The 114833-nt window shown below is 59.6% G+C and carries 99 protein-coding genes and 2 pseudogenes (1 of these 101 only partly in view); 54 read left to right on the top strand and 47 right to left on the bottom strand.

What is annotated here, in order from left to right; genetic code table 11:
• Positions 1 to 25 precede the first annotated feature (25 nt).
• Complete coding sequence (locus ABLV30_RS09460; RefSeq protein WP_048261236.1) at positions 26 to 814, bottom strand: deaminated glutathione amidase; 789 nt, start codon at positions 812 to 814, stop codon at positions 26 to 28.
• A 91-nt stretch (positions 815 to 905) separates the two neighbouring features.
• On the opposite strand from ABLV30_RS09460, the gene crcB reads away from it, so the two are divergent.
• Entirely contained in the window at positions 906 to 1289 is a 384-nt protein-coding gene (crcB, locus tag ABLV30_RS09455) for a fluoride efflux transporter CrcB (protein ID WP_024358815.1), read from the top strand.
• 64 nt (positions 1290 to 1353) lie between these two features.
• On the opposite strand, the gene cspE is transcribed toward crcB, so the two are convergent.
• Together cspE and pagP are read right to left on the bottom strand one after the other, a co-directional pair.
• The gene (cspE, locus tag ABLV30_RS09450; RefSeq protein ID WP_004100146.1) at positions 1354 to 1563 is read right to left on the bottom strand and encodes a transcription antiterminator/RNA stability regulator CspE; all 210 of its coding nucleotides are present in this window, start codon (positions 1561 to 1563) and stop codon (positions 1354 to 1356) included.
• Positions 1564 to 1758: 195 nt separating this feature from the next.
• Entirely contained in the window at positions 1759 to 2328 is a 570-nt protein-coding gene (pagP, locus tag ABLV30_RS09445; RefSeq protein WP_265801495.1) for a lipid IV(A) palmitoyltransferase PagP, read from the bottom strand.
• Positions 2329 to 2624: 296 nt separating this feature from the next.
• Here pagP and dcuC point away from each other — a divergent pair, with 296 nt between their 5' ends.
• The 4 genes from dcuC to uspG all read left to right on the top strand — a co-directional run bounded on the left by dcuC (position 2625) and on the right by uspG (position 6079).
• Positions 2625 to 3998 carry an anaerobic C4-dicarboxylate transporter DcuC gene (dcuC, locus tag ABLV30_RS09440; protein WP_014228392.1) on the top strand — a complete coding sequence of 458 codons (1374 nt, stop codon included), beginning with the start codon at positions 2625 to 2627 and terminating at the stop codon, positions 3996 to 3998.
• 92 nt (positions 3999 to 4090) lie between these two features.
• A complete protein-coding gene (gene rna, locus ABLV30_RS09435; protein ID WP_025106404.1) occupies positions 4091 to 4885 on the top strand; it encodes a ribonuclease I in 795 nt (264 codons plus the stop codon).
• A gap of 155 nt (positions 4886 to 5040) precedes the next feature.
• A complete protein-coding gene (gene rnk / locus ABLV30_RS09430; protein WP_032748687.1) occupies positions 5041 to 5451 on the top strand; it encodes a nucleoside diphosphate kinase regulator in 411 nt (136 codons plus the stop codon).
• 199 nt (positions 5452 to 5650) lie between these two features.
• Positions 5651 to 6079 (top strand): universal stress protein UspG, encoded by a 429-nt coding sequence (uspG, locus tag ABLV30_RS09425; RefSeq protein ID WP_004100140.1) that lies wholly within the window; start codon positions 5651 to 5653, stop codon positions 6077 to 6079.
• Positions 6080 to 6155: 76 nt separating this feature from the next.
• Here uspG and ahpF read toward each other — a convergent pair whose 3' ends face one another.
• Together ahpF and ahpC are read right to left on the bottom strand one after the other, a co-directional pair.
• Positions 6156 to 7721 (bottom strand): alkyl hydroperoxide reductase subunit F, encoded by a 1566-nt coding sequence (gene ahpF, locus ABLV30_RS09420; protein ID WP_004848755.1) that lies wholly within the window; start codon positions 7719 to 7721, stop codon positions 6156 to 6158.
• A 169-nt stretch (positions 7722 to 7890) separates the two neighbouring features.
• Positions 7891 to 8454: an alkyl hydroperoxide reductase subunit C gene (gene ahpC / locus ABLV30_RS09415; RefSeq protein ID WP_002894394.1), complete on the bottom strand. Its 564-nt coding sequence runs from the start codon at positions 8452 to 8454 to the stop codon at positions 7891 to 7893.
• Between the two features lie 869 nt (positions 8455 to 9323).
• Here ahpC and ABLV30_RS09410 point away from each other — a divergent pair.
• The 3 genes from ABLV30_RS09410 to ABLV30_RS09400 all read left to right on the top strand — a co-directional run bounded on the left by ABLV30_RS09410 (position 9324) and on the right by ABLV30_RS09400 (position 12177).
• Complete coding sequence (locus ABLV30_RS09410) at positions 9324 to 10235, top strand: LysR family transcriptional regulator (protein WP_046876570.1); 912 nt, start codon at positions 9324 to 9326, stop codon at positions 10233 to 10235.
• A 104-nt stretch (positions 10236 to 10339) separates the two neighbouring features.
• Positions 10340 to 11563, top strand: a complete 1224-nt coding sequence (locus ABLV30_RS09405; RefSeq protein WP_048261273.1) for a DUF3440 domain-containing protein — start codon at positions 10340 to 10342, stop codon at positions 11561 to 11563.
• Positions 11548 to 12177 (top strand): ParB/RepB/Spo0J family partition protein, encoded by a 630-nt coding sequence (locus ABLV30_RS09400; RefSeq protein ID WP_047724253.1) that lies wholly within the window; start codon positions 11548 to 11550, stop codon positions 12175 to 12177. Before ABLV30_RS09405 ends, ABLV30_RS09400 begins: the two co-directional genes overlap by 16 nt.
• Here the strand turns inward: ABLV30_RS09400 and ABLV30_RS09395 are convergent, their stop codons facing one another.
• On the bottom strand, positions 12178 to 13323 hold the full coding sequence (locus ABLV30_RS09395) for a pyridoxal phosphate-dependent aminotransferase (protein WP_163520840.1): 1146 nt from the start codon (positions 13321 to 13323) through the stop codon (positions 12178 to 12180).
• Positions 13324 to 13517: 194 nt separating this feature from the next.
• On the opposite strand from ABLV30_RS09395, the gene mtnC reads away from it, so the two are divergent.
• Together mtnC and ABLV30_RS09385 are read left to right on the top strand one after the other, a co-directional pair.
• The gene (mtnC, locus tag ABLV30_RS09390; RefSeq protein WP_014837800.1) at positions 13518 to 14207 is read left to right on the top strand and encodes an acireductone synthase; all 690 of its coding nucleotides are present in this window, start codon (positions 13518 to 13520) and stop codon (positions 14205 to 14207) included.
• Positions 14204 to 14746 (top strand): acireductone dioxygenase, encoded by a 543-nt coding sequence (locus ABLV30_RS09385; RefSeq protein ID WP_004848741.1) that lies wholly within the window; start codon positions 14204 to 14206, stop codon positions 14744 to 14746. Before mtnC ends, ABLV30_RS09385 begins: the two co-directional genes overlap by 4 nt.
• A 156-nt stretch (positions 14747 to 14902) precedes the next feature.
• Here ABLV30_RS09385 and ABLV30_RS09380 read toward each other — a convergent pair whose 3' ends face one another.
• A complete protein-coding gene (locus tag ABLV30_RS09380) occupies positions 14903 to 17212 on the bottom strand; it encodes a molybdopterin-dependent oxidoreductase (RefSeq protein WP_265801502.1) in 2310 nt (769 codons plus the stop codon).
• Positions 17213 to 17750: 538 nt separating this feature from the next.
• Here ABLV30_RS09380 and ABLV30_RS09375 point away from each other — a divergent pair.
• The 5 genes from ABLV30_RS09375 to ABLV30_RS09355 are packed head-to-tail and all read left to right on the top strand — an operon-like array spanning position 17751 to position 23221.
• Complete coding sequence (locus ABLV30_RS09375) at positions 17751 to 18731, top strand: sugar ABC transporter substrate-binding protein (protein ID WP_004848735.1); 981 nt, start codon at positions 17751 to 17753, stop codon at positions 18729 to 18731.
• Positions 18732 to 18775: 44 nt separating this feature from the next.
• Positions 18776 to 20281 (top strand): sugar ABC transporter ATP-binding protein, encoded by a 1506-nt coding sequence (locus tag ABLV30_RS09370; protein WP_047725149.1) that lies wholly within the window; start codon positions 18776 to 18778, stop codon positions 20279 to 20281.
• Positions 20278 to 21264, top strand: a complete 987-nt coding sequence (locus ABLV30_RS09365) for an ABC transporter permease (RefSeq protein ID WP_102803492.1) — start codon at positions 20278 to 20280, stop codon at positions 21262 to 21264. The genes ABLV30_RS09370 and ABLV30_RS09365 overlap by 4 nt, the downstream gene beginning before the upstream one ends.
• Positions 21264 to 22265, top strand: coding sequence for an ABC transporter permease (locus tag ABLV30_RS09360; protein WP_025106413.1), 1002 nt, complete (start codon positions 21264 to 21266; stop codon positions 22263 to 22265). The genes ABLV30_RS09365 and ABLV30_RS09360 overlap by 1 nt, the downstream gene beginning before the upstream one ends.
• Positions 22266 to 22276: 11 nt before the next feature.
• Positions 22277 to 23221, top strand: coding sequence for a sugar kinase (locus tag ABLV30_RS09355; RefSeq protein ID WP_032694339.1), 945 nt, complete (start codon positions 22277 to 22279; stop codon positions 23219 to 23221).
• A gap of 38 nt (positions 23222 to 23259) precedes the next feature.
• Here the strand turns inward: ABLV30_RS09355 and ABLV30_RS09350 are convergent, their stop codons facing one another.
• Genes ABLV30_RS09350 through ABLV30_RS09340 form a run of 3 tightly spaced genes read right to left on the bottom strand, consistent with a single transcriptional unit; the run spans position 23260 to position 26417 of the window.
• Positions 23260 to 24288, bottom strand: a complete 1029-nt coding sequence (locus ABLV30_RS09350) for a 2-hydroxyacid dehydrogenase (RefSeq protein ID WP_025106415.1) — start codon at positions 24286 to 24288, stop codon at positions 23260 to 23262.
• Positions 24285 to 25781, bottom strand: coding sequence for an FGGY-family carbohydrate kinase (locus ABLV30_RS09345; protein ID WP_032748674.1), 1497 nt, complete (start codon positions 25779 to 25781; stop codon positions 24285 to 24287). The genes ABLV30_RS09350 and ABLV30_RS09345 overlap by 4 nt, the downstream gene beginning before the upstream one ends.
• A 24-nt stretch (positions 25782 to 25805) precedes the next feature.
• The gene (locus ABLV30_RS09340; protein WP_014837792.1) at positions 25806 to 26417 is read right to left on the bottom strand and encodes a methylthioribulose 1-phosphate dehydratase; all 612 of its coding nucleotides are present in this window, start codon (positions 26415 to 26417) and stop codon (positions 25806 to 25808) included.
• 518 nt (positions 26418 to 26935) lie between these two features.
• On the opposite strand from ABLV30_RS09340, the gene codB reads away from it, so the two are divergent.
• The 7 genes from codB to ABLV30_RS09305 all read left to right on the top strand — a co-directional run bounded on the left by codB (position 26936) and on the right by ABLV30_RS09305 (position 35693).
• The gene (codB, locus tag ABLV30_RS09335) at positions 26936 to 28198 is read left to right on the top strand and encodes a cytosine permease (protein ID WP_057173675.1); all 1263 of its coding nucleotides are present in this window, start codon (positions 26936 to 26938) and stop codon (positions 28196 to 28198) included.
• A 2-nt stretch (positions 28199 to 28200) separates the two neighbouring features.
• A complete protein-coding gene (locus tag ABLV30_RS09330) occupies positions 28201 to 29436 on the top strand; it encodes a PucR family transcriptional regulator ligand-binding domain-containing protein (protein ID WP_009653171.1) in 1236 nt (411 codons plus the stop codon).
• A complete protein-coding gene (codA, locus tag ABLV30_RS09325; protein WP_080528574.1) occupies positions 29433 to 30671 on the top strand; it encodes a cytosine deaminase in 1239 nt (412 codons plus the stop codon). The genes ABLV30_RS09330 and codA overlap by 4 nt, the downstream gene beginning before the upstream one ends.
• Before the next feature lie 145 nt (positions 30672 to 30816).
• Entirely contained in the window at positions 30817 to 31806 is a 990-nt protein-coding gene (locus tag ABLV30_RS09320; RefSeq protein ID WP_064377819.1) for a LacI family DNA-binding transcriptional regulator, read from the top strand.
• 121 nt (positions 31807 to 31927) lie between these two features.
• A complete protein-coding gene (locus tag ABLV30_RS09315) occupies positions 31928 to 32737 on the top strand; it encodes an inositol monophosphatase (RefSeq protein WP_032694342.1) in 810 nt (269 codons plus the stop codon).
• Positions 32738 to 33037: 300 nt separating this feature from the next.
• Positions 33038 to 34399, top strand: a complete 1362-nt coding sequence (locus ABLV30_RS09310; protein WP_265801510.1) for an MFS transporter — start codon at positions 33038 to 33040, stop codon at positions 34397 to 34399.
• A 25-nt stretch (positions 34400 to 34424) separates the two neighbouring features.
• Positions 34425 to 35693, top strand: coding sequence for a histidine-type phosphatase (locus tag ABLV30_RS09305; RefSeq protein WP_265801512.1), 1269 nt, complete (start codon positions 34425 to 34427; stop codon positions 35691 to 35693).
• Positions 35694 to 35739: 46 nt separating this feature from the next.
• Here the strand turns inward: ABLV30_RS09305 and mtnA are convergent, their stop codons facing one another.
• Complete coding sequence (gene mtnA, locus ABLV30_RS09300; RefSeq protein ID WP_265801514.1) at positions 35740 to 36768, bottom strand: S-methyl-5-thioribose-1-phosphate isomerase; 1029 nt, start codon at positions 36766 to 36768, stop codon at positions 35740 to 35742.
• Positions 36769 to 36870: 102 nt separating this feature from the next.
• On the opposite strand from mtnA, the gene mtnK reads away from it, so the two are divergent.
• Positions 36871 to 38070 (top strand): S-methyl-5-thioribose kinase, encoded by a 1200-nt coding sequence (mtnK, locus tag ABLV30_RS09295; RefSeq protein ID WP_265801516.1) that lies wholly within the window; start codon positions 36871 to 36873, stop codon positions 38068 to 38070.
• A 236-nt stretch (positions 38071 to 38306) separates the two neighbouring features.
• On the opposite strand, the gene ABLV30_RS09290 is transcribed toward mtnK, so the two are convergent.
• The 4 genes from ABLV30_RS09290 to ABLV30_RS09275 all read right to left on the bottom strand — a co-directional run bounded on the left by ABLV30_RS09290 (position 38307) and on the right by ABLV30_RS09275 (position 43251).
• Complete coding sequence (locus tag ABLV30_RS09290) at positions 38307 to 39548, bottom strand: LVIVD repeat-containing protein (RefSeq protein ID WP_004848703.1); 1242 nt, start codon at positions 39546 to 39548, stop codon at positions 38307 to 38309.
• On the bottom strand, positions 39545 to 40609 hold the full coding sequence (locus tag ABLV30_RS09285) for a sugar ABC transporter substrate-binding protein (protein ID WP_014228368.1): 1065 nt from the start codon (positions 40607 to 40609) through the stop codon (positions 39545 to 39547). Before ABLV30_RS09285 ends, ABLV30_RS09290 begins: the two co-directional genes overlap by 4 nt.
• Positions 40610 to 40753: 144 nt before the next feature.
• Positions 40754 to 41752 (bottom strand): ABC transporter permease, encoded by a 999-nt coding sequence (locus ABLV30_RS09280; RefSeq protein WP_049071013.1) that lies wholly within the window; start codon positions 41750 to 41752, stop codon positions 40754 to 40756.
• Positions 41749 to 43251 (bottom strand): sugar ABC transporter ATP-binding protein, encoded by a 1503-nt coding sequence (locus ABLV30_RS09275; RefSeq protein WP_032748653.1) that lies wholly within the window; start codon positions 43249 to 43251, stop codon positions 41749 to 41751. Before ABLV30_RS09275 ends, ABLV30_RS09280 begins: the two co-directional genes overlap by 4 nt.
• Positions 43252 to 43411: 160 nt before the next feature.
• On the opposite strand from ABLV30_RS09275, the gene ABLV30_RS09270 reads away from it, so the two are divergent.
• From ABLV30_RS09270 to ABLV30_RS09260, 3 genes are all read left to right on the top strand, one after another.
• The gene (locus ABLV30_RS09270) at positions 43412 to 44500 is read left to right on the top strand and encodes an oxidoreductase (protein ID WP_014228365.1); all 1089 of its coding nucleotides are present in this window, start codon (positions 43412 to 43414) and stop codon (positions 44498 to 44500) included.
• 186 nt (positions 44501 to 44686) lie between these two features.
• Positions 44687 to 44980: a type II toxin-antitoxin system RelE/ParE family toxin gene (locus ABLV30_RS09265; protein ID WP_257195208.1), complete on the top strand. Its 294-nt coding sequence runs from the start codon at positions 44687 to 44689 to the stop codon at positions 44978 to 44980.
• A complete protein-coding gene (locus ABLV30_RS09260; RefSeq protein ID WP_257195211.1) occupies positions 44961 to 45365 on the top strand; it encodes a helix-turn-helix domain-containing protein in 405 nt (134 codons plus the stop codon). Before ABLV30_RS09265 ends, ABLV30_RS09260 begins: the two co-directional genes overlap by 20 nt.
• Here ABLV30_RS09260 and ABLV30_RS09255 read toward each other — a convergent pair.
• The 7 genes from ABLV30_RS09255 to entC form a co-directional block, all read right to left on the bottom strand.
• Entirely contained in the window at positions 45362 to 45559 is a 198-nt protein-coding gene (locus ABLV30_RS09255; protein ID WP_004100083.1) for a YbdD/YjiX family protein, read from the bottom strand. The two genes, ABLV30_RS09260 and ABLV30_RS09255, sit on opposite strands and share 4 nt — an antisense overlap.
• A gap of 55 nt (positions 45560 to 45614) precedes the next feature.
• The gene (gene cstA, locus ABLV30_RS09250; RefSeq protein WP_025108508.1) at positions 45615 to 47720 is read right to left on the bottom strand and encodes a pyruvate/proton symporter CstA; all 2106 of its coding nucleotides are present in this window, start codon (positions 47718 to 47720) and stop codon (positions 45615 to 45617) included.
• Positions 47721 to 48227: 507 nt separating this feature from the next.
• A complete protein-coding gene (entH, locus tag ABLV30_RS09245; RefSeq protein WP_004848685.1) occupies positions 48228 to 48641 on the bottom strand; it encodes a proofreading thioesterase EntH in 414 nt (137 codons plus the stop codon).
• Positions 48642 to 49397: a 2,3-dihydro-2,3-dihydroxybenzoate dehydrogenase EntA gene (gene entA / locus ABLV30_RS09240; RefSeq protein ID WP_265801522.1), complete on the bottom strand. Its 756-nt coding sequence runs from the start codon at positions 49395 to 49397 to the stop codon at positions 48642 to 48644. It lies immediately after the preceding gene.
• The gene (gene entB / locus ABLV30_RS09235; RefSeq protein WP_265801524.1) at positions 49397 to 50248 is read right to left on the bottom strand and encodes an enterobactin biosynthesis bifunctional isochorismatase/aryl carrier protein EntB; all 852 of its coding nucleotides are present in this window, start codon (positions 50246 to 50248) and stop codon (positions 49397 to 49399) included. The genes entA and entB overlap by 1 nt, the downstream gene beginning before the upstream one ends.
• 13 nt (positions 50249 to 50261) lie before the next feature.
• On the bottom strand, positions 50262 to 51869 hold the full coding sequence (entE, locus tag ABLV30_RS09230; RefSeq protein ID WP_025108238.1) for a (2,3-dihydroxybenzoyl)adenylate synthase EntE: 1608 nt from the start codon (positions 51867 to 51869) through the stop codon (positions 50262 to 50264).
• Between the two features lie 9 nt (positions 51870 to 51878).
• Positions 51879 to 53054 carry an isochorismate synthase EntC gene (gene entC, locus ABLV30_RS09225; protein WP_025108239.1) on the bottom strand — a complete coding sequence of 392 codons (1176 nt, stop codon included), beginning with the start codon at positions 53052 to 53054 and terminating at the stop codon, positions 51879 to 51881.
• A gap of 187 nt (positions 53055 to 53241) precedes the next feature.
• Here entC and fepB point away from each other — a divergent pair, with 187 nt between their 5' ends.
• The gene (fepB, locus tag ABLV30_RS09220; protein ID WP_049081060.1) at positions 53242 to 54201 is read left to right on the top strand and encodes a Fe2+-enterobactin ABC transporter substrate-binding protein; all 960 of its coding nucleotides are present in this window, start codon (positions 53242 to 53244) and stop codon (positions 54199 to 54201) included.
• Between the two features lie 229 nt (positions 54202 to 54430).
• Positions 54431 to 56554 (top strand): glycosyl hydrolase family 18 protein, encoded by a 2124-nt coding sequence (locus tag ABLV30_RS09215; RefSeq protein ID WP_341799788.1) that lies wholly within the window; start codon positions 54431 to 54433, stop codon positions 56552 to 56554.
• A 301-nt stretch (positions 56555 to 56855) separates the two neighbouring features.
• Here the strand turns inward: ABLV30_RS09215 and ABLV30_RS09210 are convergent, their stop codons facing one another.
• Positions 56856 to 57062, bottom strand: coding sequence for a hypothetical protein (locus ABLV30_RS09210; RefSeq protein WP_265801595.1), 207 nt, complete (start codon positions 57060 to 57062; stop codon positions 56856 to 56858).
• Between the two features lie 115 nt (positions 57063 to 57177).
• Positions 57178 to 58419 (bottom strand): enterobactin transporter EntS, encoded by a 1242-nt coding sequence (entS, locus tag ABLV30_RS09205; protein WP_014228354.1) that lies wholly within the window; start codon positions 58417 to 58419, stop codon positions 57178 to 57180.
• Positions 58420 to 58531: 112 nt separating this feature from the next.
• Here entS and fepD point away from each other — a divergent pair, with 112 nt between their 5' ends.
• From fepD to fepC, 3 genes are read left to right on the top strand one after another with little or no spacing between them, the layout of a single operon-like run.
• Positions 58532 to 59539, top strand: a complete 1008-nt coding sequence (fepD, locus tag ABLV30_RS09200; protein WP_014228353.1) for a Fe(3+)-siderophore ABC transporter permease — start codon at positions 58532 to 58534, stop codon at positions 59537 to 59539.
• Positions 59536 to 60528 carry an iron-enterobactin ABC transporter permease gene (gene fepG / locus ABLV30_RS09195; protein ID WP_009653197.1) on the top strand — a complete coding sequence of 331 codons (993 nt, stop codon included), beginning with the start codon at positions 59536 to 59538 and terminating at the stop codon, positions 60526 to 60528. The genes fepD and fepG overlap by 4 nt, the downstream gene beginning before the upstream one ends.
• Positions 60525 to 61319: an iron-enterobactin ABC transporter ATP-binding protein gene (fepC, locus tag ABLV30_RS09190; RefSeq protein WP_048263522.1), complete on the top strand. Its 795-nt coding sequence runs from the start codon at positions 60525 to 60527 to the stop codon at positions 61317 to 61319. Before fepG ends, fepC begins: the two co-directional genes overlap by 4 nt.
• Positions 61320 to 61542: 223 nt before the next feature.
• Here the strand turns inward: fepC and entF are convergent, their stop codons facing one another.
• The 3 genes from entF to fes are packed head-to-tail and all read right to left on the bottom strand — an operon-like array spanning position 61543 to position 66865.
• Positions 61543 to 65424 (bottom strand): enterobactin non-ribosomal peptide synthetase EntF, encoded by a 3882-nt coding sequence (gene entF / locus ABLV30_RS09185; RefSeq protein ID WP_182243276.1) that lies wholly within the window; start codon positions 65422 to 65424, stop codon positions 61543 to 61545.
• Positions 65425 to 65434: 10 nt separating this feature from the next.
• Positions 65435 to 65638: an MbtH family NRPS accessory protein gene (locus tag ABLV30_RS09180; RefSeq protein ID WP_025107039.1), complete on the bottom strand. Its 204-nt coding sequence runs from the start codon at positions 65636 to 65638 to the stop codon at positions 65435 to 65437.
• 27 nt (positions 65639 to 65665) lie between these two features.
• Positions 65666 to 66865: an enterochelin esterase gene (gene fes / locus ABLV30_RS09175; protein ID WP_265801601.1), complete on the bottom strand. Its 1200-nt coding sequence runs from the start codon at positions 66863 to 66865 to the stop codon at positions 65666 to 65668.
• 272 nt (positions 66866 to 67137) lie between these two features.
• On the opposite strand from fes, the gene ABLV30_RS09170 reads away from it, so the two are divergent.
• Together ABLV30_RS09170 and entD are read left to right on the top strand one after the other, a co-directional pair.
• Positions 67138 to 69387 (top strand): TonB-dependent siderophore receptor, encoded by a 2250-nt coding sequence (locus ABLV30_RS09170; RefSeq protein WP_025107041.1) that lies wholly within the window; start codon positions 67138 to 67140, stop codon positions 69385 to 69387.
• 68 nt (positions 69388 to 69455) lie between these two features.
• Entirely contained in the window at positions 69456 to 70079 is a 624-nt protein-coding gene (gene entD / locus ABLV30_RS09165; RefSeq protein ID WP_048263526.1) for an enterobactin synthase subunit EntD, read from the top strand.
• A 54-nt stretch (positions 70080 to 70133) separates the two neighbouring features.
• Here the strand turns inward: entD and ABLV30_RS09160 are convergent, their stop codons facing one another.
• Positions 70134 to 71069 (bottom strand): transketolase C-terminal domain-containing protein, encoded by a 936-nt coding sequence (locus ABLV30_RS09160; protein ID WP_004848653.1) that lies wholly within the window; start codon positions 71067 to 71069, stop codon positions 70134 to 70136.
• A complete protein-coding gene (locus ABLV30_RS09155; RefSeq protein ID WP_004848651.1) occupies positions 71062 to 71892 on the bottom strand; it encodes a transketolase in 831 nt (276 codons plus the stop codon). Before ABLV30_RS09155 ends, ABLV30_RS09160 begins: the two co-directional genes overlap by 8 nt.
• A gap of 364 nt (positions 71893 to 72256) precedes the next feature.
• Here ABLV30_RS09155 and ABLV30_RS09150 point away from each other — a divergent pair, with 364 nt between their 5' ends.
• The 8 genes from ABLV30_RS09150 to ABLV30_RS09115 all read left to right on the top strand — a co-directional run bounded on the left by ABLV30_RS09150 (position 72257) and on the right by ABLV30_RS09115 (position 81421).
• Positions 72257 to 73207: a sugar-binding transcriptional regulator gene (locus ABLV30_RS09150; protein WP_004848649.1), complete on the top strand. Its 951-nt coding sequence runs from the start codon at positions 72257 to 72259 to the stop codon at positions 73205 to 73207.
• 362 nt (positions 73208 to 73569) lie between these two features.
• Positions 73570 to 75090: an FGGY-family carbohydrate kinase gene (locus ABLV30_RS09145; protein ID WP_064378252.1), complete on the top strand. Its 1521-nt coding sequence runs from the start codon at positions 73570 to 73572 to the stop codon at positions 75088 to 75090.
• 280 nt (positions 75091 to 75370) lie between these two features.
• Positions 75371 to 76306: a D-ribose ABC transporter substrate-binding protein gene (locus ABLV30_RS09140; RefSeq protein WP_004130307.1), complete on the top strand. Its 936-nt coding sequence runs from the start codon at positions 75371 to 75373 to the stop codon at positions 76304 to 76306.
• 43 nt (positions 76307 to 76349) lie between these two features.
• The gene (locus tag ABLV30_RS09135; RefSeq protein WP_025107046.1) at positions 76350 to 76970 is read left to right on the top strand and encodes a DUF2291 domain-containing protein; all 621 of its coding nucleotides are present in this window, start codon (positions 76350 to 76352) and stop codon (positions 76968 to 76970) included.
• A 1-nt stretch (position 76971) separates the two neighbouring features.
• Complete coding sequence (locus ABLV30_RS09130) at positions 76972 to 78516, top strand: sugar ABC transporter ATP-binding protein (RefSeq protein WP_014228343.1); 1545 nt, start codon at positions 76972 to 76974, stop codon at positions 78514 to 78516.
• Positions 78517 to 78533: 17 nt separating this feature from the next.
• Positions 78534 to 79589: an ABC transporter permease gene (locus tag ABLV30_RS09125; RefSeq protein WP_004848640.1), complete on the top strand. Its 1056-nt coding sequence runs from the start codon at positions 78534 to 78536 to the stop codon at positions 79587 to 79589.
• A 60-nt stretch (positions 79590 to 79649) separates the two neighbouring features.
• The gene (locus ABLV30_RS09120) at positions 79650 to 80447 is read left to right on the top strand and encodes an SDR family oxidoreductase (protein ID WP_014228342.1); all 798 of its coding nucleotides are present in this window, start codon (positions 79650 to 79652) and stop codon (positions 80445 to 80447) included.
• A 188-nt stretch (positions 80448 to 80635) separates the two neighbouring features.
• Positions 80636 to 81421: an SDR family oxidoreductase gene (locus ABLV30_RS09115; RefSeq protein ID WP_004130297.1), complete on the top strand. Its 786-nt coding sequence runs from the start codon at positions 80636 to 80638 to the stop codon at positions 81419 to 81421.
• A 194-nt stretch (positions 81422 to 81615) separates the two neighbouring features.
• Here ABLV30_RS09115 and ABLV30_RS09110 read toward each other — a convergent pair whose 3' ends face one another.
• Together ABLV30_RS09110 and betT are read right to left on the bottom strand one after the other, a co-directional pair.
• Positions 81616 to 81768: a Hok/Gef family protein gene (locus ABLV30_RS09110; RefSeq protein ID WP_004130292.1), complete on the bottom strand. Its 153-nt coding sequence runs from the start codon at positions 81766 to 81768 to the stop codon at positions 81616 to 81618.
• A gap of 222 nt (positions 81769 to 81990) precedes the next feature.
• The gene (betT, locus tag ABLV30_RS09105; RefSeq protein ID WP_025107047.1) at positions 81991 to 84024 is read right to left on the bottom strand and encodes a choline BCCT transporter BetT; all 2034 of its coding nucleotides are present in this window, start codon (positions 84022 to 84024) and stop codon (positions 81991 to 81993) included.
• A gap of 128 nt (positions 84025 to 84152) precedes the next feature.
• Here betT and betI point away from each other — a divergent pair, with 128 nt between their 5' ends.
• From betI to betA, 3 genes are read left to right on the top strand one after another with little or no spacing between them, the layout of a single operon-like run.
• Positions 84153 to 84746 carry a transcriptional regulator BetI gene (betI, locus tag ABLV30_RS09100; protein WP_038424198.1) on the top strand — a complete coding sequence of 198 codons (594 nt, stop codon included), beginning with the start codon at positions 84153 to 84155 and terminating at the stop codon, positions 84744 to 84746.
• 10 nt (positions 84747 to 84756) lie between these two features.
• Positions 84757 to 86229, top strand: a complete 1473-nt coding sequence (gene betB, locus ABLV30_RS09095) for a betaine-aldehyde dehydrogenase (protein WP_265801608.1) — start codon at positions 84757 to 84759, stop codon at positions 86227 to 86229.
• A 14-nt stretch (positions 86230 to 86243) separates the two neighbouring features.
• Positions 86244 to 87908, top strand: coding sequence for a choline dehydrogenase (gene betA / locus ABLV30_RS09090; RefSeq protein ID WP_265801610.1), 1665 nt, complete (start codon positions 86244 to 86246; stop codon positions 87906 to 87908).
• 52 nt (positions 87909 to 87960) lie between these two features.
• Here the strand turns inward: betA and ABLV30_RS09085 are convergent, their stop codons facing one another.
• Entirely contained in the window at positions 87961 to 88656 is a 696-nt protein-coding gene (locus tag ABLV30_RS09085; RefSeq protein ID WP_014228336.1) for a GNAT family protein, read from the bottom strand.
• 209 nt (positions 88657 to 88865) lie between these two features.
• Here ABLV30_RS09085 and ABLV30_RS09080 point away from each other — a divergent pair, with 209 nt between their 5' ends.
• The 5 genes from ABLV30_RS09080 (at position 88866) to ABLV30_RS09060 (ending at position 94001) form a co-directional block, all read left to right on the top strand.
• Positions 88866 to 90434, top strand: coding sequence for an ABC transporter substrate-binding protein (locus ABLV30_RS09080; protein WP_025107051.1), 1569 nt, complete (start codon positions 88866 to 88868; stop codon positions 90432 to 90434).
• A gap of 164 nt (positions 90435 to 90598) precedes the next feature.
• Positions 90599 to 91648 carry an ABC transporter permease gene (locus ABLV30_RS09075; RefSeq protein WP_048263530.1) on the top strand — a complete coding sequence of 350 codons (1050 nt, stop codon included), beginning with the start codon at positions 90599 to 90601 and terminating at the stop codon, positions 91646 to 91648.
• Positions 91648 to 92481, top strand: a complete 834-nt coding sequence (locus ABLV30_RS09070; protein WP_025107053.1) for an ABC transporter permease — start codon at positions 91648 to 91650, stop codon at positions 92479 to 92481. Before ABLV30_RS09075 ends, ABLV30_RS09070 begins: the two co-directional genes overlap by 1 nt.
• Positions 92474 to 93310, top strand: a complete 837-nt coding sequence (locus ABLV30_RS09065; RefSeq protein ID WP_122117723.1) for an ABC transporter ATP-binding protein — start codon at positions 92474 to 92476, stop codon at positions 93308 to 93310. The genes ABLV30_RS09070 and ABLV30_RS09065 overlap by 8 nt, the downstream gene beginning before the upstream one ends.
• Complete coding sequence (locus ABLV30_RS09060) at positions 93297 to 94001, top strand: ABC transporter ATP-binding protein (RefSeq protein WP_025107055.1); 705 nt, start codon at positions 93297 to 93299, stop codon at positions 93999 to 94001. Before ABLV30_RS09065 ends, ABLV30_RS09060 begins: the two co-directional genes overlap by 14 nt.
• A gap of 108 nt (positions 94002 to 94109) precedes the next feature.
• On the opposite strand, the gene ABLV30_RS09055 is transcribed toward ABLV30_RS09060, so the two are convergent.
• Positions 94110 to 95447, bottom strand: coding sequence for an aspartate aminotransferase family protein (locus ABLV30_RS09055; protein ID WP_038424195.1), 1338 nt, complete (start codon positions 95445 to 95447; stop codon positions 94110 to 94112).
• 182 nt (positions 95448 to 95629) lie between these two features.
• Between ABLV30_RS09055 and ABLV30_RS09050 the strand changes: the two genes are divergently transcribed.
• Positions 95630 to 96394, top strand: coding sequence for an SDR family NAD(P)-dependent oxidoreductase (locus tag ABLV30_RS09050; protein ID WP_032748618.1), 765 nt, complete (start codon positions 95630 to 95632; stop codon positions 96392 to 96394).
• Between the two features lie 591 nt (positions 96395 to 96985).
• On the opposite strand, the gene ABLV30_RS09045 is transcribed toward ABLV30_RS09050, so the two are convergent.
• The 4 genes from ABLV30_RS09045 to ABLV30_RS09030 are packed head-to-tail and all read right to left on the bottom strand — an operon-like array spanning position 96986 to position 99961.
• Positions 96986 to 97747 (bottom strand): amino acid ABC transporter ATP-binding protein, encoded by a 762-nt coding sequence (locus tag ABLV30_RS09045; RefSeq protein WP_014228328.1) that lies wholly within the window; start codon positions 97745 to 97747, stop codon positions 96986 to 96988.
• Positions 97740 to 98405, bottom strand: a complete 666-nt coding sequence (locus tag ABLV30_RS09040) for an amino acid ABC transporter permease (RefSeq protein WP_025107058.1) — start codon at positions 98403 to 98405, stop codon at positions 97740 to 97742. Before ABLV30_RS09040 ends, ABLV30_RS09045 begins: the two co-directional genes overlap by 8 nt.
• Positions 98406 to 98419: 14 nt before the next feature.
• Entirely contained in the window at positions 98420 to 99061 is a 642-nt protein-coding gene (locus ABLV30_RS09035) for an amino acid ABC transporter permease (RefSeq protein WP_004100025.1), read from the bottom strand.
• Between the two features lie 48 nt (positions 99062 to 99109).
• Positions 99110 to 99961, bottom strand: coding sequence for a transporter substrate-binding domain-containing protein (locus ABLV30_RS09030; protein ID WP_004848610.1), 852 nt, complete (start codon positions 99959 to 99961; stop codon positions 99110 to 99112).
• A 234-nt stretch (positions 99962 to 100195) separates the two neighbouring features.
• Between ABLV30_RS09030 and ABLV30_RS09025 the strand changes: the two genes are divergently transcribed.
• Positions 100196 to 101662, top strand: coding sequence for a PLP-dependent aminotransferase family protein (locus ABLV30_RS09025; protein WP_014228326.1), 1467 nt, complete (start codon positions 100196 to 100198; stop codon positions 101660 to 101662).
• A 31-nt stretch (positions 101663 to 101693) separates the two neighbouring features.
• On the opposite strand, the gene ABLV30_RS09020 is transcribed toward ABLV30_RS09025, so the two are convergent.
• Together ABLV30_RS09020 and ABLV30_RS09015 are read right to left on the bottom strand one after the other, a co-directional pair.
• Entirely contained in the window at positions 101694 to 102341 is a 648-nt protein-coding gene (locus tag ABLV30_RS09020) for a LysE family translocator (protein WP_025107060.1), read from the bottom strand.
• Between the two features lie 275 nt (positions 102342 to 102616).
• Positions 102617 to 103189: pseudogene (locus ABLV30_RS09015) on the bottom strand (aminotransferase class I/II-fold pyridoxal phosphate-dependent enzyme); the annotation flags it as partial.
• On the opposite strand from ABLV30_RS09015, the pseudogene ABLV30_RS09010 reads away from it, so the two are divergent.
• A pseudogene (locus tag ABLV30_RS09010) lies at positions 103140 to 103481 on the top strand (DMT family transporter); the annotation flags it as partial. The pseudogenes ABLV30_RS09015 and ABLV30_RS09010 overlap by 50 nt on opposite strands.
• A gap of 317 nt (positions 103482 to 103798) precedes the next feature.
• Here ABLV30_RS09010 and ABLV30_RS09005 read toward each other — a convergent pair.
• The 7 genes from ABLV30_RS09005 to ABLV30_RS08975 are packed head-to-tail and all read right to left on the bottom strand — an operon-like array spanning position 103799 to position 111839.
• Entirely contained in the window at positions 103799 to 105067 is a 1269-nt protein-coding gene (locus tag ABLV30_RS09005) for a Zn-dependent hydrolase (protein WP_102803101.1), read from the bottom strand.
• A complete protein-coding gene (locus tag ABLV30_RS09000; RefSeq protein ID WP_032748603.1) occupies positions 105057 to 106241 on the bottom strand; it encodes an amidase in 1185 nt (394 codons plus the stop codon). Before ABLV30_RS09000 ends, ABLV30_RS09005 begins: the two co-directional genes overlap by 11 nt.
• Before the next feature lie 18 nt (positions 106242 to 106259).
• Positions 106260 to 107270, bottom strand: a complete 1011-nt coding sequence (locus ABLV30_RS08995; RefSeq protein WP_025107064.1) for an ABC transporter ATP-binding protein — start codon at positions 107268 to 107270, stop codon at positions 106260 to 106262.
• Entirely contained in the window at positions 107260 to 108303 is a 1044-nt protein-coding gene (locus tag ABLV30_RS08990) for an ABC transporter ATP-binding protein (RefSeq protein WP_004848592.1), read from the bottom strand. The genes ABLV30_RS08995 and ABLV30_RS08990 overlap by 11 nt, the downstream gene beginning before the upstream one ends.
• Before the next feature lie 3 nt (positions 108304 to 108306).
• On the bottom strand, positions 108307 to 109200 hold the full coding sequence (locus tag ABLV30_RS08985) for an ABC transporter permease (protein WP_014228319.1): 894 nt from the start codon (positions 109198 to 109200) through the stop codon (positions 108307 to 108309).
• Between the two features lie 2 nt (positions 109201 to 109202).
• Positions 109203 to 110156, bottom strand: coding sequence for an ABC transporter permease (locus tag ABLV30_RS08980; protein ID WP_004848587.1), 954 nt, complete (start codon positions 110154 to 110156; stop codon positions 109203 to 109205).
• 18 nt (positions 110157 to 110174) lie between these two features.
• On the bottom strand, positions 110175 to 111839 hold the full coding sequence (locus ABLV30_RS08975; protein ID WP_265801617.1) for an ABC transporter substrate-binding protein: 1665 nt from the start codon (positions 111837 to 111839) through the stop codon (positions 110175 to 110177).
• Between the two features lie 324 nt (positions 111840 to 112163).
• Here ABLV30_RS08975 and ABLV30_RS08970 point away from each other — a divergent pair, with 324 nt between their 5' ends.
• Together ABLV30_RS08970 and ABLV30_RS08965 are read left to right on the top strand one after the other, a co-directional pair.
• A complete protein-coding gene (locus tag ABLV30_RS08970) occupies positions 112164 to 113279 on the top strand; it encodes a YbdK family carboxylate-amine ligase (RefSeq protein WP_049069797.1) in 1116 nt (371 codons plus the stop codon).
• A gap of 51 nt (positions 113280 to 113330) precedes the next feature.
• Positions 113331 to 114050: a phosphodiester glycosidase family protein gene (locus ABLV30_RS08965; RefSeq protein WP_014228316.1), complete on the top strand. Its 720-nt coding sequence runs from the start codon at positions 113331 to 113333 to the stop codon at positions 114048 to 114050.
• A 703-nt stretch (positions 114051 to 114753) separates the two neighbouring features.
• Here ABLV30_RS08965 and ABLV30_RS08960 read toward each other — a convergent pair.
• Positions 114754 to 114833 carry the end of an efflux RND transporter permease subunit gene (locus ABLV30_RS08960; RefSeq protein ID WP_049069478.1) on the bottom strand. Its footprint extends 3013 nt past the window's final position, so the window shows 80 of its 3093 coding nt (coding positions 3014-3093); its start codon lies off the right edge, out of view; its stop codon occupies positions 114754 to 114756.

The following is a 114833-nucleotide window of genomic DNA, read 5'->3' as shown; positions in this document are numbered from 1 at the left end:
GAATCAAGCCTTGTTTAAAAAAACGTCATAATAATTGCGGTGGCGCAAAGCGGCGATTCTGCAACACCGGCAGACGCTCGCGTACCTGCTGAATATAATCAGCTGAAAGTTCGGCAAAAATCAACTGCGGCCGCTCTCCTGCCCCGGCAAGCGTTGTTCCTAAGGGATCGACAATACGACTCTGGCCGATATTACGCGTCCCGCACTCCCCGGCGGCGACAATATAACAGGTAGTATCCAGGGCCCGCGCCGCCAATAGCGTCGCCCAGTGGTGCTCCTTCAGCGGCCCTTTTACCCACGCGGCGGGCAACACGATGAGCTGCGCACCGCTGAGCGCTAACGACAGCGCCAGCTCAGGGAAACGTAAATCGTAGCAGGTCATCAGCCCGACGCGCATCCCATCCACCTCGATAAGCGGCGGAATCTGCCGCCCGGCATCGACCAGCCGGGACTCCTGGATATTGAAAGCATCATATAGATGCAGTTTCTGATATTGCGCAATAATCCTGCCCTGACGTAGCGCCACCAGCGTATTCGCTGCCCGTCCTTCGCCGGAAGGAATATGCAGGGTCAGCACCGTCGTCAACGCGCTGTTTTCGCTCTCTGCCAGCAAGAGCCGTAGAAAGCCGCCATCAAGGCGCTGGGCGGATTTAACCGATAAGTCCGCATCGCTATCGTCTCGCGCCAGCAGCGCTTCCGGGAGAACCAGAAGCGCAGCCCCCCGCTCCGCGGCCTGACGCATCATGCTCACGCAGGTCTGCGCGTTTTCCGTCCAGTCCGGCGTTACGGCAAATTGTCCGGCAGCAACAAGCATCTTTTCTCTCCCGTCAGGTTAGTCATAGCCAGTGAGGTCTTTCGCGCGCTACACTCGAAGTTTAGTCTCGATCAATAAACAGGGAATGACCGTGTTGCAACTCCTTTTGGCTGTGTTTCTTGGCGGCGGCACCGGCAGCGTTTTGCGCTGGTGGCTGGGTATGAAGTTTAACCCTATGCATCATGCTATCCCCATTGGTACGCTCACCGCTAACCTGCTGGGCGCTTTTATTATCGGCGCAGGGCTGGCATGGTTTAACCGCCTGACGGATATCGATCCTATGTGGAAGCTGCTTATCACCACCGGCTTTTGCGGCGGGCTGACCACCTTCTCCACGTTTTCCGCCGAAGTGGTGTTTCTACTCCAGCAGGGGCGCTTTAGCTGGGCGTTACTCAACGTACTGGTCAACTTGTTAGGCTCATTTGCCATGACGGCCGCCGCGTTCTGGCTGTTTTCACATGCGGCCAGCCGCTAGCCCCTGACCGCAGGCAAAAAAAAACCCGCCATGAGCGGGTTTTTATATTCTACTGACGCGTTGCTTAGATAGGCATTACGTTTGCAGCAGAAGGGCCTTTGGCACCGTTAGTGATTTCGAACTCTACGCGCTGACCTTCAGCCAGAGTTTTGAAACCGTTGGACTGGATTGCAGAGAAATGTACGAATACATCTTTGCTGCCATCTTCCGGAGTAATGAAACCGAATCCTTTGGACTCATTAAACCACTTAACGTTACCTTTAATCTTAGACATCAAAATTACCTTTATATGAAAAAATCGACACTAATACTGTGTCGGGTATCAGTACACCAATTGTGGTACCTTTTGTCCAGCGCAACTTTGCTAAAAAGTGATAAAAGTCTCTATCTTTTTGCACCGGGCTCAAGTTAGTCATTGTTTTTCAACAAGACAGTCCGCTTATCTCTTTTATTGCTATAAAAAATCGCATCAAAACTGAATGCGCGCCCAGGCAAAGTAAACGTTTCCGTTGTTATAGGTGCCCGGGATATAGGTCATCTGGAACGTGGCCAGGCCGTAACCGATAGAAGCCAGAGGCAGCACGACCGGAATCGGGATGTAGTTCCAGTTATCGCGCGCCGTCACGCCAAGCGTATAGCCTAAACCCAGATGGAAATTATCGTCTGCTAAGGGACGCCAGGTTTTCTCCCAGCCATAGCCGCCGATAGGCTCCCACTTATTATAAGAGTCTTTAAAGGCCATCAAATAGATGCCATGCCAGTTCCCTTTATCATCCCAGCGCGAGACGCCGAAGCCGGCGCCCCAGGGACGTTCGTTGTAGCGGTCTGTTTTCTCTTTGTCATAGGCGAAACGGGCGTGCCAGGTCACCGCGGGGATATAAAGATCATAGTGCTCAGGCTCATTCCAGGTCTGCGCGACGTTATCGCTCAGCGTATTGTAGCCGTCGCGAAGCGTCGAACTAAACGATGCATTAGCGGAGGTGGATGATAGCAGCAGGCTCAGGCATCCCAGAAACAACCCTATAAATCGACGTCGCATTACACTTTTCTCTTACCAGTATCATTTTTAAAGCGGAGTAAGATAACAAAGATAATCTTAATACTACCTTAACGGTATTAGGCAAACTCTTGATTTATCCGGTGCAAAAAATCTGAAAATCTCTCGCGCCCAGGCTTTGACCAGGCGGGCATATTACTGCCTGACAGGGATTCTCATCGATTTATTGATTTGCGTCAGCGAGTTTTGCCCGTTTTTTAGGCACATTCCCTCACTAAATTTTTTCTTCGCTTCATTTATTAGTAGATTCTTTGGGTTAATGGTTTAGGGGTAAAAGAATGCTTACGCTAGTAGAGATCCTGATTGGGATTGTGGTCATTGTGGGCGTCGCCCGCTATATCATTAAAGGCTATTCCGCCACCGGCGTGCTGTTCGTCGGTGGCTTAGTATTACTCATCGCCAGCGCGCTGATGGGGCATAAGGTTTTACCAGGCGACGCAAAGAGCACCGGTTATTCAGCAACCGATATCGTTGAATATATTAAGATACTGCTGATGAGCCGCGGCGGCGACCTCGGCATGATGATCATGATGCTCTGCGGTTTCGCGACTTATATGACGCACATCGGCGCCAATGACATGGTGGTGAAGCTGGCGTCAAAACCGCTGCGCTTCATTAACTCCCCCTATCTACTGATGATCGCCGCTTATTTCGTTGCCTGCCTGATGTCGCTGGCCGTCTCCTCCGCTACCGGTCTGGGAGTACTGCTGATGGCGACACTGTTCCCGGTGATGGTCAATGTGGGCATCAGCCGCGGCGCTGCCGCCGCTATCTGCGCTTCTCCGGCGGCGATTATTCTCTCCCCCACTTCCGGGGATGTCGTGCTGGCCGCCAAAGCCGCCGAAATGCCGCTGATTGACTTTGCCTTTAAAACCACGCTGCCTATTTCTATTGTGGCCATTATCAGCATGGCGATCGCTCACTTTTTCTGGCAGCGCTACCTGGATAAAAAAGAAAACGTCGCCCATGAAATGCTCGATGTAAACGAGATAACCACGACCGCCCCCGCTTTCTACGCCATTCTGCCGTTTACGCCGATAATCGGCGTACTGATTTTCGACGGAAAATGGGGCCCGGAGCTGCACATCATCACCATTCTTGTGCTCTGCATGCTGCTGGCGGCGGTTCTGGAATTCTGCCGCGGCTTTAACACCAAAAATGTGTTCAATGGCCTGGAAGCGGCGTATCGCGGCATGGCTGACGCGTTTGCCGGTGTGGTGATGCTGCTGGTAGCCGCCGGCGTCTTTGCTCAGGGTCTGAGTACCATTGGCTTTATTAACGGTCTGATCTCTATCGCCACGTCGTTCGGCTCCGCCAGTATCATTCTGATGCTGGTGCTGGTCATTCTGACCATGCTGGCGGCGATGACCACCGGTTCCGGTAACGCCCCCTTCTATGCTTTCGTTGAGATGATCCCGAAGCTGGCGCACTCTTCCGGCATCAATCCGGCTTATCTCTCGATCCCGATGCTGCAGGCATCTAACCTTGGCCGAACCATTTCTCCGGTCTCCGGCGTGGTGGTCGCCGTGGCCGGGATGGCAAAAATTTCGCCGTTCGAAGTGGTGAAACGGACCTCTGTCCCGGTGCTGGTTGGTTTGTTAGTGGTGATTATCGCCACCGAAGTTCTGGTTCCCGGCAGCGCAATCCGCTAACGCTGAAACCGTGTGAAAAGGCGCCTGTTGGCGCCTTTTTTATGCTTTAATAACTCAATGTTATCAATGACCATTTGTCATCAGGAATAAAAATGTTCAGGAAGGATTTCGTTGCCATTGCCCTTTTGCTCAGCGCCGCCCAGGTCAGCGCAGATCCGCTGATCGCCACGCAATACGGTGATTTTGACCGCTACGTGCTGGCTCTCTCCTGGCAAACGGGGTTCTGCCAAAGTATGCAAGACCGAAACCGCAGCGAACCGGAAGAGTGCCGCCTGCAGCAGGAACTCAGCAATAAAGCCGATTTTCTCACCGTTCACGGCCTGTGGCCGAGCCTGCCAAAATCTATTGCCGCGCGCGGGGTGGACGAGCGCCGCTGGATGCGCTTTGGCTGTGCGACCCGCCCTGTTCCCAATATGCCGGAAGCAAAAGCCGGGCAAAAATGTCGGGCGGCTGAAACCGGGCTCTCGCTGGAAATGGCCAATAAGCTTAACGGCGTGATGCCGGGTTCGGGCGGTAACTCATGTCTCGAACGTTATGAATACGCCAAGCATGGCGTTTGCTTTGGTTTCGATCCTGACAACTATTTCGGCACCATGGTGCGCCTGAACGGCGAGATCAAACAGAGCCATCTGGGCGCTTTCCTGGCCAGGCACTATGGGCAAACCGTTAGCCGGGATGACTTCAACGCCGCGGTTGCTGAAGCCTATGGAAAACAGAACGTCAGGGCTTTCAAGTTAACCTGCAACGGCAACCCCGCCTATCTGACTGAGATGCAAATCTCCATCAAAGCCGCGGCCATTAATGCCCCTCTCTCCGCTGATTCATTCTTACCCCAACCCCATCCGGGGAACTGCGGTAAGCAATTTCTGCTGGATAAAGCCGGCTAGATTTCATACAACTTCGCTATGGTTCGTTGATGAATGTGCGTTTAATCACTTCAAACCACCAGCAAGTCTCAGTATGATGAGAGGACATTAACCCTTGCCATTTTCGGTGAGGGTTTTCTTTTACGGACAGGTTCCTGGATAACATGGAGTATGAGATGACCAGACCCGCAATTATCATTAATGAACTGGATGCAGAACGCATCGACAGGCTGCTGGAACAACCGGCTTTCGCCAACTCACCGGTAGCGGACGCGCTGAATGACGAGCTCGACCGCGCGCAGATGCTGGCCCCGGAAGCCATGCCGCATGATGTTGTCAGCATGAATAGCCAGGTCAGATTTCGCGATTTAACCACCGGTGAAGAGCGCATCCGCACGCTGGTTTTCCCGGCGCAGGTCACGGATAGCGCCACCCAGCTTTCGGTGATGGCGCCGGTTGGCGCAGCCCTGCTGGGCCTCAAAGTCGGCAGCACCATTCACTGGGAATTACCGGGCGGCACCTCAACGCACCTTGAAGTGCTGGAATTGCTGTATCAGCCGGAGGCCGCTGGCGATTTCCACCGTTAATCTCCCCGCTGCCTGAAGCGTTTCGCGCTTTATCCAGAGGATGTGACTGCATCCTCTTTCTGCATCTTTCGCTCTTCTCCTCTCTTTTGACAAACTTTTACGCCACCCTCGTACCGTTCTGACAATTTTGCGACCTGAATGGCACAATACTTTCCTATAATGTGTTGATATAAAAGCAGACGAACAAGGAGGAATGCATATGTATAAAACCATCATTATGCCCGTTGATGTCTTTGAAATGGAGTTAAGCGATAAAGCCGTTCGCCATGCGGAGTTTTTAGCCCAGCAGGACGGGGTTATCCATCTTCTCCACGTACTGCCCGGTTCATCAAGCTTCACGATGAGTCGTTTTACCGCCGATCTGCGCCGCTTTGAAGAGCATTTGCAGCATGAAGCAGAAACGCGCCTGAAAACGATGGCCGGCCATTTCAGCATTGACCCGTCGCGAATCAAAATGCACGTCCGCTTTGGCAACGTGCGCGATATGGTCAATGAACTGGCCAATGAAATTAAAGCCGATGTGGTGGTGATAGGCTCCCGCAACCCTTCGATCAGCACCCATCTGCTGGGTTCCAACGCCTCAAGCGTGATTCGCCATGCGCATATTCCGGTGATGGTGGTCAGGTAGCGGCAGTAAGGTAAAAAAAGAGGCTACCCCAGGGTAGCCTCTTTGCTGTGCAGGTTTGGTCTTACTTTATTATGAATTATGCAGTCTTAGTGCGAATCAGGTAATCGAACGAGCTCAAGGACGCCTTCGCACCTTCGCCGGTGGCGATAATAATCTGTTTGTACGGAACGGTCGTGCAGTCGCCGGCAGCGAAAACGCCCTTCACGTTGGTTTCACATTTCGCATCAATGATAATTTCACCCATGCGATTGCGCTCAATCGCGCCTTCCAGCCAGTTGGTATTCGGCAGCAGACCGATCTGCACGAAGATCCCCGACAGCGCCACGTGATGCTCATCGCCGCTCACGCGGTCGCGGTACTGCAGGCCAGTGACTTTGCTACCGTCGCCCACCACTTCCGTGGTCTGCGCGTTGAGAATGATATCGACGTTTTTCAGGCTGCGGACTTTATCCTGCAGAACCTGGTCGGCCTTCATTTCCGGCGCGAACTCCAGCAGAGTAACATGTTCAACAACGCCAGCCAGATCGATTGCCGCTTCCACACCGGAGTTACCGCCGCCGATAACCGCCACGCGCTTGCCTTTAAACAGCGGGCCGTCGCAGTGCGGGCAGTAGGTCACGCCCTTGGTACGATACTGATCCTCACCCGGCACGTTCATGTTACGCCATTTCGCGCCGGTGGCAATGATAACGCTACGCGCTTTCAGCACCGCGCCGGAAGCGGTCTCAACCTGATGCAGGCCGCCTTCAACCGTCGCCGGGATCAGTCTGGAGGCGCTCTGAGAATCGATCACATCAACATCGTATTCGCTGACGTGCGCTTTTAATGCGCCAGCCAGTTTCTGGCCTTCCGTTTTGGGTACGGAAATATAGTTTTCAATATCAACGGTATCCAGCACCTGGCCGCCAAAGCGTTCACCCATCAGGCCGGTACGAATGCCTTTACGCGCGGAGTAAACGGCTGCCGCTGCGCCGGACGGGCCGGAGCCGACGATTAACACATCATAGGCTTCACGTTTATTCAGCTCTTCCGCCGCGCGTTTTTCCGCGCCGGTATCCACTTTGGCAACGATTTCCGTCAGCGTCATGCGACCCTGACCAAATTCCTTACCGTTCATAAATACCGCCGGTACGCCCATCACGTTGCGTTCGGTGATTTCATTCTGATACGTTCCGCCGTCAATCGCCGTGTGCTTGATGCGCGGGTTCAGTACCGCCATCAGGTTCAGCGCCTGAACCACATCCGGGCAGTTATGGCATGAAAGCGAATAGTAGGTTTCGAATTCAAAATCACCGTCGATATTGCGGATCTGCTCCAGCAGGGTCTGCGCTTCTTTTGACGGATGACCGCCGGTCCACAGCAGAGCCAGAACTAAAGAGGTGAATTCATGTCCCAGCGGAGAGCCGGCAAAGCGCGGCCCCTGGCTGGAGCCGGGATTGGTAATCAGGAATGACGGCTTACGCACCGCCAGGCCGTTATCTTCTTTGAAGGTAACTTTATCTGACAGTTCAGCAATTTCAGCCAGCAGTTCCCTGATTTCTGCCGATTTAGCGCCGTCATCCAGCGTGGCAATCAGCTCAACAGGTTTGGTCAGCTTCTCAAGGTAAGCCTTGAGCTGGGTTTTCATGTTGGTGTCGAGCATTTTTATCTCCTGGGCTTAAAACATCATCATGCAAGCGGCCTCGTCCGGGCAGCCTGAATACGCTTGCATCATGGTGTTGGAATGAAATGGGCGCCGGTGCGCCCATGACTGAAATAATTTCCCAAGTCTTTCACGCCATAGCTGCGTTGGCGTGAAAGACGATGGAAATTTAGATTTTGCCGACCAGGTCCAGAGATGGAGCCAGAGTCGCTTCACCTTCTTTCCATTTAGCCGGGCAAACTTCGCCTGGGTGAGAAGCTACGTACTGAGCTGCTTTGATTTTACGCAGCAGGTCAGACGCGTCGCGGCCGATACCTTCAGCGGTAACTTCGATAGCCTGGATGATACCCTGCGGGTCAACAACGAAGGTGGCACGATCTGCCAGGCCTTCATCTTCACGCATGTTGTCGAAGTTACGGGTCAGGGCGCCAGTCGGGTCGCCGATCATCGCGTATTTGATTTTCGCGATGGTTTCAGAGCTGCTGTGCCACGCTTTGTGGGTGAAGTGAGTGTCGGTAGAGACGGAGTAAACGTCTACGCCCAGCTTCTGCAGTTCTTCGTAGTGGTCTGCCACATCGCCCAGTTCGGTCGGGCAAACGAAGGTGAAGTCAGCCGGGTAGAAGAAGAAGACGCTCCAGCGGCCTTCAGTATCTTTCTCGGTAACTTCGATGAATTCACCGTTTTTGAACGCCTGGTTTTTGAAAGGTTTGATTTTGGTATTAATTAAGGACATCTATACTTCCTCCGTGTTTTCGTTGAGGTCTAAGTTAACGAATTTTTCCTGACTCGACCAATGCGTTTGCATTATCGAATCAATAAGCGTTATCTAACAACCGGAACAAGACAACTTTGTGAACCTGTCAACGCGATGGCAATCTTCTACCGCGTTTCGCATTATATGCGCTGAAAAGTAAAAAGGCCGCCCTAGCAGGCGGCCCCGTTACCTGAAACACCCGCAGGTAGGTTCAGCGCCAGTAGCTGGCAGTGTGTTGCGCTCTACACCTTAATGTAACAGCTAAGGGATTACATCACCCGCTGAACGAAAGGGCAATCCGCGCGGCGGCAGGTCTTACCTATGGCTGTAATAGGTTTTACCGCTAGCCCTACTTTTTCCGGTGTTTTCACCGGGCATCATCATGTCGAAACGCCCGTTCTTTCTGACATGTTTCCCGCGTTAGCGCGATGCAGACGGTCACCACTGCCGCTCTTCCAATTGCCATACTTGCCCGCAGGACCAGCGAAAGCCGGAGAATAAAAATATTTAATTACCGCCCGCGGTTGATGAACACCCTCAGTGCCACTCGCGGATCAGTAATTTATAATATGAATAACCCAATAGACTTCAACAAGCGTTCGGGCTTCCCGTTAAAGAAAAACTACAGATGATAAGCGGGGCAAGGTAAGTATTTATAAATGACCTCCTCCCCTGCCTTCAGCGGTACACAAAAGGATCTGGTAGAATGCGCAACGCTGGTATATATTTAGATAAACTTAATAACGGCGCCTGCATTAAATAATAAGAAACAAATATTCACACAATGAATATAATACAGACATATAGTCACCTATTTTCCATACCGCCAGCTTAACAGGACGTTGATAATGGCTAATCTTTACGATCTCAAGAAATTTGATCTGAACCTACTCGTTATTTTCGAATGCATTTACCAGCATTTGAGCATCAGTAAAGCGGCGGAAACGCTATTCATTACGCCTTCTGCCGTCAGTCAGTCGCTACAGCGGCTACGCACCCAGCTGAATGACCCGCTATTCGTTCGTTCAGGTAAAGGAATTACGCCTACCACCGTCGGGGTTAATCTCCACCATCATCTTGAAAAAAATCTTAATCAATTAGAACAAACTATTTATCTCACCAATCGTTCTGAATTAAAGAAACGTCTGGTTGTTTATGCGCCGCAGCTTTTTATTACCCCTAAAACAACCAGCCTGATCCATATGTTATTAGATGATTCAAACCTTCACGTTGAACATCATGACCTGCTGGCGTCAGGAGAGTCGGTAGAAAGCCTGCTGGCCTACCGTAAAGCCGACCTGATATTCAGCACCACCCCCCTGTCATCGCGAGCCACGGTGTGTAAACGTATCCAGGAGCTGGACATTTCACTGGTTTGTAGCGAAAATCATCCACGGCTGGCATTGCTAACAACGACGAAAGCCATACTGCAGGAGCGCTTTACTTATTATATTTGTAACGATCAGGGAACGAAGTCTTTTCAAAGCCAGGCTGCCGGCATACTTTCTGATAGAAAAATTTCTTTCAGTAGCGACTCATACACCGCTATCCTTAATGTTATTCAGCAAACTGATATTATTGGTTTTGTGCCTACCTGTATTTTAGAGCACATCAGTTTCCATAATAAATTTAAAATTATAGAGGCGCCATTTAAGATCCCCTCCATCGCTATTTATATGATTTACAATCGGGTAAACCTTGACGACCCGAACTTTGCAAACTTTATCGACGAGTGCGAAAAGAATAATATTATTGAATAATTTAAGCCATTTGATTTAATTGATGAATGATAACTAATCGCTTGATTAAGAAATAAATATGATATAAGTACACAGTATCTTTAAGAATTAAAGGAATAATGGCTGTGTCTTTTATAAAACTTCCATTACCCGAGTCCGTTCTGCAGGCCAGTCAGCAGCGAATAGAATGGGTAATGGAAAACTTCTCCCGTATTTGCGTCTCTTTTTCTGGCGGTAAAGATTCTACAACCATGCTGCATCTCACGGCGCAGCAGGCCCGCCGTACAGGCAAAAAGATTTGCGTCCTGTTTGTCGACTGGGAAGCGCAGTTCTCCTGCACCATTGCGCATTGTGAAAAGATGCGCGCAGAGTATCGCGACGTTATTGAGCAATTTTTCTGGGTCGCGTTGCCTCTCACCACCCAGAACTCTCTGACCCAATATCATCCCGAATGGCAGTGCTGGGAACCCGGCGCGCGCTGGGTGCGCCAACCGCCAAAGGACGCGATTACCGATCCCGGCTTTTTCCCGTTTTATCAATCGGGCATGAGTTTTGAAACGTTCGTTCGCGAATTTGCCGATTGGTTTTCGCGAAATCGTCCCGCGGCGATAATGATCGGCATCCGCGCCGATGAATCGTTAAATCGGTTTATCACCATCTCCTCGCAGCGCAAGCTTCGCTTCGCCGACGATAAACCCTGGACCACCTCCGCGCCGGGCGGACACGCGTGGTACATCTACCCTATCTACGACTGGAAAACCGCCGATATCTGGACCTGGTTCGGTAAAAGCGGCCTTTCCTACAACCCGCTCTATAACCTGATGTATCAGGCGGGCGTTCCGCTGCGCTATATGCGTATCTGCGAACCCTTTGGCCCGGAGCAGCGCCAGGGGCTGTGGCTCTACCATGTGCTGGAGCCTGAACGCTGGGCCGCCATGTGCCAGCGCGTCAGCGGCGTCCACTGCGGCGGGGTCTACGCCGGTCACGATAATCAGTTCTATGGCCATCGTAAGCTGGATAAACCCGCGCATCATACCTGGAAAAGCTTCGCCCTGTTTTTACTCGACAGCATGCCGGAGAAAACGGCGGAACATTACCGCAATAAAATCGCCGTCTATCTTCACTGGTACCAAAAAAAGGGAATGATGGATATTCCGGACACGCAACCGGCGGATATTGGCTCGAAAGACGTCCCGTCCTGGCGGCGCATCTGTAAGGTTCTGTTGAACAATGATTACTGGTGCCGCCAGCTCTCTTTCAGCCCGACCAAAGCAACGCAATATAAACGCTATCGCGAACGGATGAATAAAAAGCGCCAGCAATGGGGAATACTATGCAACGACAATTAATCCAGGATCTCGAACGCTATCTACAATCGCTGGAAGATGAAGAGGAAAAGATTACTGCGCTTAACGCCTTTCGCCAGATTCTGCATGAATATAGCCCCTTCAAATCACAACCGGTTGACTGCGTATTGTGGGTAAAACAGGACGCCGTTTTGCCTAATGATTACAACCCAAATAACCTTGCTCCACCGGAAAAACGCCTGCTGTTCACCTCGCTGGAAACGGACGGCTTCACGCAGCCCATTGTGGTAGTGAAACAGGATCAGGAGCGCTATTCCATTATCGACGGTTTTCACCGTCATGAGCTGGCGAGCGGCAGAGCGGCGCTGAAAAAACGGCTGAAAGGCTACCTTCCCGTCACCTGCCTGGAAAAGAGCAGCCCCGGGCGTGATTCTCTGATGGCCGCCACCATCCGCCACAACCGGGCGCGCGGACGTCATCAGATTCATGCGATGTCGGAAATCGTCCAGGAGCTGGCGCATCTCGGCTGGTGTGACGAGAAAATCGGCAAAGAGTTAGGGATGGACTCAGACGAAGTATTGCGCCTGAAGCAAATCAACGGCCTGGTGGAGATGTTCGGCGACCGTCAATTTTCTCAGGCGTGGACCGTTAAATAACTACAGACGACACAGTCGTTCCGCCGCAGCCAGCAGCGTGGCTGGCTGTTTGGCGAAGCACAGGCGTATCAGCTTATGCGGGAACGGATCGGCGCAGAACACCGACAGCGGGATCGCCGCAACGCCGATCTCGGTGGTGAGCCAGCGGCAGAAGTTGACATCATCCAGATCGGAGACCGCGCTGTAGTCCGCCAGCAGGAAGTAGGTCCCTTCGCAGGGCAAAATTTCCAGACGGCTGGCGCGCAGCGCATCAATAAACAGGTCCCGCCGCTCGCGGTAAAACGCCGGCAGCTGGCGATAGTGCTCTGGCTCGCTGCGCAGCATATCGGCAATCGCCAGCTGAGCGGGCGTATTGACGGCAAAAGTCAGATACTGATGCACTTTACGCAGCTCGGCGCTAATGGCGGCAGGCGCCACGCAGTAGCCCACCTTCCAGCCGGTCATATGAAAGGTCTTGCCAAACGAAGAGACCGCCACCGCCCGCTCGCGCAGCTGCGGATGCGCCAGCACGCTGGCATGCCCTTCGGCGGCAAAGCAGATATGTTCGTAAACCTCATCGCTCAGCACATAGATTTCACGATCGGCAATCGCCTGCCACAGCGCGGCAAAATCTTCCCGCTGCCATACCGTCGCTGACGGGTTGTGCGGCGTATTGAGGATAACCAGCCGGGTTTTGTCGCTGAGGCTCGCGGCGAACTGCTGCCAGTCAACGCGAAAATGCGGCGGCTGGAGAGCAATGCGCTTCAGCACGCCGCCCGACAGCTCAATCGCCGGGGCGTAGCTATCATAGCTAGGGTCAAAGCAAATGACTTCGTCGCCGGAACGTACCAGCGCGGTAATCGCCGCATAGAGCGCTTCCGTCGCGCCGGCGGTAACGGTCACGTCGCTGTTGGCATCGGGACGGTAGCCGTACAGCTCTTCCGTTTTATCGACGATGGCGTCGCGTAGCGCGGCCACGCCGGTCATCGGCGCGTACTGATTCGCCCCCTGCGCCACGTGATGCGCCAGACGCTCCTGCAGATAGCGCGGACCATCGAAATCCGGGAACCCCTGCGATAGGTTAATCGCCTGATGCTGCTGGGCCAGAGCGCTCATTTGGGTAAAGATCGTGGTGCCCAGTGAAGGAAGTTTACTCTCAGGAATCAGTGGCTTATTGCTCATTCTTTTTGTACCGTCTGTGATGCTGTTGTTGAAGCCACTATAACACGATGTTAATATTTGGCAATCAAGACGCTTAGACGTCTAAATGATAATGTTATTTCGCTTATGCTTATGAGTGGAAAACAGCGAGCAGCACAACGCCACCGTCAGCACGACCTACCGCTCACTCTGGAGAACTCATGATCCGCGCTATCGTGACCGATATTGAAGGCACCACCAGCGACATTCGCTTCGTCCACAACGTCCTGTTCCCGTACGCTCGCGAACGCCTGGCCGGCTTCGTGACCGCCCAGCAGTTTGTCGATCCGGTAAAGACCATTCTCGATAACCTGCGCGAAGAGATCGCCCAACCGGCGGCCAGCGTCGAGCAGCTTATTGCTACCCTGTTCGCCTTTATGGATGAAGACCGCAAATCCACCGCCCTCAAGGCGCTCCAGGGGATTATCTGGCGCGAAGGCTACGTCAATGGCGACTTCACCGGCCACCTGTATCCTGACGTCCTGCCGTCGCTAGAAAAATGGAAGTCACAGGGTATTGATTTATATGTATATTCCTCAGGCTCTGTCGCCGCGCAGAAATTGTTATTTGGCTACAGCGACGAAGGTGATATTACTCATCTGTTTAACGGCTATTTCGATACCCTGGTAGGCGCCAAGCGCGAAGCGCAGTCCTACCGCAATATTGCTGAGCAGCTGGGACAGCCTCCTGCCGCCATCCTGTTCCTGTCCGATATCCATCAGGAGCTGGATGCCGCCGAAGAGGCCGGCTTCCGCACCCTACAGCTGGTGCGCGGCGACCGTGACCCGGCCAGCCACCATCCGCAGGTTCAGCGTTTTGACGATATTCATCCGGAGCAGATCCCAGCATGAGCGCATTAACCATTTTTTCCGTGAAAGACCCGCAAAACTCTCTCTGGCACAGCACGAACGCCGAAGAGATCCAGCAGCAGCTCAACGCCAAAGGCGTCCGCTTCGAGCGCTGGCAGGCCGACCGCGATTTAGGCGCGGCGCCAGCCTCAGAAACGGTTATTGCCGCCTATCAGCATGCGATTGATAAGCTGGTGGCTGAGAAGGGTTACCAGAGCTGGGACGTGATCAGCCTGCGTGCGGATAATCCGCAGAAAGAGGCGCTGCGGGAAAAATTCCTCAACGAGCATACCCACGGGGAAGACGAAGTGCGCTTCTTCGTCGAGGGGGCCGGCCTGTTTTGCCTGCATATTGGCGACGAGGTATTCCAGGTGCTCTGTGAAAAGAACGACCTGATTTCCGTTCCGGCGCACACGCCGCACTGGTTTGATATGGGCTCGGAGCCCAACTTCACCGCCATCCGCATCTTCGACAACCCGGAAGGCTGGATTGCCCAGTTTACCGGCGACGATATCGCCAGCGCCTACCCGCGGCTAGCGTAACGCCGCGATTCAACGGGTGAACAGGCTTATCATCACTCTCAAGGCGCTTTCCCGGAGGCGGCGCGTAACGCGCCTGTCCGGGCTACCCGACCCGCAAACGGCGATGATCCTGTAAGCCGGGCAAGGCGCCAGCCGCCGCCTGGCGATTCTCTGCGCCTAAGCGCCAATAAACCTCGGCGGGTCGAAAGCGGTCACCGGCGGCAGCGCGTCCCGCCACGGCGCGATCTCCACCCAGCAGCTTTGGGCGCTGCAGCCCTGCCCCAGCCGCGAGCTGCCGCGATCCTCGGTTAACACGTTGGGATTGCCGTGCTTATCCAGCGAGCCTTTTTCATTCGGGTCCAGCGGATCGTACCAGGCGCCGGTCGACATCTGCACCACTCCCGGCAAAATCTGCTCGCTGAGATGCACGCCGGCGAGAATCGCTCCCCGGGCGTTAAAGACCTTGACCACGCTGCCTTCGCTGATGCCCCGCGCCTGCGCATCCTGCGGATGCATCCACAGCGGCTCGCGCCCCTGAATTTTCGTCGCCCGGCTCACGCTGCCGTGATCGTACTGGCTGTGCAGGCGGGTGCGCGGCTGGCTGGAGAGCAGATGCAGCGGCCAGCGCGCCGCCTCCTGCCGCTGCCAGGCCGCCTCCTGCTCATCCCAGCACGGGTGGCCGGGACACTCGCGATAGCCAAACCCGGCGATGGTTTCGGAAAAAAGTTCGATCTTGCCGGAAGGCGTAGAGAGCGGATAGCGCTGCGGGTCGGCGCGAAAATCCGCCAGGAAAACCTGCGGTTTCTCCGGCGCGCTGTATTCCAGCACCCCCTGCCGCCAGAATTCATCAAACGACGGCAGCGCGATCCCCTCTTCCCGCGCGCGCGGCCGCGACGCTTCGTAGATCTCCCGCAGCCACTGCCCGGCGTCGCGCCCCTCGCTAAAGTGCTCGCCGCAGCCCAGCCGCTCGGCAAGGTCGCAGAAGATGGCGTAATCATCGCGCGCTTCGCCTACCGGCGGGATCTGCGCGCTCATGGCGATCATAAAACCGTCGTGACCGCCGCTGCCAATATCTTCCCGCTCCAGCGAAGTAGTGACCGGCAGAACGATATCGGAAAATTTAGCCTGCGCGGTCCAGAACTGTTCATGAACGACCACCGTTTCCGGCCGCCGCCAGGCTTCACACAGGCGGTTAATATCCTGATGATGATGAAACGCGTTGCCGCCGGCCCAGTAGACGAGGCGGATGTCGGGATAGCGCAGATGCTGGCCGTCAAACTCGTATGCCTCGCCCGGATGCAGCAGCATATCGGAAAGGCGCGCCACCGGAATCACCTGGTTTACCGCGTTCTCTCCGGCGGGAAGGCGCGGCCCGGAAAAGGCCTTACGCGCCGCCCCCGCCAGATTGGTGCAGGCGTAGCCAAACCCCAGTCCGCCGCCCGGCGTACCGATTTGCCCCAGCAGCGCGGTGAGCGCCACCGTCGCCCAGTAGGCCTGCTCGCCCTGGCGCGCCCGCTGAATCGACCAGGAGATATTGACCATCGTGCGCTGGCTGGCCATCTCGCGCGCCAGCGCGGCAATCCGCTGCGCCTCAATACCGGTTATTGCCGCCGCCCACTCCGGCGTTTTTGCGACGCCATCGCTCTCCCCCATCAGGTAGGCGCGATAGGGCGCGAAACCCACGGTATGGCTGGCGATAAAACCGCTGTCGTAGAGGGATTCATTAATCAGCACATAACAGAGCGCCAGCAGCAGCGCGGTATCGGTTCCCGGACGGACGGCGAGCCACTCGGCGCTCTCCACGGCGCTCAGGTCATTGCGCACCGGGCTGATATTGATAAAGCGCGTCCCCTGCGCCTGCATCTTTTCCAGCCAGTATTTCAGCATATGGTCGTTGGCGCCGCCGCCGTTGACCTGCGCATTACGCAGCGGCAGGCCGCCGAATGCGACAAACAGCTGGCATTCGCGCGCCAGCTCGGAAAAGTGGGTATGCTGGCGGTGCAGCGGGCTCAGCGGCCCGAGAATATGCGGCAGGATGCGCTCGCCCGCCGCGCTGCTGTAGGTGTTGGTGCTGGCGGTATAGCCGCCGAAGCACTTGAGGAAGCGGTGCAGCTGACTTTGCGCGTGGTGAAAACGACCGGCGCTGGCCCAGCCGTAGGAGCCGCCGAAAATCGCCTCATTGCCGCAGCGCGTTTTGACCGAATTCAGTTCGCGGGCCAGTAAATCGAGCGCCACCTCCCAGCTCACCTCAACAAACGGCTCTTTACCGCGCCCCTCGCGCGAAGCCGGGCCATTTTGCAGGTAGCCCGCGCGCACCGCCGGACGGCGAATGCGCGTCTTGCTGGTGACCGCATCGGGGAGCGACTGACCAATACGTGAGGGATTTTTATCCCAGGGCACCGGCGTCACCGTCTCAATGTTGCCGTCACGGGCCTGGACCTGCCAGGTTCCCCAGTGCATTACGGTCAGATTATGTTGTTTTTTCATCTTGACTGTTTTCTTCTCACCCGATAAAGGCCGCCATAATAAAGCGTGCGAATCCTGGGAATAAAATACGTATCACCATACAATCTGCTACAGAGAAAGGATTTTCCACGCAGAATAGCTCTACGCCATTCCAGGATGCGATATATTACAGCGACAGAATAATTTTAATTAAGCAGCAATCTTTATTTGAATAAATAAGAGTTGCAAGCAAATTAAGCCCACAAAATAAAAAGGGATTAAGCTGCATCATGAAATATTTTCAGGTTACAGATAACAAATTTACGTTTTCCTCAGGCAAATCTGCGATATAACATCGTTAATATACCCTAAATAATTCAAGTTTCAGGAAGGCGGCAAGTAAGAGAGTCCCGATGAGCTTACTCAAGTAAGTGATTCGGGTGAACGCACGTAGCCAACGCACATGCAACTTGAAGTATAACGGGTATAACTTAGACATATTTTGTATTTGAGATTGTGTGGCTGTTGTTGTCATGCTACTGCTCCGCACAGCCACCTCCATCACAGGACCATAATAAGAATGTCGCAGAAAATGAAATTATTGCCCATCGCGCTGGGCCTGCTCTCGCTCGCCTCCGTCAACGCTCTGGCGGCGGATGCCTTATCACTTCAGGGAAAAACTATCGGCGTCGCCGTGGTCGGGACGCAGCACTTCTGGGATCGTGAAGCCTATAAGGGTGCGACCGAAGAGGTAGAGAAACTGGGGGGTAAAGTGATCGGCGTCGATGGCGGCCGCGATAACCAGGTTCATGCGAATAACCACGATATTTTACTGTCGCGCAAGGTCGATGCGGTAATTAGCATTCTGGGCGACAGCGCCGTTGAGCCTAAATTCAAAGCGCTACGCGATGCCGGCATTCCGGTATTTACCGTAGACCACGTTTCAAAATATTCGGTCAATAACACCACCTCCGATAACTACACCCTGGGATCGACCATTGGTCGCTATATGGCCGATGAACTGGGCGGCAAAGGCAACGTTGCGGTATTTAACGCATTCTCCAGCTCCCTGCGTATTTGCGGCATTCGTTATGACCAGTGGAAATATGTCCTCAAAGATTATCCGGATATTCACATTATTCAACCGGAGCTGGCCGAGCAGTTTGCCAACTCGCCGGAAGATGCGCGTAAGAAAACCCTCGAACTGCTGAGCCAGTATCCAAAAGGCAAACTCGACGCCATCCATGTCGCCTGCTGGGATCAGCCGGCTATCGGTATTGTCCAGGCGCTGGAAGAGACCGGCCGCGATAAAGACGTCAAGGTCACCGCGATCGACGCCGGCCCGGAAACCCTGGAGATCATGGCCGAGCCGGGCAGCCCGTTCGTCGCCAACGTCGCCCAGCAGCCGCACCTGATTGGCCAGACCTCCGCCGATAACGTCGCGCGCTACTTCGACAAACAGAAGCTGCCCCTGCAGACCTTTATTCCGGTGGTGCCGGTGAAAGGCCCGCAGGAGGCAAAAGCGGTCTACAAACAGCTGGGATATGGCGAACTGCAGTGATCACTCCATCCTCCGGCGGGGTTAACCCCGCCGCTGGTCTGGCGATGAACCAGATCGGCAAAAGCTTTGCCAACGTGACTGCATTAAATGCGGTCACGCTGCTTCTGAATCCCGGTGAAATTCACGGCCTGATCGGCGAGAACGGCGCGGGAAAATCGACGCTAATAAAAATCCTCGCGGGCGTCTATCGGGCCGACAGCGGCAGCGCCACCCTTGACGGCGCGCCGCTGCCGCTCGGCAATCCCGCGGCGATTGAAGCGCTGGGTATCCGCGTTATTCACCAGGAACTTAACCTGATCCCGCACTTTACGGTGGCGGAATCGGTGTTTCTCGGCCAGGAGTACCGCACCCGCTGGGGCGCGCTGGACCGGCGGCGAATGAACGCGGCCACCCGGGCGTTTTTCCGCGACAGCTGGCAGCTGGATATTCATCCCCGCCGCCTGATCCGCGACCTCAGCCTCGCCGAACGCAAGCTGGTGCAAATCGCCAGAGCGCTGATCGACGGCGCGGCAAAGCTGGTGGTATTCGATGAACCCACCGCGCCGCTGGAAGCGCAGGAAGCCGGCCTGGTCACCTCCGCGATTCTGCGCCTGCGGGAACAGGGGATCGCGATTCTCTACATTTCCCACTATCTCAACGAAATCGCCGCCCTTTGCGATCGCGGCACGGTGCTACGTAACGGCGAGGTGGTCGGCTACCCCGACCGGGCGCTTCTGCAGAATACCGACGCGCTGATCAAAATGATGGTCGGCCGCGATATCGAACAGCTCTATACCCCGCGCCAGAGCAGCGCGCATCAGGTCGATGCCGCTGCCCCGGTACTGTCGGTTCGCCATCTCAGCGACGGGCAGCAGTTACGCGATATTACCTTTGATATTCAGCCGGGAGAGATCGTCGGCGTCGCCGGACTGCTGGGCGCCGGGCGCGACGTGCTGATCGATCTGCTTTACGGGCTACGCCGCGCCCGCAGCGGCACGATAAGCGTTGACGGCCAGCCGAAGCGGCTGCGGACGCCGTATCAGGCAACCCGGGCCGGACTGGCCCTGGTGCCGCGCGACCGCCGCCATCAGGGGCTGATTCTCCCCTTCACCACCGCCGACAATATCAATCTGGCCTCGCTACCGGAGACCGCCACTTTCGGCTGGGAGCACCGCGGCCGGGCGCTGGAAAAAGCGCGCAGCTGGATCGACCAGCTCTCTATCCGCCCCGGCCGTCCGGAGCTTCCGGTGCGCTTTATGAGCGGCGGCAACCAGCAAAAGGCGATTCTCGCCCGCTGGCTGGGCACCGATGCGCGGCTTTTTATTCTTGATGAACCCACTCTCGGGGTGGATATCGGCGCGCGCCGCGATATTTATCAGCGCACCCGCGAGCTGGCGGATCGCGGTCGCGGCGTTCTGGTCTCATCCAGCGACGCGCCGGAGCTGCTGGGCCTTTGCGACCGCATCCTGGTGATGTGGCGCGGCGAGCTGGTGGCCAATCTCCCGACCCGGGGGCTGACGCTGGACGCGCTGCTGGTGACGATTAACGGTGGACAGGAACAACAGGTATGAGTGCAGGTATCCAGCGCCGCCCCCTTCCGGGCATCACGACGCTTATCGAAAAATTTCCCCTGATTCTCTTTTTTGCGCTGCTGGTCTGGCTCAGCCTGCAGTCGCCTTTCTTTTTAAGCTGGCAAAATATCAGCATGATGCTGGTGCAAAGCGTGCCGCTGGCGATCCTCTGCTTCGGCCTGGTCTGCGTGATTGCCGTCGGCGGCGATGATGTGGTCTCCGGCGGCATCGACCTGTCGCTGCCCGCCATCGCGGTGCTCGGCGTCGCGCTGCTCAGCCTCGGCATGGCGGAGTGGAACACCCCTTACCTGGCGCTGCTGTTACTGCTGCTCGCCGTTAGCCTGGCCTGCGGCGCCGTCAACGCCACGCTGGTGCTGGCGGCGGGCCTGCCGCCGCTGCTGGCGACCCTGTCAACTTCGGTGGCCTTCACCGGGCTGACCGACCTGCTGACCGGCCAGCGGCGCATCGCGGTGAGCGACCCGCTGATGGTGGCCTTTCGCGATAACGATCTGTTCGGCATTCCCTGGCCGCTGATCTATCTGCTGGCGGTATTCGCGCTGTTTCAGTTTTTGCTCCACCACTCCCGCTTCGGCCAGCATTTACAGGCGGTGGGCGGTAACCGCGATATGGCGCAGATGAGCGGACTCAACGTTCGCCGTTTGACCATTATCGTCTGGCTGCTGGCGGGCATCGCCGCCGGCCTGGCGATTTTGCCGCTGCTCAGCCAGGGCTCAGGCAGCTCCAGCGGCACGGCGACGCCGCTGCTGCTGGAAACCGTCCTCGCGACCTTTATCGGCGCGGCGTTCTCGCGGCGGCGCGTGGTCACCATCTGGGGGGCGCTGCTCGGCGCGGTGCTGGTCAACGCGCTCTCTAACGGGCTCGGCCTGCTGGGAGTGAATATTTTCTGGATGGGCGCGATCAAAGGCGGCCTGATCCTCGTGGTGCTGGCGGCTTCAGCGGTCAGACATAAAGGAGGCCATTAATGAGCCAACTGACGCTCAAGACCCCCTCAACGGGGCAAACCGGCAGCGGTCCGCTGGCGTGGCTATCGCGGGCAGGATTCGGCGTCATTACCCTGCTGGCGATTGCCCTGTTCGGCTGGGCGAACCCGGTATTTCTGACCTTCGATAACTGGGCCAATTTGCTGCAGGGCAGCGCGATTCTGCTGATCGTGGCGATGGCGATGACCCTTATCGTTAGCGCCGGGGCGATTGACCTCTCCGTCGGCGTGGCGCTGGATTTCGGCGCCGCTTTTGCGCTGGTGGCGCTGAAGACCTGGCACCTGCCGTGGCAGGCGGCGGTGGGCTGCGCGCTGCTCGGCGGGGTGATTATCGGCCTGCTGAACGCCTTTCTGATCCTTATCTGCCAGATTCGTCCGTTCCTCGCCACCCTCGGCACCTGGTTTATCGCCAGCAGCGCCGAGCGTATCTATACCGACGGCGGCGGCTCTATCTCCTACCGCCGGATGGCGCCGGAGTATCACGATCTGGCGGTCGGCAATATCGCCGGTATTCCGACGCCGGTGGTGATTGTGCTGGCGCTGTGGCTGGTAGCCTGGCTGCTGACCGAACGCACGCTGTTTGGCAAGTACGTGCGCGCTATCGGCCAGAACGGCGAAGCGGCACGTATCGCCGGGATCCGCGACCGCCGGACCATGCTGTGGGTGCTGGTGGCGGCCTCCGCGCTGTGCGCCGTCGGCGGCGTCATTCTCTCCGCCAACCTGCGCCAGTTTACGCCGCTGGCCGGCCAGGCCTACTTGATGGACGCCATCGCCGCGGTCTTTATCGGCACCGCCTTTAACCGGCTCGGCCGGGTCAGCATCGCCGGCACCCTCGGCGGGGTGCTGTTTCTCGCGATTATTGATAATGGCCTGAACCTGATGGGGCTGAACTACCTGGTGAAGGATGCGCTGGTGGGCGTGATTCTGGTGGTCGCGCTGGCCCTCTCCTTCTGGCAGGCGCGTCTGCGCCAGACCCATCGTTAAGCGGAGCACCTATGGCAGCTTTTGACGCCGTCTTTGTCGGCCTGACTATTCTTGATATCGCCGGTCGCCCGGTGATCGACATCCCACCGCGCGGCGGGGTAGCCTTTATCGAACAAATTCGTCTTAACCCCGCCGGAACCGCCGCCGGGGCCAATATTAACGCCGCGAAGCTGGGCATTCGCACCGCCGCGGTGGCCTGCCTCGGTGAAGATGAAAAAGCCGATTTTATCCTCGCCAGCTATGCGCGGCTGGGGATCGACTGCTCGCTGCTCCAGCGCACGGCGCAGCAGGAAACGTCGGCGACGATCCTGCCCATCCGCCCCAACGGCGAGCGCCCGGCGCTGCACTGTCGGGGCGCTTCCGATGCGCTTTTTATCCGCGAAGAAGAGTTTGACGCGATCCTCGACTGCCGGTTCCTGCACCACGGCGGCACCGGCCTGCTGGCGGCGATGGATAGCGGGCAAAGCGCGCTGCTGCTGCGGGCGGCGAAAGCCCGCGGCGTCACCACCAGCTTTGATTTAATCGCCCCCGACGCGGGCACCCTGGATCTGCTGCGCCCGCTGCTGCCGTCGGTGGACTACTTTATGCCTTCCCTTGAAGAAGCGGCGTATCTCTCCGGGGAGACCCAGCCGGAAGCGATTGCCCGCGTCTTCTTTGCGCTTGGCGTCGGAACCTGCATTCTGAAGGACGGCGAAAACGGCTCCTGGCTGCTGACCCGCGACGGCGCCGTCGAGCATATCGCGCCGTTCCGGGTCGATGCCGTAGATACTACCGGCTGCGGCGACAGCTACTGCGGCGGCTTTATTGCCGCACTGGCCCGGGGGTTAAGCGTCAAAGCGGCGTGCGAGGTGGCTTCCGCCGTCGCCGCGCTGGTGGCGACCGGCATGGGATCGGATGCCGGCGTGGTGGACTGGCAGCATACGCAGGAGTTTATGGCGACCCACCGTCGCGGATAACAAGCTTCGCCGCCGCATTGCGCGGCGGCAAGCGCGGCTTAACGCCACTGGTAGAGCAGCGGCTCTCCGGCGACATAGCGCTGGAGGTCGGCGGCAATCATCGCCGTATGTTTAGCAATGCTCTCCCGCGTCGCCCCGGCGATATGCGGCGTAATAATCACGTTATCAAACTCGGTGACAAACGGATGGTCGCGCCACAGCGGCTCGCTATGGTAGACATCCAGCGCCGCGCCGCCCAGCGGGCCGTGGCGCAGCGCGTGAATCAGCGCGTCTTCGTCCACGACCGCCGCGCGCGAGGTATTGATCAGCAGCGCGCCCGGCTTCATGCTGTTCAACAATGGCGCGTTCACCAGCCCATCGCTGTGCGGGCCGCTGCTCAGATGCAGGCTCACGATATCCGCCTCGCGGAACAGCCCCTCAAGGGTCGTCTTTTGCAGCCCCGGTTCGTTGATATCCTCGGCGGCGACAAACGGGTCCACCACCAGTACCGCCATGCCAAAGGCGCGGGCGATACGCGCCACCCGGCGGCCAATATTACCGTAGCCAATCAGCCCCAGGGTTTTGTTGCGCAGCTCGCTGCCTTTAAAGACTTCATAAGGGCTTTGCGGACTAACGTCCCACACCACATCGCGGCGCAGTCCGCTCTGGGTGGCCTGCGCGGCGTTTTCGGCGTGGGTGAATTCGCCGCGCTTCAGCGCCGCGTGGGATTGCGGAATATGCCGCGCCAGGCTCAGCATCAGCCCCAGCGTCAGCTCGGCGGCGGCGTCCGCGTTGCGCCCCGGCGTATAGAGCACGCGGATACCGCGCGCCTGGGCGGCTTTGGTATCAATATTCACCGGATTGGCGCGGGTGCAGGCGATCACCTGTAAACGCGGGCAGGCGGCGATCACCGCTTCCGTCACCTCATCGTAGCTGGTCACCAGCACCTCGGCGTCGTGGGCCAGTTCGATCAGCTGGCCTGCGCTCAGCTTCGGCTTGCCCAGCGCCCAGCCTTCTACCCGCAGTTCGCCCAGTTGCTGAAAAGCGCTGAGGTCGCCGGCGTGTTCGGCGGTAAAAACAATTTTCATATGCGTTGTTCCTGAGAAATACGTTGAAGCGCCTCGCGGCGGGCCTGCCACACCGGGAGCATCTGCTCGCGCAGCAGGCGATACACCGGATAGAGCGCGGCGTAGCGGCTGTGCGCCTGCGGATGGGGTCGATAGCGGGTCTGCTCCAGCGCCGGATAGCGGCTCAGGGCATCGACGCTGCGCGCCGCCAGAATCGCCGCGCCGCGCGCGCTAAGCTCGTTGAAAGGACTGGAAACCACCGTTCTGCCGGTGCAGTCGGCAATGATTTGCAGCCAGGTTGCCGAAGCCGCGCCGCCGCCGGTCAGGTACAGTTCGCCGCCCTGCGGGTAGCCCTGAAGCGAGTCGACGATAGCGTAAGCCAGCCCTTCAAACACCGCCCGCAGCAGCTCCGCACGGGTGGTGTGCTGGCTAATGCCGAAATAACCGGCCCGCGCCTCGGGGCTAAAGAACGGGGCGCGTTCGCCGTTGAGGTAGGGCTGCCAGAAGACGCCGCCGCTGCCGGGCTCAACGCTGGCGATATGCTGTTCCAGCTGCTGTAAATCCGGCTCCAGCGCAATCTGCTGCTGGAGCCAGTCGATGTTCGGCGTCCCGGCCTGCATCGGAAAAAGGTTAATAAAGCTGCCCGCTTCGGTATGGGTGACGTAGCGCGTCCCCTCGTTGACCGTCTGGCGACCGTGGCAGACGATACCGGTGCAGCAGGTGGTGCCAAGAATGGTATAAATATCGCCATCGTTGACCGCGCCGCAGCCCAGCGCCGCGCTGCACACATCCAGCGCCCCCGCCGCGACCGGCGTGGCGGCGGGAAGCCCGGTCAGCGCCGCGACCTCTTCACGTAGCGCGCCCGCCTGCACGTCCGGCGCCAGCAGCGGTGGGAACAGAGATTGTAAATCTGCCAGGCCCATCTCATTGAGCACCACCGTGGATAGCTTTCCGCTCTGCTGATTCAGCAAAGAGGTGCTGGCATCGGTAAGATCCAGCGCCGCGACGCCGGTGAGGCGAAAGCGGATCCAGTCCTTGGCGAAAAACAGATAGCGGGCCGCCGCCAGCCGCTCCGGCTGGTGATGCTTGAGCCAGTACAGCTGCATGCTGGTGTTGCAGGGCTGCAGATGGGTACCGGTATCGTCAAAGAAGCGACGGTCAAAACCGGGGCGACTGAGCAGTTCGCTCATCAGGTCGCGGCTGCGGGTGTCGCTCCACAGGATACCCGGCCCGACCGGTTCGCCTTCGGCGTCGCTGAGCCAGACCCCTTCGCCCTGCCCGGCAAGGCCGATGGCGCGTAAACGCCCGCTTTGCAGCGCCGGATACCGGGCAATATCGCGTAAAATCGCCACCACCGACTGCCACAGCTGGGCCATATCCTGCTCGGCGTGGCCGTTGGCCGACAGCCGCGGGCCGGTGTTCTGCGCCGCGCTGGCGCACGCCTGAAAGCGTTCATCAAACAGCACCGCTTTCACGCGCGAGGTGCCGATATCGATTCCGAGATAAAAATCCATGCCTGACCCGTTGGTGAAGAGAAATTAGTCGCGCTCGTAGCGGCGGCGCATCAGTTCACATTCGAACAAAAATTCCAGTCCTTCGAGCTGGCGACGGGCTTCGTGAATGTCTTTGCCCCAGCAGGTCAGGCCGTGGCCGCGCAGCAGGAAGCCGTAGCGCAGCGGGTGGGTCTGCGCATAATCTTCAATGCGCGCCGCCAGGGCATCGATATTCTGGTCGTTATCAAAAATGGCGACCGGCACGGTATCAAGATGGCTGTGCTGGCCGGTCAGGGTTTTCTGCATCTCATAGCCCTGCAGCGCCAGGGTGGCGCTTTTTTCAATCCGCGACAGCACGGTCGCGTTGACGGTATGCACGTGCAGCACGACATTCGCTTCCGGGAACAGGCGATACACCAGGGTATGCAGGCCGGTTTCAGCAGAGGGTTTACGTCCGGAAGGCGCTTTATTGCTGGCGATCTCCACCTGCAGGAAATCCTCCGTCGTCAGGCTGCCTTTATCGCGCCCCGACTCGCTCAGCCAGCACCAGGTCTCATCCTGACGCACCGACATATTGCCGCCGGTGGCCGGTGCCCAGCCTTTCGCGCCGATCCAATGACAGGTGGTGACCAGTTGCGCGAGTCTTTCTTGCCACATAGCAGTTCCTTAGTTTAGCGATGTTGTATTTAGCCGTCTAAATGGCTATTTACCCGATACTAACACCGCCAGCGTAAGCGAACAATATTTCAGGAAAGACTTACATTGATAATGGTTATATCAGAAAAGCATATGAAATTACTCTTTTTAACAACAATACAACTGAGCATTTTCATGACGCCAAAATTACCGCCTGCGGGCGGTTAAAAAGATGGGGGATCGTGCCGCCGGGAAACGGCGTAAAATTGGCATCATTTGTCGATTCTGACCTGCCCCCCAGGTCGGGTAAGACGCCAGCCGTCGTCCGACAAAATGCGGGGGCAGGAGTCACATCCCACTGCCCCACGGCGGTGCAAAACATGGCACTGTGCACACATTTATGGCAAACAGCGGCCGTTTAACGTCGTTTTATGTGCATACTGCCCACCCCATTGTGTTACCCCTGCCCCGCTTTTTCTGGCACACCTCTTGCTACCCCTCTGCCATCGCTATTTGGATAGCCACTCAGAGGTTCCACCATGTCAAACAGCAATGATTTTCCGCTCGTCGAAGCGCCCGCCGCCGGGCGCAAGGGCGTTTTTTCCATCTCGATGGTTCTGTTCAGCTTTACTTTTTTCACCGGCACCATGTTCGCGGGGGGCAAGCTTGGCGTCTCTTTCTCCATCGTTAACCTGCTGTGGATTGCGGTTATCGGTAACTTTCTGCTGGCCCTGTACGCCGCCTCGCTCGGCTGGATTGCCGCGCGCAGCGGGCTAAATACCGTACTGATGGGCCGTTTTTGCTTCGGTGAAATCGGCAGCAAGCTCGCCGATTTTATTCTCGGTTTCGCCGAGCTGGGCTGGTACGCCTGGGGAACCGCGACGGTCGCCATCTCGCTGGTCAAAATCCTCGCCCTGCCTGCGGCGATGACGATTCCGCTGATGATCCTGTTCGGCATCCTGTTCTGCGTCACCGCGCTGGTGGGCTATAAGGGGCTGGATGCGCTGTCGCGCGTATCAGTACCGCTGATGTTTATTCTGCTGGTGGTGTCGATGTACCTTGCCGCCCATCACGCCGGCGGCTGGCAGGCGATGACCCAAATCGAACCGGGTGAAACCATGACCTGGTCGGCGGCCATTACCATGGTATTCGGCACCTTTGCCAGCGGCGCGACCCAGGCGACGAACTGGACGCGGCTGGCCAACTCCAGCCGCACCGCCATCGTCGCCAGCATGAGCAGCTTCCTGATCGGCAACGGGCTGATGATTATCGCCGGCGCCTGGTGCGCCATCGTTTACCAGCAGGCCGATATCGTCGAGGTGCTGATTTTGCAGGGGCTGTCGGTCGCCGCGGTGGTAATGCTGTGCCTCAACCTGCTGACGATTCAGGGGCCGACGATCTATAACGTCTCGGCCGCCGCCTGTCATCTGCTGCGCAGCGAGCGTCGCCGCACCCTGACCGTGGTCGCCGCCGGCGTCGGCATTCTGCTGGCCATTGGCGGTATGTATGAAATGCTGATCCCTTTCCTCGTGCTGCTGGGCAGCATCATCCCGCCCATCGGCGGCGTTATCCTCGCCGACTACTGGTTTTATCGCGGCGGCCGCTATCCGCTGCTGCACACCGCCCGTTTGCCGCGTTTTAACTGGCTGGGGCTGGGCGCCTACGCCGTGGGCGCGGTGGTGGCTTACCTGTCGCCGTGGATCGCCCCGCTGGTTGGCATTACCGTTTCCGCACTGGTCTATATCGCGCTGACGCGTCTGAGCAAACGTCAGCCCGCCGCTGATTCGGTCACGGAGCAGTAGCCGTGAGCCTGACGGTCAGCGAAATCCTCGCCCTGGAGGGGCTCTCCGCCATGCGCCTGCGCGCCGGTAAGCAGGGGCTGCAGCTGGCGGTTCGCTGGTACTACGTGGCGGAAAATGAAAATATCGCCGAATGGATCATGGGCGGGGAGCTGGTGTTTATCACCGGGATCAACCATCCCCGCGATGAAGAAAACCTGATCCATTTGCTGATGGAGGGCAAGCAGCGCGGGATCGCCGGGATGGTGATCCTCACCGGCGACGCGTACATTCAGGCGATCCCGCCGCGCCTGATTGCGCTGGCCGACGAGCTGGGCATTCCGCTGATCGAACAGCCCTATCTGCTGAAAATGGTGATCGTGACCGAACGCATCGGTACCGCGCTGGTGCGCAGCGAAAACGCCCTGCAATCGCAGCGCGATATTCTGCTGCAGCTGTTAACCGGCGACTATCCCGACCTGCAAATCCTGCATCAGCGGGCGCTCCACCAGCAGCTGGATTTTACCCGCCCGCTGCGGGTGGCGGCGCTGCGCCTTGAGGGGATACCGCGCCTGTTTCGCCAGTTTCCGCCGGAGCAGGCCGAAGCCTGGCTGCAGCAGGCCCGCCGCACCGTACGCCAGCGCCTGCAGCAGCAGCTCAATCAGCAGGGCAATCCCTTTCCGCTGGTCGAGCGCAGCAATATGTTTCTCTTTCTGCTTCCGGATGAGGAAGGCGAATTTTATCAGCAAAAAACGTGGCTCCAGGCGTGGCTGATCGCGCTGGCGGAGGGCGACGACGGGCTATCGCTGCTGTGCGGCCTTTCGGCGCCGGTGCAGCAGCTGCAGGGATATCAGCGCGCGCTGTCGCAGGCGCGTCAGGCGCTGGACCTCAGCGATAACCTGCGTCCGGCCCAGCGCATCAGCGACTACCAGCAGCTGGGGTTTATCAAGCTGCTCTCCGCCGTTAGCGACCCCGCGCTGCTGAGCGACTTTATGCACGACACCCTCGGCTGTCTGATTGAGCCGGATCGCAAAAGTCCCTGGCTGCTGATGGAGACCCTGGAAACGCTGCTTCAGGAGAGCGGCAACGTGGTCAGAGCCGCCGAGCGGCTGGGCATTCACCGCAACACGTTGCATCAACGCATTCAGCGTATTGAAAAGCTGACCGGCTATCCGGTCAGCCACCCGCAGTTTCATCTCAACGCCTCGGTCGCCTTAGCGATCTGGCGTATGTCGCAAAACCATTTACGGGAACAACCATGAAAATTATCAACGCGCGCCTGCGCCATCAAGAAGCGCTCTATACCCTCGACTTACAGGACGGCCTGATTAAAAGCATCACCGCGCAGGCCGCGGCGCAGGCGGCTGACGCCGACGATATCGACGCTGAGCAAAAGCTGGTCATCCCGCCGTTCGTCGAACCGCATATCCATCTTGACGCCACCCTGACGGCGGGCGAGCCGGAGTGGAATATGAGCGGTACCCTGTTTGAGGGCATCGCCCGCTGGAGCCAGCGCAAAGCGAGCGTCACCGTCGAAGATACATGCCAGCGGGCGCTGAAAACCATCGGCATGCTGCGCGACAACGGCGTGCAGCACGTGCGCACCCACATTGATGTCACCGACCCTTCCCTGACGGCGCTTGAGGCGATGCTGAGAGTGAAAAAAGAGGCGGCCCATCTTATCGATCTGCAGATCGTCGCCTTCCCGCAGGAGGGCATTGAGTCCTTCCCCGGCGGACGCGAACTGATGACCCGCGCCATCGAAATGGGCGCCGACGTGGTGGGTGGCATTCCGCACTATGAAAATACCCGCGATAAGGGCGTCAGCTCGCTGGTTTTTCTGATGGACCTGGCCCAGCGCCACGGCTGCCTGGTGGACGTGCACTGCGATGAAACCGACGACCCGCAGTCGCGCTTTCTGGAAGTGCTGGCGGAAGAGGCCCGGGTGCGCGGCATGGGCGCGCAGGTCACCGCCAGCCATACCTGCGCCATGGGCTCTTACGATAACGCCTACTGCTCGAAGCTGTTCCGCCTGCTCAAAGCTTCGGGCATTAACTTTATCTCCTGCCCGACCGAAAGTATTCATCTGCAGGGTCGCTTCGACAGCTGGCCGAAACGCCGCGGCGTGACGCGGGTGGCGGAGCTGGACCGCGCCGGGATCAACGTCTGCTTTGCCCAGGACTCCATTCAGGATCCGTGGTACCCGCTGGGCAACGGCAACATCATGCGCATCCTCGACGCCGGGCTGCATATCTGCCATATGCTGGGATACGAAGATTTGCAGCGCTGCCTCGATCTGATTACCGATAACAGCGCCCGCACCCTGTGCCTCGGCGACAACTACGGCATTGCCGAAGGACGCCCGGCGAACCTGTTGATCCTCGATGCGGAAAACGACTATGACGCGCTGCGCCGCCAGGCCAAAGTGCTGACCTCCATTCGTCACGGCAAAGTTATTTTGCAGCGCCAGGCGGAGCAGATTCGCTATCCGGCATAAGCCTGACGTTGACGCGGCCGCGATGCCGCGTCAACCCACTGCTCGCCCGGGGATTTATGTGGTACCTTTTAACGACTTTTTCCGTGCCGGCCATGGGTTCCAGCGTCGGCGCGGGCTCACTGAGGATAACCCGTACCCTGATACTATGAGCGAAAAAAAATGGATTAAGGCAGAGGACGTTGCCCGACTCGCTGGCGTCTCCCGTTCCGCGGTTTCCCGCACCTTTACGCCCGGCGCATCGGTGGCGGAAAAAACCCGCCAGAAGGTCCTCGCCGCGGCGGAAACGCTGGGCTATCAGGTCAACATTATCGCCCGCACGATGAATACCGGCAGCAGCAATTTTATCGGCATCGTCACCGCCGGCTTTGATAACCCCTTCCGCAGCAAGCTGCTGTCGCCGCTGGTCCACCAGCTGGCGCTCAACGGTTTTATGCCGCTGCTGATGAACGCCGACGATCCGCAGCAGCTCGCCCCGTCGCTCAGGCAGCTGCTGAGCTATCATGTCGCGGGGGTCATTATCACCTCCGGGGCGCCGCCGCTGTCGCTGGCGGAGGAGTATCTGGAGCGAAAAATCCCGGTGACCCTTATCAACCGCCACGCCGAGCTGGCCGGCTGCGATCGCGTGTGCAGCGACAACGCGCAGGGCGCGAAGCTGGTGGCCGACCTGTTTGCCCAGCGCCAGTGGCGCCAGGCCGGGTTTATCGGCGAAAGCCTGGATAACTTCAGCACCCGCCAGCGCTACGAAGCGTTTGTTGCCCATACCCAGGGCATGGAGGTCGCCGCGCACTTCTGCGACAGCAGCGGCTATCAGGCGGGCTTTGCCGCAGCCAGGCAGCTGCTTGCCGCGCATCCGCAGCTGCAGGCGCTGTTCTGCGCCACCGATATGCTGGCGCTCGGCGCGCTGGACGGCCTGCGGGCGGACAACCCCGCCGCTTCGCTACCGGCGATTATCGGCTTCGATGATATTCCCCAGGCGGACTGGCAGCCCTATCAGCTGACTACCGTGCAGCAGAATACCTCCCTGCTCGCCCACCACGCGGTGGATCTGCTGGTCACGCGGATCGCCAAATTCAGCCTGCCGTCACGCCATCGCGAAGTGCCGGTGAAACTGATCGTTCGTCAAAGCGCGAAATGAAAAATTCATTTTATGCCGGAGCGATCACAGAATAATATTTTTAATCCATCCACACTCATTTTGCCCTTCGGGGCCGTTTTTTTCAGGCAATTTGCACACGTGTGCAAAATAGGGAGTTATGATGAAATCACTGGAATCAAATGAACTGCAGGCCCGCTACCGTTTAGCCTGCGAGCTGGCGAAGGCCGGCGCTGAACTGGCGTTCGAATACTATCAACAGCGCGACCGGCTGACGGTGGATCATAAAGGCGACGATCTGCAGGACGTGGTCAGCGTCGCCGATAAGCGGGTCGAAGCGTTTGTTAAGCAGCGCATTACCGACGCCTTCCCGCAGGACGGTTTTCTCGGCGAGGAGAGCGGGACGCAGATGCCGGACGCGCGCGTGCTGTGGGTTGTCGATCCCATCGACGGCACCAGCTGTTTTCTTAACGGCCTGCACACCTGGTGCCTGTCGCTGGCCATCATTGCCGACGGCGAACCGGTTATCGGCGTGGTGTACGACCCCAACCATCGCGAGCTGTTCCACGCCCTGAAAGGCCAGGGCGCGTGGCTTAACGATGCGCCTATCGCGCCGCATCCGGCAGCGACGGTCAAAGAGGGCGTGATGGGCGTCGGCACCTCGCACCGCGTGACGCCTGCGGTTTTTCTGCCCTTCCTCGATGCGCTGCTGAGCGACGGCGGGATGTTTATCCGCAACGGCTCCGGGGCGCTGATGAGCGCCTGGGCGGCGGCGGGCAGGCTTATCGGCTACTACGAACCGCATATGAACCCGTGGGACGGGCTGCCGGGGCTGGTGCTGATGCGCGAAGCGGGCGGCCTCAGCAACGACTATCTGGCAAACGACGGGATTCGTCACGGTAATCCGCTGCTGCTGGCCAGCAAGACGCTCTATCCACAATTAAAAAACATGCTTTGTCACCCCTTACCTTAACCGCATCGGGTCAGGCTTTATCTGATTATGTACTCTACACAACGACAATCAACCCTAAATAATTCGAGTTGCAGAAAGGCGGCAAGTGAGCGACAAATTCGTCGGGAACGAATTTGACCAGCCGAAGGCTGGCCTCCGGTGAGAGGCAGGAGCCTCTCATTAATCCCCAGGAGCTTACTCTGGTAAGTGACTGGGGTGAACGAACGCAGCCAACGCATATGCAACTTGAAGTATGACGGGTTAAACCTCATGGACGAACCACACTAATCAGTCAGGCCTCCGACCTTCGGAGATACCATTATGTCTGGAAGAATTATCGCATTTTTTCGCGCTTCGCCGCCCAAAGCGGGCGGAGAGTTCGATGAGCGGCGCTTTCGCAGCGTGCGCTGGCAAACCTTTATTACCATGACCCTGGCGTACGTCACGTTCTACGTTTGCCGGCTGTCGTTCACCGTCGCCAAAAGCGCGCTGGTGGAGCTCGGCATTACCCCGACGGAGCTGGGCATGATCGGCTCAACGCTGTTTTTCAGCTACGCCATCGGCAAGCTGGTCAACGGCTTTATCGCCGATCATGCCAACGTGGTGCGCTATATGAGCCTTGGGCTGCTGCTGAGCGCCGGGATGAACCTGATGATGGGGATGACCAGCAACGCCATGCTGCTGGCTATCTTCTGGGGGATTAACGGCTGGGCGCAGTCGATGGGCGTCGGCCCGTGCGTGGTATCGCTGGCGCGCTGGTACGGCTGTAAAGAACGAGGCACTTTTTACGCCATCTGGTCGACGGCGCATAACATCGGCGAAGCGATGACCTATATGGTGATCGCGGCGGTGATTGCCGGATTCGGCTGGCAGATGGGCTATCTGTCGACCGCCGCGCTCGGCGCCGCCGGGGTGGTGCTGATGCTGTTGTTTATGCGCGACTCGCCGCAAAGCTGCGGCTTCCCGTCAATCAACGTGATTCGCGACGAACCGCTGGAGGAGACGGAAGCCCGCGGCTCGGTGTTTAAAAACCAGCTGCTGGCGCTGCGCAACCCGGCCCTGTGGGCGCTGGCGCTGGCCTCGGCGTTTATGTATATCGACCGCTACGCGGTGAATTCATGGGGGATCTTCTTCCTGGAGCAGGATAAAGCCTACTCTACACTCGAAGCGTCCGGGATTATCGGGGTCAACGCTATCGCGGGTATTGCCGGAACGATTATCGCCGGGGTGCTCTCCGACCGCTTCTTCCCGCGCAACCGCAGCGTGATGGCCGGTTTTATCAGCCTGCTCAACACCGCCGGCTTCGCGCTGATGCTCTGGTCGCCGCACGGCTACTACACCGATATTCTGGCGATGATTATCTTCGGCGCCACCATCGGGGCGTTGACCTGCTTCCTTGGCGGACTGATCGCCGTCGATATTTCGTCCCGTAAAGCCGCGGGCGCCGCGCTCGGCACCATCGGTATCGCCAGCTACGCGGGGGCGGGACTCGGCGAGTTTCTCACCGGCATCATCATCGATAAAACATCAATAATCGAAAATGGCAAAACGCTGTATGACTTCAGTACGCTATCGCTGTTTTGGGTAGGCACCGGCCTGATGTCCGCGCTATTCTGTTTTACCACCGCTGCGATTGTCGCCAGGCGACACGCGATAGAGCGTCAGACCTCATTCTCGTCATAACCTTTTAACTTATAAGGAATATTTTATGATGCCTGTACGACATCAGGTTTTGCTACGCCTGCTGCTCGCCTGCGCCCTGCCGCTGCTGGCCGCGCCGGGCCAAGCCGCCGCGCAGTTTACGCTGGAAAAAGTGGTTGAACTCAGCCGCCACGGCATTCGTCCGCCGACGGAGGGCAACCGGGAGGCCATCGAAGCCGCGACCCAGCGTCCGTGGACGCAGTGGACCACCCACGACGGCGAGCTGACCGGCCACGGCTACGCCGCCGTCGTCAATAAAGGTCGCGATGAAGGCGCACGCTATCGTCAGCTCGGACTGCTGGCGGCGGGCTGTCCGGCGAACGGAGAGATTTACGTGCGCGCCAGCCCCCTGCAGCGCACGCGGGCCACCGCCCAGGCGCTGGTGGACGGCGCCTTTCCCGGCTGCGGCGTGATGATTCATCACGTCAGCGGCGACGCCGACCCGCTGTTTCAGACCGATAAATTTGCCGCCACGCAAACCGACCCCGCCCGCCAGCTGGCGGAAGTGAAGAAGACGGCCGGCGATCTGGCGCAGCGTCAGCAGGCGCTGGCTCCGGTGATTCAGCTGCTGAAAAACGCCGTCTGCGCGCCCGATAAGCCCTGCCCGGTATTTGACCTGCCGTGGCAGGTGGAGCAGATCAAAAGCGGCAAAACCTCGATTAGCGGGCTGAGCGTGATGGCCAATATGGTTGAGACGCTGCGTCTGGGCTGGAGCGAGAACCTGCCTCTCAGCCAGCTGGCGTGGGGCAATATTACCCGCGCCAGCCAGGTCACCGCCCTGCTGCCGCTGCTGACGGAGAACTACGATCTGAGCAACGATGTGTTTTATACCGCGCAAAAACGCGGCTCGATTCTGCTCAACGCCATGCTCGAAGGGGTAAAAGAGGGCGCCGCGCCGAACGTGCGCTGGCTGCTGCTGGTGGCGCACGATACCAATATCGCCATGGTGCGGACGTTAATGGACTTTAGCTGGCAGCTGCCGGGGTACAGCCGCGGCAATATCCCGCCGGGCAGCAGCCTGGTACTGGAACGCTGGCGCGACACCCATAGCGGAAAACGCTACCTGCGCGTCTACTTCCAGGCGCAAAGTCTGGACGATTTACGCCGCCTGCAAACGCCGGATAGCCAGCATCCGCTGCTGCGCCAGGAGTGGCATCAGGCGGGCTGCCGGACCACCGCCGTCGGGACGCTGTGCCCGTACCAGGCGGCGCTGACGGCGCTTGGCCGCAATATCGACCCGCAGTCCGCTCCGGCGGTAGAGATGGTGCTGCCATAAGTTGAAGGCGAAGCGAGGGAGGTCGCTTCGCCTTTTTCGCTCAGGTTCAGGCCTTTTCTGGCGCAAACGCCCCGGCGGCGACCTGCTCCGGGGTCACCACGCCGCTGTCCAGCACCCAGCCGCTCACTAACGCCGCGGGCGTGACGTCAAACGCCGGATTATAAACGGCGGCCTCTTTCGGCGCCCACTGCACCGCGCCAAAGCTGCCGGCGACGCCGGTGACTTCGGCGGCCGCCCTCTGCTCAATCGGGATTGCCGCGCCGTTCGGGCAATGGCGGTCCAGGGTAGTCTGCGGCGCGGCCACGTAAAAGGGAATCTGATGATACTTCGCCAGCACCGCCAGCGAATAGGTGCCGATTTTATTTGCCACATCGCCGTTGGCGGCAATACGGTCAGCGCCCACCCAAACCGCGTCGACCTGGCCCTGCGCCATCAGGCTGGCGGCCATCGAGTCGGTAATCAGCCGATACGGCACGCCCAGTTCACCCAGCTCCCAGGCGGTCAAACGTCCGCCCTGTAACAGCGGGCGCGTTTCATCCACCCAGACGTTCGCCACCTTTCCCTGCTGATGCGCCAGCGCAATCACCCCCAGCGCGGTGCCGACGCCCGCCGTCGCCAGGCCGCCGGTATTGCAGTGGGTCAACAGGCGGCTGCCCGGCGTCACCAGCGCGCTGCCCGCCTCGGCGATGCTGGCGCAAAGCTGTTTATCCTCTTCGATCAGGCGCAGCGCTTCCGCTTCCAGAGCCTGTGGAAAGCGCTCCTCCGCCAGCGCCAGCTTCATGCGATCCAGATTATTCATCAGGTTTACCGCCGTCGGACGCGCGGCTCGCAGCGTCTCCAGCGCCTCAGATAGCGCCTCGCGGGTCAGGCCGCGCTGCGCCAGCAGCGCCAGCAGCAGGCTGGCCGACAGGCCAATCAGCGGCGCGCCGCGTACCCGCAGGGCGTGAATATGGTCCACCAGCAGCGCCACGTTATCCGCCGCCAGCCAGCGTTTTTCCTGCGGTAAAGCCTGCTGGTCAAGAATAAAGAGCTGATTTTCGCTTACCCGCAGGCTGGTGGTCTGTAGTATCTGCATTTAGTTAAATCCCTGTTGCGTTGTTGTATCACATTGTGTCAGGATGAAATCCAGAAGTATAGACGTCTGAACGGCTTAATCAGAATTTTGAGGATCGAGGCAATGTCGCAATACCATACTTTCACGGCCAGCGATGCGGTGGCTTACGCCCAACAATTTGGCGGTATCGACAATCCGTCAGAACTGGTGTCCGCACAGGAAGTGGGCGACGGCAACCTCAACCTGGTGTTTAAAATTTTCGATATCAGGGGCGTGAGCCGGATTATCGTTAAGCAGGCGCTGCCCTACGTGCGCTGCGTGGGAGAATCCTGGCCGCTGACCCTTGACCGCGCGCGCCTTGAAGCACAAACCCTGGTGGCTCACTATCAGCACTGCCCGCAGCACACGGTGCGGATTGTGCATTTCGATCCCGAGCTGGCGGTGATGGTGATGGAAGATCTCTCCGATCACCGCATCTGGCGCGGGGAGCTGATCAACAACGTTTACTACCCCCAGGCCGCCAGCCAGCTGGGGGAATACCTGGCCCAGACGCTGTTTCACACCAGCGACTTTTATCTGCATCCTCATGAGAAAAAGGCCCAGGTGGCGCAATTTATTAATCCCGAGATGTGCGAAATCACCGAGGATCTGTTCTTTAACGACCCGTATCAGGTTCACGAGCGCAACAGCTATCCAGCCGCGCTGGAAGCCGATGTCGCCGCCCTGCGCGGCGATGCCCAGCTGAAGCTGGCGGTGGCCGCGCTCAAGCATCGCTTCTTTTCCCATGCCGAAGCGCTGCTGCACGGCGATATCCACAGCGGCTCGATTTTCGTCGCCGAAGGCAGCTTTAAGGCCATCGACGCCGAGTTCGGCTTTTTCGGCCCGATTGGCTTCGATATCGGCACCGCCATCGGCAACCTGCTGCTCAACTATTGCGGTCTGCCGGGGCATCTGGGCATTCGCGATGCCGCCGCCGCTCGCGAACAGCGCCTCAGCGATATCCAGCAGTTCTGGACCACCTTTGCCGAGCGTTTTCAGGCGCTGGCGGCGGAGAGATCCCGCGACGCCGCGCTGGCCTGGCCCGGCTATGCCTCCGCGTTCCTGAAGAAAGTGTGGGCCGACGCGGTGGGCTTCTGCGGCACCGAACTGATTCGCCGCAGCGTCGGGCTGTCGCACGTGGCGGATATCGACGCTATCCAGGACGAAGCCATGCGCCATGAATGCCTGCGCCACGCTATCACGCTGGGTAAAGCGCTGATTGTGATTGCCGATCGCATCGACAGCGTGGATGAGCTGATTGCGCGAATTCGCCAGTACGGTTGAATCTCCGTCCAGCCTTTCCCGGCTCGCGCTGCGCTTAGCCGGGCTACGGGTTCGCCACCGTCTGCGATCCGGTAGCCCGGACAGGCGCGTCAAGCGCCGCCTCCGGGTATTTGCCTCTTTTCCCCGGAGGCGATGCTTCGCATCTGTCCGGGCTACGGGTTCGCCACCATCTGCGATCCGGTAGCCCGGGTAAGGCGTTTACGCCGCAACCCGGGAAGGCAACAACCCACAATCCCCTACCCCAGATACTCAATCACCGACAGCCCGCCGTTATAGTCGGTGCTGTAAATAATTCCCTGCGCGTCGACGAACACGTCGCAGGACTGGATCACCCGCGGGCGACCGGGGCGGGTATCCATCATTTTCGCCGGCGCGGCGGGCACCAGCGCCCCGGTTTCCACCGGCCGATAAGGGTTGGAAATATCGTAAGCGCGAACGCCCGCGTTCTGATAAGTGGCGAAAATCAGCGTTGAGCTGACAAAGCTGCCGGGACGATTCTCATGCAGGTTATGCGGGCCAAAGTGCGCCCCTTTCGCCACGTAGTCAGCTTCGTCCGGCTGCGGGAAAGTGGCGATACTCACCGGATTCGTCGGGTCGCGAATGTCGAACAGCCAGATCAGCTTCTCGCCATCCTGCTGGTTATCCAGCACCGCCTCATCAAGCACCACCAGCAGATCCCGATCCGGGAGCGGCAGCGCGGTGTGGGTGCCGCCGCCAAACGGCGGGCTCCAGTTACGGTGGCTAATCAGCTTCGGCTGAGTGCGGTCCTGCACATCGAGCAGGGTCAGGCCGCCGTCGCGCCAGCTGCCGTAGGCGGTGTCGCCGGCGATAATCGCGTGATGCAGGGCATAGCGCTTACCTTCCGGCCACTGCGCGGTCTCCCCCGCCGCCTGGTTCATCCCCGGCAGCCACCAGCGCCCGGCGACCTCCGGCTTGCGCGGGTCGGCCAGGTCGATAGTCAGGAAAATGTAGTCGCTAAAGCCGTCAATCAGCGCGGAAACGTAGGCCCAGCGTCCGCCGACGTACCAGATTCGGTGGATACCGATGCCGTTAAGCGACAGAAAGGCGATCTCTCGCGGTTTATCCGGAGTGGAAATATCAAAAATCCGCAGCCCGGCGCTCCAGCCCCTATCCCGTACGTCGCTGACCGTCTCGCCCACCGAACGGGTGTAGTACACCTTCTCGTCGGCGAAGCGGGCATCGGCGAACAGATCCCGGGCGTTGATCACCAGCAGCAGATCGTCGTGCGCCTGTAAATGGACGTTCCAGGTACCGGGCGGCGCGGCGATGTAGTTGACCGTTTGCGGATGTTTAGGGTCGCGCACATCCACCACGGAAAAGCCCTGCGAGACCATATGGCCGATATAGGCAAAACCACGATGGACCATCAGCTGAACGCCGTCCGGGCGTCCTCCTTGATCGCTATGCCCGATCAGCCGCATATTGCGGCTGTATTCTGGTGTTGGCAAAACACTCATTTGTTTTTCGCTTCCAGGGTAGCGAACCACGGGGCGATAAAGTCTTCGGTCTGGCCCCAGCCCGGGATAATTTTACCCAGCGAAGCGACGTTAACCGCCCCCGGCTGCGCCGCCAGCAGCGCCTGCGGGATCGCCGCCGCCTTAAAGTCGTAGGTCGCAGGCGTCGGTTCCCCGGCAATCTTATTGGCGATCAGGCGCACGTTGGTGGCGCCGATAAGCTTAGGATCCACCGCTACGCTCACCTTCCACGGGCTGCCGGATTCGCGCATCAGCTGCAGATCCTGGTTGGAAATGTCGATGCTGTAGAGTTTGATCTCGGTGCGGCCGTTCTCTTTCAGCGCTTTATAGGCGCCCTGGCTGAACGCGTCCCAGGTTCCCCAGATAGCATCAATTTTACCTTTCGGGTATTTCGCCAGGATCGCGCCGACCTTGTTGGCGGTATCGCCCTGCACGTCGGAAGAGACCGCGCCGATGGATTCCAGCTCTTTGATGCCGGGGTTTTGTTTAAGCAGCGTCTGGTAGGCCGCCTGGCGGCGCTCCATCGGCGGGAAACCCGCGACCCACAGTTTGACGATATTGGCTTTGCCGTTGAAATCTTTCACCAGCTGGCCAAAGGAGAGCTCGGTCAGCGAAGCATCATCCTGCTGGGTGACGGTGACGCCCGGGATCTGGCCGTTTACCGCGGTATCGAAAACCGAGACTTTGATCCCGGCGTCCACCGCTTTTTTCACCAGCGCGGTGGCGTAGGGATCGCGCCCCTGAGAAAGGATAATGCCGTCGTATTTCTGGCTAATCGCCTGGTTAACGAAGTCCTGGAATTTGGCGTCATCACCGTTGCTGAGGAAGGTACTGATTTTAAAGCCGAGCTTTTTCCCCTCCTGGATCGCTCCGGAGACAAACTGAGTGGTGTTATCGTCGGAGCCCAGGTTGCGGATCACCGCAATGCGAATCGGCCCGCTGTGTTCAGCAATGGCAGCCGGAAGCGGCGTCGGGGTTTCAGCAAAGGCCGCCGCAGCGTTGAACAACCCCAGCGCGATGAGTGAAAATGTTATCTTTTTCATAGTGTTTCCTTTTTGTTACCCTAAATAATTCGAATTGCAGGACGGCGGCAAGTAAACGAATCCCGATGAGCTTACATAAGTAAGTGATTCGGGTGAGTGAACGCAGCCAACACACCTGCAATTTGAAGAATGACGGGTAAAATTTTAGATGCGGCGCTGAAAATAAGTCAGTGCGAGCGCGCCAGCCAGCACCAGCCCTTTAATAATGTCCATCGCGTAATAGGGCACCGAGAGCATCACCAGGCCGTTGGAAAGCACGCCTAAAATGACCGCCCCTACCAGCGTACCGAGCGCGTTCGGCTTACCGGAACCGGCCAGCGAGAAGCCAATCCACGCCGCCGCCACCGCATCCATCAGGTAGCCGCCGCCGGCGTTCACCTGCGATGAGCCGATGCGCGACGCCAGCAGAATGCCGCCGAGCCCCGCCAGCAGAGAGGCGATGACGTACGCCGCCACTTTGTAACGGGTGATGCGCAGGCCGGAGAGGCGCGCCGCTTCCGGGTTGCCGCCGATGGCGTACATCCGCCGTCCGTGGGTGGTAAAAGAGAGCGCCAGCTGAGCGATAACGGTCACCACCAGCATAATGATCACTATCGTTGGCACCTGCCCCAGCGAACCGAACGCCGCCGGAATCGCGCCTTCCGCCATATCGCCGCTCGGCAGCACCATGTTTTCGGTGATCGACCCGCCGTAGCTGTAGGTCATCGCCACGCCCTGAATCACGAACAGGCTGGCAAGCGTCGCCAGCATGTCGGGAATACGCAGGATCACGATCAGAAACGCGTTAAACAGCCCCACTAAGGTACAGAGCGCCAGGGTGATAAGGATCGCCTCGGTGGTGCCGAAGCCGTGCCAGACAAACAGCGAAATCACCAGCGCATTGGCCAGCGAGGCGGTGGAGCCCACGGACAAATCGAAACCGCCGATGGTCAGCGATATCGATACGCCGATGGCGATCACCGTCACGATGGCGATGGAACGCAGGATGTTGATGATGTTAAACGGGTCGAGGAAGTTGTCCGACGCCAGGCCAAAAACGGCGATCAGCAGGACGACGGTCAGCAACATGCCCCATTTGTAGAGAAAATCGAAAAATCGCTGACGGCCCGATACCGTCGCGTTAACTGCCAGGGCCTTACTCACGCTGCTGCTCCTCCGGTGGAGTAATAAAGAATGTTCTCTTCCCGGGCCTCTGCGCCCGGAATTTCCGCCACGATGCGCCCGTCCCACAGCACGCAGATGCGATCGCACAGGCCAACCAGTTCGGCGAACTCGCCCGAGGCGTAAATCACCCCTTTACCTTCCCGCGCCAGGCCGTCGATCGCGTTGAAGAGGTCCGTTTTGGCTTTGACGTCGACCCCTTTGGTCGGCTCATCGAAAATCAGGACGTTGGCGTTGCCGCGCAGCCATTTGCCTATCGCCACTTTTTGCTGATTGCCGCCGGAGAGCCGGCGCAGGGTTTGCGCCGGACCCGATGTCCGAATGCCCACCCGGGCGATCACCTCTTCCGCCCAGCGCCAGGCCTGACGATGGCCAAACAGGCTCCAGCGGGAGAAGCTGCTATCGGCGCTGACCGCCAGGTTCATCGCCACCGGTTCTTCGATAAAAATGCCCTCTTTGCGCCGCTCTTCCGGCACCAGCGCCAGACCGCGCGCCACCGAGTCCGCCGGGTCGCGCGGTCGCCACGGCTGGCTGTTCAGTTCGCCGCGGGTCAAACGGCTTTTGCTGGCGCCAAACAGCGCCTTGCACAGCTCGGTTTTCCCGGCGCCCGCCAGTCCGGCGATCCCCAGAATCTCCCCCTTGCGCAGACGCAACGAGATATCCTGCAGCAGCCCTTCGTCGTGCAGCCCTTCAATCTGTAGCAGCACCTCATCGCTATGCGGCGGCCGCTTCGGCGGAAAGATATCGCTCAGCTCATGCCCGAGCATCTTCTCGACGATCTGCTCGCCGCTCAGGTCGGCCATCGGCCCGCTCTCAATCAGCCGGCCGTCGCGCAGCACCGTCAGGGTGTCGCAGACCGCTTTTAATTCATGAATGCGGTGCGAGATAAACACGATACCAATGCCCTGCCGCTGCAGGCGGCGAACCACCGCAAACAGGCGCTCGCTTTCGTTTTGGTCCAGCGGCGCGGTCGGTTCATCGAGGATAAGAAAGCGGCAGTGATGCGACAGCGCGCGGGCCAGCAGGATTTGCTGTTTTTCCGCCAGCGTACAGCTGTCGATGGAGCGGCGTACGTCGAGGCTGACGTCAAGCTGAGCCAGCGCCTCGCGCGCCAGCTGGCGCAGCCGCCCCCAGCGGAAGGCGATCCCCGGCTCCGCCAGCCTGTCGAGCATGATGTTTTCCGCGATGCTCAGGCCCGGGACCAGCGCCACGTCAACCTCCTGCTGCACCAGATGGATCCCCAGCAGTTTGGCATCGCGCGGCGAGCGAATGCTTACCGACTGGTTGTTAATCACCACCTCGCCTTCGTAATGGGCGTGCGTGCCGCACAGCACCGCCATGAGCGTGGACTTACCCGCGCCGTTGGCGCCGGTCAGCGCATGCACCGATCCCCCCGTCAGGGTGAAAGCCACGTTGCTGAGCGCCCGAAAGCCGGAAAAGGCCAGGCTAATATTTTGCATCTCAAGGCGATTGCCGGTCATCCCCTGCACCCTGTCGATTAATGTTCTGATTTAACGAATTTTTCATAGCTCTCCTTGACTGACAAATGCATAAAAGGCATAAGATAAAGCGAAATAATATTAGCCATCCGGATGTCCAGACATAACATCGGGTTAGCGAAACAGCACAAGGACAGCATTGATGAGTCACAGCGATATCCGCGTGGTCCCCGGCCCCGCCAACTACTATTCCCATCCCGGCAGCCTTGCCCGGCTGCAGGATTTTTACAGCGAAGAACAGCTTTCACGCGCGGTGTGGGTTTACGGCGAGCGGGCTATCGCGGGCGCGCAGGCTTTCCTGCCGGCAGCGTTTAACGCGCCTGGCGCCAAAAAAATATTATTTAAAGGCCACTGCAGCGAAAGCGACGTCAGCGAGCTGGCCCGCGCATCCGGCGACGATCGATCGGTGGTGATTGGCGTGGGCGGCGGCGCGCTGCTCGATACCGCGAAGGCGCTGGCCCGTCGCCTCGGCCTGCCGGTGGTGGCCATCCCCACCATCGCCGCCACCTGCGCGGCGTGGACACCGCTGTCGGTGTGGTATAACGATGCCGGTCAGGCGCTGCAGTTTGAAATCTTCGACGACGCCAACTTCCTGGTCCTGGTGGAGCCGCACATTATTCTTAACGCGCCGGCGGAATATCTGCTGGCGGGCATCGGCGATACGCTGGCGAAATGGTATGAAGCGGTGGTGCTGGCTCCGCAGCCGGAGACGCTGCCGCTCACCGTGCGCCTGGGTATCAACGGCGCGCTGGCGATCCGCGATGTGCTGCTGGAAAGCAGCGAAACCGCGCTGGCCGACCAGCAGCGCGGCGAGCTGACCCAGGCGTTTCGCGACGTGGTGGATGCGGTTATCGCCGGCGGCGGTATGGTCGGCGGGCTGGGCGAGCGCTATACCCGCGTCGCCGCCGCCCACGCGGTGCACAACGGGCTGACGGTACTGCCGCAGACCGAGAAGTATCTTCATGGGACCAAAGTCGCCTACGGCATTCTGGTCCAGAGCGCCCTGCTCGGCCAGGACGACGTGCTGGCGCAGCTGGTGCAGGCGTACCGGCGCTTTAATCTGCCGACTACGCTGGCGGCGCTGGAGGTGGACATCAACAACCGCGAACAGCTGGATAAGGTGATTGCCCATACCCTGCGCCCGGTGGAGTCCATCCATTTTCTGCCGGTTGAACTGAACGCCGAAACCCTGCGCGCGGCGTTTGAGAAGGTCGAACGTTTCGCCGGTTAATCCCCCGTTTTATTCGCCTCTGCCGCCCGGTGGAGGCGCTTTCGAGCCGCCTCGCAAAGCCGATGTTTCTGCCTTCGCCAGAAGACGATTCTGCGTTAGGGTACCCTCATAAGAAAATAACAAACTTATCTTATAAACTTATTATTTTCTTATGTTCAACTGAGGTGTACAGTGGAGGTACATAGCATGCTCATCTGGTCAAAAGTGGCAAAAAAGGCACTGGCAAATACCGATTATCGCTATCAGCAGCGAATCAAAAGCAGGCTAGCTGATTTAGGTGACCGTACGGCTCCTCGGCCCGATGTCAGAAAGTTATCTAAACCAGAGAATCATTACCGTCTTCGGGTAGGGGATTATCGGGTCATTTTCACACGTCAGGGGCTGACGCTGAGCGACCTGTTTATCGTGTCCGTTAAGCGCAGAACCTCAACAACCTATTTGCATGAGGAGAATATGCCATATGTCTGTTCAGATAATTAAGGATGATGAAGGGAAAGCGCAGTACGCGGTGATCCCCTACGACGAATACTTCCAGATGTGTTTGCAGCTAGCCGAGCTGGATGATGAAACGGAAGCCGATCTTGAAGATATTCCGGTAGAACACGATATCTACGACAACGTGATGCTGCCGGGTGACGTCTGCGACATCATGGATAAAGAGAAAGTCAGCCTGCAGGCGGCCTGGCGCATTTTGCGCGGCCTGTCGCAGCAGGAGGTGGCCAATAAGCTCGGGATTAGCCAGTCGGCGGTATCCCAGCTAGAAGCTATCGATTCCCGCCCGCAAAAGCGCACCCGCGAAAAGCTGGCGGCAATATACGGCTGCACCCAGGAGCAGATCAGCCTGTATCTGCCGAAAGAGGGTTAACAGCACTTCGCGCCGCCTTTACCGCCGTAGCGCGCGTCCTGACGCTCGCGAAAAAACTCTTCATAGGTCATCGGCGTTTGTTCCGGATGGGTCACGCGGATGTGCTCCACGTAGTTGTCGTAATCCGGGACGCCGATCATCATTTTCGCCGCCTGGCCTAAATATTTTCCGGCTTTCGAAAGGGTATCAAACATTTTCAACTCCCATCATCGCCCCCCTTCTCGCAAAAGAGGGCGATAACGTCATGGCTTAGTGGGCGCGTTTCGCCTGGGTCACCAGGCTATCAGCATCAGCAGGCATCGCCTGGTAAGGGGTCTCTTTCGCCGTCGGTTTGTCCTCTTTCAGCGCCGCCAGCGCGGTCTTAATCGAGAACAGCGCCAGCACGACCACCACCACCATAAAGAAGATGGTCAGCCCGGCATCCAGACGGTTGTTAAACACCAGCTGCGCCAGCTGCGACTCGGTGTACTGCGGCGGAATATTGCCGCTGTCAATCATCGCCTGGAACTTGTTGGCAATCGCCAGGAAGCCCACTTTGGTATCGGTGCTGAACGACTTCTGCCAGCCCGCGGTCAGCGTACAGATCAGCAGCCAGGAGGTCGGCAGCAGCGCGACCCAGGCATAGCGCTGGCGCTTCATCTTAAACAGTACCACCGCGCAGAGCATCAGCGCCATCCCCGCCAGCATCTGGTTGGCAATACCAAACAGCGGCCACAGCGTGTTGATGCCGCCAAGCGGGTCAACCACGCCCTGATGCAGAAAGTAGCCCCACGCCAGCACGCACAGCGCCGTGGCGAGAAGGTTCGCCGGCAGCGAGCTGGTTTGCTTCAGGCCCGGGCTGATCACCCCGAGCAGATCCTGCAGCATAAAGCGCGCCGCGCGCGTGCCGGCATCCACCGCGGTCAGGATAAACAGCGCCTCGAACAGAATCGCGAAGTGATACCAGAAGGAGACGTCCATCAGGCCGCCCAGCGAACCGTGCAGAATATAGGCCATGCCCACCGCCAGCGTCGGCGCGCCGCCCGCACGGGAGATAATCGACTGTTCCCCCACTTCGTTCGCAATCTGATTAAGCGTATCCGGGGTTACGGTAAAGCCCCAGCTGCTCACCACCTGCGCCGCCGACGCTACCACATCGGTCACGCCCGCCGGGGCCAGCACCGCCATTGGGCTGTTCATCGCGAAGTAGACGCCCGGGTCGATAATACAGGCCGCCACCAGCGCCATAATCGCCACGAAGGACTCCATCAGCATGCCGCCGTAGCCGATAAAGCAGGCCTGGCCTTCATTAGCCAGCATCTTCGGCGTCGTGCCGGAGGCAATCAGGGCATGGAAGCCGGAAACCGCGCCGCAGGCGATGGTGATAAACAGGAACGGGAACAGGCTGCCGCTCCATACCGGGCCGGTGCCATCGATAAATTTGGTCAGCGCCGGCATCGTCAGCGTCGGGCGCATAATCAGAATACCAATCGCCAGACCGACAATGGTGCCGATTTTCAGGAAGGTGGAGAGGTAGTCGCGAGGCGCCAACAGCAGCCAGACCGGCAGCACCGCGGCGATAAACCCGTAGCCCACCAGAATCCAGGTGAGCTGTACGCCGGTGTAGTCAAACCACGGCGCCCAGGTCGGGCTTTCCGCCACCCAGCCGCCGGAAATGATAGCGAACACCAGCATCACCAGGCCAATCACCGACACCTCGCCAATGCGCCCGGGGCGCAGATAGCGAATATAGATCCCCATGAAAATCGCCAGCGGGATGGTAAAGGCCACGGTGTAAGTCCCCCACGGGCTGTGGGTCAGCGCTTTCACCACGATCATCGCCAGTACCGCGAGGATAATCACCATGATCATAAAGCAGGCTACCAGCGCCAGTACGCCGGCGGTCGGGCCCATCTCCTCTTTCACCAGCTCGCCGAGCGAACGTCCGTCGCGACGGGTGGAGACGAACAGCACCATAAAGTCCTGTACCGCTCCGGCCAGCACCACGCCCGCGAGGATCCAGATCATTCCCGGCAGATAGCCCATCTGCGCCGCCAGCACCGGACCAACCAGCGGCCCCGCGCCGGCAATGGCCGCAAAATGGTGACCGAACAGCACTTTCTTATCGGTTGGAACGTAGTCGAGGCCGTCGTTGTGACGCACCGCCGGAGTCATGCGCGTCGGGTCGACCGCCAGCACGTTTTTAGCGATATACAGGCCGTAAAAGCGATAGGCGATCAGATAGACGCAGACTGCCGCGACGACAATCCACAGCGCGTTAATCTGTTCACCCCGGTTTAGCGCGATATAGCCCAGGGCAAAGGCTCCGATAACGGAGAGCAGTGTCCAGATGAGGTATTTCCCTGAATTATTCATCATTGTGTTCCACAGGTAGGGTAATCAGGATGTTACAAGTTGTTTCTAGAACACAATGGAAGTTTTAACAACTTTGAAACGTTGCAGATGTCGCCTGACGGCAAGGATTTATCTCACATTGCAAGCGAGATCACTTCTGGCAGGAAAATGGATGAAAACGGGGAGGGATAATCTGTCACTGCATCGCATCCTGTTTCCCCGGAGGCGGCGCTTGACGCGCCTGTCCGGGCTACCGGTCCGCAGACGACGGTGAACCCGTAGCCCGGTCAGCGCAGCGCGACCCGGGAAGAAGCCGCACCGATACATTCATCCCGGCGTATCCCCGGGTTGCGGCGTAAACGCCTTACCCGGGCTACCGGTCCGCAGACGATGGTGAACCCGTAGCCCGGGTAAGCGCAGCGCGACCGGGGAAGCACACCGCAGATGACGGTGAGTTGTCCGGAACCACAGACGGCGCGTTACCCGTAGCCCGGGTAAGCGCAGCGCGACCCGGGAACAAGCTATGCCTCAGCCGAGGACCGCCGTGCCCAGACGGCAGGTGCAGCAGCGTCGTCCCCGCTCGTCGAACACCGCAATTTCCCAGCTCTGGCCCTGACGCCCCAGGTGCAGCGCCCGGCATTCGCCGCGGACTTTGCCGCTGGAGACCGCCCGGTGATGGGTGGCGTTGAGCTCGGTCCCCACTACGCACTGCCCCTCTTCGGTCATCAGCCACCCGGCCATCGAGCCCAGGGTTTCCGCCAGCGCCGCGGAGGCGCCGCCGTGCAGCAGCCCGAACGGCTGATGGGTTCGCGCGTCGACCGGCATTTCCGCTTCCAGCACGCCCTCCTCAAGCCGGGTATAAACGATGCCCAGATGCGCGACCATCGTATTGACGCTGGTCGCGTTAAGTTCATCCAGCGTCAGCTGACGTTTCCAGGCCATTTATGCCCCCAGCGTCGAGCCGCCGTCCACCACGATATCCTGCAGCGTGATATGGCTGGCGTGGTCGGAGGCGAGGAACAGAATGGTATTGGCAATCTCCTGCGGGCTGGCGATTTTGCCCAGCGGAATGCCCAGCTTAAACTGCTCGCCGAAGCCGCGAATGCGCTGCTGCTCAGCGTCATCGCTCACCCACAGCGTCCGCTGCATATCGGTATCGGTAGAGCCAGGAGAAACCAGATTACAGCGTACGCCGCTGCCCGCCAGCTCCAGCCCGACGGTCAGCGCCAGGCTCTTCAGCGCCGCCTTTGATGCGCCGTAGGCGCTCATGCCAATGCGCGGCGTATGCGCAGCGTCGGACGCCACGGTCACAATCGCCCCGCCTTTTTGGCGGCGGAACTGCCCCATCGTCTGCTGGAACAGGTTAAACGCCCCGCCAACGTTAACGGCAAAGGTCTGCTGCCAGTCTTCCTGGCTCAGCGCATCGGTCGCCCCCATCCGCAAAATACCGGCGGCATTGACCAGCACATCCAGCCGCGCGATCCCTGCCAGCAGGCGGCCGCACGTCTGCGCCACCTGCTGCGCGTCGGCAACGTCCAGCGTCTCGGTGGCGAACGGATAGCTTTCGCCGTCGAACGCCAAATCAAACCCGGTTACCTGCGCGCCGGCCTCAACGAACGCCAGGGCGGTGGCGTAGCCGATCCCCTTGCCCGCGCCGGTGATCCACACGGTCCGGCCGTGAAAATCGAGCCCGTTCATTATTTCACCTCGCGGGCAAGCAGCGCCCACCAGGCATCAATGGTCGGATTTTTCGCCAGCACCACGAAGTCGATATCGCCGTGCACTTTACGCCAGCGGGCGGCGAGCGCCATCATGCGTACCGAATCCAGGCCGTAGTCGATCAGGTTTTCGTCATCCATCGGTTCGTCGGATTCATCCAGCAGCGGCAGCACCAGCGCCCGCAGCGCCGCTTTCGATGCCGGCAGCGGCAGCAGCTCTTCGGTCATCACCACTCGACCGGAGCGACCCGCCACGTAGTTGAGCGCCATCAGGTGCTCCTCGCGGCTGAAATCGGCCAGCGCGTCGGCAACGAAGAACGGCTTAATATCGCGCATAAACGCATCGGTCGCGGTGGTCATGCAGCCGATATGGGCATACACGCCGGTGATGATTAGCTGGTCGCGCCCCGCCTCTTTCAGCATCTCCTCCAGCGGCGAGCGATGAAACGCGCTGTAGCGCCACTTCACCAGCACGGTGTCGTTGTCGTCCGGCGCAAGCGCGGCAATCACCTGCTGCTGTTCCGGCGAACGGGTCAGGCCCGGCCCCCACATGTCGTTCAGCAGCGCGCGGTCTTCATCGCTCTGCTCTTTCGGCTGGGCGGTGTAAAAAACCGGAATATGGTTCTGTTTGCAGAACTCGCGCAGGGCGGCGATGTTGGCCACCACTTTCTCCATCATCGCGCTGTTTTCGCCCCAGAAGTTAAGGAAATACTCCTGCATATCGTGGATCAACAGCGCGGCACGGGACGGCTCAAATGCCCAGTTCACTTTGTTCGCCGGGATATCGCTGGCTTCCGGCAGCGCGTAAGCCTGTAATTTTGGGATTGCCATTCTGTCTTCTCCTTCAGCCCAGCTTGCGTTCAGCCAGCCACTGACGTAATTGTTTTTTATCGACTTTGCCCACCGGCGTCAGCGGCAGCGCATCAACGCACTCCACGCGGTCCGGCAGTTTAAATTCTGCGACCCCTTGTTCCCGCAGGAAGCGGCGTACCGCCACCGCGCGCAGAGGCTCTTTTACCACCAGATATGCGCAGCTCTTTTCCCCCAGCAGGCTATCTTCCATGCTGACCAGCGCGACGTGGATCACCGCCGGATGGCGCAGCAGCAGGTTTTCGATCTCTTCCGCCGCGATCTTCTCGCCGCCGCGGTTGATCTGATCTTTTTCCCGCCCCTGCACGGTGATATAGCCATCTTCATCGATCGAGATCAGATCGCCAGAGCAGTAGAAACCATCGGCATCAAAGGCCTCGGCATTATGCTGCGGGCTCTTGTAGTACCCGCGGAAGGTATAAGGGCCACGGGTCATCAGGCGCCCGACTTCGCCGCGCGGCAGCGGATTACCCTGCGCATCGGCCACCCACACTTCGTCATCAGGACACATCGGGCAGCCCTGGGTATTGATAATGCGCTCGGGGCTGTCGTTGAGGCGGGTATAGTTCACCAGCCCCTCCGCCATGCCGAAGACCTGCTGGAGCTGACAGCCGATTTCCGCCGGAATACGCGCGGCGAGGGTCGCGGACAGGCGCGCCCCACCTACCTGCAGCAGCCGCAGCGACTGCAGACGGGCATTGCTGCCGGACTCATGGATCTCCTGTAACCACAGGCTTACCGCCGGCGGAACCAGCGAGGTCAGGTTAATCTGGTGCTTTTCGATCAGCGGGAAGCAGAGGGTGGCGCTCGGGTCGTGCGCCAGCACCACCACGCCGCCGGCGAGGAAGACGCCGAGTGAACCCGGCGAGCTCATCGCGTAGTTGTGGGCGGCGGGAAGCGCGTTCAGATAGCGCGTTTCGGCGCTTACGCCGCACAGCTGGTTGCTGCGGCGAATGCTGTATTCGTAGTCGTTATGAGTACGCGGAATGAGCTTCGGCGTACCGGTGCTGCCGCCGGAGAGCTGGAAAAAGGCCACTTCGTCAGCGGGCGTCGGATGCGCGACGAAATTATCGTCAGGCCGCGCGATGGCCGCCGCCAGGCTGCGTTCGCCGCCGTCGTTCAGCAGCAGGGCCACGCGTACCGACGCATGCTGGGCGACAAAAGCGTTAAGAAAATCATCATCGGCAAACAGCGCGTGTTCGCGGTCGGCAATCAGCAAAGCGGGTTCAATCTGCGCGGCGTAGGCGTTCAGCTCGCTACGCTGGTGGCTGAACAGCGCGTTGACCGGCGCAACGCCGATACGCAGCAGCGCGAAGAAGGTGATATAAAATTCCGCAACGTTGCCCAGCTGCACCAGCGCCGTTTCGCCGCGCTTCAGGCCCTGACGCTGCAGCGAGGAGGCGAGGTTATCCACCAGGCGGTTGAATTCACGGTAGCTGTAGCTTTTGTCGCCGTCGATAATCGCGGGAGCGTCGTTTTCCGCATGACGGGTAATCAGATGGGTTAGCGGCAGATCCTGCCAGTAACCTTTTTGCCGATAGCGGGCCGCAAACTCTTCCGGCCAGCGGGTAAATTCGATCATCATAGTCCCTTATTGCAAGCCGAATACGTTCAGCATGGTGGTCAGTTTGACGCCGGTTTCGCGCCACTCGCCTAGCGGCGAAGAGGCCGGGACGATACCTGCGCCAGCAAATAGCCGCAGGGTGCGCTGCTGCAGGCGCGCGCAGCGGATGGTCACCACCCACTCGCCGTTGCCTTCATCATCGCACCAGCCGACGATGCCGCCGAACAGCTGACGGTCGAACGGCTCCAGTTCGTTAATCAGGCGTTTCGCCGCCTGATGCGGGAAGCCGCTCAGCGCCGGCGTCGGGTGCAGCAGGCAGGCCAGCGACATGGCGTTCTCATTTGCCAGCGCGGTGCCCTGAATCTGCGTCGCCAGATGCCACAGGGTCGGCGTGGTGATCAGCTGCGGAGAGTCCGGCAGGGAGAGTTCGCTGCTGCGCGGCGCTAATACGGCCTTCATCGCCTGGGTCACCAGCTCATGTTCGTGGCGGTCTTTTTCCGATGCCAGCAGCCTGTGCCCCGCTTCGCGGTCCAGCACATCGTCCGGCTGGCGACGGGCCGAACCGGCCAGCGGCAGAGAGCTGAAATGCGCGCCTTCTTTACGCAGCAGCAGCTCCGGGCTGGCGCCCAGCAGCACGCCGCCGTCCGAGAGCGGCACGTGGAAGTTATAGCTGGCCGGATTCTGGGCGATCAGGCGCTCGAGCAGCGCCCCGCTATCCACCCGTTCGCGGGTGGTGATATCAATCAGGCGCGAGAGGACCACTTTGTCCACTTCCGGCGTCGCGGTGAGGGCCGCCGCGCGCGCCACCATTGCCATGAAGGTGTCCTGTTCGGGGATCTCCCGGCGCTGCACCACGTCCATCGGCTGCTGCCCGGACGCATAGCGCGCGGAGTGCTGCTTTTCAGTGCGGGAGAACGCTGTCCAGCTCGCGGGGATAAACAGCTCGGAAGGCTCGCTGGTATCGAACGGAATGGCGCCGACCATCACCGGCTTTGCGATCCCGGCAGCCCGCGCCGCTTTAAACGAGGCCGCTATTTTTTGCTGAAACTCCCCGTCCGGATTATCGCCGTCGGCGGCCGGATGAGAGAATCGGCTAAAGCAGCCAGCGGTGGTGAAGCTGCGGTACGGCGACATAAAGAAGAAGCTTTCCGGCGGCAGAGTCATTTTTTTCTCCCGTACTTCCTCAGCCAAAGACGTTTCCATATCATCCTCCAAAAACGATAAAGATATTACGAATAATTATCATTTATATTTTGGTTGGGTAACCTAAAAGGTATTGCGCGCTATGTCAACCGTACAGGTAGCATGTTGTGCGACTTAAGCTTGCATCGACGCCGCTCACAGCTGAAAATGAGAAGCATTTATCACTACTTAACCAGGATGCGAATACGTGAATTTCTCCACCTTTTGCCGCCGTACCCTCCTCGCCAGCGGCCTGGCGATTTTCGGAATTAGCTCAGCGCTGGCGGCAGACTGGCCGCGTCAGATAACCGACAGCCGGGGACCCCATACGCTGGAAAGCCAGCCGCTGCGCATTGTTTCCACCAGCGTGACGCTGACCGGCTCGCTGCTGGCGATTGACGCGCCGGTGGTGGCCAGCGGGGCCACGACGCCCAATAACCGCGTCGCCGACGGTCAGGGATTTTTACGCCAGTGGAGCGATGTGGCGAAAGCGCGCAAGCTGTCGCGCCTCTATATTGGCGAACCGAGCGCTGAGGCCGTCGCGGCGCAAATGCCGGATCTCATTCTGATTAGCGCCACCGGCGGCGATTCGGCGATGATGCTCTACGACCAGCTTTCCACCATCGCCCCGACGCTTATCATTAACTACGATGATAAAAGCTGGCAGGCCCTGCTGACCCAACTGGGGGAGATTACCGGCCACGAAAAACAGGCGGCGGAGAGAATCGCGGAGTTTGATAAAAAGCTGGCGGCGCTGAAAGAGAAAATGAAGCTGCCGCCGCAGCCGGTCACCGCGCTGGTCTACACCGCCGCGGCCCATAGCGCCAATATCTGGACCAAAGAATCCGCTCAGGGACAGCTGCTCGAGCAGCTGGGCTTTACCCTCGCCGACCTGCCCGGCGGGCTGCATGCCAGCCAGAGCCAGGGAAAACGGCATGATATCGTGCAGCTGGGCGGGGAAAACTTAGCCGCCGGACTTAACGGCCAGAGCCTGTTCCTGTTTGCCGGCGACCAAAAGGACGCCGACGCGATTAACGCCAACCCGCTGCTGGCGCATCTGCCCGCCGTTGAAGGCAAACGCGTTTATCCGCTGGGGACGGAAACCTTCCGCCTGGATTACTACAGCGCCGTACTGGTGCTGCAGCGCTTAGCGACCCTCTTTGCGTAAGCCACGCTTCCCGGCGCCGGTCGCCGGGATCTCATCGCGCCTCATTTCATATATCATCGCGTTGTTATAACAGGCTTTTTCACCGTTTAACGCCCTATCACCCTCATCGCCCATCAGCCGAAATATCATCGTTTCAGGTGTTAATTTGTGATTAGCCCCGGCCGCCGCGTTGCCCGATTATCTGCCCCACACCGCTTGAGGTGGTCATTCAACACAGAAGGAAATTAACGTGGCAACGAGCAAATTGATTAAGGGCGATACGCTGACCGAAACCAGCAACGCCGCAGACGGCTTTAACCCGGCAACAGAAGTGAGCGCATACAGCTATACCTCCGCTCGCGTCGCTAAACCGGTCTATAACAAATACAAAGCCTCCACCACCAAACCCAAAGTCTTCGGCTACTACACCGACTGGTCACAGTATGATGGTCGTCTGCAGGGCGATAATTCAAAAGATAACCGCGGTCGCGGCTACGACCTGGCCAACGTTTCTCCTACCGCCTACGACAAAATCATCGTCGGTTTCGTCGGCGTGACCGGCTTCCACAAAGTGGACAACCTGTGGCGCGACGTGGTTGCCGAAGGTGCCGATCAGTGCGGAAAAGTGAAGTACGAGCCCACCTTCCTCGACCCGTGGGGCGACTTCCAGTCTTACGTTAACGTTGGCCACACCGTCAGCGGCTGGGATGTCGATCCGAAGACCGTGACCCAGAGTAATACTAAAGGCCTGCTCGGCGGCCTGCGCGATCTGCAGGCCAAAGCGAAGCAGCAGGGCCACGACCTGGTGCTGTCCATGAGCATCGGCGGCTGGAGCATGAGCAACGGTTTCCATGAAACCGCCGCGTCTGACGCCGCGCGTAAGGTCTTTGCCAAAGGCGTGGTAAAACTGTTCAAACAGTTCCCGATGTTCAGCGAAGTGGATATCGACTGGGAATATCCGAACGCCGAAGGCGCTGGCAACCCGTACGGCCCGGAAGACGGCGAGAACTACGCCCTGCTGATTGGCGAACTGCGTAAGCAGCTGGACGCCGCAGGCCTGAGCAACGTCAAAATCTCCATTGCCAGCTCGGCGGTGGTCAAGACGCTCGGCTACTCCAACGTCAATGCGCTGCTGAAAGCGGGCCTGTACGGTATCAACGTCATGACCTATGACTTCTTCGGTACCCCGTGGGCGGAGAGCGTGACCCACCACACCAACCTGAAGGCGCTGGAAGAAGGCGGCTGGGGGGTGGATACCGTTGTCGGCCATCTGCTGTCCGAAGGCTTCCCGGCAGAGCGCATCAACATTGGTTACGCTGCCTACACCCGTAACGGGCGCAACGCGGAGCTGGAATCCCTGTCCCCGCTGAAAGGCACCTATAGCCCGGGCACCGGCACCACCGTCGGCTCCTTCGAATCGGGTACCACCGAATGGTACGACATCATTTATAACTACCTGGATCTGGAAAACCAGAAAGGCCGTAACGGCTTCAACGTCTACACCGACAAGGTTGCCGACGCGGACTACCTCTACAACCCTGACAGCAAACTGTTCATGTCCCTGGATACGCCGCGCACGGTGAAAGCCAAGGGCGAATACGCCGCCAGCCTCGGCCTGGGCGCGCTGTTCACCTGGACAATCGACCAGGACAACGGCGTGCTGGTTAACGCCGCCCGTGAAGGTCTGGGCTATGAAATGGCGTCTGAAGTTATCGATATGGAGCCGTTCTATTTCGAAGGCATCAACGTCGACCCGGCGGATGAACCGGCTGAACCGGAGGAAGAGGAGGAGGAGGAGGATACCGTCCAGCCTGAACCGTCGGTAAACCATGCGCCGAAAGCCGCTATCGAACTGATGGTGGTAGGCGGCTCCCGCGTGCGCCTTTCCGGCGAAAAATCTTCTGATGAAGATAACGACGAGTTGACCTTTAGCTGGGGCGTGCCCGCGGCGATCAACGTCGCCGATAAAACCGCGGCGGTCATTGAGTTCGATGTGCCGAAAGTGGCTGAGGATACCGAGTACACCTTCACCCTGTTCGTGCGCGATACCTGGGGTGAACCGTCAACGCAGCAGCGCTTTGTGCTCTCCGTCGTCGCCGCGACTCAGACCGATGATACCGAGGACGAGCCGGCTGACGACCAGGATCGCACCGATGATACGCCTCAACCGGCAGATGATGATGCTGTTCCTTCTGACGAAACCACGCCTTACCCGCTGTGGAATGCCAGCACCGTCTATGGCAGCAACTGGGGCAGCTTTGAAATCGTGAGCTGGAAAGGCCATAACTACCAGGTGAAATGGTGGTCTCAGAGCAACCAGCCGGATCTGAACTGCGGTCAGTTCCAGGTCTGGAGCGATCTCGGCGCGTACTAAGCGTAAATCGTCACTGACGAGTGATAGCCAGCCCCGGTGCAATCCGGGGCTTTTTATTATCGCTCTTTTCGGTTTTCCCGGTGGCGCTACCGGGCAACTGCAGGTCGGTAGCCTGGGTTGCTCCGGGATGAATGCATCGGTGCCGCTTCTTCCCGGGTTGCGCTGCGCTTACCCGGGCTACGAGTCTACCGCCGTCTGCGGGCCGGTAGCCCGGGTCAGGCGTTTACACCGCAACCCGGGAATGCGTCGGGATAAATACATCGGTGCGGCTTCTTCCCGGGTCGCGCTGCGCTTACCCGGGCTACGGGTCCACCGCCGTCTGCGGGCCGGTAGCCCGGGTCAGGCGTTTACGCCGCAACCCGGGAATGTACGGGGATAAATACATCGGTGCGGCCTCTTCCCGGCTGCGCTGCGCCGACCCGGGCCAGGAGTCCACCGCCGTCTGCGGGTCGGTAGCCCGGGTCAGGCGTTTACGCCGCAACCCGGGAATGTGCGGGGATAAATGCATCGGTGCGGCTTCTTCCCGGGTTGCGCTGCGCTTACCCGGGCCAGGAGTCCACCGCCGTCTGCGGGCCGGTAGCCCGGACAGGCGCAGCGCGCCGCCTCCGGGAAACCCGGCTGAATTAATTTTCGCTCGCCGTCTCCGGGCGCTGAAAGCGGCGCAGCTCGCGTAGCAGCCCCACCAGCACCACGCCCACAATGACCAGAGCCCAGCCGCTGGCGCTCGCCGAAGCGGCCGGCGTCAGAATCGCGCCCAGGCCGCCGAGCAGCGCCGCGCCTATCGCATCGCCGGTCACGTTCTGCGCGGTCCACAGCCCGTTGATACGCCCGAGCATATTTTCCGGGGTTTGCGTCTGAATCAGCGTATATTGCAGCAGCGAGCTTATCGCGCTCAGCCAGCCAAACAGCGCCAGGCACAGGGCGCCCAGCGCCCACACCGGCATCAGGCTGAACAGCGCAATCGCCACAAAGGAGCCAACGGTGGTCGCCAGCATCAGCACGCCGGGCCTCGCCGTCTGCGCCAGCTGTCCGCTGGTCAACGCCCCGAACGCCGCGCCCAGAGGGATCGCGGCGTACAGCAGGCCAATCTGCGACGTCGACATCTGCCAGCTCCCGGCCAGCGCCGGATAGAGCACGCGCACCGCGCTGGCCATGGTCAGCAGGCCGCCAAGCAGCGCAATGCCGCCGATAAGCGGGCTGTTAAACAGAAACTTCAGTCCCGCGTACAGCGATTTTAGCGGATGCTCGCGCGGCTGCGGCGGCGGCGCCAGCCGCGGCAAACGCAGCAGCGTCAGCGTCGTAATAAAGGTACCTGCCGCCGCCAGGCCGTAGTTCCAGGCTACGCCGCCGGTTGCCAGCAGCAGGCCGCCGATCATCGGCGAAATCACCGAGCCCAGCCGCACCGTCAGCATGGTGATCGCCCCGGCCTGCATCAGGTTTTCCCGGCCAACCAGCGCCGGAGTCGCCGCCAGCAGCGCGGTCACGCCGATTGAGGCAAACAGGCCGTCCCAGATGCCCAACAGATAGATGGCGATGAGCGACGGCTCCGGCAGCATGGCGTTGAGACACAGGCCGACGAAGCCAATCCCGCAGGTGCCGCGCGCCAGCAGGATCAGACGTTTACGCTCATAGCGGTCGGCAAGCACGCCGCCGATCATCAGACCGACAAACATCGACCCGCCGGTTAAGGTCACCGACAGCCCCACTTGCCAGGTGGAATGGGTCATCAGCTGGATTTGTACCGGGATCGCCACGCCCAGCAGGCCAAGCGACAGGATCGAGATAAAGCGGGCGATAAAGACGGCGCGAAAGGCCGGGTGGGTTTTCAGCAAGCTGAGATTCAGCAGCCAGGATTGTCGGTTCATGACAGCGCCTTGTTATTATTTTCCATACCATTTTTATGGGTGCACATGCTAACATAACCGGATAGAATCGATAACGATAATTACTATCATTATCATGTCAGGGATGTAAGCCATGTCGTCTTCCACGACCGCGGCGCGCGCCTTTGCCGTGCCGGGTCTTTTAATCGTTTTAATCATCGCCGTTGCGCTCAGCCTGCTGGTCGGCGCCAAACCCCTGCCGTTTAGCGTCGTCATTGATGCCTTCACCGGCACCTGCCAGAGCGCCGATTGCACCATCGTCCTTGATGCACGACTGCCGCGAACCCTCGCCGGGCTGCTGGCCGGCGCCGCGCTGGGTCTGGCCGGGGCGCTGATGCAAACGCTGACCCGCAACCCGCTGGCGGACCCGGGGATCCTCGGCGTCAACTCCGGCGCCAGCTTCGCTATCGTGCTGGGCGCGGCGCTGTTTGGTCTCTCCTCGCCGCAGGAGCAGCTGCTGATGGCCTTTTGCGGCGCGTTCGGCGCCTCGCTGCTGGTAGCCTTTACCGGCAGCCAGGGCGGCGGCCAGCTGAGCCCGGTTCGCCTGACCCTCGCGGGGGTCGCCCTGGCGGCGGTGCTGGAAGGGCTTTCCAGCGGTATCGCCCTGCTTAACCCTGACGTCTACGACCAGCTGCGCTTCTGGCAGGCGGGCTCGCTGGATGTGCGCACCCTGCAAACACTGAAAATCGTGCTGATCCCGGTACTCATTGCCGGCCTGGTGACGCTGCTGCTGAGCCGGGCCTTAAACAGCCTGAGCCTCGGCAACGATACGGCCACCGCGCTCGGCAGCCGGGTCGCGCGTACTCAGCTTATTGGTCTGCTGGCGATTACCGTCCTGTGCGGCAGCGCCACGGCGGTGGTCGGGCCCATCGCCTTTATCGGCCTGATGATGCCGCATATGGCCCGCTGGCTGGTGGGCGCGGATCATCGCTGGTCGCTGCCGGTGACCCTGCTGGCTACCCCTGCCCTGCTGCTGTTTGCCGACGTGCTGGGGCGCCTGCTGGTGCCCGGCGAACTGCGGGTTTCGGTGGTCAGCGCCTTTATCGGCGCACCGGTGCTGATCTGGCTGGTACGCCGCCAGCCGCGCGGAGGTGGCATGTGATTGCGCCTTCTCGTCGCCTGATTTTTAGCTGCCTGCTGCTGCTGGTCGCCAGCGCGCTGGTCTCCCTGTGGGGGCTGGGCACCGGCCTGGTGCCATTGAGTGTTGAGCAGGTTATCTCGGCGCTGCTCGGCGATGCGCCGCGCAACGTCGCCATGGTGGTGACCGAGTGGCGCCTGCCCCGCGTGCTGATGGCGCTGCTGATTGGCGCCGCCCTCGGCGTCAGCGGCGCGATTTTCCAGTCGCTGACCCGCAACCCGCTGGGGAGCCCGGACGTGATGGGGTTTAACACCGGGGCCTGGAGCGGCGTGCTGGTAGCGATGGTGATGTTTGGCCAGAACCTGGCGGCCATCGCCATGGCGGCCATGGCTGGCGGGATCCTTACCGCGCTGGCGGTCTGGCTGCTGGCGTGGCGCAACGGGATTGAAACCTTTCGCCTGATTATTATCGGCATCGGCGTGCGCGCTATGCTGGTGGCATTCAATACCTGGCTGCTGCTGCGCGCTTCGCTGGAAACCGCCCTCTCCGCCGGGCTGTGGTATGCCGGTTCGCTTAACGGTTTGACCTGGGGAAAAACCTGGCCCTCGGCGCCGCTGATTCTGCTGATGCTGGTCTGCGGGGCGCTGCTGGCGCGGCGCATGCGGCTGCTGGAGATGGGTGACGATACCGCCTGCGCCCTGGGCGTGCGGGTTGAGCGCTCGCGGCTGCTGCTGATGCTGGTCGGGGTGGTGCTGACCGCCGCCGCTACCGCGCTCGCCGGGCCGATTTCATTTATCGCCCTGGTGGCGCCGCATATCGCGCGCCGCCTCAGCGGCACCGCGCGCTGGGGGCTGGCCCAGGCGGCGCTGTGCGGCGCCCTGCTGCTGGCGCTGTCTGATTACTGCGCGCAGCGTCTGTTTATGCCCTATCAGTTACCGGTGGGCGTGGTGACCGTCAGCCTTGGCGGCATCTACCTTATCGGGTTGTTAATTCAGGAGTCCCGCAAAAAATGACCGCTGTAACCTCCCGTTTGCGCGGCGACCAGCTGACCCTGGCGTACGGCAAAAAAACCATCGCCGAATCGCTGAGCGTCACCATTCCCGACGGCCACTTCACCGCCATTATTGGCCCTAACGGCTGCGGTAAATCGACGCTGCTGCGCACCCTGAGCCGCCTGATGACCCCGACATCCGGTCATGTGTATCTCGACGGCGAGCAGATCCAGCGTTACGCCAGTAAAGAGGTGGCGAAGCGGATCGGCCTGCTGGCGCAGAACGCCACTACGCCGGGAGATATTACGGTTCAGGAGCTGGTGGCCCGCGGGCGCTATCCGCACCAGCCGCTGTTTACCCGCTGGCGCAAAGAGGATGAAGAGGCGGTCAGCAGGGCGATGAAGGCCACCGGCATTACCGACCTGGCGCTGCAAAGCGTCGATACGCTCTCCGGCGGCCAGCGCCAGCGGGCGTGGATCGCCATGGTGCTGGCCCAGGAGACGGCGATTATGCTGCTCGATGAGCCCACCACCTGGCTGGATATCAGCCATCAGATCGACCTGCTTGAGCTGCTAAGCGAGCTGAATCAGGAGAAGGGCTATACCCTGGCGGCGGTGCTGCACGATCTGAACCAGGCCTGCCGCTACGCGACCCACTTGATCGCCCTGCGCGACGGCAAAATCGTCGCCGAGGGCGCGCCGAAGGAGATTGTCAACGCGGCGCTGATCGAGAAGATTTACGGCCTGCGCTGTACGATCATTGACGATCCGGTGGCGCATACGCCGCTGGTAGTGCCGCTGGGCCGCAAGTAGAGATTCCCGGCTCGCGCTGCGCTTAGCCGGGCTACAGGTTCATCGCCATCTGCGGTCCGGTAGCCCGGACAGCCGTGTCAGGTGCCGCCTCCGGTAAATGAGCCGGGCTGATACATTGGCGCTAATGCTTCCCGGCTCGCGCTGCGCTTAGCCGGGCTACCCAATCTGGCACAAACGGTAGCCCGGGTAAGGCGTTAGCCGCAACCCGGGAGTTCATCTGCCCCTAATCCAATATCTCCCTGAGCACCGGGCCGATCGCTTCAAAGGCCTGCGGAGAGATAATATCCACGTGGGCGCAATCCTGGCTGAACACCTCCAGCTCGCCGACCCACGGCCCCCACACCACCTGCGGGTCCATCCCCGGCTGACGGGTTTTCTCCGCCACGAACAGCGTCGCCTTACCGTCAAACTTCGCGCTGTGCGCGGTGGTCAGCAGGCGCACCGCATCGGCATAGTTGCCTTCGATAACGCTGAACAGCTCGCCGGAAGCCTGCCCCTGCTGGGCGGCCAGAAACGCCTCGCGTTCACGGGCAATCTCCGCCAGCACCTCAGGATCCAGACCGTTCGCCTCTTTCTCCGCCCAGTTCTGCGTCTCCGGCGGCCAGGTATCGAGCAGCCCGAGGAAGGCCACCGCTTCGCCGCGCTGGCGTAACCGGGCGGCAATCCCCTGCGCCAGGGTACCGCCGAGCGAATAGCCCAGCAGATAATAGGGGCCGTGGGGCTGCTGCGTCAGCAGAGTGTGGAGATGATGTTCACACACCGCATCCAGATCCGCCGCCATGGCCATCGGTCCCTGCGGTCGCGGCGACTGAACGCCGACGATCGACCAGCGCGGGCTTAAATAACGCGCCAGCACGCTGAACTGCCAGGCAAAACCGGAAGCCGGATGGAAGCAAAATAGCGTCGGGCCGTCGCTCTCGCGCAGCGGCAGGAGAGCGTCGAAGCCCAGCCGTTGCGCCTGCTCATCGCTGAGGTCCGATGCCAGCAGCGCGCTCAGCTTGCCGACGGTAGACGCGACCATCACCTGCCCCGGCGTCACCTGCCGCTCCAGCTCGCGGCCGAGCGTCGCCGCCAGGCGCATCGCCAGCAGCGAATGGCCGCCGAGGGCGAAGAAATCGGCGTCGATATCGTTCACCTCGCAGCCGAGCAGCTGGCTAAAGGCCGCGGCGACGGTGGTTTCCACGCCAGGCTCCGGCGGACGGCCACTGCGCTCACCGCTCAACGTGGGTAACGGCAGCGCTTTACGATCCAGCTTGCCGTTAGCGCTCAGCGGCAGCGCCGGCAGCTGTATCAGCACCACCGGCACCATATGCGGCGGCAGCTGTTCGCCAAGCCGCGCTTTGAGCGCGACGGCGTCCAGCGGCAGGCCGGAGTCAGAAACCAGGTAGCCCACCAGCTGACGGGCATCGCCGCCGGTTGCCGCCGCCTGATTGAAGACGCAGGCGTGAGCCACCGCCTGCGCAACGTCCGGCAGCGCGGACATCGCGCGGTCAATCTCGCCCAGCTCAATCCGCTGGCCGCGAATTTTTAGCTGGTCGTCGCTGCGCCCGAGATACTCGACGGCGCCGTTATCCAGCCAGCGGGCAACGTCCCCGGTGCGGTACATGCGCTCGCCCGGCGCGTAAGGGTCGGCAATAAAGCGGCTGGCGGTTAAATCGGGGCGCCCCAGATAGCCCTGCGCCAGCTGAATGCCGGTCAGGTAGAGATCCCCCGCCACGCCCGGCGGCACCGGGCACATGGCGGCATCAAGAATGCGCAGCCCGGTATTCCACACCGGCCAGCCAATCGGCACGCTGGTGCCGCTTACCGCCGCCAGTTCGGGCCCACAGGCCGGATACCAGCTAACGTCCACCGCCGCTTCCGTCGGGCCATACAGGTTATGCAGCGGCGCGCCGGTTAGCTGCTCCCATTCCCGACACAGCGCCGTCGGCAGCGCTTCGCCGCTGCAAAATACCCGGCGCAGGGTTTGGCAGGCGCCGACGTTCTCCGCCTCCAGCGAGGCGACGAACGCCGCCAGCATCGACGGCACAAAGTGGGTGGTGGTGACGCCATAGCGGGCAAAGAACCGCTGCATCGCCAGCGGATCGCGATGGGCTTCCGGCTCGGCCATCACCAGCTGCGCGCCGGCGATAAATGGCCACCAGAACTCCCAGACCGACACATCAAAGCTGCACGGCGTTTTCTGCGCCACGACGTCGTCAGCGCAGAGCGGATAGTGGTCCTGCATCCACAGCAGGCGGTTGACGATGGCGGTTTGCCCGACCATCACCCCTTTCGGTCGCCCGGTAGAGCCGGAGGTAAAGATGATATAGGCAGTATGCTCCGGCCGTGAGAGCGCCAGCGGCGCGGCATCCGACGCCGCCAGCGGCTGCTGGTAGCACAGGCTTTCCAGGCCGGGAATATCGCTAAAGCGCGCCCGCTGATCTTCAGAGGTAATCAGCAGCGACGGCCGGGCGTCTTCCAGCATCATCCGCAGACGATCGTCGGGATAGCCGGTATCCAGCGGCAGCCACGCGGCGCCGGCCTCAACAATACCGTGCAGCGCCAGCGTCAGGAATACCGAACGCGGCAGCGCGACCGCGACGCTATCGCCCGGCTTGACGCCCCGCGCGCGAAGCTGTTCAGCCAGCGCCACCACCTGCTGGCGCATCTCGCGGTAGCTAAACTGCCAGCGGCCGTCCGCCAGCGCAGGGGCATTCGGGGTTTTCGCCGCCTGCTCCGCTACCAGCGCGCTCAGGGTGGTGAGCGGCAGGTCGATGGCGGTCGCGTTGACCTGCCGCAGCTGTTCCGTTTCCGCCGCCGACAGCATATTCGCCTCGCCGCAGCGCAGGGTCGGATTATCGGCAAACCGGGCCAGCAGCGCGGAGAGTCGGGAGATATGGTTACGCAGCGTCCGTTCCTCGTAGCGCTGCTTATTCGCCAGCACCTCCAGCGACAGCCCCCCGGCTTCATCCGGGAAGAGCGCCAGCTCCAGGTCATTGACCGGGCCGGTGGCCAGAGTGTGGGTAATGGCCTCCACGCCGTCGATATCCAGCTGATAGTCGAAAACTTTAATATTGAGCACCGGGCCAAACAGCGGTTCATCGCCCGCCGCTCTGCCGCTGTCGCGCACAATCTGTTCGGCGTCATAGCGCTGATGGCGGCGCATTTTCTTCAGCTGCCCGGCAAGACGCGTGGCCAGCTCCGGCAGCGTTTCCCCGGCGTCAATAGTGACCGCCAGCGGCAGAACGTTGAGCACCGGGCCGGTAGCGGTGAGCGCCGCAGAGCCCATGCGGCGCATAAAAATAAAGCCCGCGGCGTAATCCGTTCGGCTGCACAGCCGTCCCAGCCAAAGGGCGGTCAGCGCCAGCGCCAGATCGGCGCGCTGGCACTGCGGCGCCCCTGCCGCCAGCCGGCTAAAGACCCCGGCATCCACCTCCAGCTTCATGCGCCAGATATCGCTGCTGGTCGCCCTTCCCGCCAGCGGCGCGTCGGAAAGGGAGGCCGGAGCCGGTAGCGCCTGACGCTGCGCCTGCCAGAACTGTTTATCACGCTGCCAGGCGTCGCTGCCGTAGTAGCGCTGATACTCTTCCACCACCTCGGCAAATGGCGTAAACGGGGAATCAGGCGTCGCTTCGCCGCGCTGCCAGGCGCGGTAGATCGCGGCGATCTGGCGGGTAATCGCCGGGAAGCTGAAGCCATCGACCAGCAAATGGTGGTAACGCTGATACCAGTACCAGCGGTTATCACCCACCCGCAGCAGCTGATGGCAGACCAGCGGATTGCCGCCGTCCACCCGCAGGTTTTGTCCGAGGTCGGCCTGCATCAGCGCCAGCGCGGCCGCGTGCGGGTCGCTCGCGGCACGCAGATCCCGGTAATCCGGTTCGGCAAACGCGCGATGTTCATCGACCCACTGCCAGGCTTCGCCGTTATCTTCGCAAAAACGCATGCTGAGGGTGTCGGCCTGCGACAGCCCGGTGACAATGGCCCGGCCGAGCAGTATCGGGTCGATATCACCGCGCAGCTCAACATAGTGGGCGACGCTCCAGGCGCCGGGCAGCGTCGAGAGGCGCTCCGCCATCCAGATCCCCGGCTGCGCCGCAACCAGCGGTAAACGTGTGGTCATCGTGGGCTCCTCAGGATGCATGGTGGGCGGGGGTCAAGGTAGACCAGTTTGCCGCCAGCCAGTCATTGCACGCCGCTAACGACTGCGGCGGGCACTCCACCGACCAGCCTTCCGGCAGCGCGCAGGAGTGCGGCCACAGGCTGAACTGCTGCTGGCCATTGCGCAGGATGTAAAACTGCCCTTGCGGATTGTCGAAGGGGTTACTGAATTGCATGTCTAATTCCTCGTAAAGCGCGCGTTGTTACTCATCACGGCATAAAGGCTGCCACAGCTGGATAAGCCCGGCGGTCAGCCCGCCGCGCCAGCACAGCGCATCATGCCCGCCGTCAACCTGACGCCAGAAAATCGTCTGCTGTTCCAGATGCGCCAGTAGCGCCTGGTTGGCGCGAAAAATGATCGGCTCGCGAATACCGGCTTCCAGCCAGATACGTAGCCCTTGCGGATGTAATTCGCCGCGGCTCAGGCGGTCAATCAGCAGACCCGTCTGCGCGCCGCCGCGATGCGGCCACCAGTAAGAGCCGGACTGGCTGAGCACGCAGCCAAAGCGCTGGGGCCAGTAGAGCGCGGCGAACATCGAGGCCAGGCCGCCAAAGCTCTGACCCGCCACCACCGTGCGATCGGCGCGATCGCTGAAAGGCGCCAGCCGGTGAACCATTGGCAGCAGCTCTTCCTGAACCGCCAGCCAGAACGCCTCATTGCAGGGAAGCTCCGCGGCCCGGTGCGGATTATCAATCGCGTCAATCAGTAGATAAACCGCCGGCGGGAGCCGTTTTTCGCGGGTTAAGCCCGCCAGCGGCGCCCATACCGGCATGCTTTCTGCCCAGAACTGGCCATCCAGCAGGATCGCCAGCGGGCGCGCCTGCGGCTGCGCGTCGCCGGTGGCGTAAACCCATATCCGTCGGCGGTTGCCGAGGCGCTGGCTCTGCCATTCGATGCAGAGCGGCGGTGGATAAGGTTCATCGCGCAGGGCCCAGCCGGACTGTTCGGGGGCGTCCGGCAGCTCCAGCGCGGAGACCGCGTGGCCGCGCCCGCCCTTCCAGCTTTGCGGATTGAGCGGGTCGGCAATCGCCTGCGGCAGCAGCCTGCGCCAGCCTTCGCGCAGCAGCGCGCGGTCCGGGCCGTCACCGTTAAAAAGCTGGGGGGAAAAGTCGTCGTCGCGGGCGGAAGGGATAAAGCAATAGCTGCCGCGCCAGGTCGGAGAAAGCGTGGTTTGCCAGCACCAGGCATCGGTACCGGGAATGCGCCGCAGGGTTTGCGGTACGGCATTTTTATGATGGTCAGTCACGCCGGTGATATAAATCCATACCCGCTGGATGGCCGAAGAGGTTTCGTTGCCCGCCGGATCGCGCCACCAGAAGGTTACCCGATACGCGCCGTCAACGGCTTCGATTTGCGGGCCGGAGATATGCTGCCACCAGTCGTCACTTCCTGTCTTATGCATTCCTTTTCAACCCTATGTTTATCGTGACATTTATCAACAAACGCATTAATAAACGCAATATTTATTGATAATATTATTGATAACTATTTTCATTTGCAATAGCGTATTAGCGCGCTGTGGGAAGCGCGTCTTTCAAAATTAAACATGTCTGAGAGGGCTCATTTAGTCCGCGACGGAGCGCCCTTTGCCCTCGACTGGCAACATTGATACCGCCTCTCCTCCCGCTGGGAAGGGTCTTTTGGAGAAGGTGGCGACAAAAAGCAGGAATTACAATGAATAACAGGATCAAATCCCTGGCCTTGCTGGTCAATCTGGGAATCTACGGGGCTGCGTTTCCGCTGAGCGCGGCGGAAACCGCCTCCGATAGCAAAACCGCAACCGCTGATGAAACCATGGTCGTCACCGCCGCCGAGCAGAACCTGCAGGCGCCCGGCGTTTCAACCATTACCGCAGATGAAATTCGTAAACGCCCGCCTGCGCGTGACGTGTCGGAAATTATCCGTACCATGCCCGGCGTTAACCTGACCGGCAACTCCACCAGCGGCCAGCGCGGCAATAATCGCCAGATTGATATTCGCGGCATGGGCCCGGAAAACACCCTGATCCTGATTGACGGCAAGCCCGTGACCAGCCGCAACTCCGTGCGTCTGGGCTGGCGCGGCGAGCGCGATACCCGCGGCGATACTTCATGGGTACCGCCGGAGCTGATCGAACGTATTGAAGTCATTCGCGGCCCGGCGGCCGCGCGCTACGGCAACGGCGCGGCGGGCGGCGTGGTCAATATCATCACCAAGAAAAGCGACGGCGAATGGCACGGTTCATGGAACACCTACATGAACGCCCCGGAGCATAAAGAAGAAGGCTCGACCAAACGCACCAACTTTAGCCTCAGCGGCCCGCTGGGCGGCGATTTCAGCTTCCGCCTGCTGGGCAACCTCGATAAAACGCAGGCCGATGCCTGGGATATCAACGACGGGCATCAGTCAGAGCGTACCGGTGCGTACGCTAATACCATGCCTGCCGGGCGTGAAGGGGTTAAAAATAAGAACATCAACGGCGTCGTGCGCTGGGATTTCGCCCCGATGCAGTCGCTGGAGTTTGAATCCGGCTACAGCCGTCAGGGCAACCTCTACGCGGGCGATACGCAGAACACCAATACCAACGATCTGGTGAAAGAGAACTACGGGAAAGAGACGAACCGCCTCTATCGCCAGACTTATTCCGTCACCTGGAACGGCGGCTGGGATAACGGCGTGACCACCAGCAACTGGGCCCAGTACGAACGTACCCGTAACTCGCGTAAAGGCGAAGGTCTGGCGGGCGGTACGGAAGGTATCTTCAACAGCAACCAGTTCAGCGATATCGACCTGGCCGACGTGATGCTGCACAGCGAAGTTAACATCCCGCTGGATCTGGTGTTTAACCAGAACCTGACGCTGGGCACCGAGTGGAACCAGCAGCGGATGAAGGATTTGGCGTCAAATACCCAAACCTTTATGGGCGGCGATATCGACGGCTATGACAGCACCGGCCGTAGCCCATACTCGAAGGCCGAGATCTTCTCCCTGTTTGCCGAAGACAACGTGGAGCTGACCGACACCACCATGCTGACGCCGGCGCTGCGTTTCGATCATCACACGATCGTCGGCAACAACTGGAGCCCGTCGCTCAACCTGTCTCAGGGGCTGGGGGATGACTTCACGTTGAAAATGGGCATCGCCCGCGCCTATAAAGCGCCGAGCCTGTACCAAACCAACCCGAATTATATTCTCTATAGCAAAGGCCAGGGCTGCTACGCCAGCGGCACCGGTACCGGTTGCTACATGATGGGTAACGATGACCTGAAAGCCGAAACCAGCATCAACAAAGAGATTGGCCTTGAGTTTAAACGCGACGGCTGGCTGGCGGGGGTGACCTGGTTCCGCAACGACTACCGCGATAAAATCGAAGCCGGCTACGCGCCGATTTCGCAGACTACGAACGGTAAAGTGAAAACTGATATCTATCAGTGGGAAAACGTGCCTAAAGCGGTGGTTGAAGGTCTGGAAGGCACCCTGAACGTGCCGGTCAGCGAAACGGTGAACTGGACCAATAACATCACTTATATGCTGCAAAGTAAAAACAAGGAAACCGGCGATCGTCTGTCGATTATTCCGGAATATACCCTGAACTCCACCCTGAGCTGGCAGATTCAGCAGGATATTTCCGTACAGTCGACCTTCACCTGGTACGGCAAGCAGCAGCCGAAGAAATATAACTACAAAGGTGAGCCCGCGGTGGGTTCTGAAACGGATGAAGTCAGCCCATACAGCATCGTTGGCCTGAGCGCCACCTGGGATGTGACCAAAAACGTCAGCCTGACCGGCGGCGTGGATAACGTCTTCGACAAGCGCCACTGGCGCGCGGGGAATGCGCAAACCACCGGTAGCCTGACCGATGTTTCTTATATGGCTGGCGCGGGCGCCAATACCTATAACGAATCAGGCCGCACCTGGTATCTGGGCGTCAATACCCACTTCTGATTGTCTGGCCGTTCCCCCCGCCCTCTTGCCATAGAGGGCGGCGGGGAGAATCTGTTAACATCCCCCCTATGCAAACCCAACGTTCTATCATTCAGCTTGCCGATCGCTCGCTGCAGCGTGTCGATTTCGACCCATTGACCTTTCGGCCTGAAGATCTCCTCTGGCTGCCTCATCATGCCCGGCTAAGCGGCTGCGCCCGCAAGCGGCAGAGCGAACATCTTGCCGGGCGTATCGCCGCGGTTTATGCGCTGCGGGAGGTCGGTGAGACAGAGATCCCTGCCATTGGCGACCAACGCCAGCCCCTGTGGCCTGCGCCGTGGTACGGCAGCATCAGCCACTGCGAACGCAGCGCGCTGGCGGTTGTCTCCGCCGGGCCGGTCGGCGTTGATATTGAGCGCATCCTGTCTCCCGCCCTCGCGGCCGAGCTGGAAAGCAGCATCGTCAATAGCGCGGAAAAAAGCCTGCTGGACGCCAGCGGCCTGCCGTCGGCGCTGGCGCTGACGCTGGCGTTTTCGGCAAAAGAGAGCGCATTTAAGGCCAGCCCGCCCGAAATACAGAACGGCGTGGGTTTCAGCGATTTTGAGGTGACGTATATAAAGGAAGGAAATCTGCTTCTTCGGATCTCCGCCGGGGAGTATCGGCTGCAATGGATTAAGGCCGGTGACTACGTCATCACGCTCTGCGCGACGTAAAAACAAAACCCGCGCGGCAGACCGCGCGGGTTATCGGTTTAAGCCGGCGTAAAGTCAGCGCATTTTCTGCGCCAGCCCGGCGACGGAAGCGGCATCGAAGCCGTGGTGTTTGCGCAGCCAGCCGCGGTCCGCCGCCGCCGCATACTCGCCATCCGGGATCCCCAGACGTTTGAGCGGGATTCCCGCGCCAGCTTCGGCCAGCACTTCCGCCACCAGGCTCCCCAATCCGCCGTTGACGTTATGCTCCTCCACCGTTATCACCGCCTTGCACGGTTTCAGCGCCGCCAGCAGCGCGGCGGTATCGCAAGGGCGAATGGACGGCACGCTCACCACTTTGGCCTGAATCCCCGCATCGGCCAGCCTCTGCGCGGCATCGACGATTTCATGCACCGTCGAGCCGGTGGCCACCAGCGCGATATCCTCGCCTTCCCGCAGGGTGATGACCGCCCCCGGCACAAAGCGATAGCTTTCATCGTGCAGCTCCGGCAGCGCCTTGCCGTCGAGGCGAATATAGACCGGCCCCTGATAGCCGATGGCGTAATCGATAATCTGCCGACATTCGCGCGGCGAAGACGGAGCGAAAATCTGGATATTACCGAAACCGCGCATCACCGCCAGATCGTCAATCGCGTGATGGGTGCTGGCCAGCGGGCCGTAGCTGGCGCCGGCGTTAAGGCCAAATAGCTTAACGTTGGTGTTGTTATAGCAAACGTCGACTTTAATCTGCTCATTGGCGCGGGAAATCAGGAACGGCGCGGCGTTACAGGTGACCGCCACTTTGCCCCCCAACGCCAGACCCGCCGCCGTCCCAACCATGCTCTGCTCGGCGATGCCCACGTTCACCAGACGCCCGGGGAACTGTTTAATAAACGGCGCGATTTTGGCCGTTGACGTGGAGTCAGCCACCACCGGCACCAGATCGACGCCGCGGTCGACCGCATCAATAAAGGCCTGAACCATCACGCTCGCCAGGTGTTCTGCATTACTCATCTTTCAGTTCCTCCAGTGCCAGTGCAATTTCTTCGCCTTTCGGTACCCGGTGGTGCCACTCCGGGCGCCCCTGGATAAAGGAAATACCGGCACCTTTCGTGGTGTTGGCGATAACGACGTTCGGTTTACCTTCCTGCTTCAGCCCTTCCAGGGTCGCCACTACCGACGCCATGTCGTTGCCCTGGCATTCGGTGACCGTCATCCCGAAGGCCTTCCATTTATCAGCCAGCGGATCGGTATTCATGATTTCGCGCGTCGGACCCGCCAGCTGGAGATTGTTCTTGTCATTAATAATGATGAGATTATCAAGGCCGTAGTGCGCAGCGGCCAGCGCCGCTTCCCAGTTGCTGCCTTCCGCCAGCTCGCCATCGCCGGTAATTAAAAAAATGCGGCGGGAGCTGTTGCTTTTTTTCGCAGCCAGCGCCAGCCCCACCGCAACAGGCAAACCGTGGCCCAGCGCGCCGGTGTTGAGCTCAATCCCCGGCGTTTTCTGGCGCACCGGGTGACCCGGAAGATGGGAGTTCGCATGCTGATAGGTTTCCAGCCACTCAACCGGAAAGAAGCCCGCCTCGGCCAGCACGCAGTAGTAGCAGCCCACCGCATGGCCTTTCGACTGGATGTAGATATCGCGCTGGTCGTCAGCCAGACGCTCCGGCGCGACGTTCAGAATGCGGAAATAGAGCGCGGTGAGCAGTTCAACCTGCGACAGGTCGGCGCCGGTGTGCCCGCCCGCAGGGCTGTTGGCGTTCAATCTGACGATATGGCGACGTACGGCACGGGCTTTACGCTCAAGGGCCTGGACATCATAGCTATAGGGATTCATTTAATACCTCTGAATTTATTTTCAACTTGGAATATTTATTCCGTCAGGGACTAAAAAAACCAGACATCCCCAGGCAACGCATCGTAAGGCTTACGCCGCTGCATCATACTCAGGAACATTCTGCCTCCTTACCACCGGGCGTGACGTCACCCGGGCACTTTTCAGTTGACCTGAAATCGCTATGAATATATATTCACTAACGACTCTTTATTCAATTATGCGGCTACTGTTCTGTTTTTGTCCATAGCTGATTTTGAGGATTGGCGAAAGTTAGATATCCATCACACTTAACTGTCTTTTCTTTTCGCGTATGATAATGAGCTCTAACATAATGGCTGCACGTAAATGATTTTCGGGGAAATATATGGCTAAGCAGGATGAACAACGGCTATTAGTTAAGATTGCCACGCTCTACTATCTTGAAGGACGAAAGCAGTCCGATATCGCTCAACTTCTCTCGCTTTCTCAGTCATTTATCTCCCGAGCGATCGCCCGCTGCCAAAAAGAAGGTGTGGTCAAAATCAGCGTTGTTCAGCCATCGAATATTTTCCTCAATCTTGAAAAAGGCCTCGAGGATCGCTACGGAATTAAACAGGCCATCGTCGTGGATACCGAAGAGGACGCCAGCGATCACACCATCAAGCGCGCCATCGGATCCGCCGCGGCCCACTATCTGGAAACGCGATTGCGGCCGAAAGATCTGATTGGCGTCTCGTCGTGGAGTTCGACTATCCGCGCAATGGTTGATGAGGTTCACGCGCAAAACCTGAAGGCCAACGGCGTGATTCAACTGCTCGGCGGCGTGGGTCCTAACGGTAACGTGCAGGCGACCATCCTGACCCAGACCCTGGCGCAGCGTCTGAACTGTGAAGCCTGGCTGCTCCCTTCCCAGAGCATCGAAGGTTCTACGGAGGAGAAAAATCGCCTCGTGGCCAGCAAAGATGTCGCCGATGTGATTGCGCGCTTCGACGAAGTCGATATCGCCATCGTCGGGATTGGCATCCTTGAACCTTCGCAGCTGCTCAAAACGTCCGGTAACTACTATCACGAAGATATGCTGCAGGTGCTGGCGGAACGCGGCGCCGTGGGTGACATTTGCCTGCACTACTACGATAAAAACGGCAAGGCGGTGTTACGCGATGATGAAGATCCTGTGATCGGCATGGCGCTGGAGAAAGTGAAGAAGTGCCCTAACGTGGTGGCCCTTGCCGGCGGCAGCGAGAAGGTAGCGGCTATCAAAGGCGCGCTTTCAGGCGGTTATATCGATGTTCTGATCACCGATTATCCAACGGCCAGGCTGCTTATCGCCGGGTAATTTCCTCACTCAAACACTTTCCCACAGCCTTTACGCTTTCCTTCAGGCGTAAAGGCTTCGCCAATAAATTTTTATATTTCAATCGTATATAACCAGCCAACCGCGCTCTTTTCCCCCGACATCCGGAAGCTTCACCAAACGGATAAGTGTGATTGCCAGCACAATTGATAACTTTTCCTGTAGCCCGACGGGAAGTTTCTGGCTAAGGTAACAAATAAATAATCACTATCGAATATATATTCAGTGATTAAAAAAGTGAAAACGAATTGTCACATCATGGCCTGCTAAGAAGCAATGCGATAAAGAGGAATGCCGACTTCCCCCTCCGCGCCAGGACGAAGTGTGACTCAGGAGACTACCTAATGCAGGCAACACGTAAAGAGTTCATCATTGCGCTGGACGAAGGCACCACCAATGCCAAAGCCGTCGTACTCGATAGCCGCGGCCAGGTCGTGGTGAAATTCTCTCAGCCGCTGGCGATCCAGACGCCGCGTGAAGGCTGGGTCGAGCAGTCGGGAGAAGTCCTGGTTGACGCTTCGCTGGCGGTTATCGCGCAAGCGGTAGCGCACATTGGCGCAGAAAACGTCGCGGCATTAGCCATCAGTAACCAGCGCGAGACCGCGATCGGCTGGTATCGCCAGAGCGGTAAGCCAATCAACGCCGCGATCACCTGGCAGTGCAGCCGCAGCGCCGCGTTTTGCGATGAACTGCGCCACAGCGACAAAGAGCGGCAAATCAAGGCCGTGACCGGCCTGCCGATTGCGCCTCTGTTTTCGGCCTCGAAAATGCGCTGGCTGCTGGAATCCCTTCCTGAGGGGCGCGCGCTGGCTGAGCGCGGAGAAATCTGCCTCGGCACTATCGACAGCTGGCTGCTGTGGAACTTAACCCAGGGCGATGCGTTCTACTGCGATTACTCCAATGCCGCGCGTACCCAGCTGCTGAACCTGCAAACCGGCCAGTGGGATGACAACATGCTGGCGCTGTTCCAGATCCCGCGCGCCGCGCTGCCGGAGATCAAGCCCTCCAGCGGATTGTTTGGCTATACCCGGGGGTTGAACGCTATCCCTGACGGTATTCCCGTAATGGCGATGGTCGGGGATTCCCACGCCGCGCTGTTTGGCCACGCGCTGGGTGAACTCGGCTGCGTGAAAGCCACCTACGGTACGGGGTCATCGGTGATGGCGCCGGTAAAATCCGCACAGTGCGATATCGACGCGCTGGCCACCACCATCGCCTGGCACGACGGCGACAGCATCACCTACGGACTCGAAGGTAATATTCCGCATACCGGCGATGCCGTGGCGTGGATGGCGGACAGCACCGGTCTGAGCGAACTTTCCGATGCCGAACTGGCGCATGAACTCAACACCCTGCCCGCCTCCGTGGACTCCACGCTGGGCGTCTATTTTGTGCCAGCGTTAACCGGCCTGGGAGCCCCGTGGTGGGATGACAGCGCCCGCGGCGTGATTTGCGGCCTGAGCCGCGGCGTCAAGCGCGCCCATCTGATTCGCGCCGCGCTGGAATCCATTACCTATCAAATCGCCGATGTGGTGGTGGCGATGCGCCAGCAGGACGACTTCCACTTAACGGCGCTGATGGTCGACGGCGGCCCAACCAGGAACGACTGGCTAATGCAGTATCAGGCTGACCTGCTCGGCTGTCCGGTGATGCGCAGCGACGTTGCCGAGCTGTCGGCGATTGGCGCGGCCCTGCTCGCGCGCAAAGCCCTGAATCCCGGATCGGTGACCGACCTGAACGCGTTTTTAACCGAACACAGCGAATTTATCCCCGATATGGCCCGCCACCAGCGCCTGCAGAAAAGATGGCAGGAGTGGCGCCATGCGGTGAACAGAACATTATGGAAACCGGCAACGTCCGCCTGACGCCCACCAGGGAATCGAATGCGTGACGCACCTTAGAGCCTATCCCAGTAGGCGTTATTGGCGCAGGCAGTTTGAACACGGACAGCGCGGAAGAACCGGAGCGTACACGTAGTACGTGAGGGTTTTGAGCACTGCCCTGGTTCAAAATGGCCAGTAAAATAGCCCTAATGGATAGGCTCTTAATCATCAACAAAAGGAGAACCCCGGCCCATAAACTCGATTTACAGGCCTTACGTTGTTTCACCGTACCCGACAATAACAACCAAGAGAGAAAATTGTCATGAAATTACGTTTAACGCTTTTAACCGCTGCTACCCTGACCGCCTTTTCTTTCGCTGCCCAGGCGGCAGAAAAAGGCACCATCATGATCATGGTTAACTCGCTGGATAACCCCTATTACGCCTCTGAAGCCAAGGGCGCTAGCGAGAAAGCCAAAGAGCTGGGCTACCAGACCACCATTTTGTCGCATGGCGAAGATGTCAAAAAACAGAATGAGCTGATCGATACCGCCATCGGTAAAAAAGTTCAGGGCATTATTCTGGATAACGCCGACTCCACCGCCAGCGTCGCCGCCATTGAAAAAGCGAAGAAAGCGGGTATTCCGGTGGTTTTAATTAACCGCGAAATTCCTGTCGATGATATCGCGCTGGAGCAAATTACCCATAATAACTTCCAGGCCGGTTCTGAAGTCGCCAACGTATTTGTCGAGAAAATGGCGGAGAAAGGCAAATATGCCGAACTGACCTGTAATCTTGCGGATAATAACTGCGTGACCCGCTCTAAATCTTTCCACCAGGTGATTGACCAGTACCCGGATATGGTCAGCGTCGCTAAGCAGGACGCGAAAGGCACCTTAATCGACGGCAAGCGCATTATGGACAGTATTCTGCAGGCGCACCCCGACGTGAAAGGCGTGATTTGCGGCAACGGTCCTGTGGCCCTCGGCGCCATTGCCGCGCTGAAAGCCGCGAATCGTAACGATGTGGTGGTGGTCGGTATCGATGGCAGCAACGATGAGCGCGACGCGGTAAAAGCCGGCACCCTGCAGGCCACCGTAATGCTTCAGGCGCAGGCTATCGCCGCTCAGGGGGTGACCGACCTCGATAACTACCTGCAAAAAGGTGAAAAACCGGCCAAGCAGCGCGTGATGTTCCGCGGCATTCTGATTACTCAGGACAATGCAGACAAAGTGCAGGACTTCAATATCAAATCCTGATTTCGGGTTGTTGCGCCCCGTCCGGGGCGCACAGGAGCGTATTATGTATAAAAAAATCTCGCTGACGCTGGTTATTCTTGCGCTCGGGGGCTGTCGTATCGTCTCTCAGCAGGAGCTGGCCGATCTTAAATCTCCGCCCAACCCGCATATGGCGGATATCGATCGGACATGGCAAGACCAGCTGGTTCCCCAGGTTGTGGCTAAAGCCCGCCCCGTTGCCGAGCTGATGACCGCCCTGCGCGCGGCGAAAGATATCGATAGCGCCTGCAAAACCTTAGGCTATCGCGCTCAGGACGAAAACCCCTGCGTGTTTTACGTCAAAGTCGAAGGCAATATCAGTAAAATTGATTCCGCTTCGCGCAGCGGAAAAATGACGATTGAGGATATCAGTGGCGGCAACGTGGTGGTGCAAATTGGCCCAACGCTGCGCGGCACATTATTACGCGACGGCTATCAGGGCGCCAGCTATCAGGACTTTAACGATCAGGTGCTGTTTGGCGAATATAGCCGGGCGATTAACGAACATGCGGTCAAGATGATCCAGACGGCGCAGGTGAAAACCGGCGAAGCGGTACAGGTGTACGGCGTGTTCTCGGCCTGGGATATTCCGCAGACCATGCCTGATATTACGCCAGCCAAAATTGTTCGTTTGGGAGGGCAATAACATGCAGCGGCAAGAACTCGTCAATTCCCAACCAGTCGACTCTGAAGTTATTATCGAAACTCGCGAATTATCTCGCGTTTATCCGGGCGTTGTCGCCTTAGATAGCGTGAATTACCGGGTCTATCGAAATAAAGTAAACGTTCTGATCGGTGAAAATGGTGCGGGTAAATCCACCATGATGAAAATGCTTGCTGGCGTTGAAACACCCTCTTCCGGTCAAATCATTCTTGATGGCGCCCCGGTGACCCTTAGCTCGACGCACCAGGCTGAAAAGCAGGGAATCAGCATCATTTTTCAGGAATTAAATTTATTCCCGAATATGAACGTCATGGATAATATTTTTATGGCTAACGAATTCTTTCAAAAAGGGAAGATTAACGAAAAATATCAATATGAGTTAGCCAAATCATTACTGGAAAGACTGGAGCTGAATGTCGATCCCTACACCCAGCTTGGCGAATTAGGCATTGGCCATCAGCAGCTGGTGGAAATTGCGCGAGCGCTTTCTAAGGACACCCGGGTATTAATTATGGATGAACCCACTTCCGCGCTCAGCCAGTCGGAAGTCAAAATCCTGTTTAACGTGATCGAACAGCTTAAACGCCGCGGCGTCACCATTATCTATATTTCCCACCGTCTGGAAGAGCTGATGGAAATTGGCGACCACATCACTATTTTCCGCGACGGGCGCTTTATCAGCGAGCGCGAGGTCAGCGACGCCAGTATTCCGTGGATTATCGAACAGATGGTCGGCGATAAGAAAAAACATTTCGACTACCGGCCGGCGCCGAAAGGCGAAGCGGTCCTTGCCGTTGAAGGTCTGACGGCGCTGCACCCCAGCGGCGGCTATAAGCTCAACGATGTGACCTTTACCTTAAGTAAGGGAGAAGTGATCGGCATCTACGGCCTGCTCGGCGCCGGACGCACGGAGCTGTTTAAAGGCCTGGTCGGCCTGATGCCCTGCCAGAGCGGTAACGTCCATCTCAACGGCGAAAATATCGAAAAGGCCCCGTTCCAGGCGCGGCTGAAAAAAGGGCTGGCGCTGGTGCCTGAAGACCGTCAGGGCGAAGGCGTGGTGCAGATGATGTCGATTCAATCGAATATGACCTTATCCGATTTCAGCCTGCAGGGATTTCGCCGGGCGTGGAAATGGCTGAATCCGCAGAAAGAAATCGCCTGCGTCAAAGAGATGATTCGCGAACTGGCAATCAAGGTGAGCGACCCCGATCTGCCTGTCACCTCACTCAGCGGCGGCAACCAACAAAAGGTGGTGCTCGGCAAGGCGTTGATGACGAAGCCGGAGGTGGTGTTTCTCGATGAGCCCACTCGCGGTATCGACGTCGGCGCGAAAACCGACGTTTATCATCTGATCGGCAAAATGGCCCAGCAGGGTCTGGCAGTGATGTTCTCTTCATCGGAGCTGGATGAAGTGATGGCGCTGGCGGATCGCATCCTGGTCATGGCCGACGGTCGGATTACCGCCGATTTACCGCGTCATGCGGTGACCCGCGAAAAATTAATCGCGGCTTCAACACCTCAAGATTAATCAGGCTGGAACCCATCATGAACCAGAAATATATGATTTATATGTACCTGCTGAAGGCCAGAACGTTCATCGCTCTGCTGCTGGTTATCGCGTTCTTCAGCGTGATGGTACCGAATTTCCTGACCACATCTAACCTGCTGATTATGACCCAGCACGTGGCCATCACCGGCTTGCTGGCCATCGGCATGACGCTGGTTATCCTGACGGGCGGTATCGACCTCTCCGTCGGCGCCGTGGCCGGCATCTGCGGCATGGTGGCCGGGGCGCTGTTAACCAACGGCCTGCCCTTATGGAACGGCAGCGTTATCTTCTTCAACGTACCGGAAGTGATCCTCTGCGTGGCGCTCTTCGGCGTGCTGGTTGGCTTCGTTAACGGTGCGGTCATCACCCGCTTCGGCGTCGCGCCCTTTATCTGCACCCTGGGCATGATGTATGTCGCCAGAGGCTCGGCGCTGCTGTTCAACGACGGCAGCACCTACCCCAACCTCAACGGCATGGAAGCGCTGGGCAACACCGGTTTCTCCACGCTTGGATCCGGGACGCTGTTGGGCATCTATCTGCCAATCTGGCTGATGATCGGCTTCCTGCTGCTGGGCTACTGGCTGACCACCAAAACCCCGCTGGGCCGCTATATCTACGCTATCGGCGGTAACGAATCCGCCGCACGCCTGGCCGGCGTGCCTATCGTCAAGGCAAAAATCTTCGTTTACGCCTTCTCCGGCCTGTGCTCAGCGTTCGTCGGCCTTATCGTCGCCTCGCAGCTGCAAACCGCGCACCCGATGACCGGCAATATGTTCGAAATGGACGCCATTGGTGCCACCGTGCTCGGCGGAACCGCGCTGGCGGGCGGTCGCGGCCGGGTAACCGGATCAATCATTGGCGCGTTCGTCATCGTCTTCCTCGCCGACGGCATGGTGATGATGGGGGTCAGCGATTTCTGGCAGATGGTCATTAAGGGGGTGGTTATCGTCACCGCCGTCGTCGTCGACCAGTTCCAGCAGAAACTGCAGAACAAAGTCATCCTGATGCGCCGCCATGAGGAGAAGCTGGCGGCGGCAGGCGCCACCAGTTAATCACCTATTTATTACCCCGCCGGACGCACTGCCGTCCGGCTTCAATAAGGGATGAAAAACATGCAAAGAAATTTCCACAACAAAACGGTTGTTATCACCGGCGCCTGCCGCGGAATTGGTGCCGGTATTGCCGAGCGCTTTGCGCGCGACGGCGCGAATCTGGTGATGGTCTCTAACGCCGAGCGCGTCCACGAAACGGCGGAAACCCTCCGCCAGCGCTACCAGGCCGACATCCTGTCGTTACAGGTTGATGTGACCGACGAAGCGCAGGTGCAGTCGCTGTACGAGCAGGCGGCAGCGCGTTTCGGCACCATCGACGTCTCTATCCAGAACGCCGGCGTGATCACTATCGACTATTACGATCGCATGCCGAAAGCCGACTTTGAAAAAGTGCTCGCCGTTAACACCACCGGCGTCTGGCTGTGCTGCCGCGAAGCCGCCAAATATATGGTCAAGCAGAACCACGGCAGCCTGATCAACACCTCTTCCGGCCAGGGTCGTCAGGGCTTTATCTACACCCCGCACTATGCCGCCAGCAAAATGGGCGTGATCGGCATCACCCAAAGCCTGGCGCACGAGCTGGCGCCGTGGAATATCACCGTTAACGCCTTCTGTCCGGGCATTATCGAAAGCGAGATGTGGGATTACAACGACCGCGTCTGGGGCGAAATTCTCAGCACCGAGCAGAAGCGCTACGGTAAAGGCGAGCTGATGGCGGAGTGGGTCGAAGGCATTCCGATGAAGCGCGCCGGCAAACCGGAAGACGTTGCCGGGCTGGTGGCGTTTCTCGCCTCCGACGACGCGCGCTACCTCACCGGGCAGACCATCAATATCGATGGCGGCTTGATTATGTCGTAATGCCGCCAGCCTGGCATTTTTCAGGTCAGGCTACACAAATCATGTCCCGGAGGCGGTGCTGCGCACCTGTCCGGGCTACCCGACTACCCGACGGCACAAGCCCCGTAGCCCGGACAGGCGCAACGCGCCGCCTCCGGGAACGCCAACACCGGGCATGCTAAAGAATATTTTTTTAGAGAGTAATAACTATGATCGCAAAAGATTTTGCCCAACAGCTGTTTAACCTGCAGGACCGCGTGGCCTTTGTCACCGGCGCGGGCAGCGGCATCGGCCAGATGATTGCTTACGGGCTCGCCAGCGCGGGGGCTCGGGTCGTCTGCTTCGATCTCCGCGAAGACGGCGGCCTCGCCGAAACCGTCAAAAATATTGAAGCCATCGGCGGAGAGGCCTGCTTCTACACCGGTGATGTGCGCCAGCTTAGCGACCTACGCGCCGGCGTGGCATTAGCGAAAAGCCGCTTTGGCCGCCTCGATATAGCCGTCAACGCCGCCGGGATTGCCAACGCCAATCCGGCGCTGGAGATGGAAACCGAGCAGTGGCAGCGGGTTATCGATATTAACCTGACCGGCGTGTGGAACTCCTGCAAAGCGGAAGCCGAACTGATGCAGGAAACGGGCGGCGGTTCGATTATTAATATCGCCTCGATGTCCGGCATTATCGTTAACCGCGGTCTCGATCAGGCGCACTATAACTGCTCTAAAGCGGGCGTTATCCACCTGTCGAAAAGCCTGGCGATGGAGTGGATCGGCAAAGGGATTCGGGTCAACTCCATCAGCCCCGGCTATACTGCCACGCCGATGAACACCCGCCCTGAGATGGTTCATCAGACCCGCGAATTCGAAAGCCAGACGCCGATCCAGCGTATGGCGAAGGTTGAGGAGATGGCCGGCCCGGCGCTGTTCCTCGCCAGCGATGCCGCCTCGTTCTGCACCGGCGTTGACCTGGTGGTTGATGGTGGTTTTGTCTGCTGGTAGAACGGATTTAGCGTAGAAAAATGCCGGTAAGGGTGAGGTTGACGTCAGCGAAGCAGTATGCAGGGTGGCGGCGCGATTGTTTTAACCGGTCGATGTTCTCTCGCCGTCCATCCTGCCCCCATAAGCAGAAAAAAGGTGCCTTAAGGTTCCTTACCCAGCCTGCGGATAAGCGGGGATAGCTCCCCGCATACCGGCTACTTCTTCGTTTCGTAAGCGAGAACGGCCTTGAACTCCATACTACGTTCTTTGATGCTCAGCTCGCACAGTGAGTCGCGCACCATTAACGTCAATCCCAGCGCTGTCAGACACAGCACGATGATTGCCACCAGGGCGTATTTTGTCAGCATCTCGTTGCCTCCATGCGAAGAAGAGGCTACTATCCAACGTGCTAGGTTTGGATTGTAGGCCTCAGGTTGATGGGAACATCTCCTGGGGCTTCGTCTTTCTGAATCCTCACCTAAGCCTGAACGCAGAAAGCCTCAGGCACCCGCCGCCATCATACGCTTCCCTGCGCAATTCACTGTATATTTAACCAGCCGCAATCCTTTTTCAGAAAACGTTTAGATGGCCTACATTCCGGGGAAGGTCACGCTGTTGCCCGGCGCTTCGCGATGCAGATGGATAAAGTTCAAATGACGCTCGTACTGGTCAAGAATATCGGTAATGACCTGCTCTTTGCTGTAGTCCATCAGGTCGTTGCCCTGACTCCCTTCCAGCAGGAAGGTCTCCAGACGATAGTAGGTCGACTTCCCGCTGCGCGCCCGGTAGGTAAAGCCGGGAATGGAGTACTGCTGCGGCCAGATCTGATAAACAAAGTTCTGCTCGTCGCCCATATGCACCAGCAGGTCAAGATGGCCCAGGCTGTCTCCCTCTTCCGGCGGCAGGCTTTTCAGCTCGACGTAAGCGCCGCGCAGCTTCAGCTCCTGCGCCACCTCTTCCATCGCCGGGAAGCACACCGTCTCCATCATCTGGCGGGTATAGCGCGTGCCGGGATAGTTCATCAGCCGCGACAGGCGCTTCTTCCAGCTCAGGCGATCCTGCACGCCGAGCGGTCGCGGAGCGGTGTCGCGGTTGGCGCTCTCGCGGCGATAATCCTCAACCTTCAGCGACTTGTACAATCCCGCCATCACGAAGAAGATCACGAAGCTAAACGGCAGCCCCATAATCACCGTCGCGTTCTGCAGGGCGGAAATGCCGTTAGTCATCAGCATCCCGAGGGTCAGCAGGCCGATAACCACCGACCAGAAGATCCGCAGCCAGTTTGGCGCATCGCTGTTGATATCCTTCAGCTTCGAGGTGAAGTTACCCAGCACCAGCGCCCCGGAATCCGCGGAGGTCACATAGAACAGCAGGCCGGTAATCGTTGCCACCGAAGCGCTAAAGGTAAACGCGGGATACTGCGCCAGCAGGTTATAGAAGCCGCGCTCCGGGTGGGCGACCGCCTCGGCGGCGAAGGCCGCATTGCCGTGGATGATTTCATACAGCGCGCTATTGCCGAAAACCGACAGCCACAGCAGGGTAAAGGTGAACGGGATAATCAGCGTTCCTACTACAAACTGACGAATGGTGCGTCCACGTGAAATACGCGCCAGGAACAGACCGACAAACGGCGACCACGCCACCCACCACGCCCAGAAGAACAGGGTCCAGTTGTTCATCCACTCTACCGGACGATCGAAGGCGAAGCTGTTCAGGGTCATGCCCATAAAACGATTCACATAGTCGCCAACGTTGAGCACCAGCGCGTTGAGCAGAAACTCGGTGTCGCCCATAAACAGGACAAACAGGATCAGCCCGAGGGCCAGCACCACGTTAAGCTCGGAAAGAATACGAATGCCTTTATCCACCCCGGAGGTCACGGAGATGGTGGCGATAATGACCGACAGCACGATCAGCGCCGCTTTCGCGCCCAGCGAGTCCGGAATATCAAACAGCACGTTGAGGCCGTAGTTTAGCTGCACCACGCCAATCCCGAGCGTGGTGGCGATACCAAAAATGGTGCCGATAACGGCGGCGATATCCACGCTGTGGCCGATTGGGCCATTAATTTTTTTGCCGAAGATCGGATAGAGCGCGGAGCGGATGGTCAGGGGTAAATTATAACGATAGCTAAAGTATCCCAGCGCCATCCCCATCAGGGCATACATCGACCAGCCGGTCAGCCCGTAGTGAAACAGCGTCCACACCATCGCCTGGCGCGCCGCCTCCATGGTCTGCCCCGCCCCTTCCGGCGGCTGCATATACTGGGTCACCGGTTCGGCGACGGAGAAGAACATCAGGTCGATACCGATACCGGCGGCGAACAGCATTGCCGCCCAGCTGAGCACGCTAAACTCCGGCTTCGAATGTTCCGGCCCGAGCTTCACCGAACCGAAACGCGAGCAGGCGATGCACACAACAAACACGATATAGAGCGTCGCGGCGAGCAAATAGTACCAGCCAAAGGTGCGGGAAACCCAGTTCAGGGTACGGCCAATCCAGGCCGCGGAAAAATCGCTGAAGAAGAGAGTCATCAGGGAAAACAACAAAATCAGTCCGGCGGAAGTGTAAAAAACCACCGGATTGATTTTGTCCTTTTCTCTGCTCGGCGAAAGGTCTGTCATCCATTCTCCTTACTGTTTTTGCAACTATTAGAACCAAAATCGGCAACAATTAAGACACATTTTATATTGAACGTCCAATCAAAAACCGCTTTAATAGATAAACAAAGCTGATGAATGGAGTCTGAGAAATGCCCAAACTGGGGATGCAACCGATACGGCAGCGGCAGCTGATTGACGCCACCCTGGCCGCCATCAATGAAGTGGGAATGCACGATGCCACCGTCGCGCAGATCGCCCGGAGGGCTGGCGTATCAACCGGCATCATCAGCCACTATTTCAAGGATAAGAACGGCCTGCTGGAAGCGACGATGCGCGATATCACCGGCCAGCTGCGCCAGGCGGTGTTGGGCCGTCTGCACGCCCTGCCCGGCGCCGGCCCGCAGGAACGCCTGCGCGCCATCGTGGCGGGAAACTTCGACGACAGCCAGATAAGCAGCGCGGCAATGAAGGCCTGGCTCGCCTTTTGGGCCAGCAGCATGCATCAGCCGATGCTCTATCGCCTGCAGCAGGTCAGCAGCCGGCGACTGCTGTCGAATATCGTCTATGAGTTTCAGCGCGCCCTGCCGCGCGAAGAGGCACAGGAGGCCGGATACGGTCTCGCCGCGCTGATCGACGGGCTGTGGCTACGCGCGGCGCTGAGCGGTAAACCGCTGGATAAAGCCCGCGCCGAAACGCTCGCCGAGCACTTCATCAGCAAATATCTGCCACCGACTTCTCACTAATGGAGGACCCATGTCCCGAATGGCCGAACAGCAGCTTTACATCGACGGTGGTTATGTTTCCGCCACCAGCGGTAAAACCTTCGAGACGATTAACCCTGCCAGCGGGGAAGTGCTGGCGACCGTCCAGGCCGCCGGCCGCGAAGACGTCGACCGGGCGGTAAAGAGCGCCCAAAAAGGGCAAAAAATCTGGGCGGCGATGAGCGCCATGGAACGTTCGCGCATTCTGCGTAAAGCGGTCGATATTCTGCGCGATCGCAACGATGAACTGGCGCGTCTGGAGACTCTCGATACCGGCAAACCGCTGAGCGAAACCGCCGCCGTCGATATCGTCACCGGCGCCGATGTGCTGGAGTACTACGCGGGCCTGATCCCGGCGCTGGAAGGGAGCCAGATCCCGCTGCGCGACAGTGCATTCGTCTACACCCGCCGGGAACCGCTGGGCGTCGTCGCCGGGATCGGCGCCTGGAACTACCCGATCCAGATCGCCTTGTGGAAATCAGCCCCGGCGCTGGCGGCCGGTAACGCGATGATCTTTAAGCCGAGTGAAGTCACCCCGCTCACCGCCCTGAAGCTGGCGGAAATTTACCGCGAGGCGGGACTGCCGGCGGGAGTATTTAACGTGCTGCCGGGCACCGGCGCCGAAACCGGCCAGTATCTCACCGAGCACCTGGACATCGCCAAAATCTCCTTTACCGGCGGCGTCGCCAGCGGCAAAAAAGTGATGGCCAACTCCGCCGCCTCCTCGCTGAAGGAAGTCACCATGGAACTGGGCGGTAAATCGCCGCTGATCGTCTGCGAAGACGCCAACCTCGACCTCGCCGCCGACATCGCGATGATGGCTAACTTCTATAGCTCAGGACAGGTCTGCACCAACGGCACCCGGGTATTCGTTCCGGCGCGCCTGAAGGCGGCGTTTGAAGAGAAAATCCTCGCTCGCGTGGCGCGTATCCGCCCTGGCGATCTGTTTGCTGAAAGCACCAACTTCGGGCCGCTGGTGAGCTTCCCGCACCGCGATAACGTGCTGCGCTACATCGCGATCGGCAAGCAAGAAGGCGCGCGCCTGCTCTGCGGCGGCGAGGTGCTGAAAGGCGAAGGCTTCGACCGCGGCGCGTGGGTCGCCCCGACGGTGTTTACCGACTGCGATGACCAGATGACCATCGTCCGCGAAGAGATCTTCGGCCCGGTGATGTCGATTCTGAGCTACGACGATGAGGAAGAAGCGGTTCGCCGCGCCAACGCCACCGAATACGGCCTCGCCGCCGGCGTCGTCACGCCGGATTTAAACCGCGCCCATCGCCTGATTCATCGGCTGGAGGCCGGGATCTGCTGGATCAACACCTGGGGCGAATCCCCGGCGGAGATGCCGGTCGGCGGCTACAAGCACTCCGGGATTGGCCGCGAAAACGGCGTGCAGACGCTGCACAGCTACACCCAGATAAAATCCATCCAGGTTGAGATGGGTCAGTTTCAATCCATATTTTAACCAGGAGGTCATTTTTGCAGTTTGACTACATTATTATTGGTGCCGGTTCCGCCGGCAACGTACTGGCTACACGACTGACGGAAGATCCCCAGACCACCGTCCTGCTGCTGGAAGCGGGCGGCCCGGATTACCGTTTCGACTTCCGCACCCAGATGCCCGCCGCGCTGGCCTTTCCTCTACAGGGTCGGCGCTATAACTGGGCCTACGAGACCGAGCCTGAACCGCATATGAACAATCGCCGCATGGAGTGCGGACGCGGTAAGGGCCTCGGCGGGTCCTCGTTAATCAACGGCATGTGCTATATCCGCGGCAACGCTATGGATCTCGATAACTGGGCCTCGGCGCCGGGGCTTGAGCACTGGAGCTACCTCGACTGCCTGCCCTACTACCGCAAAGCGGAAACCCGCGATATTGGCCCCAACGACTACCACGGCGGCGACGGCCCGGTCAGCGTCACCACGCCAAAGCAGGGCAACAATCCGCTGTTCCACGCGATGATTGAAGCCGGCGTACAGGCCGGCTACCCGCGCACCGACGATCTTAACGGCTATCAGCAGGAAGGGTTTGGCCCCATGGATCGTACCGTTACGCCGCAGGGACGCCGCGCCAGCACCGCGCGCGGCTATCTCGACCAGGCGCGCGCGCGTCCCAATCTGACCATTCGCACCCATGCGCTGACCGATCGCATTATTTTTGCCGGCAAACGCGCCGTCGGCGTCGAGTGGCTGGAGGGCGACAGCACGGCGCCGTCAAACGCCACCGCCAATCAAGAAGTGCTGCTCTGCGCGGGCGCCATCGCTTCGCCGCAAATCCTGCAGCGCTCCGGCGTCGGCAGCCCGGAACTGTTGCGCCAGTTCGATATTCCGCTGGTTCACGCCCTGCCCGGCGTCGGCGAGAACCTGCAGGATCATCTGGAGATGTATCTGCAGTACGAATGTAAAGAGCCTGTGTCGCTCTACCCGGCGCTGCAGTGGTGGAACCAGCCGAAAATCGGCGCCGAATGGCTGTTCGGCGGGACCGGCATCGGCGCCAGCAACCAGTTTGAAGCGGGCGGATTTATTCGCAGCCGGGAAGCCTTTGCGTGGCCGAATATTCAGTACCACTTCCTGCCGGTCGCGATTAACTACAACGGCTCAAACGCGGTGAAAGAGCACGGATTCCAGTGCCACGTCGGCTCCATGCGCTCCCCAAGCCGCGGCCACGTGCGTCTGAAGTCGCGCGACCCGCACGAACATCCGGCGATTCTGTTTAACTATATGTCCAGCGAACAGGACTGGCAGGAGTTCCGCGACGCGATTCGCATTACCCGCGAAATCATGCATCAGCCGGCGCTGGATAACTATCGCGGCCGGGAGATCAGTCCGGGGGCGGAGTGCCGGAGCGATGCCGAGCTGGATGAGTTTGTGCGCAATCATGCGGAAACCGCCTTCCATCCGTGCGGCACCTGTAAAATGGGCTACGACGAGATGGCGGTGGTGGATGGCGAAGGTCGGGTTCACGGGCTGGAAGGCCTGCGCGTGGTCGACGCCTCGATTATGCCGCAGATTATTACCGGCAACCTTAACGCGACCACCATCATGATTGGCGAAAAAATGGCTGACGCCATTCGCGGCCGTCAGCCGCTGCCGAAGAGCACCGCGGCGTATTACGTGGCGAACGGCGCGCCGGTTCGCCGGTAAAAGTAAGCACCCTAACCCTCTCCCTGCGGGAGAGGGTTAGGGTGAGGAAAAACTAGCGAAAATCTTCCAGCCGCTTTAGCTGCCGTCCATCAGCATCAAAGTTCTCCGGCGCCAGCCACGCCCGCAGCGCCGCGTCGCGCGCGGGCCATTCGCTATCGATAATCGACAGCATATCGCTATCGCGGGTTCGTCCTTTGCGCACCATCCTCTGACGAAGACGCCCCTCCCAGGTAAACCCCAGCCGGTCGGCGGCGCGGCGGGAGGCGAGATTCATCGAATCGCACTTCCACTCCAGCCGACGATAGCCGTGAGCAAAACCATTTTGCAGCAGCAGCCACACCGCCTCGGTCCCGAGCGGCGTATTTTTCATCGCCCGCGACCAGGTGACGTGCCCTATCTCCACCGTGCCCATCGCCCGCTCAATCGCCATATAGCTGACCAGCCCGACGGCCCGCTCGGCGCGCAAATCGATGACCGCATACGGCACCAACCCGTCGTCCATAACCTTACCGGTGATCCAGTTCGCCGTTGACTCCACGCTCTGTGGGCAGGTGCTGGCAAGCCAGGTCCAGTCGCTGTCGTCGCCGAGGGCATAGGCGGCAAACAGATCCGCCGCGTGCCGCTCGGTATCCAGCGGCTCCAGCCGGCAAAAACGGCCATTTAACGCCGTGCGGCGCAGAAGTCCCGCGCCCTGCCACCCTGGCACGCGATCGTTGACCTGCTGACCAAATTCATTAATTTCCGGCACGCTTATCTCTCCCGTAGTGTTATCAAATTGTTATATCAAGAAAGGCGAATGGCCGGAAGATGCCCGGTACGATCGATCGTCATAACCCCTTGGTCTTGCTTATGCTTTTTAAGCATAAACTTAGCCGATCTTTGACTTTACGCCCGTAATTAAGCGGCCTAACGTAGCGAAACATCAATAATCACAATAACTTTTTTCAGGGATCGCATATGACTAAAAAACTGCTGCCGCTGCTGGTGCTCGCCGCGTTATCCGCCGCCGTTCACGCCGCCACGCCGCCGGGGACCCTGGTGGTCGCGCAGGGCCTCGACGATATCGTCAGCCTCGACCCGGCGGAAGCCAACGAGCTCTCCAGCATCCAGACGGTACCGAGCCTTTATCAGCGCCTGGTGCAGCCGGACCGCGATAACCCTGAAAAAATCACCCCGATCCTGGCCGAAAGCTGGCAGGCCGATCCGGCGGCGAAAACCCTGACCATCAAGCTAAAGCCCGACGCCAAATTCGCCTCCGGTAACCCGCTGCGCCCGGAAGATGTCATTTACTCGTACACCCGCGCGGTCATCCTGAACAAATCGCCGGCGTTTATTCTTAACGTCCTCGGCTGGCAGCCGGATAACATCGCCAGCCAGCTGAAGAAGGTAGACGACCATACCCTGGAGCTCCGCTGGACCGCCGACGTCAGCCCGGCGGTGGCGCTGAATATTCTCTCAACGCCGATCGCCTCTATCGTCGATGAGAAACAGGTCGCCCCGAACGCCAAAGATAGCGACTTCGGTAACGGCTGGCTGAAAATGCACTCGGCGGGCAGCGGCGCGTATAAAATGCGGGTCTATCAGCCGCATCAGGCCATCGTGCTGGAGGCCAACAGCAGCGCACCCGGCGGCGCGCCGAAGCTGAAAAGCATCATTATTAAGAACGTTCCGGACCCGGCCTCACGTCGTCTTCTCATCCAGCAGGGTGATGCCGACGTGGCGCGCGATCTCGGCGCCGACCAGATTGCGGCTCTGCAGGGTAAACCGGGCGTCAAGGTCCTCAGCATCCCTTCCGCTGAGCAGAACTATCTGGTCTTTAATACCGGCAACAGCGCCAACCCGCTGCTGAAAAACCCGGCCTTCTGGGAAGCGGCGCGCTGGCTGGTGGATTACAACGGCATCACGAAAGATTTGCTGAAGGGGCAATATTTCGTCCATCAGAGCTTCCTGCCGGTCGGCCTGCCGGGCGCGCTGGACAATAACCCATTTACATTCAACCCGCAAAAAGCCAAAGATATCCTCGCTAAAGCGGGCATCAAAGAGGCGCATTTCACCCTCGACGTCGAAAACAAGCCGCCGTTTATCACCATCGCCCAGTCGATGCAGGCGAGCTTCGCCCAGGGCGGCGTGAAGGTGGATTTGCTGCCGGCCGCGGGTAGTCAGGTCTATGCTCGCGTGCGCGCCAAACAGCATCAGGCGGCGATTCGGCTGTGGATCCCTGACTATTTCGATGCCCACTCTAACGCCAGCGCCTTTGCGTACAACGACGGTAAATCCAGTACCGTCGCCGGGCTAAACGGCTGGCAGATCCCGGAGCTGAATAAAGCGACCCTGGCGGCAGTCGCCGAGCCGGACGCAGCGAAGCGCCTGGATCTGTATAAAAACATGCAGGAGGCGCTGCAGCGCAGTTCGCCTTACGTGTTTATCGATCAGGGTAAAACCCAGATTGTGGTTCGCGATAACGTGAAGGGTTATCAGCAGGGTCTCAATGCCGATATGGTCTGGTATGACCGGGTAACCAAATAACGCCTGGGGCAGGTACGATCGGGTAGCCCGGACAGGCGCAACGCGCCGCCTCCGGGAACGCAGGCCCCGATACCTTATGTTTTCCCGGTGGCGCTGCGCTGACCGGGCTACAACAACAGATCGCGCCAGCTGATAACACTGTACTTTTTACCAACGGAATAACCATGTCTGCTGTGTTACCCCCCCGAGCAGAGCGGCGCGCAAAACGCCCCCTGCTCGCGCTGTTTCAGGGACTGCTGACGCTGGCCCTGACGCTGCTCGGCCTGCTGCTGGTGACCTTTGCGCTCTCGGCGCTGTCGCCGGTTGATCGGGTGCTGCAAATCGTCGGCGACCACGCCAGTCAGTCCACCTATGATCAGGTACGTCACCAGCTCGGCCTCGACCAGCCGTTGCCGCTGCAGTTCTGGCGCTATCTGGTGAATCTCGCCCACGGCGATCTCGGTATCGCCAGCTCAACCGGCCAGCCGGTGCTGCACGACCTGCTTGCCGCGTTCCCGGCCACCCTCGAACTGGCCACGCTGGCGTTGATTATCGGCGCGCTGTCGGGCGTTATCGCAGGCGTTCTCTGCGCCCGCTACGTCGGCTCGCCGTGGGATCTGGCGATGCGCACCTTTACGCTGCTCGGCAACTCGGTGCCGATCTTCTGGCTCGGTCTGCTGATGCTGGCGCTGTTTTACGCCAAACTGCAGTGGACGCCGGGGCCGGGGCGGCTGGACGATATCTATCAGTACACCGTCGAACCGCGCACCGGCTTTGCGCTCATTGATACCTGGCTCTCGGGTGATAAAGAGGCGGTTAAAAACGCCGCCGGGCACCTGCTGCTGCCGGTGCTGCTGCTGGCCTATTATTCTCTGGCGAGCATCACTCGCCTGACCCGTTCCGCCTGCCTGAGCGAAATGAACAAAGAGTACATCCTGCTGGCGCGCGCCAAAGGGGCCAGCGAGCTGACCATCCTGCTGCGCCACGTGTTGCCGAACATTCGCGGCACGCTATTAACGGTGATCGCCCTGGCCTATACCGCCATGCTGGAAGGCGCGGTGCTGACCGAAACCGTCTTCTCCTGGCCGGGAATTGGCCGCTATCTGACTACCGCGCTCTTTGCCGGCGATACCACGGCTATCATGGGCGGTACGCTGCTGATCGGCGCGAGCTTTGTGCTGATTAATCACCTCACCGACCTGCTGGTGCGGCTGACCGACCCGAGGATACGCTGATGCCGGGCTATCTGTTTTTACGCCGCCTGCGCCGCTCTCCCGCCGCCTTTTGCGGCCTGATCATCATTACGTTACTCCTGCTGATTGCGCTCTTTGCGCCCTGGCTGGCTCCGCTCGACCCGAACTGGCAGGACGCCGCCGCGCGGCTGCAGGGTCCGGGCCCGCGGCACTGGCTCGGCACCGACAGCTACGGCCGCGATCTTCTCTCAAGGCTGATTTTCGGCGCCCGTCCGGCGCTGGGGCTGGTCGCGCTGGTGACGGCGATTACGCTCCCCGCCGGTCTGCTGGTGGGGATCCTGTCCGGCTATTACGGCGGCTGGCTGGAACGCGTGCTGATGCGTTTTACCGACGTGGTAATGTCGATGCCGCGGCTGATTCTGGCCTTCGCGTTTGTCGCGATGCTCGGCCCGGGCCTGGTGAACGGCGCCCTGGCGCTGGCGCTGACGACCTGGCCCGCTTACGCCCGTCAGGCGCGCAGCGAAATTCAGCGCTTGCGCCATAGCGACTATCTGGCGGCGGCGGAGATGATGGGCATTCGCGGCCGGCGTCTGCTGATAGGTCATATTCTGCCGCTCTGTCTGCCCTCGGCCATCGTCCGGCTGGCGCTGGATTTAGCCGGGATTATTCTCGCCGCTGCCGGTCTTGGCTTCCTCGGCCTCGGCGCCCGCCCGCCAATGGCGGAATGGGGCGCGATGATCGCCGACGGCATGCAGGTCATTTTCGACCAGTGGTGGATCGCCGCCGCCCCTGGCGCCGTTATCCTGATCGCCAGCCTGGCGTTTAACCTGCTGGGCGATGGCCTGCGCGACGTTCTGGAGCCGCAACATGACTGATACTCGCCTGATCGTTCAGGGTCTGACCATCGACTATCCCACCGCCAGAGTGGTGGACCATTTAAGCTTCACGCTCGGCAACGAGCGGCTGGCGCTGGTCGGCGAATCCGGCTCCGGTAAATCCATGACCGCCCGCGCCCTGATGGGGCTGGTCCGCCGGCCCGGCGTCGTCAGCGCCGAGGCGCTCAACGTGCTGGGGCGCGACGCATTAACCCTTCGCGAACGCGGCTGGCGCGAGCTACGCGGCAACGATATAGCGATGGTGCTGCAGGACCCGCGCTACGCGCTCAATCCGGTAAAAAGCATTCAGGCGCAGCTGGAAGAGGCATTAACTCTGCATCAGCGCCTTAGCCGCCGCGCGCGGCTGGAGGCAGTCAAAGCCGCCATTGCCGCCGTCGGTCTGGATTTACCGGTGCTCAACCGTTATCCAGGCGAACTCTCCGGGGGGATGGGCCAGCGGGTGATGATTGCCCTTGCGCTGCTCAATAATCCGCAGGTGCTGATCGCCGATGAGCCCACTTCAGCCCTCGATGCCCGGCTGCGCAATCAGATCCTCGAACTGCTGGTAGAGCAGTGCGAACAGCGGCGGATGGCGATGCTGTTGATTAGCCACGACCTGCCGCTGGTGGCCGAGCACTGCCAGCGGGTGCTGGTCCTGTATCAAGGGGAAAAGGTCGATGAGATGGCGGCGCGAGATCTGCCGACGGCGACGCATCCCTACACCCGTACGCTCTGGACCTGTCGCCCGGCCGCGCAAACTTACGGTCAGATGCTGCCGACCCTCGACCGAACCCTGAACTTGACGGAGGCGGCGCATGGCGGTCGTTAATCTCAAGGATTTACAGGTTATTTTTGGCGAAAAAACCGCGGTGTCCGCCGCCAGCTTTGCCGTTGACGCGGGAGAAACGTTCAGCCTGATCGGCGCATCCGGCTGCGGAAAATCAACGATTCTGCGGGTATTAGCCGGGCTGCAGCGGGACTGGCGCGGCCGCGTTGAACTGTTTGATAAGGCCATTACGCCGGGCCTGCGTTTTCAGGGCGAGCTGCGGCGCAACGTACAGATGGTGTTTCAGGACCCGTACGCTTCGCTGCATCCCAATCATACGCTATGGCGCACGCTGGCGGAGCCGCTGAAAATTCACGCTATCGGCGAGATCGAACATCGGGTGTCCACCGCCCTGCAAGAGGTGGGGCTGCCTGCCGACGCCGCGCGCCGCTATCCGCACCAGCTTTCCGGCGGCCAGCGCCAGCGGGTGGCGATTGCTCGCGCGCTGCTGCTGCGGCCAAAGATTCTGCTGCTGGATGAGCCAACGTCGGCGCTGGATATGTCGGTGCAGGCGGAAATACTGAATCTGCTCAATCGGCTAAAGCAGGAGCACGGAATGACCTATCTGCTGGTCAGCCACGATGCCGATGTGATTGCCCATATGTCGGACCGGGCGGCGTTTATGGCGGAAGGCGTGATTCAGCGCTTCTTTGACCGCGAAGCGCTGGTGAACGGCGAACATCGGATAGGCTGAAAACCCGCCCCCGCTCGCGCTACGCTTAGCGGGGCTACGGGTTCGCCGCCATCTGCGAGAAGGTCGCCCGGGTAAGGCATTTACGCCGCGACCCGGGAAATCATCCCCTTATTTCGCCAGGCTCGCGAAGCGGGCGAATACCGCATCAAAAATCGCCAGCCCTTTTGCCACCTGTTCGGCGCTGATGGTGCACGGCGGCACCACGTGAATGCGGTTCTCCACCACAAACGCCAGCAGGCCGGCTTCGGTTAACGCGCCTTTAATGGCCGCCATATCGGCAGCGGTCAGCGGAGTTTTCCGCTCGCGGCTGCTGACCAGCTCCAGCGCCTGGAACAGACCGCGGCCGCGTACGTTGCCGATAATCGCGTGCTTCTCCGCCAGCGCTTCCAGCCCCGGACGCAGCACCTCGTTGCCGATGGTCGCCGCGTTCTCCACCACCTTCTCTTCCTTCATCGCGTCAATGGTGGCGACAATCGCCGCCATCGCCAGCGGATGGCCGGAATAGGTCAGCCCCCCGGCAAAGAAATGGTCATCAAAGTAGCGGGCGATTGGCTCGCTAATCAGCACGCCGCCGGCCGGGACGTAGCCGGCGTTAACCCCTTTGGCGAAAGTCACCAGATCCGGCACCACGCCATCCTGCTCGAAGGCGAACCAGCTCCCGGTACGACCAAAACCGGCCATCACTTCATCGAGGATCAGCACAATGCCAAACTCGTCGGCCAGCGCCCGCACGCCCTGCATATAGCCCTCCGGCGGGACAAGAATCCCGGCGGTGCCAGGAATCGACTCCAGCAGAATCGCGGCTATCGCGTTCGGGCCTTCGCACTCGATCATCCGCCGCAGATGGGCCAGCGCGCGCTGGCACTCCTCCTCTTCCGTCGTGGCGTTAAATTCGCTGCGGTAGAGATAGGGATTAAAGAAGTGCACGTGACCGCGTGAATACTCATTCGGCACGCGGCGCCAGTCGCCGGTGGCGGCAATCGCGCTGCCGGTATTGCCGTGATAGGAGCGATAGGCGGAGAGCACTTTATCGCGCCCGGTATAGAGCCGCGCCATACGGATGGCGTTCTCGTTGGCGTCGGCGCCGGCGTTGGTGAAGAACACTTTGCTAAAGCCTTCCGGCGCCAGCTCGACAATCCGCTTCGCCGCTTCGCCGCGGGCGAGGTTGGCGGTGGCGGGCGCGATGGTCACCAGCTCTTCCAGCTGGGCTTTCATCGCCGCCAGCACGCGAGGATGCTGATAGCCAATGTTGACGTTGACCAGCTGGCTGCTGAAATCCAGGTAAGTATTGCCTTCGTAATCCCACAGCTCGCAGCCTTTTGCCCCGGCGATCACCAGCGGATGTAAATTGCCCTGCATCGACCATGAATGAAACACATAAGCGCGATCCAGCTGCCGAACTTCATCATTGCTTATCGCTACCTCGTTCTGTAGTGCCAGCTTCATACCCTGCCCTCTCTCATGTCGTTGTTGTTGGCCTCATCATTGGCCGTGCGGGGGAGAAACGGATAGAGCCAGTCAGGCGAAAATGATGTGACACCGTGTCACATCGCCGCGCGCCGACTGGCCCTGTGCCCGCACGCGCGCGGTTTTTATAGTGGGAGCGACAACCTGCACAGGAGAATGAAATGGCAACGAGCAAAGTGGTGTTTATTACCGGGGCGACCTCGGGATTTGGGGAAGCAGCGGCGCAGGTCTTCGCCGATGCGGGCTGGTCGCTGGTGCTGAGCGGACGCCGCTTTGAGCGGCTGAAGACGCTACAGGATAAGCTCGCCTCGCAGGTGCCGGTGCACATTATCGAACTCGACGTACGCGATAGCGATGCGGTGGCCGCGGCCGTGGCGGCGCTGCCCGCGGGCTTCGCCGATATCACGACGCTGATTAACAACGCCGGGCTGGCGCTGTCGCCGCAGCCCGCGCAGAAAGTGGATCTGGACGACTGGAAAACGATGATCGACACCAACGTCACCGGGCTGGTCAACGTGACCCACGCGCTGCTGCCGACGCTGATTAACCACGGCGCGGGGGCGAGCATCATCAATATTGGCTCTATCGCCGGGCAGTGGCCCTATCCCGGCAGCCACGTCTACGGCGCCAGTAAGGCTTTCGTGAAGCAGTTCAGCTATAACCTGCGCTGCGATCTGCTCGGGACCGGGGTGCGCGTGACCGATCTCGCGCCGGGCATTGCCGAAACGGAATTTACCCTGGTGCGCACCAAAGGCGACCAGGCGGCGTCGGACAACCTGTATCGCGGTACCACGCCGCTGAGCGCGCGGGATATTGCCGAACAGATGTTCTACATCGCCACGCTGCCAGACCATATGAATATCAACCGGGTCGAGGTGATGCCGGTGCGTCAGGCCTGGCAGCCGTTCGCCATCGATCGGGATTAAGGTTTGGTAGAGCGGAGAGGCGCGTAAGCGCCGCCTCCGGGAATGGTAGCCCGGACAGGCGCGATAAGCGCCGCCTCCGGGAAAGTGTGCAGGGGTTCCGTTCACTATTATCCCGCAGAAAATGTCTCACCGTGGTAGGTGAACGGGTAAAGGGGGAGAAAACCGTCTCCCCCTTTACAATCCCCGCGGTCCCGCAAAGAAATCGGTGCTGCGCACTGCGCTCACCTCCCGGTCCTCAGCCTGCGGTTCGCCGATTTCAGCGGGGGCCAGGGCATCGCTGCATCTCACGTTGTTTCAGAAATATCCCCGCTGTTGTATGAAACTCTCCCGGAGGCGGCGCTTGACGCGCCTGTCCGGGCTACTCGATCTGCCTCCCTCAGGCACCGGGCCCGGAAATCCCGGGTCGCGGCGTAAACGCCTGACCCGGGCTACTCCCCTGCATATCACGTTGTTTCAGAGGCATATCGTAGCTGCACGAACACCGTCCCGGAGGCGGCGCTTATCGCGCCTGTCCGGGCTACTCCCCGCTGACGGCTGGAAACCCGTAGCCCCGGTAAGCGCAGCGCGACCGGGGAGAACGGCCGCTGATGCTTACCGACTGCTCTGCAAAAACTGCCTGACGCGCTCGGAATCCGGGTTGGTGAAAAACTTCTCCGGCGGCGCTTTCTCAATCAACAACCCCTTCTCTAGAAACACCACCTCATCCGAGACCTGGCGCGCAAAATCCATCTCGTGGGTCACCACCACCATCGTGTAGCCCTCGGCGGCCAGCGCCTTCATCACACCCAGCACCTCGTTGACCAGCTCGGGGTCCAGCGCCGACGTCGGCTCATCAAACAGAATCACCTCCGGCGACATCGCCAGCGAACGGGCAATCGCCACCCGCTGCTTCTGTCCACCGGAGAGCGTAATCGGGTAAACGTCGGCTTTATGCGCCATCCCCACTTTCTCCAGCTGCTGCATGGCGATAGCTTTCGCTTCATCACGCTTCATCCCCTTCACGTGCAGCAGCGCTTCGCTGACGTTCTGCTGCACCGTCAGGTGCGGCCACAGGTTAAAGCTCTGAAACACCATGCCAACCCGCTCGCGGATTTTCGACAGCTGGCGATGGGACATCGCGCGGCCATTATGCTCATCAATCCCCAGCCGCTGGCCGCTGATGCGGATCTCGCCGCGATCCGGCTGTTCCAGCCAGTTCATGCAGCGCAGCAGCGTCGATTTACCCGACCCCGACGAGCCGAGAATGCTCACCACGGTCCCCTTTTCTACCGTCAGGTTGATATCACGCAGAACTTCCACGTTATCAAACTGTTTAGAGACGTTTTTGACGCTTACAGCAGTAGTATCAGACATGACTCATTCCTCTTCTGACTCCCCAGGCGCTCAGGCGTTTAATCAGCAGCTCCACCAGGATGCTGATCGCCCAGTAGAGCCCAATCGCGACGATAAAAGCGTTAAACGGGATAAAATAGGTGGCCTGCACGCTGTTAGCCGCGGCGGTTATCTCCTGGACGGTGATAATGCTGAGGAAAGCGGTATCTTTCAGGCAGATAATCAGCTGGTTCCCCATCAGCGGGAGCGCGGAAGAGAGAATATTGGGCAGAATAATGCGGCGGAATATTTTGTAGCGCGAAAACCCCTGCGCGACCGCCGCCTCGATATAGCCACCGGAAAATACCCGCCGCTGGCTGCGCAAAATCTCAAAGAAATAGGCGCCGTGGTAGATAATTAAGGCAATTAAGCCGGCGGTCCAGGGCTCCATACTAATCCCCACTTGCGGCAGCCCGTAATAGAGCAAATAGGCGAGGATCAAAAAGGGAATCGCCCGCATTAAGCTGACAAAGGCAATAATAAGCCGGTTAAGGGTTTTCTTTTGATATTCGCTTAAATAGCACAGGACAACGCCGATAATTAATCCGGCAATTGCCGCGGTAATAAAAAGTTCAAGGGTGGCGAGTAAACCGGCAATAAAGCTGTCGCGCACCGACCAGATAACGGCCCACTGATTCATAGCACCTCCCGTATTTATCGTGCCAGACGCTTCGCTTTACGCTCGGCCATTCCCTGCAGTTTCAGCAGCAGGCCAATAATCACCACGTACAGCAGACCCGCCGCCAGAATCGGCGAAAGCGGTTCATAGGTGACCGAAGAAATCCGGTTGGTGACGCGCGTCAAATCCACCACGCCAATCACCGCAATGGCCGGACTGCCCTTAATCAGGAACGACATCTCGTTAACCAGCGCGGGCAGGCTTTCAATCCACATCTGCGGCAGCATGATGTAGCGGAAGTAGGCCCAGCGGCGCATCCCGACCGACTCCGCCGCTTCCCGCTGTTCGCGGGGAAAAGTGCGAAAGGCGTTGCGCCATATTTCGGCGTTAAAGGCCGAGGTATTGAGCGTCAGCGCCACTATCGCTGCGACGTTTTTGTCGAGGTTAATCCCGACGGTCGGCAGAGAAAGAAACAGGAACAGCACCAGCGTGACCAGCGGCGTCGCGCGGGCGAGGCTGATATAGACCACCAGCAGCTGATCGATAACCGGAATGCGCAGCATGCGCACCAGCGCAATTAGCAGGCCAATCACCACCCCAAAGGCAATGGCGATGGCCGAAATCCAGAGGGTCGTCCATGCGCCTTCAATCAGTAACTGCCAGGAAATTGCATCCATGAAGCCCTCCTTCACTCAACGGGCGGCGGTTACCCGCCGCAGAACGCATTACAGACCGGCCAATTTATGGAACTGTTCCGGGCTGGTGATTGGCACGTTCGGAAGATCGTCATAGGTTTCGCCAAACCACTTTTTCTGGAGTTCCGCGAGCTTGCCGGTCTCCTTCATGTGGTTCATAAACTTGGTCATATAGGCCAGCAGCTGCGGCGAGTTTTTCGGGATCGGCCAGGCCATATAGCCCGGGCCGGATACCGCCAGACCTTTGGCGAACACCTTCGGCTTGGCCTTCGCCAGGTCGTTGACCGAGATAACCACGTTAATCACGTAGTCCAGGCGTTTGTTGGCAAGATCGGCGTAGGCTTCCGGGTAGGAGGGATACTCCACCACCGGCCCCAGCTTACCGCCGGTTTTCTCCAGCATCGCTTTCAGTTCCGGCAGCCTTGCCAGCAGCGCGCTGCCCGCCTGTACGCCCACCTTTTTCCCGCTCAGTTCGGCAATGGTGTTCAATGAATTATCGCCCGCGCGTTTGACAAAATAGTGCTGCGCTGACGCCCACGGCGGCGTGAAATCAAAGACCTTGAGACGATCGTCGGTAATTACCGCGCCGGTTAAGGCCATATCGTATTGCCCGGTAGAAACCGCCGCCAGTAATCCGGTCCACGGCAAAATGCTCTGGTCGACGTTGAATTTCGCGTATTTGCGTAATTCATCGAGCATATCTTTGTTGAAGCCATCCGCCTGGCCGTTATTCATAAAGTTAAAAGGCGCGTAATCATCTTCGGTTGCGACTTTCAGGGTGCCGGATTTTTCTATTTCCGGAAGATCCGCGGCGGCTGCGTGATAAGAAAAGGCCATCGCCATGATGGCACCCAGACAAATTGAACCTAATGATTTTTTCATTAATTCACCCCTAATTAATTCGCCAGACGTGTTCACTCCAGAACATGAAAAGGTTTTGCAAAATATGTGCCGACGGAAGTTCCGGTCCGCGACTGATGAATACGTTTTTACTGTAGGGAGCGTTTTAAATTTCCGGATAGAGCCAGATTCACCGCGCGGATGTGTCAGTCATTCTCAGGGTGGTATGGAATTTGCTCCAGTGTCTGTACTGTGCGTTTGAGTAAGGAGCCAGGCATGATCCGACACCTGTTACACGTTGATTTCGACCCGCGCCGCGGTTTGCAGGAGCAGGTGCGCGAGACGCTGATTAACGCCATTCTGGGCGGCATTTTTTCCGCCGACACGCCGCTCCCCTCCTGCCGCCAGCTGGCCAGCCAGCTGCGGGTCTCGCGCAACACCACGGCGCTGGTTTTTGAAGGGCTGGTTAACGAGGGATACCTCGTGAGTCGCCCGCGCAGCGGTTATTACCTGCATCCGGATTACCAGCACGCCAGCCCCTCTTCGGCGCCGGAAGCTGCACCGCAGGACGAGGGTTCTGCACCACGCTGGGGCACGCGGCTGCAAATCACCCCCAGCCAGCAGGAGTCGATTCTGAAGCCGGCCGGCTGGATGAACTACCGCTATCCGTTTATCTACGGCCAGCCGGATACCCGCCAGTTCCCGCTGGCGACCTGGCGCTCGGCGGCAAACTGGCTGCACGGCGGGGTGCGCGACCCGGAGTGGGTGGTGGATCACATCGATCGCGACGTGCCGATGCTGATTGAGCAGATCCGCACCCGGGTGCTGCCCAAACGCGGCATTGTCGCCTCGCCGGACGAGATTCTGATTACCCTCGGTTCGCAAAACGCGCTGTACCTGCTGACGCGCCTGCTGATGTCATCCAGCACGCGCGTTGGCGTGGAGAATCCCTGCTTTCGCGAGGCTATTAACACCTTTCTGCTTGCCGATACCGATATCGTGCCGCATCCGGTGGATGAACAGGGGATCGTCCTCAACGACGCCCCCTGCGATTACTACTACGTCACCCCCGGACACCAGGTGCCAACCGGGGTGGCGATGAGCAAAGCGCGGCGCGACCAGCTGCTGGAGCATGCCGCTCGCCATGATGCGGTGATTATTGAGGACGATTACGACTCTGAAAGTAACTTTATGCTCAACCCGCTGCCGGCGCTGAAGGCCAGCGATCGCTGCGGAAGAGTGATCTACGTGAGCAGCCTGTCAAAAGCGCTATCGCCGGGCCTGCGGCTGGGCTTTATGGTCGCTGACCCGGATCTGATTGACGAAGCCCGGGCGCTGCGGCGGCTGGTGTATCGTCATCCGCCGACCAATATTCAGTATCAGATGGCCCATTTCCTCGCCCAGGGCCACTATGAAACCCACCTGCGGCGCTACCATTACGACTCTGCCCAGCGCTGGGACCGTCTCAACAACGCGCTACAGCAGCATCTGCCGGAGTGCCGCATCATCCCCGGCAGCGAACACGCCAACGCGTTCTGGCTGGCCACGCCGGAGCAAATCAACACCCAGCAGCTGACCTGGCGCGCCGCCCACGCCGGGGTGCTGATTGAGCCCGGCGCGCGGCATTTTCTCAGCGACGCGCCGCCGGCTAATTTCTTCCGGATGGGGTTCCACGCCATTCACCCTGACGCCATCGAACAGGGCGTGGAGGTACTGCGCGGCCAGCTGGCGCAGATGGGCTGAACGCAGGGCCCCCAGCCTTAACGCGGCGGCCTCACGATGATAGCGACAAATAAGGATGAACGGCGGAAACAATAAGACCGACGGCAAAACACACAAACACGATGCCACCGGTTTTATTCAGCTTAACAAAGGCATTCCCGGACGACATTTTCGTTTTTACGCTGTGTGCGAAAAGGCCGTAGAGTGAATGAATGACAACCACCAGAATACAGAAGGTTATCGACAGCACGCTGAACTGCGGAATAAAGGGCTGCTGCGGATGAATAAACTGGGGAAACAGCGCCATAAAAAACACAATGGGTTTGGGATTAAACAACGACACCAGTACTCCCTGACGAAACCGCTGGCTGGCGGAAGGCATCGTTGAATCGGCAGAAGAGAGAGGTTGATTCAGCGCGCGGGGCACCGAGCGAAAGAGCTTTACGCCCAGATAGATCAGATAGGCCGCCCCAACCCCCTTGACTATCAACAGCGTCAGCTGAGAAGTGGTAATCATCACGCCAACGCTGCTGGCAGCAATAATCGATATGACGCCCATCCCCACCGCCACGCCGATAATCCCCGCCATTGCATTACGCAGATTATAATTCAGGGTGTTGGTCAGCGTCAGAAGCACTCCTGGCCCGGGGCTGGCAATGGTCAGGCTGGCAATCAGTATATAAAGATAGAGCTGCTGCATTGAAAAAGGATCCTGTACAGAACAGGGCGCGGCTCCGCCCCTGAAATGATTAACAACGTCGTATCTTCAGGACGTGCGCTCGCTCAGCGTCAACAGCACAACCGTACTTGATGTGTTTTGTACACTACCGTAACAATTTTATATTGTCATCAAATTTAAAATTAACCCTATAAATCATAATAATAAAAAACAAACATTTATTTTAAGACTATTAACCCGCTATTTACCCCATAAAACGTTACTAATAAGTCACCCTATCGCTCGCCGCCGAAACGCTAGCGATATTGCTCATACTCCACGGCTTCGCGAACCTGGACTAGCGCCGCGCGCAGGCTATCGAAGGGAACGGAGCCGAGGGCGATGCGGATCGCCTGCGGAACGTTCGCTGTAACGCAAAAAGGCTCGGCGGTCGACACGGAAATATGGCGCTCCATCAGCGTTTTCGCCAGCCGATCGGCCCGACTCTCCTCGCCCAGAGGCAGCCAGACAAAATACGAATCCGGATGGCTGACGAAGGGAAGCGCGCCGAGAACCTCACGGGCACCCCCCTGCCGCCGCCGCGCATCCTGGCGTTTCTGCGCTTCAAAACGCGCCACCGTGCCGTCTTCAATCCAGGCGCAGATCAGCGAACTCACCAGCGAAGGGGTGTTCCACGTGGTGGCCCGTATAGCGCGCTCAATCTCCGGCCGATAGCGGGACGGGCAGACAACCGTCCCCACGCGCAGTCCGGTGGCGACGTTTTTCGAAAAACCGGTGATATAAACCGTGCTTTCCGGCGCATAGCTGGCCACCGGCGGCGGCGGATGGCAGGTGATTAGCTGGGCGCTGATTATGGCGCTGCCTTTTATGCTGGTGGCCTCGTGGATAACCCGGCCAGCGTCATGGGGCGCTATATCGCCTTCCGCCTGGATCGCGCTCGGCTATGTGTCGCTCTTTAGCATGCTTATCGGCTTTATTTTCTGGTACAAAGGGCTCGCCGCTGGCGGTATCGCCGCCGTCGGCCAGCTCCAGCTATTACAGCCGTTCTTCGGGCTTGGCCTGGCGGCGGCGCTTTTGCATGAAACCGTCAGCCCATTGATGCTGGCCGTGACGCTGGGCGTGATTCTGTGCGTTATCGGTTCGCGCAAATTTGGCAGCTAGCCTGTATTGCCCTTGTAGCCCGGAAATCCCGGGTCGCGGCGTAAACGCCTTACCCGGGCTACCGCCCCGCAGACGGCTGGAAACCCGTAGCCCCGGTAAGCGCAGCGCGACCGGGGAGAACGGCCTGATGCTGACCGTAACCCTGGGCATGATTCTGTGCGTTATCGGTTCGCGCAAATTTGGCAGCTAGCCTGTATTGCCCTTGTAGCCCGGAAATCCCGGGTCGCGGCGTAAACGCCTTACCCGGGCTACTGCCCCGCAGGCGGCTGGAAACCCGTAGCCCCGGTAAGCGCAGCGCGACCGGGGAGAGCGGCCGTTTATACCACCCGCGCGTACTGCAGCATCACCTGCAGCAGCACGTTCGCGCCGGCCTCAACGTGCTCCGGCGACGCATACTCAATTTCGTTGTGGCTGATCCCGTCCCTGCAGGGGATAAAAATCATCCCGGTTGGCGCCAGATAGCTCATATACACCGCGTCGTGCCCGGCGCCGGAGACAATCTCCCGCGCCGGATAGCCCAGCCGCTGCGCGGCGTCGGCGATCGCCGCCTGGCAATCCGGGTGGAACGGCGCCGCCGGATAGTGGCTCACCTCTTTCAGCGCCACCTTCAGGCCGCTCTCCCGCTCAACCCCGGCGATAAACGCCCGCAGCTGGCGGTCCATCTCATCCACCAGCGCATCGCTGAGATTACGCATATCAATCGAAAAAGTGACCTCTCCCGGCACCACGTTGCGGCTGTTCGGATAGACCTGCACCCTCCCTACCGTACCGCGCCCCTCGTCGCTGCGCCCGGCGATCGCCACGACCTCCTGCATAATGCGGGTCGCCGCCTGCAGCGCATCCTGACGCAGGCGCATCGGCGTCGGTCCGGCGTGGGACTCCTGGCCAGTCACCACGCAGTCATACCAGCGAATCCCCAGCACGCCCTGCACGATACCGATAATTTTCGCTTCATCTTCCAGAATCGGCCCCTGTTCAATATGCGCTTCAAAGTAGGCGCCAATCGGATGATCGCCCGGCGTCTGGCTGCCGATATAGCCGATGCGCGCCAGCTCCTCGCCCACGGTTTTACCGTCCGCATCCTGCGCGGCATAGACAGTTTCCAGCGGGAATACCCCGGCAAACACCCCGGAGCCCATCATCACCGGCACAAAGCGCGAGCCCTCTTCGTTGGTCCAGAACACCACTTCAATTGGCGCTTCGGTTTCGATATGCCGATCGTTCAGGGTGCGCACCACCTCCAGCGCCGCCAGCACGCCGTAGTTGCCATCAAATTTGCCGCCGGTGGGCTGGGTATCAATATGGCTGCCGGAGACAATCGGCGGCAGCGCCGGATTACGCCCTTCCCGGCGCATAAAGACGTTGCCGATTTTATCGACGGTGACGCGCATCCCCGCCGCCTGCGCCCAGCTAATCACCAAATCCCGACCCTGGCGATCGAGATCGGTGAGCGTCAGACGACAGCAGCCGCCCTTCGGCGTGGCGCCGATTTCCGCCAGCGCCATCAGCGACTCCCACAGACGCTCGCCGTTAACCCGGCAGTCGGTGGTTTCGGTCATCGGGGTAAAAAGGACATCACTGCTCATTTCGGTCTCCTTGCATAAACGCGGCGGCCAGCTCGACCAGCAGACGATCGCTGCCGCGCGGGCCTAAAAATGACATCCCCAGCGGCAGACCGCCCGTCTGGGCGACCGGCAGCGTCACCTGCGGACGTTGGGTCATCACGGAAATTAACAGCAGGTCGTGAGACAGGCGCCGGACCGCTTCTATCTCTTCGGCCTGCGCCGTCAGCAGCGGCGCGCCATCGGGAACGGTCGGCATCACCAGGACCGCATCGCCCAGCTGCGCGTCCCACCAGGCGGTAAAACGCTCGCGCAGCTGGCAGGCGGCGTCAAACTGCGCGCGGGTGACCGCTTTGCCCCAGAAAAAGCGCTCGCGGACGTCCGGGCCTAGCTGCAGACCATAGCGCTCAATGGTTTCGCCCTGCGCCTGCCACGCTTCGTAGCCCTGAATCTGACGGAAGGCGAGATAAATATCGTCCGCGTCGGGCAGCGGCGCATCGAGCGGCGCTAACGGGCCGAAAAAGCGCGCCAGCCGTTGGCGGACCGGCAGCAGCGCCTGCTGGCTGCGCAGCGGCAGGCGGGAAAACAGCCCATCGTGGCAGGCCAGCCGCACGCCGTCGAAATCCGCGCGTTCATCGTCGAACAGACAGGCGGCGACGGCGGAAAAGACCTCCGGCGAGCGGGCAAAGAAGCCGCAGGTGTCCATGGTGGCGCACAGCGGCTGGCAGCCGTCGAGGGAGAGACGGCCGTGGGTTGGACGCAGGCCAAACAGTCCGCAGTAGCTCGCCGGCGTGCGTACCGAGCCGCCGGTATCGCTGCCGAGGGCAAAGTCGCACGCCGCGTTCGATACCGCCGACGCCGAGCCGGACGACGATCCGCCGGGTATATGATTCGGCGCGGCGCCGTTGCGCGGGGTACCGTAATGCACGTTGTGCCCGCTCATCGAATACGCCAGCTCGCTGGTATGGGTTTTGCCGATAAAGCGCGCGCCGTTATCTAACAGCTTTTGCACCACCGGCGCGGTGCGGTTTTTAATCCCGGACAGCGCCAGCAGGTGCGGATTGCCCCCGCCGGTTGGGTAGCCCGCCACGTCGAACAGATCTTTGACCGCAAAGGTTAAGCCGCTCAGCGGCCCGCTGAGCGCATGCGCCACCGGATGCGGCGGATAGGGCATAAAGGCGCGAATGTCGTCCTGCATGATGGTTTCCTCCTGGCCTCAGGCGTAAAGCGCCTGGTTTTCAACGGACGGGCTCAGCTCACGCCAGCGATGGCAACTTACCACGTGACGCGGCCCGGCCGGTTCGGTCGTCGGCTGGCTTTGCGCGCAGGCGGGGCGCGCGTGTGGACAGCGTTCGGCAAACGCGCAGCCCGGCGGCAGGCACGAGAGATCCGGCGGCGAGCCGGGAATACAGTGCAGCGCGTCGCCCTTTTTCAACCCCTCTTTCGGCCGGCTGCCCAGCAGCACCTGGGTATAGGGATGGCGCGGGCGATACAGAATCTCCTCGATCGACGCCTCCTCCACGATGCGCCCGGCGTACATCACCGCCACCCGGTCGGCGATCTCCACCGCCGCGCCGATATCGTGGGTCACAAATATAATCGACAGATCGCGCTGCTTTTGCTGCTCACGCAGCAGAATCAGGATCTGGATTTGCACCGTGGCATCGAGGGCGGTGGTCGGCTCATCCGCCAGCAGCAGCTGCGGGTTGCAGGAGAGCGCGAGGGCAATCATCGCCCGCTGGCGCATCCCGCCGGACATCTCGTGCGGGTAAGCATCCAGCCGCCGCTCGGGGCTCGGAATGCGCACCTGACGCAGCGCCTCCAGCGCCCTTTCCCGCGCCGCCTGCCGCGACAGGCCTTCATGGCGACGCAGCCCCTCGACAATCTGCTGGCCCACGGTATAGACCGGGTCGAAGGCCAGCAGCGGCTCCTGGAAAATCATCGCGCAGCGCGCGCCGCGGTAGCGCCGCAGCTGCCCGGCGCTCATGTTCAACACATCCTCTTCCCCGACCCTCAGGGTACCGGAAAGCACGCTGCTTTTCGGCGGGTGCAGCCGCATCAGGGCGCGCAGAGTGACGCTTTTCCCGGAGCCAGACTCGCCGATCAGCGCCATCACCTCGCCTTTTTGCACATCAAAGGAGACGCCGTTGACCGCGTTGACCGTCTGACCGTCGCGGCGAAACTCAACCCGCAGGTCACGGATATGGACGTAGGCTTCATGCGACATGGCTGACCTCCTGAATGGCGATATTTTGATGCCAGGGCGACGCGGGCTGCGCCATCAGGCAGGCGCTCTGGTGCCCCTCGCCGACGCTTTCGAGCGTCGGTTTCACCTCGGCGCACACCGCTCTGGCGTGCGGGCAGCGGGTATGAAAGCGGCAGCCGGAGGGCGGAGAAATCGGGCTGGGCGGATCGCCGCTCAGCGGCGAGGTTAAGGTGCGATTGTGCGGGTCCATTGACGGCATCGAGCTTAACAGCGCCCGGGTATAGGGGTGGGCCGAGGCGGTAAACAGCTGCTCCGCCGGGCCAATCTCCACCACCTCGCCGAGATACATCACCAGAATGCGGTCCGACAGCCAGCGCACCACGTGCAGATCGTGGCTGATAAACACATAGGTCAGCGCCAGCGTCCGCTTCAGCTCCTGCAGCAGCTGCAGCACCTGAGCTTCCACCGACTTATCCAGCGCCGAGACGGCCTCGTCGAGGATCACCAGCCGGGGCTTCATCGCCAGCGCGCGGGCAATATTCACCCGCTGGCGCTGGCCGCCGGAAAGCGCGTGCGGATAACGATGGGCAAAACGTTCCGGCTCAAGGCCGACGTGCGCCAGCAGATAGCGGGCGTACTCGCTGGCCTCTTTGGCGCTGACGCCGTGTACCCGCTGGCCGAACGCAATGCTCTCTTCCATAGTCATGCGCGGGTTGAGCGAGGCGTAGCTATCCTGGAAAACCATCTGCACCTGGCGGCGATACGCTTTCATCGGCAGGCGCGATGAACCCACCTCCAGACCATCGAAGATCAGCTCCCCGCTGTCCTGCTTAAGCAGCTGCATCAGCAGCCGCGCGGTGGTGGATTTACCGCAGCCTGACTCCCCCACCACGCCGAGGGTTTCGCCTTTGATCACCGAAAAACTGACGTCGTCCACCGCCTGCACCACTTCGCGCGCTTTGCCGCCGCCGGCGGGAAAATGTTTCAGCAGATTGTTGACCTTCAGCAGCGGCTGCGCCGGTCCGCCGAGGTCGATATTGATAAAGGGTTGCATCGCTTACTCCTTAATCGCCATTGCCGCACGCAGGCGGTCCGCGAGGATATTGAACGAAATGGAGGTGATAAAAATCATCAGGCCGGGCAGCGCCGCTACCCACGGCTGGGTATAAATCGCCGTACGCAGGGTGTTCAGCATCAGCCCCCATTCCGGCTCCGGCGGGCGAACCCCGAGACCGAGAAAAGAGAGCCCGGAGGCGAGGATCATGCACACCGAAATCAGGCCGGTGGAGAAGACGAAAATCGGCCCCAGCACATTGCCCAGCACCTGGACGCGAATAATGGTGAACGCGCTGGCCCCGGTGGCCCGGGCGGCGTCGATATAGTCCATATGCCGCACCTGCGCGGTGACGCTTTCGGCGATACGCGCCACCTGCGGCACGAACACCAGGGTCAGCGAGAGCAGCGCGTTACCGATGCCCGCCCCCAGCGCGCCGGAGAGCGCGATCGCCAGCAGCACCGAGGGAAAGGCGTAAAACACGTCCACGGTGCGCATAATCAGGGTGTTGGTTTTACCGCCCGCATAGCCGGCGATAATGCCGATCGCCCCGCCGATGAAAAAGGCGAACACCACCGGGACAATCCCCATAAACAGCGACAGCCGGGTGCCGAGAATCAGCCTTGATAGCATATCGCGCCCGAGCTCATCGGAGCCCAGCGGAAAGCCGTCGGCGCCAATCGGTTTGAGGCGTAAAAACATCGATGTTTGATACGGATCTTTCACGATTAGCCAGGGACCGAACAGCGCCAGCGCCAGCAGGATGAGAATGATCGCGCCGACGAATACGCCGCCCGGGTCGCGCAGCAGGCGGCGAAACACGCCGCGCCAGTAGCCTTGTCTGGCAACCGTCGCGGCAGAGACGGTAATGCCTTTGGTCGTCACGGTATCCACCATCGTCAGCTCCTCTTAATTCGCGGATCGAGACTGGTTTGCAGAATATCCACCAGCAGATTGAGCAGGACAAAGAACAGCGCCAGTACCCAGATGGTGCCCTGCAATAGCGGCAGATCGCGCTGGAAGATAGCGGTGTTCAGCAGCAGACCGGTGCCGGGCCAGGAGAAGACGGTTTCCACCAGAATCGAGCCGCCCATCAGATAGCCGACCTGCAGCCCCATCACCGCCAGCGCGGTCGGGGCGGCGTTTTTCACCACGTGCAGAAAGATCCGCGACTCGTTGAGCCCCCGGGCGCGCAGGCCGACGATAAACTCCTGGCTGAGAATGTCCGCCACCTGCGAGCGAACGGTGCGGGCGATAATGCCGGTCGGGATCACCGACAGCGTGAAGGCCGGCAGCAGCATAAACTGCAGGTGTTCCCAGTTCCACTGCCAGCCCACCTCGCCGATTGGCCCGCCGCCGGTCGCCGGCAGCAGCGCGAATTTGACGCTAAAAACGATGACCAGCAGCATCCCCAGCCAGTAGTGCGGTACGCTGACGCCAAACACGGATAGCACCGAGGCCAGACGGTCAATAATGCTGTTACGAAAGTAGCCGGCGACAAAACCGAACAGGCTGCCCAGCGCAAACCCGATCGCCGTCGCCAGCAGCGCCAGACGCAGAGAGTAGGTGACCGCCGTCATCACTTCATCGATGACCGGGCGCCCGGTGGCGACCGACATGCCCAGATCGCCGTGCAGCGCCCGCCATAGCCAGTGCACAAACTGCAGCGGCAGCGGTTTATCAAAGCCGTAGGCCTGCATTAAGGTCTGACGCAGCGATTCCGAAGCGTCCGGCGGCATCACCGATACCAGCGGGTCGCCCGGCGCTATCTGCACCAGCATAAAACAGATCACCGCCACCCCGAGCATGGTGGGGACGGCCAGCAGGATGCGATATAGCAGCGTATTGATCATCTCTTGCTCCCGTGTCGATTACTCTTTTTTGCTCACCAGGCTGAGGTCGATAAACCAGCTTTGCGGCTGTACCACACCGGTGACGGCTGGCGATATCGCCCTTGGCCCGACATCGTGGGCGACGAACAGGAACGGCACCTGATCGACCAGCGCGGCGTGCAGTTCACCCGCGGCTTTATCCATTTCAGCCGGGGTAAACGCATGTTTCACCGCCGCCGCCAGCTTTTCGGTTTCCGGGGTCGAGAAGTAGCCCCAGTTGGTCGCCACCGGCGGGAAGGCCTTCGCGGTGGAGAAGCGGATCATGCCGAAATAGGGATCGTTAACCGCGGCGCTGACGTTGATCGCATCGATCCCTTTCGCCGACGGATCTTTCGCCCCGAGACGCCAGTTGGTAAACAGGGTGTTCCATTCGTTGACCTTAATGTCAACGTTAAAGAAGCAGCTTTTCAGGCTCTGCTGGATGTACTCGTTCATCGGCAGCGGCTGCATCTGCCCGGAGCCGGAGGCCGAGGTGGCGACCGTGACGTGCAGCGGTTTCCCGGCGCTATACCCGGCTTCGGTCATCAGCTTACGGGCGGTATCCGGGTCATATTTGATCTGGAAGGTGGGTTTACCGTGCCACGGGCTGCCGGCCTCGTAGACGCCGGTCGCTTCGGTCATATAGCCGCCGAGATAGCTTTTGAGCTCCGCGCGGTTCAGGCACAGGTTGGCGGCTTTGCGCACGCGAATATCTTTCCACGGCGAGCCCTCTTCGAAGGAGAACTGCCACGGCCACAGGTGCGGCTGGGTGTTGGCGTAGATTTTAAAGCCCTGGGCTTTTATCTGATCGACCGCGTCCGGGGCCGGGGCTTCGATCCAGTCCACCTGCTTCGAGAGCAGCGCCGCCGTGCGGGCGTTAGCTTCCGGCAGCGGGATCAGCACCACTTTGTCCACTCGCGGAATGCGATCTTTGTTCCAGTAGTCGGGGTTCTTATCGAGGATCAGTTGCTGGCGAGGAACCAGTTTTTCCATTTTGAACGGACCGCTGCCCACCGCGTGGGCGGCGAACTCGGTCCACGCCTGCTTACTACGCGCGGCGGCATCGCCGGCGTTTGCCGGCACTGCGTCATACAGCTTCTGCCACGCCGTCGGCGAAACGATAAACAGGTTGGTAAGGTTGTAAGGCAGCAGCGCGTCCGGTTCGGAGGTGGTCAGCGCCACGGTGTGGTCGTCAATCTTTTCCGCGCCGGTCAGGGTCGGCATGCGTGAGAGGGTGTTGCCTATCTGGCCCGGGGCATACTGCGGCGCGGCTTTATTCAGCACCTTATCCACGTTCCAGACGATGGCATCAACGTTGACCGTTGAACCATCGTGAAACTTAACGCCCGGGCGCAGGGTGAAAATCCAGCGGCTTTGATTTTGCGGGTCAACGTGCCACTCGGTCGCCAGCCCCGGCACCAGGCCGCTGGGCTTTTCTCCCTGAGAGAGATCCCATTCAACGAGGGCGTCGTAGAGCGGAATGCCGGTGAAGCGGTTGCCCTCAAAGCCCTGATCGGGCTGTCCGAGGGTCAAAGGGATATCGGCGGCGGTCATGGCGATCCGCAGGGTTGAGGCATTGGCCGGCAAAGAGGCGATCAGCGCCAATGCTCCGCTAACAGCAACGGCGAGATGGCATTTACGCGAAAATATTTTTTTCTTCAGCATCACATTGTCCCTGTTAAATAAAAGTCGCTATTTAACAGGCAAGATACATACCAGTTCTGAACGCGCGGGGAATAAGCGTGAAATGGCTTATAAAATAAGAATGACTTATATCATCTATATGATTTTATTTAAAAAATAGAATAACCTTATCTTTTTGCACCACCGGCGGGAATTCTGTTGCAGGATTGCACCAGCCTTACTTTCTTTTTAAAGGGATAATCACGTGGCGTTATTTTCTATAAATTAAATTCATAATGTCCGGCAAATCATCAGTTTGAGGCGTTGTCTTCTATACTTTCTGATAAAGAGAAAGAGGGAGTCGCCATGCCGTTACCTGATTTTCACCGCTCCGAGCCGTTTACCCTCGGTATCGAGCTGGAGCTTCAGGTCGTCAACCCGCCGGGTTTCGATCTGAGCCAGGACTCTTCCGCGCTGATTGACGAGGTGCAGGGCACGCTGAAAGCGGGCGAGGCCAAGCATGACATTACCGAAAGCATGCTGGAGATCGCCACCGGCGTCTGCCGCGATATCCACCAGGCCACCGCGCAGCTGAGCGCGATTCAACAGGCGGTGCTGCGCGCCGCCTCCCGCCATCATGTGCTGATCTGCGGCGGCGGAACGCATCCGTTTCAAAGCTGGCAGCGCCAGCAGATCAGCGATAACCCGCGCTACCTGAAAACCGTCGAGCACTTTGGTTACCTGGCGAAGCAGGCGACGATCTTCGGCCAGCACGTGCACGTGGGGTGTCAAAACGGCGATGATGCCATCTATCTTCTGCACGGCCTGTCGCGCTTCGTACCGCATTTTATCGCGCTGAATGCGGCATCGCCCTGGCTCGACGGGACCGATAGCGGCTTTGCCTGCTCGCGGCTTAACCTGTTTGCCGCCTATCCCGATAACGGCCCGATGCCGTGGGTGAATAACTGGCAGGCTTTTACCGGTCTGTTTCGCCGTCTTAGCTATACCAGCATGATCGACAGCATGAAGGATCTGCACTGGGATATCCGCCCCAGCCCGCGCTTTGGTACCGTCGAAGTCCGGGTGATGGATACGCCGCTGACGATTGCTCAGGCGGTGAATATCGCCGGGTTTATTCAGATCATCGCCTGCTGGCTGCTGACGGAGCGGCCGTTTAAGCATCAGCCCGAGGATTATCTGCTCTACCCCTTCAACCGCTATCAGGCCTGCCGCTACGGGCTCGATGGGATCAATACCGATGTTAACGGCGGCGAACAACGAACATTGCGCGAAGAAATTTTACAGCTGGCGGATAGGCTGGCCCCCAGCGCCCACAAGCTGAATGCCGGCAGCGCGCTGGAGGCGATTGTGCGCCAGGCGAAGCAGGATCGCAGCGAGCCGCAGCAGATGCGCGAGTTTGTCGCCAACGGCGGGTCATTGATCGGGCTGGTACAAAAGCACTGCGAAATCTGGACGGCGTAGCGGCGATAAAACGCTATACTGCACGCTTTCGTCGTCTGTCTGGAACCTGTCGTGCGCTTTTTCTCTCTTCTGCCGCTGCTGCTGTTATCCCTGCCCGCTTTCGCCAGCGGGAAGTGCTCGCTGACCGACCCGTCGCTGACGCTGCAAAGCTATACCGTTGATCCGCAGCGCGAACGCATCGTGATGTACTGGCAAAAAGAGGACGGCAAAGCCTGGGGATCGCTGCGCTCCCTGCTGGCGGATATCGACCACAACGGACAGGTGCAGATGGCGATGAACGGCGGAATTTATGATAAAGCCTACGCGCCGCTGGGGCTGTATATCGAGAAAGGCAGGCAGCTGACCCCGCTTAACCGCGCTTCCGGCGGCGGCAACTTTTTTATTCGTCCCGGCGGGGTGTTTTATCTGCGCGGGCAAAACGCGGGGATTGTCAGCATCGATAAATTCAGGCCGTCGCCGGCCATCCGCTACGCCGTGCAGTCCGGGCCGATGCTGATTGAAAACGGCAAGATCAACTGGCGGCTGAAGCCGTCCGCCAGCTCGCGCAAGCTGCGTAACGGCGTGGGCATCACCGGCGATGGCAAAGTGGTCTTTATGCTCAGCGCGCGCGAAACCAATTTCTATGATTTTGCCTGCTACGCGCAGTCCAGGCTCAACGTGCGCCAGATGCTCTATCTCGACGGTACCATTTCGAAGATGTACCAGAAAGGCGGCAGCGTGCCGTGGCAGTACCATCCGTTCGTCACCATGATCGCGGTGGAGAGCAGGTAGTTTTCATAACATCGTCTGCGGGGAGTAGCCCGGGTAAGGCGTTTACGCCGTGACCCGGGATTTCCGGGCCCGGTGCCTGAGGGAGGGAGATTGGGTACCCGGACAGGCGTGGCAGCGCCGCCTCCGGGACGGTGTTGAGGGATTCCGTTCACCATCAAGTCGCAGAAAATGTCTCATCGAGGCACGTGAACGGGTAAAAGGGGAGAAAACCGTCTCCCCCTTTACAATCCCCGCGGTCCCGCAAAGAAATCGGTGCTGCGCACTGCGCTCACCTCCCGGACCTCAGCCTGCGGTCGGCTCAACTCGACCTTACTCGTCCCATCCCTGGGACTCGCCCCTACGGGGCCAGCGCAAGCGCTGTTCAAAATTGCTCCAGGCAATTTTGTCGTGTCTCGATTCGCCTCTGTCCGCCATCCCTGGCGGCCAGCCCTTGTCTTCGGTCCTCCGGTTCGCCGATTTCAGCGGGGGCCAGGGCATTGCTGCATGACACGTTGTTTCAGAAACATATCCGCAGCGGCATGAAAATCTCCCGGAGGCGGCGCTGCCGCGCCTGTCCTGGCTACGGATTACCGGCAATCTGCGGCCCGGTAGCCCGGCTAAGCGCAGCGCAAGCCGGGAAGAAGCCACAGCAATACCAAGTCGCGGCATATTCCCCGGGTTATCGGCAATATGCAGTACTGTAGCCCGGACAGGTCCGGGCCACCTACATCCGGCGGTGGGCCCACTCGCGCAGCCGCTGGAACAGCACGTACAGCGAAGGAATAAACAAAATGCCGATTACCG

The organism is Klebsiella sp. CN_Kp113 (assembly GCF_040064585.1).
Classification (GTDB): domain Bacteria; phylum Pseudomonadota; class Gammaproteobacteria; order Enterobacterales; family Enterobacteriaceae; genus Klebsiella; species Klebsiella michiganensis.
The sequence above is the reverse complement of the archived record's forward strand: the minus strand, read 5'-3'. Positions and strand labels throughout refer to the sequence as shown.

What these genes read in the sequence shown, in the direction of transcription:
- ahpF (WP_004848755.1), bottom strand. Translation starts at nt 7,721, where the DNA reads ATGCTCGACACCAACATGAAAACCCAGCTCAAGGCTTACCTTGAGAAG.
- ABLV30_RS09120 (WP_014228342.1), top strand. Translation starts at nt 79,650, where the DNA reads ATGCAAAGAAATTTCCACAACAAAACGGTTGTTATCACCGGCGCCTGC.
- ABLV30_RS09030 (WP_004848610.1), bottom strand. Translation starts at nt 99,961, where the DNA reads ATGAAAAAATCATTAGGTTCAATTTGTCTGGGTGCCATCATGGCGATG.
- entD (WP_048263526.1), top strand. Translation starts at nt 69,456, where the DNA reads ATGCAAACCCAACGTTCTATCATTCAGCTTGCCGATCGCTCGCTGCAG.
- ABLV30_RS09375 (WP_004848735.1), top strand. Translation starts at nt 17,751, where the DNA reads ATGTCGCAGAAAATGAAATTATTGCCCATCGCGCTGGGCCTGCTCTCG.
- fes (WP_265801601.1), bottom strand. Translation starts at nt 66,865, where the DNA reads ATGCATAAGACAGGAAGTGACGACTGGTGGCAGCATATCTCCGGCCCG.
- ABLV30_RS09050 (WP_032748618.1), top strand. Translation starts at nt 95,630, where the DNA reads ATGGCAACGAGCAAAGTGGTGTTTATTACCGGGGCGACCTCGGGATTT.
- codB (WP_057173675.1), top strand. Translation starts at nt 26,936, where the DNA reads ATGTCAAACAGCAATGATTTTCCGCTCGTCGAAGCGCCCGCCGCCGGG.
- ABLV30_RS09410 (WP_046876570.1), top strand. Translation starts at nt 9,324, where the DNA reads ATGGCTAATCTTTACGATCTCAAGAAATTTGATCTGAACCTACTCGTT.
- fepD (WP_014228353.1), top strand. Translation starts at nt 58,532, where the DNA reads ATGTCGTCTTCCACGACCGCGGCGCGCGCCTTTGCCGTGCCGGGTCTT.
- cstA (WP_025108508.1), bottom strand. Translation starts at nt 47,720, where the DNA reads ATGAATAATTCAGGGAAATACCTCATCTGGACACTGCTCTCCGTTATC.
- ABLV30_RS09365 (WP_102803492.1), top strand. Translation starts at nt 20,278, where the DNA reads ATGAGTGCAGGTATCCAGCGCCGCCCCCTTCCGGGCATCACGACGCTT.
- ABLV30_RS09260 (WP_257195211.1), top strand. Translation starts at nt 44,961, where the DNA reads ATGTCTGTTCAGATAATTAAGGATGATGAAGGGAAAGCGCAGTACGCG.
- ABLV30_RS09065 (WP_122117723.1), top strand. Translation starts at nt 92,474, where the DNA reads ATGACTGATACTCGCCTGATCGTTCAGGGTCTGACCATCGACTATCCC.
- ABLV30_RS09380 (WP_265801502.1), bottom strand. Translation starts at nt 17,212, where the DNA reads ATGAAAAAACAACATAATCTGACCGTAATGCACTGGGGAACCTGGCAG.
- cspE (WP_004100146.1), bottom strand. Translation starts at nt 1,563, where the DNA reads ATGTCTAAGATTAAAGGTAACGTTAAGTGGTTTAATGAGTCCAAAGGA.
- ABLV30_RS09310 (WP_265801510.1), top strand. Translation starts at nt 33,038, where the DNA reads ATGTCTGGAAGAATTATCGCATTTTTTCGCGCTTCGCCGCCCAAAGCG.
- mtnK (WP_265801516.1), top strand. Translation starts at nt 36,871, where the DNA reads ATGTCGCAATACCATACTTTCACGGCCAGCGATGCGGTGGCTTACGCC.
- dcuC (WP_014228392.1), top strand. Translation starts at nt 2,625, where the DNA reads ATGCTTACGCTAGTAGAGATCCTGATTGGGATTGTGGTCATTGTGGGC.
- betB (WP_265801608.1), top strand. Translation starts at nt 84,757, where the DNA reads ATGTCCCGAATGGCCGAACAGCAGCTTTACATCGACGGTGGTTATGTT.
- entS (WP_014228354.1), bottom strand. Translation starts at nt 58,419, where the DNA reads ATGAACCGACAATCCTGGCTGCTGAATCTCAGCTTGCTGAAAACCCAC.
- ABLV30_RS09180 (WP_025107039.1), bottom strand. Translation starts at nt 65,638, where the DNA reads ATGCAATTCAGTAACCCCTTCGACAATCCGCAAGGGCAGTTTTACATC.
- mtnC (WP_014837800.1), top strand. Translation starts at nt 13,518, where the DNA reads ATGATCCGCGCTATCGTGACCGATATTGAAGGCACCACCAGCGACATT.
- ABLV30_RS09000 (WP_032748603.1), bottom strand. Translation starts at nt 106,241, where the DNA reads ATGCAGGACGACATTCGCGCCTTTATGCCCTATCCGCCGCATCCGGTG.
- rna (WP_025106404.1), top strand. Translation starts at nt 4,091, where the DNA reads ATGTTCAGGAAGGATTTCGTTGCCATTGCCCTTTTGCTCAGCGCCGCC.
- ABLV30_RS09355 (WP_032694339.1), top strand. Translation starts at nt 22,277, where the DNA reads ATGGCAGCTTTTGACGCCGTCTTTGTCGGCCTGACTATTCTTGATATC.
- ABLV30_RS09115 (WP_004130297.1), top strand. Translation starts at nt 80,636, where the DNA reads ATGATCGCAAAAGATTTTGCCCAACAGCTGTTTAACCTGCAGGACCGC.
- ABLV30_RS09350 (WP_025106415.1), bottom strand. Translation starts at nt 24,288, where the DNA reads ATGAAAATTGTTTTTACCGCCGAACACGCCGGCGACCTCAGCGCTTTT.
- entA (WP_265801522.1), bottom strand. Translation starts at nt 49,397, where the DNA reads ATGAACGGGCTCGATTTTCACGGCCGGACCGTGTGGATCACCGGCGCG.
- ABLV30_RS09135 (WP_025107046.1), top strand. Translation starts at nt 76,350, where the DNA reads ATGTATAAAAAAATCTCGCTGACGCTGGTTATTCTTGCGCTCGGGGGC.
- ABLV30_RS09150 (WP_004848649.1), top strand. Translation starts at nt 72,257, where the DNA reads ATGGCTAAGCAGGATGAACAACGGCTATTAGTTAAGATTGCCACGCTC.
- ABLV30_RS09160 (WP_004848653.1), bottom strand. Translation starts at nt 71,069, where the DNA reads ATGAGTAATGCAGAACACCTGGCGAGCGTGATGGTTCAGGCCTTTATT.
- ahpC (WP_002894394.1), bottom strand. Translation starts at nt 8,454, where the DNA reads ATGTCCTTAATTAATACCAAAATCAAACCTTTCAAAAACCAGGCGTTC.
- ABLV30_RS09315 (WP_032694342.1), top strand. Translation starts at nt 31,928, where the DNA reads ATGAAATCACTGGAATCAAATGAACTGCAGGCCCGCTACCGTTTAGCC.
- uspG (WP_004100140.1), top strand. Translation starts at nt 5,651, where the DNA reads ATGTATAAAACCATCATTATGCCCGTTGATGTCTTTGAAATGGAGTTA.
- ABLV30_RS09060 (WP_025107055.1), top strand. Translation starts at nt 93,297, where the DNA reads ATGGCGGTCGTTAATCTCAAGGATTTACAGGTTATTTTTGGCGAAAAA.
- ABLV30_RS08970 (WP_049069797.1), top strand. Translation starts at nt 112,164, where the DNA reads ATGCCGTTACCTGATTTTCACCGCTCCGAGCCGTTTACCCTCGGTATC.
- entF (WP_182243276.1), bottom strand. Translation starts at nt 65,424, where the DNA reads ATGACCACACGTTTACCGCTGGTTGCGGCGCAGCCGGGGATCTGGATG.
- entE (WP_025108238.1), bottom strand. Translation starts at nt 51,869, where the DNA reads ATGATCGAATTTACCCGCTGGCCGGAAGAGTTTGCGGCCCGCTATCGG.
- ABLV30_RS09345 (WP_032748674.1), bottom strand. Translation starts at nt 25,781, where the DNA reads ATGGATTTTTATCTCGGAATCGATATCGGCACCTCGCGCGTGAAAGCG.
- entC (WP_025108239.1), bottom strand. Translation starts at nt 53,054, where the DNA reads ATGGAAACGTCTTTGGCTGAGGAAGTACGGGAGAAAAAAATGACTCTG.
- mtnA (WP_265801514.1), bottom strand. Translation starts at nt 36,768, where the DNA reads ATGCAGATACTACAGACCACCAGCCTGCGGGTAAGCGAAAATCAGCTC.
- ABLV30_RS09110 (WP_004130292.1), bottom strand. Translation starts at nt 81,768, where the DNA reads ATGCTGACAAAATACGCCCTGGTGGCAATCATCGTGCTGTGTCTGACA.
- betT (WP_025107047.1), bottom strand. Translation starts at nt 84,024, where the DNA reads ATGACAGACCTTTCGCCGAGCAGAGAAAAGGACAAAATCAATCCGGTG.
- ABLV30_RS09275 (WP_032748653.1), bottom strand. Translation starts at nt 43,251, where the DNA reads ATGACCGGCAATCGCCTTGAGATGCAAAATATTAGCCTGGCCTTTTCC.
- ABLV30_RS09340 (WP_014837792.1), bottom strand. Translation starts at nt 26,417, where the DNA reads ATGTGGCAAGAAAGACTCGCGCAACTGGTCACCACCTGTCATTGGATC.
- ABLV30_RS09020 (WP_025107060.1), bottom strand. Translation starts at nt 102,341, where the DNA reads ATGCAGCAGCTCTATCTTTATATACTGATTGCCAGCCTGACCATTGCC.
- ABLV30_RS09385 (WP_004848741.1), top strand. Translation starts at nt 14,204, where the DNA reads ATGAGCGCATTAACCATTTTTTCCGTGAAAGACCCGCAAAACTCTCTC.
- ABLV30_RS09035 (WP_004100025.1), bottom strand. Translation starts at nt 99,061, where the DNA reads ATGGATGCAATTTCCTGGCAGTTACTGATTGAAGGCGCATGGACGACC.
- ABLV30_RS09145 (WP_064378252.1), top strand. Translation starts at nt 73,570, where the DNA reads ATGCAGGCAACACGTAAAGAGTTCATCATTGCGCTGGACGAAGGCACC.
- ABLV30_RS09005 (WP_102803101.1), bottom strand. Translation starts at nt 105,067, where the DNA reads ATGAGCAGTGATGTCCTTTTTACCCCGATGACCGAAACCACCGACTGC.
- pagP (WP_265801495.1), bottom strand. Translation starts at nt 2,328, where the DNA reads ATGCGACGTCGATTTATAGGGTTGTTTCTGGGATGCCTGAGCCTGCTG.
- rnk (WP_032748687.1), top strand. Translation starts at nt 5,041, where the DNA reads ATGACCAGACCCGCAATTATCATTAATGAACTGGATGCAGAACGCATC.
- entH (WP_004848685.1), bottom strand. Translation starts at nt 48,641, where the DNA reads ATGGCCTGGAAACGTCAGCTGACGCTGGATGAACTTAACGCGACCAGC.
- ABLV30_RS09460 (WP_048261236.1), bottom strand. Translation starts at nt 814, where the DNA reads ATGCTTGTTGCTGCCGGACAATTTGCCGTAACGCCGGACTGGACGGAA.
- ABLV30_RS09290 (WP_004848703.1), bottom strand. Translation starts at nt 39,548, where the DNA reads ATGAGTGTTTTGCCAACACCAGAATACAGCCGCAATATGCGGCTGATC.
- ABLV30_RS08975 (WP_265801617.1), bottom strand. Translation starts at nt 111,839, where the DNA reads ATGCTGAAGAAAAAAATATTTTCGCGTAAATGCCATCTCGCCGTTGCT.
- betI (WP_038424198.1), top strand. Translation starts at nt 84,153, where the DNA reads ATGCCCAAACTGGGGATGCAACCGATACGGCAGCGGCAGCTGATTGAC.
- ABLV30_RS09170 (WP_025107041.1), top strand. Translation starts at nt 67,138, where the DNA reads ATGAATAACAGGATCAAATCCCTGGCCTTGCTGGTCAATCTGGGAATC.
- ABLV30_RS08990 (WP_004848592.1), bottom strand. Translation starts at nt 108,303, where the DNA reads ATGCAACCCTTTATCAATATCGACCTCGGCGGACCGGCGCAGCCGCTG.
- ABLV30_RS09130 (WP_014228343.1), top strand. Translation starts at nt 76,972, where the DNA reads ATGCAGCGGCAAGAACTCGTCAATTCCCAACCAGTCGACTCTGAAGTT.
- ABLV30_RS09360 (WP_025106413.1), top strand. Translation starts at nt 21,264, where the DNA reads ATGAGCCAACTGACGCTCAAGACCCCCTCAACGGGGCAAACCGGCAGC.
- ABLV30_RS08985 (WP_014228319.1), bottom strand. Translation starts at nt 109,200, where the DNA reads ATGGTGGATACCGTGACGACCAAAGGCATTACCGTCTCTGCCGCGACG.
- codA (WP_080528574.1), top strand. Translation starts at nt 29,433, where the DNA reads ATGAAAATTATCAACGCGCGCCTGCGCCATCAAGAAGCGCTCTATACC.
- ABLV30_RS09125 (WP_004848640.1), top strand. Translation starts at nt 78,534, where the DNA reads ATGAACCAGAAATATATGATTTATATGTACCTGCTGAAGGCCAGAACG.
- ABLV30_RS09075 (WP_048263530.1), top strand. Translation starts at nt 90,599, where the DNA reads ATGTCTGCTGTGTTACCCCCCCGAGCAGAGCGGCGCGCAAAACGCCCC.
- ABLV30_RS09370 (WP_047725149.1), top strand. Translation starts at nt 18,776, where the DNA reads ATGAACCAGATCGGCAAAAGCTTTGCCAACGTGACTGCATTAAATGCG.
- ABLV30_RS09070 (WP_025107053.1), top strand. Translation starts at nt 91,648, where the DNA reads ATGCCGGGCTATCTGTTTTTACGCCGCCTGCGCCGCTCTCCCGCCGCC.
- ABLV30_RS09320 (WP_064377819.1), top strand. Translation starts at nt 30,817, where the DNA reads ATGAGCGAAAAAAAATGGATTAAGGCAGAGGACGTTGCCCGACTCGCT.
- ABLV30_RS08980 (WP_004848587.1), bottom strand. Translation starts at nt 110,156, where the DNA reads ATGATCAATACGCTGCTATATCGCATCCTGCTGGCCGTCCCCACCATG.
- ABLV30_RS08995 (WP_025107064.1), bottom strand. Translation starts at nt 107,270, where the DNA reads ATGTCGCATGAAGCCTACGTCCATATCCGTGACCTGCGGGTTGAGTTT.
- ABLV30_RS09045 (WP_014228328.1), bottom strand. Translation starts at nt 97,747, where the DNA reads ATGTCTGATACTACTGCTGTAAGCGTCAAAAACGTCTCTAAACAGTTT.
- ABLV30_RS09055 (WP_038424195.1), bottom strand. Translation starts at nt 95,447, where the DNA reads ATGAAGCTGGCACTACAGAACGAGGTAGCGATAAGCAATGATGAAGTT.
- ABLV30_RS09400 (WP_047724253.1), top strand. Translation starts at nt 11,548, where the DNA reads ATGCAACGACAATTAATCCAGGATCTCGAACGCTATCTACAATCGCTG.
- entB (WP_265801524.1), bottom strand. Translation starts at nt 50,248, where the DNA reads ATGGCAATCCCAAAATTACAGGCTTACGCGCTGCCGGAAGCCAGCGAT.
- ABLV30_RS09305 (WP_265801512.1), top strand. Translation starts at nt 34,425, where the DNA reads ATGATGCCTGTACGACATCAGGTTTTGCTACGCCTGCTGCTCGCCTGC.
- ABLV30_RS09210 (WP_265801595.1), bottom strand. Translation starts at nt 57,062, where the DNA reads ATGCATTTATCCCCGCACATTCCCGGGTTGCGGCGTAAACGCCTGACC.
- ABLV30_RS09025 (WP_014228326.1), top strand. Translation starts at nt 100,196, where the DNA reads ATGATCCGACACCTGTTACACGTTGATTTCGACCCGCGCCGCGGTTTG.
- ABLV30_RS09140 (WP_004130307.1), top strand. Translation starts at nt 75,371, where the DNA reads ATGAAATTACGTTTAACGCTTTTAACCGCTGCTACCCTGACCGCCTTT.
- ABLV30_RS09285 (WP_014228368.1), bottom strand. Translation starts at nt 40,609, where the DNA reads ATGAAAAAGATAACATTTTCACTCATCGCGCTGGGGTTGTTCAACGCT.
- ABLV30_RS09270 (WP_014228365.1), top strand. Translation starts at nt 43,412, where the DNA reads ATGAGTCACAGCGATATCCGCGTGGTCCCCGGCCCCGCCAACTACTAT.
- ABLV30_RS09255 (WP_004100083.1), bottom strand. Translation starts at nt 45,559, where the DNA reads ATGTTTGATACCCTTTCGAAAGCCGGAAAATATTTAGGCCAGGCGGCG.
- ABLV30_RS09080 (WP_025107051.1), top strand. Translation starts at nt 88,866, where the DNA reads ATGACTAAAAAACTGCTGCCGCTGCTGGTGCTCGCCGCGTTATCCGCC.
- ABLV30_RS09155 (WP_004848651.1), bottom strand. Translation starts at nt 71,892, where the DNA reads ATGAATCCCTATAGCTATGATGTCCAGGCCCTTGAGCGTAAAGCCCGT.
- fepC (WP_048263522.1), top strand. Translation starts at nt 60,525, where the DNA reads ATGACCGCTGTAACCTCCCGTTTGCGCGGCGACCAGCTGACCCTGGCG.
- ABLV30_RS09040 (WP_025107058.1), bottom strand. Translation starts at nt 98,405, where the DNA reads ATGAATCAGTGGGCCGTTATCTGGTCGGTGCGCGACAGCTTTATTGCC.
- ABLV30_RS09265 (WP_257195208.1), top strand. Translation starts at nt 44,687, where the DNA reads ATGCTCATCTGGTCAAAAGTGGCAAAAAAGGCACTGGCAAATACCGAT.